This window comes from Granulicella rosea (assembly GCF_900188085.1).
Classification (GTDB): domain Bacteria; phylum Acidobacteriota; class Terriglobia; order Terriglobales; family Acidobacteriaceae; genus Edaphobacter; species Edaphobacter rosea.
In genome coordinates this window covers 1,024,747-1,140,089 of the sequence record NZ_FZOU01000001.1, presented here as the reverse complement: position 1 = coordinate 1,140,089, position 115,343 = coordinate 1,024,747, and the positions used below count along the sequence as shown (strand labels likewise).

Genomic DNA, 115,343 nt, shown 5'->3' with positions numbered 1-115,343 from the left:
CGCGTCACGTTGATGCCCTGCGCCTTCAGCTCCGCCGCCAGATAGTCGTCGGTATGCGGCTTGCGCGGATCTTCCTCTTCGATCAGCTTCTTCACCTTGCGCTTCAGCAGCACCAGCGGCAGGTCGCCGCCCTCGGGCCCGTTCACGCCTTCCGAGAAGAAGAAACGCAGCTCATAGACTCCCTGCGACGTATGCACGTACTTGTTTGCCACGGCTCGGCTGACGGTCGAGGGATGCACGCCGATCTCCTCGGCGACCTCCTTGATCATCATCGGCTTCAGCGCCTGCTCACCGCGTTCGAGAAACTCCGCCTGCCGCCGCACGATCACCTCGCAGGTGCGGACGATGGTGTTCTTCCGCTGCTCGATATTGCGCAGAAGCTGGATAGCGGATTTGTACCGCTCTTTCACGTACTCCTTTACCTCGCGCTCGGTCTGCTTCTGCCGCAGCATCTTGCGATATCCCTGGTTCAGCCGCAGCGTCGGCATGTCGTCCTCGTTCATCACGACGACGTACTCGCCCTCGCGCTTCACGAAGGCGACGTCCGGCTCGATCAGCCGCGTCTCAGCAAGGTTGTATCGCTGGCCAGGGCGCGGGTCGAGCGTGCGGATATAGTCGATCGCGGTCTGCACCTCGTCCGCCGTGCGATTGCAGAGACGCGTCAACTCGCGCATGTCCTTCTTCTGCAACAGCGCCAGGTGCTGCGATACGATCTGCCGTGCGGTCGCGAAGACGTGAACCGCGGGCGGCGGTGGAGGCGCAACGTAAGCCGTCTCGCCGAAGACTCCTTCGTCTTCGGAGTCGGCCTCCGGCGCGGGCTGGCTGGCGGCGAAGCGCTCACGCCGGCGCAAGGTCATCTCGGCCTCGCGCTGCTGCGCGTCGATCTGGATGAGCAGGCACTCGCGCAGGTCGCGCGCTCCGACTCCCAGCGGGTCCAGTTGATGCAGAATCGCACGCGCCTCCGCGATGGCGGTCAGGGCGCCGAAGTCTGACTGCGCCGCCGGCTCTTCCTCGCGAACCGCACTCAGGCCGCGCTCGAACGGGATCGGGTCTGGCAGCATGCGCGCCATCATCGACTGCGTCAGAGCCTCGGCAAGTTCCTCATCCGAGGCGGTCAGGTAGCCATTCTCATCCAGATTGCCCACGATGAGTTCAGTCGCCAGCCGGAGGGTCGGCGAGAGGCTCAGCGCGCCAAGCTGCCACATCAGGTGGTCCGAGAGCGTGCTGGGCTGCGAGAGAAAGTGTTCGAACGAGGGCTTGTCGGAGTCCTCGAAGCTGGTCGCCGTCTTGAAGCCGGGGTCGAGGTAGTCCTGAAAGTAGCTGCCGAAGTCGATCTCGTCGAAGGGGTCTTTCTCCACCCGCTCGGACTCGGCGATCTTCTCCTCGACGGAGCGCTCGCGATCGCCCTCGATGCCCACTCGCTCGTCGAGGGTGGCGGCGGACTCTTCAAGCTCCTCGAGCACCGGGTTCTCGACCATCTCGGAGTTGATCATCTCCTTCAGTTCGAGCTTGTTGAGCGCGAGGACGCTGACCATCTGGACGAGGCCAGGCGTGAGCACCTGGCGCTGCGACACCTTCAGATTCAGCCGGGGTTGCAAGAGCACGGGAACACCTCAAAAAATTGCCAGTAAAGGAAGCGCCCGAATCTGCCGATATCGAGTACATCCAGTTCAACTGGCTGTAGCTGCACTCTATCGCAACACAGGCGGATGAGCGAGTTTTAACAATTTGGATGCAGCCGGCGCGGTTCAAAAACGGACTTATTCGCCGCGGAGATAGATCTCGACACGGTCGCTCGTCCACGTCGCAACGCCTGTGCCGAAGAAGTCCCGCTGCGGCGCGGGGCTAATCCATCGAGAAGTTCTCACCCAAATAGATCCGTTTGACCTCCGGATCCCGGCCCAGTTCGCCCGGCGTGCCGGTGCGGAAGATCTTGCCTTCGGCGATGATGTACGCCCGGTCGGTCACCGAGAGCGTCTCGCGCACATTATGATCCGTAATCAGCACGCCGATGCCGCTCGCCTTCAGCGCGAAGATGATCTCCTGCAGGTCCAGCACCGCGATGGGATCGATTCCCGAAAAGGGCTCGTCCAGCAGAATAAATGCAGGGTCGATGCACAGGCAGCGCGCAATCTCCACCCTGCGGCGCTCGCCGCCCGAGAGCGCATAGCCCCGCGTCTTGCGCACGTGGCCGAGGTTCAGTTGCTCGATCAGCCGCTCCGTCCGCGTGCGCCGCATCTCCCAGCTCAGCTGCGACTGCGACTCCAGTACGGCGAGGATGTTCTCCTCCACCGTCAGCTTGCGGAAGACCGAGGGCTCCTGCGGCAGGTAGCTGATGCCGTGCTTGCGCGCGCGCAGGTACATCGGCAGCCGGCTGATGTCGACGCCGTCCGAGAGCACGCGGCCGGCGTCCGGCAGCACCAGCCCGACGATCATGTAGAAGCTCGTCGTCTTGCCGGCGCCGTTCGGCCCCAGCAGCCCGACCACCTCGCCCTGCCGAATCTCCAGGCTTACGCCCCGCACCACCTCGCGCCCACCGTACGACTTCCCGATCGCCTCGGTCGATAGAACACGCATCTGCTTCGTCTCGTTCGCGCCCATGTCTGCCACTATTGTTTCACCTTCGTCTCCGTGTGAACGCGTCCCGGGGTATCGCCGCCGGTGACCAGGATGCTGTTGTCGCCAGAGCGGAAGCGCATCGACTGGCCCGTGATCGTCCCCTGCGTATCGTCGACCACCTTCGGCGGCGCGGACTTCGTCCCGGTCAGGACGGAGGTCTGATCCGCGGCCGTGTAGACCAGTTGCTCGCCCGTGGCCACGCGGCCCGGCTGCTCGATCCGAATGTCGCCGGTCGCTGTCATGTGATCGATGCCGCCGCTGGGAATCGCCGGCGCTGCGGGGCTGCCCTTGGCCGTGGGCGCCGCCGCCGGAACCAGGTAGACCACCGCGTCCCGCGCATGCAATGTGCCGCCCGCATCGTCCACGCGGACGCCGCCCTTCAGGTCGATCCGCCGCGCCTCGTCGGCATAGAGCATCTCGCGGCTGGCGATGCGGACCGGACCGCGCTGCCCGTTCGCCGCTGCGGGCGCGCCGGGCTTCGCGGGCTTCTTCGCCGCGTCCTTGGCCGGAGCCGCGGGGACCAACACCGCATGGACCGCCGCCGCGTCACCCGCGCCGTGCGCGAAGAGGGTGCGCTTGTCCTGATCGAACTCCAGCACCGGCGCCTCCACCTGCGCGCCTCCCTGCCACATCCGCGCGGCGTTGCCGTAGAACACCGCCGTGCCCGCGTCATGATGCATGACCGCCCTGTCGGCGAGGATATGCACTGGCTCCGCCGGCGGCGCACCTGTGCGGACAGGCTGCAGATAGCTCGTCAGCACAGCACCCTCCGCGACCGCATCGCCGGTGTCCTGATCGAGATCGATCTTCGCCGCCCAGAGAGCGCCCGTAGGATCGGTCATCTGCGCCGAGCCGCTCAGCACGACGTGGTCGGTCGCCGTGTCGTAGACCGCATCGGCTGCCGTCGCATGTTGCACGGTCGCACGCTGCGTCGTCGAGGCAGCGCCGGACTTTGCCGGAACCGTGCGGTTGACGTGGACGTCGCCATGCTGACTGGCGCGCTGCATCTCGACCTGTGGGCCTCCCGTCGGCGGCTTGGCGCCCTTCGCCGTCGGCTTCGGCGCGAAGCTCGCATCGAGCACTTCGCCCGAGCTGGTCTGGTCGACCCCGTGTTCGTCCACCTGATGGATGACGGTATTGCCCGCGCCATGCAGGGTCGAGAGCACGGACTCGCCGCCAGCCGTGTTGAAGTGTGCGGTCAGAACATCGCCCGAGAGGTCCGAGACGTTAATCTTCGTTCGCGCGCCCGACTTGTTCGCCGTCGCCAGCGAATGCACCCGCGCGCCGCCCGTGGCCACGGCATCCTGGAGAACGGTGTTGTCCTTGCCCTGCGCCGCCATCGCCAGTTCGAGCTTCGCCGCATGCAGGTCGCGAATCCCATCCGGCACGATCTCCTCGCCGGTCACATCGCCGGTCACGACGATGTGCGAGACGCGGCCCAGCGCGTCGAAGGCGATCCGCGCGTCCTGCGCCTCGCCGGTCGTCTGGCGATTGCTCTCATCGTCGGTGTAGCGCAGCTTGCCGAAGAGATGCGCCTGCTGCGCGCGGCCATTCTTCACCAGCGCGTCGGCGTGCTCGGCGACCAGCGTACCCCGGGCCGAGGCCGCCAGCGTCACGTTTCCCTCCGCCTCGATGCGCTCCGGATTGTTGTCTTCGTCGGTATGGACGATGGCGTGGTTCGCACTCATCGTCTCGTTGCCATGACCGTCCGAGACGGCGGCAAAGTGGGCCACGTCCATCAGAATGACACGATCCTTTTGATTCATCACAGCATGCGCAGCGTTGATGGCAAACGGCTTGTCCTGCATGATGCCGCTCAGCAGCACGTCCGTCCGCAGGACGATCAACCCGCTCTCCGAGTCGTAGTCCGCGCCGTGCGCATGGCCGGAGAGCCCCCCGGAGGTGAACTCCACCTGCTGGTCGGTCACAGCGCGGTGCGTCTTTTCCTCATACGAAAGGCCGCTCGTCCGGATATGGATGACGTGATCGTTCGCCGATCCGGGCTCGCCGTTGGATACGACCGGGGCGGCGTTCTTGCCATGCCCGGTGCTCGAGGGCGCGGCGAGGTCGATCTGCACCTCGCCCGTCGCGACGATCTGGCCTGCGGGCTGGTCATACTCGAACTGGCTGCCGTAGATATGGTCGGCGCGATCCTGCTTGCGCCCGTACAGGACGATGCCGACATCGTGCAACGTCCATTTGCCGTTCGTGTGCTGCACGGCCTTCGCCGCATGGATCGTATAGATGGTCTTGCCCTGCGAGGACTGCGAGTAGGTATACCCGTTGGTCTCCTGCTTGATATCGATGCCCAGCTTGCCCGGCAGATCGTGCAGGAACTGACGCGCCTGGAGACGCGAATACCCAAGGTAGCCGGCGATCACCAGGATCAGCACACCCGCGCCCGCCAGCAACCCGACCTGCAATTTTCTGATCGAAAAACCCATCGCGTTCTATCTTCTCATCCGGCCTCGGATGCGGCCTCTCAACTCCCGTATTGATTGGTCTGTAAACTATCGATATGGCCGATCAGCTCTACCTTAGCCTCTGGTTTCCCAACTTCCGATTCGATGCCCTGCCCGCCGCCATGGTCGCGGTGCTGCGCCAGTTTGCGCTGGTGGGCAAGAACAAACGCGTCTCCGCCGCAGCCGCCTACCCAATCAGCTTCACCGAACCCGCCATCTACAGCCGTGTCTATGTATTGGACGCGCGCGCGGAGGAGTCGAAGGACACCGAAGACGCGATTATTGAAAATGCCGTCGCCGAATGCACCGAACTGCTGCACGAGGACACGGCCTATGAGTTCGAGATGAAGTGGCAGCTCTGGACGCCCGAGGGCGGCGAAGGATTCGATACCGTCTGGAAGCTGGCTCCCGCAACCGTCAGGTTCCTCGGCTTCGGCCCCCAGTTCGACGACGCAACCTTCGAACAGAACGGACACATCCGTGTCGACTTCGGCCTCGACACACCGTGGGTCTTCGACGAAGAAGAGGACTTCGGCGATGAAGAGGCCCAGGCCGAGGCGGCCAAACACATCAAGGAGAACGTCGAGATGCTTCTCGCCTTTACCCTGAGCGTCGAGAAGCACTGCGGCATCTCCAGCCGCCTGCTTTGGACCGAGTCCGGCGAACCGCTGGCGGAGAAGTTGATCGCGCGGTTGCAGCGGCTGAACTGAATGCTCCTGCGCTTGTCATCCTGAGCGCAGCGATGGATCTGCTTTTGGGGGGCCGGCGATCATGCCGGAGCCAAAAAGCGGATCTTTCGCTACGCTCAGGATGACAAACCACTCGCCAATAACCTCTACTCTTCTCCAAGCGACGGATAGTCCACATACCCTTCAGGGCCATGCGTATAGAAGGTTGCGGAGTTGAAGTCGTTCAGCGGCGCGCCCTTGGCGAATCTGGCCGGCAGATCGGGATTCGAGATGAAGAGCTTGCCGAAGCCGACCGCATCGGCCTCGCCCGCTTCGATCACCTTGTTGGCCTGCTCGAAGGTGTACTTCTCGTTCGCGATGTAGACGCCGCCGAAGGCCTGCTTCAACTCCGGTCCCAGGCGATCCTCGCCGTAGTATTCGCGCGCCATCAGGAAGGCAAGCTTGCGCTTGCCCAGCTCGCTCGCGACGTACAGGAAGGTCTCACGCGGGTTCTGGTCGGACATCGACATGACGTCGCCGCGCGGCGCAAGGTGCATGCCGACTCGACCCGCGCCCCAGACCGAGATCGCCGCATCGGCCACTTCGAGCATCAGGCGGCCACGATTTTCGATCGCGCCGCCGTACTCGTCGCCGCGCTCGTTCGAGCCGGAGTGCAGAAACTGATCCAGCAGGTAGCCGTTCGCGCCGTGGATCTCGACGCCGTCAAATCCCGCGTCCTTCGCGTTCTGCGCGCCCTGGCGAAAGTGCTCGACGACGAGCTTGATCTCTTCGATGGTCAGCGCATGCGGCGTCTCGAACGGAACCTCCGGCCGAATGTTGTTGACGTGTCCGCCAGGCGGGATCGCACTTGGGCCGACGGGCAGCTTGCCATTCAGGAAGCGCGAGTGCGAGACGCGGCCGACATGCCAGATCTGCGCGAAGATGCGTCCGCCGCCCTCATGCACAGCGGCGGTGATGGGCTTCCAAAGCTCGGTCTGCTCCTGCGACCAGATGCCCGGAACCTGCGCGTAGCCGACGCCCATGGGCGAAACCGGAGTGCCTTCGGAGATGATGAGTCCAGCCGAGGTGCGCTGCCTGTAGTAGTCCGCCATGATCGGCGTCGGCAGATGATCCGGCGTGCCGCGCAGACGGGTAAGCGGCGCCATAATGACACGGTTTGGAAGCGAGAGGTCGCCAACCTGGATCGGATCGAGCAGCTTTGCCACTATAGTGTCTCCCTTTGAACCTTCAGTGCATGAGATGACGTCCGCGCGCAGAAGATGCGGACAGCGAATGGCGGTAACATAGAGGGGTGGCCTCCATTACGCTCAAAACGCCCTCTCTCAGCTACGACATTCACATCGCCGCCGGTCTGCTGCGCACGCTCTATCCGCGGCTGAAGAAGCTCTACCCGGCGAAGAAGAGCTTCCGCCCGATCATCGTCACGTCCGAAAACATCTGGGCGCTGTGGTCGAAGGACGTGCTCGCCAGCTTTCCCGAGCCGCCGACGGTGCTCTTCCATCCCGTGGGCGAGAAACACAAGCGGCTCGCCGCGGTCGAGAAGCTGGCCGACCAGATGGTGGAGGCGGGCGCGGACCGCGACACGCTGCTGCTGGCGCTGGGCGGCGGAGTCGTCGGCGATCTGACCGGATTTCTCGCGGCCATCTACATGCGCGGCATCCCATATGTGCAGTTGCCGACGACGCTGCTCGCGCAGGTCGACTCGTCGCTCGGCGGCAAGACCGGCGTCAACCTCGCGACGGGCAAGAACCTGATCGGCAGCTTCCACCATCCGCTGGCCGTCTTCGCCGATACGAACGTGCTCGCGACGCTGCCGCCGGAGGAGCTGCGCGCCGGTCTGCACGAGTCGATCAAGGCCGGCATCATCTACGATCCGAAGCTCTTCAAGTACATGCAGGCGAACGCCGAGGCGATTCTCGCCGCCGACCCCGCTGCCCTGACCAAGGTCGTCGCCGCGTCGGTGAAGGTGAAGGCGGAGGTCGTCGGGCTGGACGAGAAGGAAAACGGCCTGCGCATGATCCTGAACTTCGGCCACACGCTCGGCCATGCGATCGAGGCGGCCACCCAGTACAAGCAACTGCTGCATGGCGAGGCGGTCGCCTGGGGCAGCATCGCGGCGGTGCAGCTTGCGGTCTCGCGCGACGCGCTGAGCGAGGAGGACGCGAACAAGATCGTCAACACGATCATGACCTACGGACCGCTGCCGCAGTTCCGCGCGGATGCGAAGAGGCTGGTCACGCTGACCGCGGGCGACAAGAAGCGCCGCAGCGGACGGCGGGCGTTCGTGCTGCCGAAGGCGATCGGCACGGTTGAGGTGGTCTACGACGTGACTGACGCGGAGCTGCTCTCGGCCGCCAACTCCATGCTCACGCTGATGAAGGCTCAGGCGTGATTGCGCGGCCCGAGCACGAGCTTTCGACCGGCGCGAAGCCCACGCCAAGCGCCGACGAGCGCACCGCCGCGCTGACCGTCCAGCAGATGTTCGACACCATCGCGCCGAAGTACGATACGGCGAACCATGTCCTGTCCGTCGGGATCGACCGCTGGTGGTGGTGGCGAGCGGCGCGCCAGTTCCACACCACACTCCAGAATCCGGCCGCTGTGGCGCTCGACCTCTGCTGCGGCACGGGCGACATGACGCTCGCGCTGCTGAAGCACCGGCCCGCGAACGGCGCGCCTATCCTGGCGGTCGACTTCTCGCACCAGATGCTCTCGCGCGGAGCGGCGAAGTTCGCCGGTCTGAACATCGTCCCGATCGAGGCCGACGCGCTGCACCTGCCGATCGCCGACGCGTCGGTCGACCTGGTGACCTCGGCCTTCGGCTTTCGCAATCTGGCGAACTACGAAGAGGGCCTGGCCGAGCTTTACCGCATCCTGAGGCCCGGCGGACAGATCGGCATTCTGGACTGCAATCAGCCGGAAGGGCTGGTCGGCTTTGGCTACAACCTTTATTTCAAGAAGGTTCTGCCCCGGCTGGGCGGGTTGATCTCGGGCGAACGCGGCGCCTACAGCTACCTGCCGGCGTCGGTCGAGCGCTTCCCTCGCCCACCGCGGATGAAGCAGTTGATCGCCGCCGCTGGGTTCAAGAATGAAAGCTGGACGGGGTATACGTTCGGGACGGCTGGACTATATAAAGCGTTCAAGCTCTGAAATGCAACATCGAACCTGTACGATCTGACCATGAGCCCGACGGCCACGCAAAAACAGACCGAGGAACGGCATGCGGCAAAACGCTCGGCTGCGTTGCTGTCGGTCGTCGCCGCTTTTTTCATCACGTTACTGAAGCTGGCAACCGGCCTGCTGACCGGTTCGCTGGGCATGATCTCGGAGTCGGCGCACTCGGGCATCGACCTGATCGCGGCGGCGATTACACTCTTCTCGGTGCAGGTCTCGGACCGGCCGGCGGACGAGGACCACAACTACGGCCATGGCAAGGTCGAGTCGCTCTCGGCCTTCGTCGAGACAGTGCTGATGCTGGGTTCGTCGATCTGGATCGTGTACGAAGCGGTGCGGCGCATCTTCTTCCACGAGCACCTGACGCTGGCGCTGAACATCTGGCCGTTCCTCGTGCTGGGGCTTTCCATCGCGGTCGATTTTACCCGCGCGCGCAACCTGGGCAAGGTCGCCGAGGCGCATAACAGCGAGGCTCTGGCCGCCGATGCGATGCACTTCGGCACCGACATCTGGTCGTCGGTCGCGGTGCTGATCGGCCTTTCGGCGACGGCGCTGGGCGTTCACTTCCACTCCACGAAGCTGGAGCTGGCCGACCCGGTCGCGGCGCTGATCGTGAGCGTCATCATCCTGAAGGTGAGCTGGTCGCTCGCGCGCGGGACGATCGACAACCTGCTGGACGCGACGCCCGCGCAGGGCGCCGAAAGCGGCGGCCAGACCCGGCGCAACCTCATCCGCGATCTCGCGGCCATCGACGGCGTGCTCTCGGTCAATCGGCTGCGGACGCGGCGTTCAGGTTCGAGCTACTTCGCCGACGTGACGCTGGCGATGCCCCGCGCGCTGACGTTCCAGCGTTCGGAGCAGATCACCATGGCCGCGACCGCCGCGATCCAGCGCGTGCTGCCCGATGCGGACGTCGTCGTCCACTCGGTGCCGACGGCGACGCTGGCGGAGTCGGTGCACGACCGCATCCGCGCGGCGGCAGGGCGGGCGAACCTTTCGATCCACGACGTCTCGGTGCAGCAGTATGACGGCGCGTTGCACGTGGAGCAGCACCTGGAGCTGCCGGAGTCGCTGCCGCTGCGCACGGCGCACGACCTGGTGACGCGGCTGGAGGCGGACATCCGCCGCGAGGTGCCCGCCATCGCGACCATCCTGACGCACATCGAATCCGAGCCCGCGACGATCGAGCATCCGGCGTCGCTCGAACGGGATCGCCAGCTTGAACATACCTTGCGCAACGTGGCGCAGCGCTTTCCCGAGGTGCTCGATATCCACGACGTGTTGGTGACGCGGCACCACGACCGCACGCAGGTGAACTGCCACTGCACGCTGCCGGACGATCTGCCGATGGGCGAGGTACACGCCATCATCACCGCGCTTGAGAATGCGTTCAAGCTGGAGGCGCCGGAGGTGAGCCGGTTGCTGATTCATCCAGAACCGGCTACGGATAACCGGCGCTGATCTACCAGCTCAGGAGATAGAGCGCGACGCCTTGCCGGGGCAGCGAGGTCTTCAGCCGGACAGGCTCGGTCGCGGTCTTCTTGACGGTGATATCTTCCATGGTGGCGAGGCCGCCCACCTTCCCCAGCGTCGCAATCTGCTCGACCGTCGGCTTCTGCGGCGAACCCATCGCGAGCCACTCCGTGTAGGCGTTGCCGTGGTCGTGGTCCATGCGGTACTGCGTCACCTGGACCTGCTTTGCGGGGATGGCGTCGACCTCCAGTTCCAGCCTTGCGGGGGCCGCGTCGACATCCTCATCGTGATAGTTCCACAGCACCGCCGCGACGGTGTTGCCCTGGCGGGTAGCGATGCCGTTCACGTCGGGCGCGACGGTTACGCCGTGCTGCAGAATCTCGTCGACCGTCAGAGCGCCGGTGCTGGTGACCGGCAGCAGCTTGCCGCCGAGTTTGCCGTACATGCGGAAGACGTTGAGGACCGGCTTGTCGACGCCGTTCGTCGCCAGATCGCGAAAGCCCGCGAACCACGGCTGGCCCTCGAACTCGAACGCCCAGGTAACCGCGCCGAGCAGATTGACGCCACGCCGGCGGGCGAGTTCGGAAGAGCGCGCGAGCATCTCCGCCACGCTGACGCCGTAGAGCGCACCGTTACGATAGCCGTTCCTCGGCCCCTGGCAGGCGGCGCAGCCCTCGGGGTCGCTCTCGCTCAAGATCAGCGGCGTCTGTTTGTACTCCGGAAACTCGGCGACGATGCGCATGCCCTCGTCGGTTGCGGCGAGCTGGCGGGCGAGACCCATGGTGACATGCCCATCCTTGAACTGCGGGCTGCCCTTGGGATGGAAGCTGATGAAGTCGAGTGGCGCGCCGGTCTTGCCCGTATCGGCGTTTAAGCCTCGCGCGCAGTGCTCCAGAAAGTCGTGGAAGAAGGGCTTCTTCTCGCTCGGGTAGGGTCCGGTCGCGGCGGGTCCGCCCACGATGGCGTGCGGCAACACCTGCCGCACGGCGCCGGTGGTGATGTCGTATAGCTTGAAGTATTCGGCGGGCGTGCCGTGGAAGTACTGGATGTCCGGCTCGTTCCAGACCTCCCACTCCCAGGTGTCGACGTCTGCGCCGTAGCGTGCGTGCAGGTGCTCGACCCAGGAGACGATGAGCGCGCGCCACTTGGCATAATCCTTCGGCGGATACGACCAGCCGGTATAGACGTCGGGCTTCGCCGGGAAGCCGTGGCGATAGGGCTCCGGGTGCGGCGAGAGCGCCTCCGGCATGAAGCCGATCTCGACCATCGGACGGACGTGCGCGGCCTTCAGGTTGTCGAAGAGGCGGTCGGTGATGGTCCAGTCGTAGACCGGCGAGCCGTCGGGGCGCTCGGTGTAGACGTTGGTCGAACCCCACTTGAGCGAGCCTTCGCCGTCGCCGGTGGTCAGCAGGTTGTGGGGACGGAAGTAGACCGGCGTCGCCGGGTCGATGGCGCTGAGTTCGCGCAGCAGCTTCGCGCCGTTGGGGGCGTAGCTGTAGTTGGGCTCGTCCGCGCCGAAGTAGTTCCAGACCGGCTTGTAGTCGCCCATGGGATGCGCGGCGTCGATATGAATCTTGACGGCGGGCTGCTGCGCCGCGGCACACAGAGACAGGCCGGCCAGCATGGCCGCCGTGGTTTTCCAAAGACGCACCATCTCGGAACGCTCCCTTGCCGGATCTTCCTGAAAACGGTTTCCGGACGCCTGCCCATCATACGCACCCGCTGCGGAGGACTGCCAGCCTGTATCCTGAACACACACGATGAAGCGCTTCTTCAACATCCTGCTCGGAGCCCTTGCCATGATCGCGATCGCGATCGTGTCGGCGTTCGTGGCGATGCGGCTGGCGATTCACGGGCGAGAGGTGGAGGCGCCGAACCTGGCCGGTCTGTCCGTGACCGAGGCCGCCGCGCGCGCCAGCGACCTGGGTCTCACGCTGAGTCTCGAGAACCGCTTCTACTCCACCGCCGTGCCGGCCGGCCACGTGATCACGCAGTCTCCCGTGCCCGGTTCGCTGGTGCGCCGCGACGGACAGATCCGCATCGCCGAAAGTCTGGGCGGACAGCATGTGACGATTCCCGACCTCGTCGGCCAGTCGGAACGCGCGGCAACCGTGATTCTGCGCCGGCTGACGCTGGAGGTTGGCGCGGTGTCGTATATACCATCGTCGAGCCCTGAAGGCACGGTGATCGCGCAGACGCCGGCGGCGAAGACCGTCGGGGCGGACAGTCCGCGCGTAAGCCTGATCGTCGCCAGCCCGCTGCCCGACGCGGCGGCGACGGCCTACGTGATGCCCGTACTGACGGGTCTGACCGTCGGCACGGCAAATATGCGGCTGGCTACGGCGGGCCTGCATATCGCGGGCGCGCAGGATTCGAGCTCTCCCGCGCCGGTTGCGACGGCTCCGGCTGCGATGCCTACGCTCGATATCACGGGGCCCGCGCCGAACGCCTCTTTGTCCCTGCCCGGTTCGCCCGCAGTCGCTGTTCCGGCGGCGCCGCGACAGGCGCCGGCGAGTTACGTGATCGTCAGCCAGATGCCGCCCGCCGGGCATCGGCTGTTGAAGACGGATACGATCCATGTGTCGGCTGTGCCTCGCACGCCTTCCGTCGCCACGCCGTAAGCCGCTACTCCTTGAACTTCTGACGGATCTGAACCGTGCGGTCGAGGGAGTCCACGGCTTCGAGCACCTTGCGGCGCAGGTCGGGATCGATCCTGTCGTTGTTCAGCCAGGCGTGCACGGCGGCTGAGGCCGAGGGGCTGTTTTGTCCGTCGACGAATGCGCCCAGCCATGCGCCGAGGAAGAAGATCTTGCGATGCTGCTTGATCTCCGGCAGCTCGTTCAGCGCCTGGGTCAGGTAGCTCTCGGTAAGGGCGGTCTGGTTCCACGCATTGAACGGGCGGAGGCTCTGCGTGATCCAGTCCTCCTGGATGCTCTGGCTGTGGAGGTACTCGTCGAAGTAGCGCGCCTTCACGGCCGCGGATGGCTCGCCGGCGGCGACGGCGTAGGCGTAGCGCTGGCCTTCTCCGCTATGGTCGCGGTCTTTTTCGGCGGCGTAGATCGCTGCGGCCTCGGGGTCGCCCATCTGGACGAGATGGCCGACGAGGTTCCAGCGGTCGAGCGGCTTCAGCGTCAGGCCGGGGACGGCCAGCTTGCCTGAGAGCAGATCCTTCACCTGCTGCATGGCTGCGGGCGTCTCGGCGATGGAGGTGAAGGCGCGGAAGCTGACGATGCGGATGCCGAGCGACGGCGCATGGAGCATGCGGTCCGCGATCACCGACTCAGCCTTCGGCGCAAGCGCCCTGCGGCCAGCGTCGTGCAGGTAGCCGTGGAGCGCGGCCGAGATGCGTCCGCCCTGCACGCGCGCGAGGGATTCATCCGTCTCCGTCGGCAGCGACTGCAGGGCCAGTTCGGCGTAGACGCGCGGCGGCGACTGGGCGACGTGGACATTATCCCAAAGCGCGCCCCAGAGCATCGTATCCAGCAGCGGATCCTTCGATGGGTGTGCGGCGAGGAGATGGCGGGCGGCGGCGGGCTCGCTGGCGCGATCGAGCAGGAAGCGGCCGTAGCCCTCGTCTCCTGCGTTGGCGAAGACGAATGCAGGGCACGGCTGACCGGCGGCCTCCGCGACGCTGGTCGAAGCTGTGCTCCAGTCGACGCGGACCGTCTTGTCGCCAAGGCTGATCCGGTTGGAGATGGGCCAGAGAAGGCCTTCGGGGAGGACGTCATGCTGGGTCAGGGTGAGGTCTGCGATCTTGCCCGCTTTGCACGACCACGATGCCTCCACCTGCGGCATGCCGCGATGCTTGATCCAGGCATCGGCCCATGCGTCCATGCCGGCTGCGGCCGGGCCGCCGGCCTGTTTGAAGGCGCCGATGAGGTCGCTCCAGCGAGCGTTCGAGTAGCCATGGTCTTTCAGATACATCCGCAGCCCGCCGCGAAAGGCATCCGGACCGAGTTTGAACTCCAACTGCTTCAACACCGCCGGCGCCTTCTGGTAGACGATGGCTCCATAGGCGGATTTGGCGTCCTTGAGGTTCGCGATGTCCTGAAAGATCGGCGTCGTGCCTTCGGTCTCGTCGATCCCGTAGGCCAGCGGCTTGATGTCTTCGTAGAAGTGCTTCCACGGGTTCGAGGCCGGTTCGAGCTGCGCCAGCGCCTTGTACGCCATGTACTGAGCAAAGCCTTCTTTGAGCCAGAGGTCGTCGAACCAGCGCATGGTGACGAGGTCGCCGAACCACTGGTGGCAGGTCTCGTGCAGGACGAGGATGTTGCGGCGGAAGTAGTCGCTGGCAGTCGGCGTGGAGCGGAAGAGGACGCTGTCCTCGTTCAGGAAGGTCTCGCCCGCATGCTCCATGCCTCCAAAGGGAAAGCCGAGGATGAGGACCAGATCGTATTTGGGGAACGGGAACGGCTGCGCGAAGAACTCCGAGAAGAAGCCGATGCCCTGCGCGACCATCTGCTGAACCTGCGGCGACTCCTGCTGGGCGCGGGCGAGCTGCGATTTGCGGACGTAAACCGTCGGCTCGGCGGGCTTCTGCGAACGCACCGGCACGAACGGGCCTGCGGCGAAGGCGAAGAGATAGGTGCTGACCGGCAGGGTTTCGGGGAAGTCCGTGCGGCCTGCTCCCACGCTGACCGGCTTCGTGTTGCCGATGACGGTCCAGCTCTCGGGATGCCGCAGTTCCAGGGTAAAGCGAGCCTTCAGGTCGGGCTGGTCGAAGCATGGGAAGGCCATGCTGGCGTCCATGGGGACGAAGAGCGTGTAGAGGTACTCGCTGCCGTCGTCCTTATCCTCATAGCGGGTGATGGCCTTGCCCGCCGGCGCGGCGTTGCTGGTGAAGGCGATGGTCAGAGTGTTGAGGCCGGCGATGGCGGGCAGCATGAGGTGACCGTTGACCAGCTCGGTCGGGATCGCCTTGCCGTTCAGCGTCGCGGACTGCACCGTGCCGTCGCGGTAGTCGATGGGCAGGTCGCCGGCGGCGTCGCTGTCGAAGGTGAGGGTCTCCGTCCCGGCGACAGTTGCGGCGTGCTCCTTCAGAACGAACGACAGGCGGTAGCGCAGGTTCGAGACCCGGCCGGCGCGCGCGATGGCAAGCGCATGCGAGACGCCGGGCTCGGCTGGGTCGGCCATCACATTTTTCGAGGCGACGAGCAGCATCGCCGTGGCGAGCAGAAGACAGGCGCGGGTTCCGCGAAGGGTCGGCATGGGGTTGATGTCATGCTATCCCGGCTTACCTCCCCGCGCCACCATGCGGCCGCAGCGCGAGCGAGAGAAAGCGCTCGATGTCCTCGACGTTCTTCTGGTAGAACTCCGGGCTGGCCCAGTAGGTATGGCCGGCGCCGGTGGCGGTGAAGAACTCCACCTGCGCCTTCGCGGCTCGCAGGGCGGCGACGAAGGCCTCGGCCTCGGAGAACGGAACGACCTTGTCGGCCGTGCCGTGTCCGACGAAGAACGGCGGCGCGCCGGGGTGTACCTGGTCGACCGGCGAGGCGGCCTTGCAGGCGGGCGTCGACGAGCAGACGCCGCCGAGATAGTTGGTGACCATCTGGCTGCTGTCGCCGAGGGCGGCGAGGTCGAGTACGCCGTTCAGGATGATGCCTGCCTTGACCTTCGCCTCGGGCGTGAGCGCGACCAGCGCCGCGAGCTCTCCGCCGGCGGAGCTGCCCGCGACGGCGATGCGGGTGGGATCGAGGTGAAGCTGTTGCGCGTGGTCGCGGAGGTAGCGTACGGCTTCGAGCGACTGGTGCAGCGACGCGGGATAGTGAACCGGCGCGACATCGTAATCGATGGTGAAGCCGACATAACCGTGATTCGCCAGCTCCTTGACGATCTTCGCCATCTGGTCGCGATTGCCATTGGCCCATGCGCCGCCGTGGATGAAGACGATGCCGGGGAACGGCCCGGCGCCGTTGGGGATGTAGGCATCGGCCTTCAGCGGGCCGTTCGTGCCCTGGGTGTAGTCGATCCCCTGCTGGATGCTGTAACTTGCCGGGACGGATGGGGTCTGCGCGTGCATCGCGCAGGGTGCGGCGAGCCATGCCGTAAGCAGGATGAAACAGGCGGTCAGTACCGGGCGCGGATTCATTCAGAACATCTTATCTGGATCATGTCACGGGTGATTTCGCATGGGGAAAGGTTGCGGTCAACGCGAACAAAACGCAGGTTCTTCGCTGCGCTCAGAATGACAGGTCGGGTGACTTGCGTTCAAGAGGCTCCGTCAATCAGCGGCTGCTAAAACGAAGGGGCGCCACGTCGAAGTGCGCATCGGGATTGTAGTAGTCGTATACGGTTGACGGGGCGGTCAGGGCGTCGACGCCGTAGCGCAGGGTGAAGCGGAAGCTCAGGCTGAGGCCGCCGGCGGTGGGCCAGACATAGAGCAGCACACGGTCGGGCAGCACCTCGTAGTGGTTGAGCTGGTATCCGCTGGCGGCCAGGGCGGACTCGAGCGAGGCGCGATCGACGTCCGCGCCGGGCGGCAGACCGACCTCCGCCATCAGCATGCCGTAGCCGCGAAAGCCGATGCGTTCGAGGTGTACGTTGGCGGTGACCGCCTGCCCATGCGCCGGATGCAGCGTGCTGAAGCCGACCGACAGGCGCAACTGCTCGTTATTCTGGACGGCCGATGCGGGCGCGAGCTTCGGCCATGGCCGGTAGAGAGAGGCGATGAGCTGCGCCGTCGCGGTCTGCGCGGTTCCGGCGAGCGTCAGGCTGACGCGATGCGCGCCCGCATCCAGCGCGCCCGGCAGCGGCACGAAGACGGGGCCGCCATCGACCGAGGGCGCGGGCAGAGGAACGGAGGTTGGCGCCTGCGCGTCGACGCGGACGGTCAGCGAGCCGGGTCCGGAGCTGGCGACCGGAGCCGGCGATCGCAGGGCGATCTCGGCGAGCACGTCCAGCACGCGCGCGGTCGCCTGCGTGGAGTACCAGAGCGAACGGCGGTCGCGCTCGTGGTCGAGGAAGAGCATGCCCCGGACGAGGAGGTCGTCGTTCGGCTTTGCGCCACCGGCGAGCAGCGCACGCAGCACCTGGGCGGTGCTTTCGACGCGGCCGGCGCGACCCCAGCCGAAGAAGGGTGTGTTGCTTTCGAGGGTCCAGTAGGCGCCGCCGTTCTCGCTGAGCGCCAGGCCGCGCAGGCGGTCGAGCGCCGGACCGCTGCGCGACGTATCGTGCAGCGCGGTCGTAGCCAGTGCGTAGCTGGCCAGCGTGTAGGGCTCGTCGAACTCCGAGACGAAGGGCTGCAGGGCGTCGGCGGCGCGCTTGAGCAGTGGCTCCGCGCCCGGCGCGCCGGCGATCATCGCGGCGACAGAGGCGGTCAGCATAGCGGCGCCGCGACGTTCTTCGGGATGCTGGCTTCCGAGGCGATCCGTCCGGACCCAGCGGCCATCCTTCTGCTGTTCCTTCGCGAGGTAGGCGATGGCGCGCTCAACCACCTTCTGATCGACGGCAACGTACGCGCTGGCCTGATGGAGAAACTCGATCGCATAGGCCGTCAGGGCGATGTCGGCGCGCCGATCGCGCGGCCAGTAAGCGAAGCCTCCGCTCGCAAGCTGATTGCCGAGAAGGTTTTCGTAGGCCTGCTCAAGGTAGCGATGCGTCTGCTGCGCGAGCTTCGGGTCGCGCAGCGGCAGACTTGCGCCGTAGCGCTCCAGCAGCAGGCTGGGCCAGGCGATCGAGAGAATCTGCTCCGCGCAGCCGTCCGGATAGGCGGCCATTCCGGCGAGCGCATCGCGGAGGTGGGCGCCGAGGTTGGGGTAGAGCTTCAACGTGGCGCCAGTGCTGCCGGGCAGCGTCTCCGCCGGGAGGGTGAAGGTGAGCGTATTTTCGCCCGGCGCGAGGATGGCCGCGGCGGTCACGGCGCTCTCCTGCCCGTCGGGATGCACAGTCACCGGGCGCGCGATGCGGTCGCCCGCGCCGGCGCCGGTCGCGGTAAACTCCTGCCGGGCTTCCGTGATGGGCGAGAGCGCGGTGAAGCGGAAGACGGGCGAGGCGGACTCCTGCGAGCCGACCCGGATGCTGCGCGAAGCGGCGCCGTCAAGATGGAACCACGGCGCGGGCGTGAGCGAACCTTCGACGGTCACGGCGTGGTCGAGGTAGTTGCGCAGCGTGATGGGCAGTGCGATGGTGTCCCCGGCCGTCAGGATGGACGGCGGATCGAAGGCCGCGAAGAAGCTCTGGAAGGTCTGGAACTGCGTGGCGCCGGAGCCGGTATTGCCCTGCAGGGTCGAGGCCGCGGCCGAGAGCCGCCACCCGGTGATGTTGTCCGCCACGGGAAAGCGCAGCGTGGCCGTACCGTCGGGAGCGGTGACGATCTCGGGGCGCCAGAGCAATGTCTCCGGGAAGTAATCGCGGAGGCGCGGCGTGGAGGTCCGGGCCATCGCGTCGCCGGCGTTCGCCGAGACCGACCCCGGCAGAACTCCAAGAAGATTCACGTAGTTCCGGCCGTTGAGGGCCAGATCCCGGACGGTATCGCCGTCGATTACATAGGAGGTCGCGTTGCTGACCACCATGCCGCTCTGGGTGTTCACCATGGCCGCCTCCGCGGTCACGCTCACGGCATCGCTCACCGAGCCGACGTTCATCGCCACATCGAGCGTCATCGTGCCCTTCGGCTGCACCAGCACCTGGTCGTAGATGAGATCGGTGAAGCCATCGAGGTGGAAGCGCAGTTTGTAGGCACCGGCTGGGATGGGACCGAGTATATAGATACCCTGCGCGTCGGACTTCGCCTCGTACTCGGCGCCGGAGGCGATCTGCGTGGCGACCACGGTGACCCCGGTGATGATGGCGCCGGCGGTGTCGTTGACCGTGCCGGAGATCTCTCCCTCCGTGCCGGTGTGGATGGTGACGTGCGAGGGCCGGATGGCTGTCTGTTGCCGCGCGCTCTGCGTGGTGCGGATGCGCGACAGGCTCATGTAGACGAAGTCGTCGCTGGTGTGCCGGCCGCCGTCGGGGCCGGGGCTGTTCAACGTCACGGTATCGTTGACGGCCGTCACCGGGGTGACGATGGTGCGGACGACCGGCGGTCCGCCGTCCGGCGTGGCGTGGGCCTCCGTACGGACCTGATCGGTGAAGATCGAACGGCTGTGGAAGGTCACGTAGAGCGGATGCCGCCAGGGGTCGCGCAGGTCCGCCGGCGAGATGCCCGCCGCCTGCATGGCCGCGTGAAGCTGGGCCTCGTTGCGTGGGAATGGATGGGTCTCCGTGTAATGGCTCAGCGCCGCCTCGACACGCTGCGTCAGCTCGATCGTGTAGTCGATGTTCGCGCTTCCGGCTGAGAATGGCCCGCGCTGCCACTCGTACCGGGGCTTGGCCGCTGGGTCGCCCGCGGTGAGTGCCTCGACCTGAAAGCTCTTCCATGCGATGGAAAAGCGGTAGGTGAAAGGCTGGTCCCAGGGGTCGCGCCACCGGTCGAGGTCGATGGCCTCGCGCTGCATCTCGTCGCGCAGGTCGGCCAGGGTGCGAATGTAGCCCCCGGTGCGCTGATGGTAGGCGGTGACCGCATGCTGCAACTGGCGCTGGCGGCCATTGAACCAACGCCAGGAGGCAAGCTGCACGTCGAAGTCGTCCCCCGTGCCCGGCAGCTTGTCGGGCCCCAGGCTGTGAAGCGAAAGCTGCAGCGCGCCGGTATTCTGCGCGCTGCGGACGAGCGTGTACGGATCGCCCCAGGGGTCGCGCAGCGCGGCGAGATCGACGCCTTTGCCAGCCAGCAGGGCGTTGAGTTCGGGCAGGGTGGTGGGCAGTTCGGTGTGGTTTTCGAGGTATTGCGCGAGTTCCTTGCGGACGGGTTTCAACTGAGCGTCGAGGAGCTGGTGGAAGGTCGCGGCCAAGCCGCCGGAGGGCCGGTTGTCGGTCGTTTCGAAGCGAACTCTGGCGCTCGCCAGCAGCATCTCCGCCGCGAGCTGGGCGCCGTCGGGGATGGGCTGGCCGGGGCCGAGCCGTGTGAGCGACCGGAGATCGAAGCCTCCCACCGCGCCGGCGGGCTCGTCGAGGAATCTTCCGAAGAAGAAAGAAGAGGCATCGCCGGCGCCGAAGTCCGCGTCGGAGCGCTGCCGCTCGTCCACCGCCTGATCGACCGCGACGACGCCGAGTGCGCTGGGCGCGGGGGCCGTGTTGTCGCCGTCGGGATCCTGCGGGCCGTGGACGCTGAGGACAGCCGTGGCCTCTTCGCCCGGTTGATAGACCGGCGCGGACATGGCTACGTCCACACGCAGCGCGTTGTCGCGAGGAAAAAGCAGCGCCAGCGCGTCTGTGACCGTCGCCGGGTCGTCGCCCGCGAATTCTTTGAAGTGAGGCGGTACAACGCCCAGTCCGAGGACGTGGACGAAGACCAGACCGCTGTAGCGCGCGTCCGATGGGATGCTGAGCGTGGCGTGGCCGCCGGTCAGGGCGAGTTCGCGTTCCGCCAGCAGCAGTTCGCCGTGGATTGTATGGCGCAGGAGCTGCACCGTCACCGGCATCGCCGGCTGAGAGGGGTCGACCGTCGAATCGATGGTCAGATCGACCGCCTCGCCCGTCCGGTAGATCGCGTGGGCCGCCTGGACGCGCAGTCTGGCGATGGAAGGCTGCAGCCGCTCCACGGCCTCGCCGGTCCTGCCAGCCTTGTCCCGCACGCGCAGGAGGAGGTTCACCTCGTCCCCTTCGGTTGGCTTGTCGCCTGCCGGCACGGGCGGACGCCGCCGGAGCAGCTCGGCGTACGGCGGCAGCTCGATGCGGCCGAGACCGTGCGCGTCCGTGTGCAGATGCAGCAGAGGAACGGCGTGCGCCAGCCAGTCGGCGTTTGATTGTTTCTCGGCCTCCTGCGGCAGGAGGAGCAGGTCGGCGTCGCACTCCGTGGGCGTTCCGTCCGCGGAGGTGACGCTGACAAAGCGGCGCTCCGGCAGGCCGCGCACACCGGACGCGCCGCTGAGATATGGGTGCAGCGCACGTGCGGCGAGGCGCAGGTCGAAGCGGCGCTGCTCGGTGCTGCCGGTGGAGGCGTCGGTGACGTAGGCGGCGAAGTGCAGGTCGTCGGTGGCGTTGCGGCGGTCGTCGCGGTAGTCCCGCTCGTCGGCGGAGAGGTCGATGTGAGCCTCAAAGCCGCCGTGCCCGTCGAGTTCGCCGGCGACGGCCTTGGCCTCCTTCGTGTCGTAGCGCTGCTGGGCGAAGTTCCAGGTGCGCTCGGACTCCTGCACGACGCGGACATGCCCGTGCAGCACGGGCTTGCCGAAGAGGTAGTCGGCGCGCACATCGACCACGGCGTTGCTGCCGGGGAGGTAGAAGGTGCGATCGGGCTTCGAGGTGACGACGAAGGTGGGCAGATCGTACCGGCTGAGCCGGACGGTGGCCGAGGCGCTGCGGCCTGCCTGCTCGCCCTCTGGGAGCGTGGCTTCGAGTCTGTACTCGCCGAGCCGCAGGCGCGACGGCGCCTGCCAGTCGATGGTGGCGATGCCGAAGGCCGAGGTCACGGCGGTCGCGCGGTAGACCAGCGTGTTGTCCGGGTCGCGGACGTCGACCTTGACCGTCTGGCCGGGGCTGGCGTGGGCGTTGCGGTCGAGCAGCAGCATCCGCGCGTGGATGGTCTGGCCGGGCTGATAGAGCGGCTTGTCGGTCGTGAGCTCGAACCTCCGGTTCTCCGGTACATGCAGCGTCTGGATGACACCGACGCGGAGATTCCCCACCCGGCCCGCCACCTCCAGATCGATCGATTCGAGATCGGCGCCGGGAGGGACGCTGAACCGGACCGAGGCGAAGCCCCGCTCGTCGGTACGGATCGGCAGGCGGGCGAACTCTTCATCGATCCGCTCGTCGCCGACATAATCCGCCGTGAGCACAGCTTCGAGAGCGACGTTCGCCAGCGGCTGGTGAGTCAAGGGGTTGACGGCGCGAACGCGAGCCACATACTCCGCGCCGGGCCGAATCTTCTCCGGCGCGGCCAGGTACAGGGTGTATAGGCTGGGTGCGACGTGGTCCAGCGAGAGGACGCCCTCCGCCCGCTGCCCCGCCGATGTGGCGGTGTAGCGGATGCGGAAGAACGGCAGGTCGGTTTCGAGCGTGTCCCCGTCGCCGCCTTCATAGGTAGCGGGCGGCAGTTCGATGCGGCAGAGCATGTGGCCGGCCGCGGGTATGCAGGCGCCGGATGCGCGGGAGCGGACCTCGTCCGCTGGGTCGACCAACTCCACGGCCAACGTCGCCTGCCCGGCTGCGTGAAGCAACGGCAGCTCCAGCAGGAAGCGGCCTGCCGGAAAGCTGAGCCGGGCTGCGGCCTCGTCCGCCGTGAAGGCTGTTCCCTGCGCCACGGCGCAGCCAGCCAGCGCGGAGGCGGCTGCCATCACTCGAAATAGATGCCGCAGCGACAAACCCAGACCTCGCCCGTTGGAGTCGACGAGATGAGCATACGCGAGTGCGGGTGCTTGAAATTTACATTCTTGCGCCGAGGCTACGCAGGCTGCTTACTTCGGGGCGGCGCCGGACCACGAGGCCGGGTCGACATCGACCGACCCGATGCGGCCGTTCGAGTCGCGCACCAGCAGGCGGACGAAGCGCGTCTTTGCGTTGATATCGACCTGCGCATGCGTGTTCAGCACGCCCTTCGCAATTCCCCGCGCGTCTTTCACGGCGAGGGCGAGGGTGGCTGCGGTCGACGACTGGATCCTGTGCTCGGCGTCCTCGGCGACCAGCAGGGTGAGGATCTTCGCGGACTCGCCACCCGCTTCGACAGGCGACCAGGTCAAGGTCTTGTCCTCGACGGCGAAGTTGACCGTGACACGGTCCGCCGTGCGCGAGGAGGTGACGGCGACGATCTGCAGGCCGACGCCGCTGTACTTCATGGAGCCGGTCGCGGCCGCCTTCAGGTCGAAGCCCATCTCCTTGACCGTCGGCTCCGGTTTGGGGGCGCTCTCGGAGTAGAAGCCCTGGCGGGTGACTGCCTTGAGGGATGGATCGCGCATCTGGATGCGGATGGCGCGGTAGGCGTCGGCGTCCGGCGCCTGCTGCGGCCGGTAGGTAAGGGTGTAGAACTCCGACCCGCGCTCGAGGCTGCCGGCTATCTGCTGGTCGAGATCGTTGCGTCCGTAGAAGTAGTGGCCGCCGGTCTGGACGGCGAACTGGTTGAAGCTGAGATCGCCCTTGAGCGGGTCTTCACTGGGCGGCTCGACGCTGGCTCGGTTGCCCATGCCGCCGCCCATGTCGATGGAGGTCGCCACATCGGTGGCGGCGGCGCGTGCGTTCGAGGTGATGGGATCGACCTTGTAGAGCGTGATGCGCACCTTGGTGAGCAGCGTGACCGTATCCTTCAAGGCGTTTTGCAGGGTGATGTTGCCCGGCGCGTCGAGCTCGCTAGGATCGACGGTGGGAAATCCCCGGCCCATCCAGACGAGGTTCTTGTGCGCGCGAACGCCTTCGGATGAGAGTGCGATCTGGCGCAGGACGGCGAAGGATTCGGTCAGCAGGTCGATGTCGTTGCCCTTGGCGAGCTGGTCCGGAAACGAGGCTGGACGTTTGTCGAGCGCGCGGATGAGAACGTCGCGATCCTGCGTGTAAGCGGCCAGCGAGTGCAGGCCGGTCTCGTTGACGATGAGCAGCATGGACGGGGTCTTCAACTGCGCGGGCTGGGCCTGCAGGTACTTCTTCAGGGTGAAGGCGGAGTAGGACTTCTCGTCGAAGGGCGTGTTGAGATCGTCGAGAACGAAGATGGTCAGGGGCGTGTCGCCCCAGTCGGGCTGGCCAAAGCGGTCTACCTTTGGAGCTGCCGCAGGCGCGGACGCGAGCGGATGCTCCTCCCAGGGGTCGAAGCTGCGGATGGGCTGCGGCTTGTTGTCCTGAAGGATGGTGAAGTCGTCCTTTTTCAGCCCCGGCACGACGTTGCCCTGGGCGTCGGTGACGACGACATCGAGCACGACGATGTTCGAGGTCACGCGAAGGGTCTGGATCGCGCCGGACGGCTCCGGCTGCTGCGCGTGAGCGCCGGGGAGGCATGCCGGCAGGAGAAGGGCCAGGGTCGGCAGGGCGGGATGAGTCCATTTCATCGTGGAGGGCCGCTTTCGTTCGCATGCGCTTGGATGGGGCGCCTTACGATAACGGAAATCTATCACGCGGCCGGAGCGCCACCGGGCAACGCCTTCCCCGGCGCCGACCGTGGGCAGGGACGCATCGACACGACGGATCCCGGCGCTCAAGGGGCAAAGGACACAACCTAAAGCAGTATCCGTCGCAAACGGCAGGCCGAGGCAACCGGCGAAATGGCTGGGTGATAGCGAATTCGATGCTCGTTCATTGAGAAAACAAACTTTACATCGAGTGTGGCGCAAGGCGGCAAAGAGGCCTTTGCTGCGTATCCGCGCGGTCGAATACGACGTCCCCTGTGATAGCCAAACCGGAACAAACTCATTGACAAAATCAGCTTTACAAATAGGAGACGCCCTCTCTATGGTTGGTTCCGCTTAGGAAAGATGTAAACCACACCATGTCAATCGAACACAAAGCAATGGCCGCGACAGCATTTTCGAAGCGCGGTTTCCTGGCTCGCATCACGCATCTCGCGGCGTGCTTCGCTCTTTTTGCCGCCAGCAGCGCGCTGGCGCAGACGCCGCACTGGGTCGGCTCGTGGATGGCGAGCCCCTGCGCTCCGGCCGACGCGGAGCCGCGGCGGGACCAGCTTTCGCTGAACGGCGACACCGTCCGGCAGATCGTTCATCTGTCGATCGGCGGCGTGGCGGTGCGGCTGCACTTTTCGAATACCTTCGGAACGGCGCCGCTCCTGATCCGCTCGGTGCGCGTGGCGGCGGCGGGCAAAGGCAGCGAGATCGCGGGCGATGGGGACAAGGCAGCAACCTTCAGCGGCAAGCCGGAGGTGAGCATCGCGCCGGGGGAGTCGGTGGTGAGCGACGCGGTAAACCTCCCCGCGAACGCCGACGGCAACCTTGCCGTGAGCTTCTTCGTGCCGGAGAAGGTGACGGCGCCGGCGGTTCACTACACGGCGCTGCAGACCTCGTGGGTGGCGCCGGGCGAACAGACCTCGGCGGCGGAGTTGAAGGGCGCGCACAAGATTACGGTCGATCTGATTTTGACGGCGGTGGACGTGGCCTCGCGCACCTCGCCGGGAGCGATCGTCGCACTCGGCTCTTCGACGACCGATGGCGCGCACTCGACGCCGAACGCTAACCATCGCTGGACGGACTTCCTTGCCGAGCGTCTGCGCACGACCGACGCGGCGAATGCGCCCGCCGTGTTGAACGCAGGCATCTCCGGCAACCGCGTGCTGAACGATGGACGCGGGGCATGGGGTCCGATCTTCGGCGAGAGCGCGCTGAAGCGCTTCCATCGCGACGTACTGGCGCAGTCCGGGTTGAAGTGGATCTTCGTCTTCGAGGGCGGCAACGACATACGCCAGGCGGCCGGCAATCCCGAGGTCATCCAACCGCAGCAGCTCATCAAGGCGTTTCAGTTGATGGCGCGCGAGGCGCATGCACGCAAGCTGAAGCTGATCGTCGCCACTATCACGCCTTCCCAGGGAACGAACCCGAAGGACGAGACCCCCGCCTGGGAGGCGACCCGGCTGGAGGTCAACAAGTGGATTCTGACCACGAAGGATATCGATGGCGCGGTCGACTTCGACAAGGCTGCCGCCGACCCGCAACGTCCCGCACGGCTCCTCCCTGCGTATGACAGCGGCGATCACCTGCACCCGAACGACGCAGGCTACAAAGCGATGGGTGAATCCATCGACCTCCACCTTTTTCAGTAAGCCCCAATCCAGCCAAGCGCAAGGAGAAACACCCCATGACTTCGAAGTTTCAGCTTTATAAGAAGGACGCTCACAACGTGGCGCGGAAGGCGCTGACTGCAGCCGGCGCGACCCTGGGCATGCTGCTCGCCACTGGCTGTGCGGCCAACTTCTCCGCGCTCTCGAACAGCTTGCCGGATGGCGCGGCGACCGCCGGATCGGCCATTGGAGGCAGGGCCTTCGGCGGCCAGCAGCCGATCAGCGGCGCTCTCATTCAGCTCTATGCGGTGGGCACGACGGGCTATGGCTCGACCGCGACGCCGCTTATCACGGGAACGACCATCAAGACGAATGTAAACGGCGGCTTCACGCTGCCCACGAACTCCTACACCTGCCCCGCGGGAAGCTACGTCTACATCACCGCGACGGGCGGAGACCCTGGGCTCGGCACGGGCACGAACTCGTCGATCGCGCTGATGGCCGCGCTGGGACTCTGCTCCAACCTCACGAGCACGACCTTCATCAACATCAACGAACTGACCACGGTGGCTGGCGTATGGTCGATGGCGCAGTTCGGCTCGACAACGGGCACGGCGCTCTCCGGCTCTGCTTATCCGGCGACTCCTTCCGATAGCTTCGGCACTTCGGCGACGAATACGCAGGGCATCGCCAACGCCATGGCCATCGCCAACGTCCTGGTGAACACCACCACCGGCACGACGCCCGGCACGAACACCACGGGCAACGTATGGAACGTCGAGACGTGGCATCTGAACACGCTGGCGGACATTCTCGCCGCGTGCGTGAACTCAGCCGGCGCGAACGCCAGCGCATGCAGCACACTCTTCACCAACACCAACTCCGCGACCGATACGTTGCAGGCAGCGCTTTACATGGCGAAGAATCCGACAAGCAACGTCGCGGCCATTGCGGCGATTCCGATTCCGTCCGCTCCCTTCGTGCCATACGATACGACTGTCAACGACTTCACCATCGGCCTCAGCTATCAGACCGGCACGCTGGCGCCGCGCTTCGTGGCCATCGATCAGTTCGGCAATGCGTGGGTCGTTGGCAACACGAACGTCTATGAACTCGATCCGACCGGGAACGTCATCTCCACGATTCCGAGCTACACATTGAACGGCGCGAGCACCGCATGGAAGACGGCCTACCAGGTGGCGCTCGATACGGCCAACAATGCGTGGATCATCGATCAGTCCGGCTTCTCCGTCGTGGGCATTACGGGTTCGAACGCCACGGGCGCGGCGAACGGCGGCGTCAGCACGGCCGTCTCCACCGGCACACTGACGCCGGAAGGTATCGCGGTCGATGGCAGCAACAACGTCTGGTACTCCACCAACTCCAGCAAGCTCTATGAGCTGGCGAAGGGCGCCTACACCACGCCGGTCGCGGGCGCGACCACCACCGTCCTCCCCTATGGCGTAGCGGTCGATCTGAGCAACAACCCAAGCTCGCCGAACTACGCGGCGTCAAATGGCGGCTCCTTCGTTTACGCCGTAAACCAGCAGGGCTGCTCCGGCCTGACGCTGGGCGGCACGACGACCAGCACCTATGGCGGCAGCATGACGATGGCCTACACCACGGCTGGCACTTCGACCGCCGCGGGCGCGGCCACGGCGCTCAGCACCATTGGCGACGCGGCCTGCGCGGGCGCGGCTTCGAAGGTTGCCAACAACTCCGCCGGCTATGCCCCGCTCTCCACGCCCGCCGGCATTGCGGTCGATAACGGCAACAATCTCTGGGTGATCGACCAGAACTACACCACGGCCGATACCTCCGGGCCGAAGTACTCGCTGACGAAGTTCTCGGAGAACTACTCCGCCTCTCTCGCGGCGGCCAGCGTCAACTCCGAGATCAGCTTTGCAAGCTACTCCGGCGCGGGCCTTTCCACGCCGTGGTATCTCGCAATCGACGGCGCCAGCGCGGTCTGGACGGCGAACTCGCAGGGTACGACGAGTGGCGTACCGGGCGGTACGGTCTCGGCGTTCACCAATGCGGGCGCAGCGCTCTCACCGACGACGGGGCTGTACGGCGGCGTCTACAGCAGCACGGTTGGGACGACGACCACCACCTCCAAACGCACGATCGTCAGCGCGCGCGGCGTAGCTGTCGATCCCTCGGGAAATCTGTGGGTCGCGAACAGCGCGACGTTCACGCCTTCGGGCGCGTCGAGCGCCATCGGCTTCGTCACGGTGATGGTTGGCGCAGCAACCCCAACGGTAACGCCGCTCTCGCGTGGCATCGCCAACTACACGCTTGCCTCGAAGCCCTAAGCCAATCACTGCAACGGATCATCCGGAGCGGCTTCCCCGCGGGGCCGCTCCCGCACACATTCTCACACCAAGAAGGCCTTCGTCATGCGCAAGTTCGCCCCGGCTCTGCTGTTATCGCTGCTCACGTTGTTCGGTTGCGGCGGCAATGTGGTCATCATCTCCGATACCATCTCGCCGGTGGGTCCGCTTGCGCTTGACGCCGGGCAGAGCGTGACGATCACCGCTACGGTTGTGGGCGATAGCTCGAACTCGGGCGTCGTGTGGCAACTGACCGGCGCCGGTACGCTCTCCGCGCAGACGGCTACATCGGTCGTCTACACCGCGCCCGCAACGGTCGCCACGGCAAACTCTTCGGTCGTGCTGGCAATCCCGGCGAAGAACGACCTCTACTCCGCGGCAACCGTTGTGAACTATGCGGCTGCGCCAGCGATCACGTCGACCACACTGCCCGCAGGCACGGTCGGCGCGGCGTACAACACGCAACTGGCATACTCCGGCGGCAGCGGCGCGGTCAGCTTCTCGCTGGTTTCGGGTACGTTGCCCGCGGGACTTACGCTCTCTTCGACTGGCGTCATCAGCGGCACGCCGACAGCCGCCGTCAGCTCCACGCTGACGGTGCGGGTCACCGACTCCGCAGCAACGCCTCTCTCGACCTCTGCCGTCCTGGCGCTGAATGTAAGCGGCGCGCCTCTCTCCATACCGGCCGCGACCTTGACGAACGCCGTCGCGGGCAAGACCTATAGCGCCACGCTGGCCAATACCGGCGGCGTCGCTCCGTTTACATGGAAGATCTCAGGCGGCGCACTGCCTGCGGGCCTTACGCTTTCGAGCGCGGGCGTGATCTCGGGCGTGCCTACGATCGCGGGCAACTACAGCTTCACCGCAAGTGTGACCGACACGGAACCCTCGCCGCAAACTGCATCGCGCGCCTACACGCTTACGGTGTACACAGCGCTTGCCATCACCTCATCCACGTTGCCCAGCGGGGCTGTGAAGAATGCCTATACGACGACGCTTACCTCCACGGGAGGCACGCTGCCCGTCACCTGGACCGTCGCCAGCGGAAGCACGCTTCCGGCGGGCCTCGCATTGAACAGCACCACCGGCACGATCAGCGGCACGCCGACCACTGCGGGCAACTACAGCGTCACGATTCAGGCTGCGGATACGAGCGTTCCGCAGCAGGCCGTGACGATGACGTATACGCTCACGGTCGTGCTCAGCACGCTTGCGATCAGCACCACCTCCCTGCCGCAGGGAACGGTCAGCGCGGGCTATAGCACAACGCTCCAGTCGACCGGCGGCAACGCGCCCGTCACCTGGAGCCTGGCAACCGGCAGCAGCGCACTGCCCGCGGGATTGACCCTTTCGAGCGCGGGCGTCATCAGTGGTACGCCGACGACTGCGGGCAACTACAGCATCACCGTACAGGCTACGGATTCAACCCCGGCATCGGTCACCAAGACGCTGGCGCTGCCGGTGGTCGCGCTTGCCGCACTCACCATCAGCAGCACAAGCCTGCCCGCCGGCAACATCGGCGCGGCATACAGCAGCACGCTTGCAGCCACGGGCGGCGCAACCCCTTACACATGGACGGTCGCGTCCGGAACGCTTCCGGTCGGGCTCTCGCTTTCAACTGCTGGCGTACTCTCGGGAACGCCGCTGGCTGCCGGATCCTACACCTTCACCCTGCAACTTGCCGATTCGGAATCGCCCGTCGTGACGACCAGTCGGCAGTTCACCGTGGCGATCGGTACGACGCTCGCGGCGGGCGCTGGCAACTCCGCTCTGTCGGGCGGCTATGGCTTCCTGTTGAATGGCTTCGCCAATGGCAGCGCAAGCGGCAAGGTGTACGGCTTCGCGGCAATCGGCAGCATCACCGCGGATGGCGCGGGCAATATCACGGGTATCGAGGACATCAATACCGCGAGCGGTGTACAGCAGTCGCTCGCGGTGACGGGCTCATACACCCTTGGCACGGACAACCGCGGGCTGATGGTCCTGACCGCGGGCGGCACGACCACCGTCTATGCCGTCGCGGCTTCGAACCTCTCGGGCTCCATCGCACAGAACCTTGCGTTGACGGAGTTCGACAACGCCAGTGGAACGGGCAGCACTGCAACAGGCTTCGCAAAGCGGCAGAACGCGGCGGCCTTCAGCGCAGCAAGCATCAAGGGCAACTTTGTCTTCGGTCTGTCGGGTGAGTCGCCATGCAGCAGCTGCGCCAGCTCGCCTCGCTTCGGTCCTGTCGCGGCAGTCGGCGTCTTCACGGCGGATGGCGCGGCGACGCTCTCGGCAGGCCAGGAGGACGCAGCGGCCTACGGGACGAACTACACCGGACTGACTCTCGCCGGATCGTTCACCACGCCTTCCACCAGCAACGGACGCGGCACGATGAAGCTGACGCCCACGGGCACGATCTTCGTCGCGGCGCCCACCGACTACACCTATGTGATCGTGAGCGCGAACGAACTGCTCCTGCTCTCCACCGACACACACGCGAGCAACACCTTGCTCTATGGCGATGTACAACTGCAGCAGCAGACTACCTACAGCGCCGCAAGCCTTACCGGTCGCTCCATCGGCTACGAGTCGCAGGCGAGCGGCGGCGATGGCTCGGCGCTTTATCCCAGCGCACTGAACGCCACGTTGACGCAGCTCACCAATACGGGCAGCGGCACGGCGACGCTGGCGCAGGACAGCAACCGCGCCGGAACCTTCGCCACCACCGCCGCAACCGCGATCACCTACGCGACCGCGACGAACGGCCGCACGGTCGTTACCACGGGCGGCGCAACCAATCTGGTGCTCTACCTCTACAACACCGGCGCGGGCTTCGCACTCGACCAGGCCGGCACATCCACTTACCCGGCAATCGCTCAATACGAGCTGCAAGTTGCCGTCGCTCCTCTACCTACGCTGCTTTCGGGCGCGTACGCGGCGGACACGCTGGCGGCTCCCGCAGCCTCAACCGTATCTTCCGGCGAGGAGGTCTTCACGCTCAGCACAGGCGGCGTGAACTCCTATATCAACGGCGCGCTCTCGACGTCGCTCGACAGCAGCAGCCCGAGTGGAACGCTGGCGTTTGGGCAAACCGCTTCCCTGCTCTTTCTTGAAGACGCAACCGGCCGCAATGTCGTGACAACCACCACATCGACGACGCCGACTGCTATTATTTATGCCATCACGAGCAAGCGTGCAGTCTCCATTCCCGCCACCACTGCGGCCGTCCCCGTCGTCACGGTCCTGCAGCAGTAAACACGCTCCCGGAAGAGGCTACCGCGCCTCTTCCGGTTCCACGGCCTGCTTGCGGGGACGCGATCCCTCGAAGGCCATCTTCAAAAAGAGCTGTGCCGTCGACGAGGTATGTTCGCGGTTCCAGGCAATCGCAATCTCAGAGAAATGCTGCTTCCCGGACAACGGACGCACCACCACATTTTCAGCTTGATGCAGTTGGATCGAGGCCGGCGCGATGGCGATGCCAAGCCCCGCGGCGACCAGCGAGATGAGGGTATACATCTCGGCCGCCTCCTGCACGACATGCGGCATGAGACCGTTTTGATGGAGGATGTTCATACATTGGTCATGAAAGCCAGGCGCCATCTTTCGGGTGTACATCACGAAATCCGCTCCCCGGCAGTCGGCGAGTTGCAGATCCTCTTTGGCCGCCAGCGGATGACTTGCAGGCAACAGAAGCACAAAGGGCTCACGATGAATGACACGGGTGCGAATCTCGGGCGGGGTCGGCAGCGGTACGCGCAGGAAGCCGACGTCGAGCTTGCGTTCGAGCAGTTGCGTCACCTGATCGCGCGTCAACACGTTGCGCAGCTCCATCTCCACATGCTCGTAACGCTCGCGAAAACGCTTGACCAGCGGCGGCATCAGGATGGCCGCGGCGGTCGAGATGAAGCCGATACGCAGCGTGCCCACCTGACCGAGAGCGGCGCGCCGGGTCAGGGTGATCGCCTCTTCCATACGCTGCACGACCTCGCGCGCTTCGCCCAGGAAGATCGTTCCCGCCTGCGTCAGCTCGGTCTTGCGGCGGTTGCGAATGAGCAACTGCACGCCGAGTTCTTCCTCGATGCCGCTGATCTGCAGGCTCAACGCGGGCTGGCTGAGGTGCACGAGCTTGGCCGCTCGACCAAAGTGAAGCTCCTCCGCGACGGCAATAAACGAACGCAGTTGTCTTGGTCCCATACCCTGACTCTCCGGCCGCTGATAAGTAAGACTTATCAGGGCCGCACCATACTTTCACCTTCTTCCATGAAGTTCAAGGGGCGTTCATGACCCAGCAGGAACAGCCTTATGTCCAGCCAAATGCAACCGGACAAGAGCGCGTGTGGGACACACGCCGACAGGACAAGCGAAGCCGGCTCTCGCGCATCGGCCACCTTACGGATGGCAAGATTCTCGCGTCCTCCGACATCACCGACGCGATCACGCTGCTGCTGCGGCCGGGCGATCGCATTGTTCTCGAAGGCGACAACCAGAAGCAGGCGAGCTTCCTGTCGGCTGCGTTGGCGAAGCTCGATGCAAACGTCATCCACGATCTGCATCTGCTCATCTCAAGCATCACGCGGCCTGAACATCTGCAACTCTTCGAGCGTGGCATCGCACGCCGTGTGGACTTCGCCTTCGCCGGCCCACAGAGCCTGCGGCTGGCGCAGTTGCTCGAAGACGGGATGCTCGAGATCGGCGCCATCCACACATACGTGGAGCTGTACGCGCGCATGTTCATCGATCTACCGCCGCGCGTCGCCTTCATCTGCGCGGACAAGGCGGATCGGCATGGCAATCTCTACACGGGGCCGAACACCGAGGATACGCCGACCATCGTCGAAGCCACTGCGTTTCGCGATGGCATCGTACTCGCACAGGTAAACGAGATCGTCGACGAGCTGCCGCGCGTCGACATACCCGGCGGCTGGGTCGACCTGATCGTCGAATCGCCGCAGCCCTATGCCGTCGAGCCGCTCTTCACGCGCGACCCCCGCCACATCAACGAGCTGCACATCCTGATGGGCATGATGGTCATCCGCGGCATCTACGAACGCTACGGCATTACATCGCTCAACCATGGCATTGGTTTCGACACGGCGGCCATTGAGCTGCTGTTGCCGACCTACGGCGAAGAACTTGGCCTGAAGGGAAAGATCTGCCGGAACTGGGCGCTCAATCCTCACCCCACGCTCATCCCCGCCATTGAAAGCGGATGGGTCGAGAGCGTTCACTGCTTCGGCTCCGAGGTCGGCATGGAGCAGTATGTCGCCGCGCGGCCCGACATCTTCTTCACCGGGCGCGACGGCTCGCTTCGTTCGAACCGCGTTCTCTGCCAGCTAGCGGGCCAGTACGGCATCGACCTCTTCATTGGCTCGACCTTGCAGATGGACCCGGACGCGAACTCCTCGACCGTGACGCATGGCCGTATAGCCGGCTTTGGAGGCGCACCGAACATGGGCCACGATCCGCGCGGACGTCGCCATGCTTCCGCGGCATGGCTAAGACTCTTGCGTGGCGAGGCAGAGATTCAACGCGGGCACAAGCTCGTCGTACAGGTCGCGGAGACCTTCCAGCGTGGCGGCGTACCGGCGTTCGTCGAGCAGTTGGACGCGGTCGAGGTTGGCCTCACGAACCACATGCCGATCGCGCCCGTCATGATCTACGGCGATGATGTAACGCATGTGGTTACAGAAGAAGGCATCGCCTATCTCTATCGCGCGGAGGGGCAGGAGGAGCGTCGAAAGGCCCTGGCCGCGGTAGCAGGCGTAAGCCCCGTCGGTCTTCGCAGCCAGGCAGCGGATGTCGCACGGCTGCGGCGTTTGGGCATCGTGGCTTATCCCGAGGATCTCGGCGTCTCGCGGCTTCGCGCCAAGCGTTCGATGCTTGCGGCGACCAGCATGTCCGATCTGGTTCGCTGGTCCGGCGATCTCTATAACCCGCCCACGAAGTTCAGGAGCTGGTAGTGCAAACACTTGAACCTCTTCCACACGCCGTGCGATTTCAGGCTGCGCCTGTTCCCTGTGAACTGGCCGCACTTGCTGTGCAGGCGCTTGTCGACGAAGCCGAGCTTACGCCGAAGCCGGGTCTCGTCGATCGTCGCGGCAGCGGAGCGCATCACGATCTAACGCTTGACCTGATGTTGAGCTCCGCGCGCACGTTGCGGCCCTTCTTCGAGGCGATGGCCGCGGCTGGGCTGCACGGCCGTGTCGACCATGTGCTGCGCGAAGAGCTTGGCTCGCTTGGACGCGATGCCGAGGCGGCCATGCTCGTAACGACGTGCGGAGTGAACACGCATCGCGGCGCGATCTGGGCTTTAGGGCTGCTCGTCGCGGCGACGGCGCGGACAGGAGGCTTCGATCTTGACGAGATAGGCGGAGCCGCTGCGCAGCTTGCGAAGACACCTGACCGTCAGGCGCCGTGGGCTTCGTCTCATGGAGCAAACGTCCTGCTGCGTTTTGGCGCAACAGGAGCACGGGGCGAAGCAATCGCGGGCTTCCCTCACGCTCGCCTGGGACTAAGATCGTTGCGCGCGGCGCGGTCGCGCGGCTGCGGCGAGCGGACCGCGAGGCTGGATGCTCTGCTGTCCATCATGTCGAGGCTCAACGATACATGCCTGCTTCATCGTGGCGGCACGGCGACGCTCGAAGCCGCACAGACCGGCGCCCAGCGAGTGCTCGATCTCGGAGGTTACGAGACCGTCGCTGGAAGGCAGGCCTTTGCAGCGCTCGATGCCGTGCTGATGCAACGTTGGGCATCGCCCGGGGGCGCTGCCGATCTGCTTGCTGCTACGCTGTTTTTAGATTCACTCGCGCGCCAGTGGGAGGGCGATTGACGATGATGGAATACTTCACCATAAGCCTGCCTGCTCGGGACCGCGTGGCGAATCGCGCACACATTGGAGTCGTCGGGTCGGGCGATCTTGAGCTGCTGCTGGAACCGAATGAGGAGAACGAGGCCATCGTCGCCGTGACGACCAAGGTCTCTGGCCACCGCGCGACGTGGGAGGCTGTCATCAAGCGATTCTTCGAGCGCCATCCGTTCGCAGTGAGGATCGAGATACGCGACAGCGGCGCGACCCCAGGCGCCGTCTGGCTACGTCTGGAACAAGGGATCGAACTCGCCTGCAAGGATTGTAACCATGATTGAACATATGCAACGCCGTGAACCGAGCTTTGTCGAACTGTCTCCGCGCGAGCGCCTGGCGTCGCTGCTCGACCCGGGCTTTGAAGAGCTTGTCGACCCCTTCTGCAGAGTCGGTTCACCGTGGCTCGAACGCCAGGGGCTTGTACCGCAAAGTGACGATGGCGTTATCGTTGTGCGGGGCTTCATCGATGGAGCCGAGACCGTCGCTATCGCCATCGAACCGTCGTTTGAAGGCGGCAGCATCGGTGAGGTCGGAGGTGCGAAGATCGCGAACGCATTGCGACTCGCCGCAGAGGCCAGTCGCAAGGGCAACGCCACGCCAGCCCTGATGCTGCTCGAGACCGGCGGCGTCCGGCTGGGCGAGGCGAATCTGGGCCTGGCGGCCATCGCCAGTATTCAGACGGCCATCGTCGAGTTGCGCGAGCTGGCGCCGGTGATCGCCGTGGTGGCTGGCCCCACCGGATGCTTCGGAGGCATGTCGCTTGCGGCTTCGCTATGCACCTCGATCATCGGCACGCCACACGGCAGGCTGGGCATGAACGGACCCGAGGTGATCGAGCAGGAGGCTGGCCCAGAGGAGTTGGACGCCACCGACCGCCAGCAGATATGGCGCTTGGTTGGGTGCGAAGCGAGACTGCGCGATGGATTCGTCGATGCGGTCTCGGAGGACGCCGCGGCGTCCGTTCTGGCCGCTGTCCGGCATGCGCTATCCGTCGGCGTGTCGCCTCCCAAACGCATCCTGCATGAACGGGAACGACTCGCTGGATTGCGTCGACGTTTCAAACGCAAGGCGCCGATCGACGCGCAGCCACCGGGTCGCGCGGGCCGCTGGCTTGAGCTTCTCTGCGGACATACCGCACAGATCGCGCTCGACACGCCCTCGGTCCTGCATGGTAAAGCGCACCTCAACAACGGATCGCATCTTGAGGCCGCGTTGGCGCTGGCAATCTCACCCGACGCTGCCAGCGCCTTTCCACGCGCATCGCACGGCGAGATGGGCCTTGAACAAGCGCTGGCGCTTGCGGCCTGCATTCGCACATGGCTCGAACGCGAAGACGTGAAGGGCACACACCGGCCGATCCTTGCCCTGGTGGATACGCCGGGCCAGGCCTTCGGTCGCATCGAGGAGGAGCTCTGCATCTCAGCCGCATGCGCCTCTGCCGTCGACGCCTATGCGGAGGCGAGGCGCGCAGGCCACCCAGTCATCACGCTCGTCGTCGGCAAGGCAATCTCCGGATCCTTTCTTGCCCATGGGCTGCAGTCCGACATCATCCTTGCACTCGATGTCCCAGGCGTGATCATGCATGCGATGAGTCAGGAGTCTATCGCACGCATCACGCGCCGCACCGTCGCCGAGGTAAGCGCCGCCGCGGAGGCTGTGCCGCCCATGTCTTACTCGATCACACAAGCGCACCAACTCGGCATCATTCATACGCTGATCCCGGATGTCCCTGCCGACACGCCTAACCCAGCAGAGGTTGCTCTCGTGCAGGCTGCTCTCAACGACGCACTCACGCAGCTTCGTAACGGGACGCTGGTCGACCCAACGAAGGACAACCCGCTACGCGCCGCAACCGCCACGGTGGAACAGATGATGCGAACGCAGTGGCATGCGATCGACGCTCAAAGAATTCAAAGCAAGGGAGAGTCCCTCATCCATGCCGGCAACCTCTAAGTTTTTTTTTGAGACATTGATTCCCGTCTTCTTCGTGCTGGCCATGGGCTATTACGCCGGACGCCGCAAGCGCGTGGACAATCGCAACACCCATGCGCTGACGACCACCCTGATGCACTTCGCGCTACCCTGCTCGCTCTTCCTCGGTGTAGCTCGAACGCCGCCCGCAGTGCTGCGTTCGCAGTCTCCGCTGCTCGGGGTGCTGGGGCTTGCGATGATCGCGACTTATTCGCTGGTCTTCTTCATCAGCCGCCGACTCTTCAAGACCTCGGTCAGCCGCGCCGCGGTGCAGTCGCTCACCGTATCGTTTGCGAATAACGTTGCGGTCGGACTTCCCCTGCTCGCCAGTCTTTACGGCGCGACGGGCCTACTGGCCGTGGCTGCGGGCATCATTGCCGGTGCGCTCATCGTATCGCCCATTACGCTGGTTCTGCTGGAGTGTCACGCGGCGCAGCAGGAAGAGACGGCGCCTTCCATACGTGAACGCCTCGGGCCTGCGATCCTGGCCTCCGCACGAAGACCCATCGTACTCGCTCCACTCTTCGCCCTGCTGGTTCCAATCTGCGGCGTCGTGCTGCCGCCGCCCGTGGTCGCATCGCTCGACCTTATCGGTAAATGCACGGTTGGGCTGGCGCTCTTCCTTACCGGGCTTATCCTCTCCGCGCAGCGCATACGGCTTACCGGTGAGGTTGCGGTCGGTCTGCTGCTGAAGAACGTAGGCCAGCCTGTGCTTGTCGCATTGTTTCTCATCCTCTTTCGCATGCATGGGCAGATCGCGGCCGAGGCGTTCCTCCTGGCCGCAGTGCCCGCCGGCTTCTTTGGAACCGTCTTCAGCGCGCGCTATGGCGTAGAGTCGATCGAAGCAAGCTCGACGCTTCTGCTCAGCACGGTCTTCAGCATCGTGACGCTTCCCATCGCCATCTTCTTCGCAGGACGATTCCTATGAGCGACGCGCCGCGACCGCACGACTTACTTCATGTCTGCTTTGCGCCCGCAATGTTTCACTTCGAGCACGATGCGAGTGCGGCATTCATGCATCTGCATCGGCTGCCGCTCGTCGTCGTGCGACGTGGCAACGCCCGCAGCGGGCGCATCCCGGTCGGGGTTCGCGGCCATGCGCGGTCGGAGCGCTACGCCGGGTGGATGGAGCCCGAAGCCGTCGTACGCATCGAATCGCCTGCGGACCTGGCGCCGCGCAACAGCGGCTCTGCTCTACCTGTGTTCAAGGCACTCGATCGTCTTAGAACTCTATGGCGTGGGTTGGCTATGCCCTGGGGGCCAACTGGCAGCGCAGGCTTCGAACTTGCTTCACGCATCGCGACCGTGACCGCGTCCAGCGATCTCGATCTCCAGATACGCGCGGATCGATGGTTCAGCAGAGCCGAAGCGCGCGATCTTTTGAGCGTTACAGTCAATCTGCATGCTGCGGTGGACGTCGTCGTCGAGACGCCTTTCGGCGGCTTCGCACTCGCGGAGTACGCGGCCTCGGCGACCTGCATGCTCCGGACCAATGCCGGCCCCGTGCTGACGGCCCATCCCTGGATCGATCCGAGAGCGGAGAACGCCGCATGAGCAACGGCCTGCTCTTCCCTGGACAAGGCTCGCAGACGCCGGGCTTTTTGCATGCCTTGCCGAGTCATGCCGCCGTGCAAGGCGTCTTCGACGAGGCCTCGCAGTATCTTGGCGATGACGTACTGAAACTGGATAGCGCGGAGACGCTCGCGACAACCGTGGCGGCGCAGATGTCGATGCTGACCGCGGGCGTAGCCTTTGTGCGTTACCTCAAAGCCGAAGGCATCGCGTTCGAGGTTGCGGCGGGCATGTCCGTCGGTGCGTTTGCCGCCGCGGTCGCCGCGGGCGCAATTGCGTTCTCCGATGCGCTTCGCTTTGTGCAACGGCGCGCCGAGTTGATGGATGCGGCTTTCCCCATGCGTCATGGCATGGTGGTCGTCGAAGGTCTTCGCGAGCGCACGGTTGGCGAGCTGCTGCAAAACACCGGGATCACCATCGCCAACTACAATTCGCCCGTGCAATTCGTGCTCGCGGGAGAACGCGACGAGTTGCTACGGTTCCTGCCAGTCGCCAAAGCCGGAGGCGCACATACAGCGATGCTGCTCGGCATGGCGACGGCATCGCACACGGCCGATCTGGCGAACGCGGCGCGCGAGTTGCATGCCTTTGCCGAGACGCTTCCCATGCAGAATGCCGCCTTTCCCGTGATTTCGAATCGCACCGCGCGGCCTTTGCTGAAGGCTGTTGCGATATGCGAAGACCTTGCCTGGAATATGGCGTATCCGGTTCGATGGCATGATGTGCAGGCGGCGCTTTACGGCTTTGGAGTGACGCGCCTTTTTGAAGCGCCACCGGGCCACACCCTGACCCGACTGGCGACCGAGGCCTATCCGGACTTGAAGGTTCTTGCCGCGGCGGATCTTCGCTGGGACATCTTGTTGCGCGAGGCCAGACGCACAGTGTAGAACGGGGGTCATTTGAAGGCGTTGCAGCGCAAACCGGCCAGGCATGGTCGAGCTTGTCGATCTGGTGATAAGAAAATCGGATACATATGGGAATAAGAAATCATCTTCATCGCAAACGAGCGCGGCATATAACTCGCTAAAGTTTAGCTATGACCCTTCTTCGCCGCTCCGCGCCTCTGCTCCTGCTCCTTGCTCTGAACGCCACATCGCGGCTTGCCGCACAGACCGTCCACGTCGTGGAAAGCACCGCGGACGAGAAGGAGTTGCTCGTTCGCAAGACGCTGCCGCTTGAACCGGGCGCATCTACGGCGAAGGTTCGTATCCAGATCGATGCGACCATGCGAATGCAGACGATGGATGGCTTCGGCGCATCGCTGACCGATAGCAGCGCGTCGCTGATCGCGCATCTTTCACCAGAGCAGCGTGATGCCCTGATGCACGAGGTCTTCGCGCCCGACGGTCCGCTGGGTCTCACGCTGCTGCGTCAACCGATCGGGGCGAGCGACTTCTCGGCGCATGGCGATTACAGCTACGACGATCCCGTTGGCGCAAAGTCCGACCCGACGCTTGAACAGTTCTCCGCCAGGGCCGATGAGCGATACCTCTTCCCGCTGCTGCGCGAGGCGGAGCATCTGAATCCGCGACTGCGCGTGATGGGCATGCCGTGGAGCGCGCCGGCATGGATGAAGCTGAATCATTCGATGCGCGCCGGCTCGCTCGACGATCGCAACGTCGACGTTTATGCGCGCTACCTTGCGCGAACCGTCGAGGCGTACAGCATGCAGGGCGTGCCGCTCTTCGCGCTGGCGCTGCAGAACGAACCAATGAACGAAAACCCGAGCTATCCCACGCAGGCGATGTCACCGGAGCAGGAGGCCAAGCTCGCGGCCACGCTCGTGCCGATGTTGAAGGCTGCGGGCCGCTCGCCACTGCTCTTCGGCTACGAGCATAACTGGAACCACCTGGAATATCCCGAAAAGCTGTTGAGCGAAGCCGAGCGGCTGAAGCCCGCTGGCTCACCCGATCTGTTCGCGGGCATCAGCTTTCATTGCTATGGCGGCAACGAGTCCGCGCAAGGCGCTTTTTTGCGTAGTCATCCCAATACCCGGCTGTGGTTCACGGAGTGTTCGGCTATCAACAGTTCGCCCTTCGCCGAAACGTTTCTGTGGCAGGCGCAGCATCTGCTGATGGGCGCTCCGAAGTACGGCGCGCGCAGCGTGATGCTGTGGAACATCGCGCTGGACTCGCACGGCGATCCGCACAACGGTGGCTGCGATCAATGCACCGGACTGATTACGTTTGAAAAGCATGGCGGAGAGACGCAATTCAAACGCACCGCGGGCTACTACGTGCTGGCGCAGGCCGCGCCTTACGTGCATCCCGGCGCCACGCACATTGGCGCGGTCGTTGCGGGCTCTGGCAGTGTCATGGCGGAGGCGTACGAAAACGAGGATGGAACCGATGCGCTGCTGCTGCTGAACCTTGCGCCGGCTGCTGCGACGATCGGCGTCGACATCGGCGCGGGCAAAGAGAGCTTCGAGTACACGCTGCCTGCGCATGCGCTCACCACGTTGACGTGGGGCACGCCTTTGCCCATGGTGCGGGATGGGCTGTATCGGCTGGCGATACAGCCCGCGCATGGCGAGCGGCTTGCGCTTGAAGCGGCGCCGCATCAGAGCGATCTTCTCGAGCGGCCGCTCGGCGATGGCGCCAACCAGCTTTGGACGATCCACCGGCTCGCCAGCGGCCGGTTTGAGATTCGCAATGTGGGCACCGCGCAGGCTCTGGCCGTCTCGAGCGCCGGACGCCTCGCGGCCCTGACGCTGACCGGCACGCAGATCGCGCCGCTGCCGCTTCGCATCGCCGCCGATGGTCTTTGCATCGCGCTCTCACGCACTGGCGGATGCTCCTCGGCAGGCGCGGAAGGCAGGCTTCCGGGCGATGTGCTGCTTACTCCGATCGCCGCGGCGCCGGGGATTTTGACTGATAAGTAAACTCAATCAAAGGCATCCGAACTACGCATTTTACAAATCATCGCCCACGTCACTAGAGTGGCACCCGGCTGACTCATCTACTTTTTTGCGATCCGAGTCCCGCCCGGAGATCTTGATGGACCTTTTTCTGCAAGCGATCAAAGACGGCAGTTCCCTATTCCAGACGAAGCCCCAGGCGAAATCCCAGGCCAAGCGTTCCAGCTTCATCAGCCGCGCCACCAGGCTTCTGCTCCTGGTCGCCCTTGCGGTCTCGTTTGCCGCGCGCGCGTTCGCTCAGGTAGAGTCGGCGGATATCCTCGGCAAGGTCGCCGACAGCACGAAGGCGGTGATCCAGGGCGCGGCGGTCACGGCTACCAACATCGACACAGGCGTCTCGCGCACGGCGAAGACGAACCCGGCGGGTGAGTTCACCTTCAACGCGCTGCCCATCGGACGCTACTCCGTCACGATCGTGAGTACCGGCTTCGAGACGTATTCGGTGCCCGAGATAGCACTCTCGCAGGGCGACCGCACACGCGTCGATGCGACCATGACCATCGGCGCCGCGGAGATCGTCGACGTGGGCGCGGTTGCGCCGGACATGCAGACCGACAGCTCCGTTGTCGGCACAACCATCACCGACCGGCAGGTGGAAGATCTGCCGTTGAACGGGCGCAACTTCATGGAGCTTGCGCAGCAGGTGGCCGGCGCCAACGAAGGGCCGCCGAACGCGCTGAGCAGCGGCAACCGTCCCGACGACCGCCGCCTGACTTCGTCGGTCTCGGTCAATGGACAGGACGAGAATGTAAACAACCAGTTGATCGACGGGCTGGACAACAACGAGCGCATCATCGGCACCATCGGCGTGCGGCCCTCCGTCGATGCGATCGCGGAGTTCCGCCTGCAGACCAATCTCTACACGGCCGAGGTGGGCCGCACGGCGGGCGCGGTGATTAACATCATCACCAAGGCTGGCACGAACAGCGTGCATGGCTCCGTGTATGAGTTCTTCCGCAACGACATCTTCGACGCCACCGACTACTTCGCTTTGACCCATACGGAGCTGCGCCAGAACCAGTACGGCGCGTCGATCGGCGGCCCCGTGCTGCGCGACAAGGTGTTCTTCTTCGCCGACTACGAGGGCTTTCGCAAGGTCTACGGCCGCACCAACACCTCCACCGTACCCACGCTCTTCGAAGAGCAGAACCCCGGCAACTTCTCGGACATCGGCCATACCAGTGTGCCGGCGGCGAACATCGATCCGATCGGGCTTGCTTACTTCAAACTGTACCCCGCGCCCAATCGCGTTCCCGCCACCGCCAACGGCGCGAACTTCACCTACAGCCCAAATGTCGTGCAGATCACGCAGACCGGCGATGCACGCCTGGACTACGCTCTGCCCAAGGGCGATCGAATCTTCGTGCGCTACACGGCGAACACGGCCGATACGAGCTCGCCCGGCACATTGCCTATCGTCAATGGCATCGCACCCGGCGGCAATCCCTTCGCCTATGCGGGCACGTCCGCGCAGTTTGCGGAGAACCTGCAGGGCAACTACCTGCACCTCTTCACAGCCAACCTGCTGCTGGAGTTGAAGGCGGGCTACACGCGCATCAACAACTCATCTTTCCCGCTGAACTATGGCAAGAACCTTTCCACGCAGTTTGGACTTTCGGGTGCGAACATCGGCACGGCGGACACCTCGGCGCTGACGACCATGTCGCCAGCCGGATACTCGTCCGTTGGCGACGGCATCTTTGTGCCCATCAAGAATATCGACAACACCTTTCAGGAGGTCGCGCAACTGACCTGGAATCACGGGCGCCAGAGTATCAAGGCAGGCGGCGCGCTGGTGCGGCGACAGGCGCTCAGCGCGCAGAGCTCTTATCCCGCGGGTTATCTGCAGTTCAACACGTATACCGGGGGCAGCTCGACGCCTGCCTTTGCCGGAGTTTCGTGCGCTCCGCTGGGTTGCCTGCTGCGGGGTCTGGTGTATCTCGCACAACGCTCGAACCAACTGATCGCACCTGGCTTTCGCACGTGGGAACCGAGCGGCTACATCCAGGACGACTGGCGCATTCTGCCGAAGCTGACGCTGAACCTAGGCCTCCGCTACGACGTCTTCACCCCGCTCACGGAGGCGCACAATCGTCTTTCGAACTTCGATCCCGCCAGCGGACAGCTTCTGGTCGCCGGCGTCAACGGAGTCTCCGCATCGGCCGGCGTCAAGACCGACTACAGCAACGTATCGCCACGCATCGGCTTCGCCAGCGCTCTGCGTCCGACGACCGTTCTGCGCGGCGGCTTCGGCATGACCTTCATCCCCGTCAGCTCCGGCGCGAAGACCTCGCTCGGCAATGCGCCTTATGTCTACAACTATCGCTCGCAGTACAACAGCACAACGCTTGCGATGGGTCTTCCGGTTCCGACCGTGCAGGCGCCGAACAATCTGAACGCCACGGCCGTCGCGGGCTTCACGCTCTCGGGCATCGACCGGAACTACCGCTCGTCCTACATCGAGCAGTTCAATCTCACGCTGCAGCAGGATCTGCACAACAGCACGCTGACTCTCTCGTGGGTCGGCGAGATCGGCAAGCACCTTCGTCTGAACCCGAACATCAACCTCGCGCCTCCTGGGCTGAACTCCTGCCCTGTTGGCACGACGTCGCCATCGTCCACCTGCTACATCTCCTCGCTGCCGTTCTACAACGAATACCCAACGCTGACAACGGTCAACGAGATGGTCAGCGAGGGCTACTCCAGCTACAACGCGTTGCAGGCCACGCTGTCGCACCGCTTCACCAGGAGCCTCGGCCTGAACGCCAACTACACCTGGGCGCACGGTCTGAACGACACCGCCAACTATGCGCTGGGTTCGGCTTCGAACGGCGTCATACCGCGCCTTATCTCCACGCAGGATTACGGCGACTCCGATCTCAACATCCGCAACCGCTTCGCCATGCTGCTGAACTACAGCTTCCCCTTCGGCGCATCCGCGCACGGGTTGAAGGCGACGCTCATCAAGGGCTGGCAGTCGAACGCCACGCTTACGCTTTCGGGTGGGCAGCCGTTCAGTGTCACGGACAACTCGGCCTACTCCAACACCGGCGTACAGGGCGGCGCCGAGCGCGCGCTGCAGATCGGCAATCCGGAAGATCAGCGAGTGGTTCCCTTCAAGAACATCAACCACTGGTTCAATAACATCGCGCCCTGCCCCGTCCCTGCCACTGCGACACAACCGGCGAACTGCCAGTATGCGGCCTTCACACACCAGGTCTTCGGCACCTATGTGCCGAGCCGCCGCAACTCAATCTACGGTCCGGCCAACCGGGTCTTCAATTACTCGACGTTCAAAACCTTTCCTCTGCGCGATCGGTACAAGCTGCAGTTTCGCGCCGAGCTCTTCAATGTGAGCAACACGCCGAACTTCGCGCAGCCCGACGCATCGGTCGGCGACGGCGCCTTCGGCACCATCACCTCAACTCGCCTTGGCAGCAACCCAAGGCAGATTCAGTTCGCACTCAAACTGCTCTTCTAACTTCTCTTTCACGCAGGATAGACTTACCAGGCCCGGGGTATCTATCCCGGGCCATCGTCATAAGCCACAGACCCAGAAGGATGCCGATTCAATGAAGCGAAAGATCTCCTCTCCGACTATGGCCGCAATCGTTGCGGCTGTCGCGCTGTCCTGCGGTACGCAAGCAGAGGGACAGGTAAAGCCGAAGGACGCAGAGGTTCAGCGCTTCGTCGCGAAGCTGCTGTCGGAGATGTCGTCCGAGGAGAAGATCGGCCAGCTCGAGCAGGCCGCGGGCCAATATACCTCAAAGGCCCAGGCCGATGAACTTACACGCAAAGGGCAGATCGGATCGTTTCTCTTCCTCACCGATCCGGAGCGCATCAACGAGCTGCAGCGCATCGCGGTCACGCAGTCGCCGCATCACATTCCGCTGCTCTTCGGCTACGACGTCATTCACGGCTTCCGCACCATCAACCCGATTCCGCTGGCGCTCGCGTCTTCGTGGGATCCGGCGCTGGTCGAGAGCGTGCAGGCCATGGCCGCACGCGAGGCCAGCGCGGCGGGCGTCAACTGGGCCTTCTCGCCCATGGTCGACATCGCACGCGACCCACGCTGGGGACGCATCATGGAGAGCGCGGGCGAAGATCCTTACCTCGGCGAACAGATGGCCGCTGCGCAGGTTCGCGGCTTCCAGGGCGCATACGTCGGCGCGCCGCACCACGTGCTCGCTTCGGTGAAACATCTGGGCGGCTACGGCGCCGCGCCCGGCGGACGCGACTATGAGTCCGTCGACCTTTCAGACGAGCTGTTGCACAACGTCTATCTGCGACCGTATCGAGCCGCCATCGACGCCGGCGCCGCGACGGTGATGTCGGCTTACATGGATCTGAACGGCGTACCGGCCTCGGGCAACCGCTGGCTGTTGCATGACCTGTTGCGCGACGAGTGGGGCTTCAAGGGCTTCGTCGTCAGCGACTGGGATGCGGTCAAGAGCCTGACCGTTCATGGCTATACCGCCAACGCATCGGATGCCGCTCTTCGCGCATTCGATGCCGGCGTGAACATGGAGATGACCAGCGCGCTCTATCGTGCGCAACTGCCCGCCTTGCTGAGTGCCGGAAGAATCGACAGGACGAAGCTGGATGAAGCCGTGCGCCCGATCCTCGAGATGAAGTATCGGCTTGGCCTCTTCACCGATCCTTATGTCTCGCTCGATCGCTACAAGACGGAGACGCTTTCGATCGCCCAGCGCGAAGGCGCGCGACACGCCGCCGAACAGAGCGCGATTCTGCTGCGCAACGAGGGTGGCATCCTGCCGCTCAGCAAGTCCACGAAAACCATCGCGCTCATCGGGCCGCTTGCGGATTCCAAGGTGGACACGCTTGGTTCCTGGAGCCTGCACGCGACTCCCGCGGACACGGTCACTCTTGCCGAAGGCCTGAAGGCCAAGCTGCCCAATACCACGATCCTCACCACCAAAGGCGTCGAGATACAGCGCGGCAACGCGTCCATCTTCGACGAACAGGCGCCCGAGCCGAAGCCCACGTTGCTGACCGACGATGCACGCAACGCCGAGTTCGCGCATGCCATCGATCTGGTGAAGCAGGCCGACGTCGCCATCCTCGTACTGGGCGAGGCGCAGAACATGAATGGCGAACGCGCCAGTCGTGCCAACCTCACGCTTCCCGGCAAGCAACAGCAGTTGTTGGAGGCAGCCGTCGCCACCGGCAAACCTATCGTGCTGGTGCTGATGACGGGCCGTCCGCTGGACATCACGTGGGCCTCGGAGCATGTGCCCGCCATCCTGAACCTCTGGTATCCCGGCACGGAGGGCGGCAACGCGGCGGCGAATCTTCTCTTCGGCGACGCCGCTCCATCCGGCAAGCTGACCGTGAGCTGGCCGCGCTCCGTCGGACAGCTTCCTCTCTTTTACAGCGCCAACCTGACGCAGATTCCGGAGTCGCCGGACACGCGCTACTGGGATGAGTCTTCGGCGCCGCTTTACCCCTTCGGCTTTGGCCTGAGCTATACGCGCTTCACACTCGACAACCTGCAGATCGATAAGAGCACGCTTCATCCTGGTGAAGCGCTGAAGGCGCGGGTGACGGTGAAGAATCAGGGCGCGGTTGCGGGCGACGAGGTCGTGCAGCTCTACACGCATCAGCGCGCAGGCAGCAACTCCCGCCCCGTGCGTGAACTGAAGGCCTTCGCCAAGATTCATCTCGCAGCGGGCGAGACACGCTCCGTGGATCTGATGCTGCCGGCCTCCGCGCTGACCTACTGGAGCTCCGCCACGAAGACCTTCACGCTCGAACCGGGTGCGTTCGATCTATGGGTCGGCGATAGCTCGACGGCCTCCCTGCACAAGGACTTCGCCGTCGCTCCGTAAGCCGTGCTGCGATGGGTCGGAGGCCACATATCCACAAGCAGTAGGCTTGCAGCACAATGCGGCGCAAGATATGGTAGTAACTCCAGGGTTTCTCCGCGAGGAGAATGAAAAGGGAATCCGGCGAAAATCCGGAGCTGCCCCGCAGCGGTAAGCAGGTACGAACGCCGGGATGACACTGGGGCACATGCTCCGGGAAGTCCGGCAAGTAGGGTTGAACCTGCAGAGTCCGAAGACCTGCCATGGAGACATTCGCTCGCGCCTCCGAGGGGAGGCGAAGTGGCAACGCACCTCTGCGCCGCTCGGCGTGGCTCCGTCCGTTGTCTCTTCGCAAGCCTCTGGGGCCAAGGAGATTCAGCCATGGCCGCATCCGCTATCGACTTCGCACCCACCTCCCCAACGGCAGCCGACTCCACGCCTGGCTACGGCTCCATTCACAACGCACCGGCGGCCTTTCAGGTCATTCGCCGCAATGGCTCCTTCTCCGCATTCGACCCCAGCAAGATCTCGGTTGCGATCACGAAGGCCTTCGTCGCGGTGGAAGGCTCGGGCGCCACGGCCTCGCGGCGCATTCACGAGGCGGTCGACACGCTGACCCAGCAGATCGTCGAGACGCTCAGCCGTCGCGCCGACCCGGCACGCGCCATCCATATCGAAGATATTCAGGACCAGGTGGAGCTCGCGCTGATGCGCAGCGGCGATCATAAGATCGCGCGCGCCTATGTGCTCTATCGCGAAGAGCGCGCGCAGGAACGCCGCAAGGTCGAGCTGAACGCACACCCTGTCGCGCAGTCCAGCCTGAAGGTGCGGATGCAGGACGACCGCCTGGAGCCGCTGGATGAGGCGGCGCTCGAACAGGTGATCGCACTTGCCTGCGAAGGTCTCGATGGCGTCTCGGTCGATGCCGTCATGAATGAAGTTCGCCGCAATCTTTACGACGGCATTCTGTTGAAGGAGCTTGGACTCGCGCAGACCATGGCGGCGCGTGCGCTCGTCGAGCAGGAACCGAACTATGCGTATGTGAGCGCGCGCCTGCTGCTGAACAATCTGCGCGACGAGGCGTTGGCTTATGTGCTGCCCGGCGCGCTGCATCTCTCGCAGAAGCACAGCGACATGAAGTATGCGGAATACTTTCCAGAGTTCGTCCGTCGCGGCATCGAGCTTGAGATGCTGGACAAGGAGCTGGGCAGCTACGACCTGACGAGACTGGCTGCGGCGCTGAAGCCGGAGCGCGATCGCAACTTCCAGTTCCTCGGTCTGCAGACGCTCTACGACCGCTACTTCCTGCATACGAACGGCGTTCGCTACGAGCTGCCGCAGGCCTTCTTCATGCGCGTGTCGATGGGTCTGGCCGCGCGAGAGATCGACCGCGAGGCGCGCGCCATCGAGTTTTACGAGCTGCTCTCTTCGTTCGACTTCATGTGCTCGACGCCGACCCTCTTCAACGCGGGCACGCTGCGTCCACAGCTCTCCTCATGCTTCCTTACCACGATTGCAGATGACCTCGACGGCATCTTCAAAGCGATTAAGGACAACGCCCTGCTCTCGAAGTATGCGGGCGGTCTGGGCAACGACTGGAGCGGCGTGCGCGGTCTCGGCGCGCACATTCGCGGCACCAACGGCGAGTCCCAGGGGCTCGTTCCCTTCCTCAAGGTCGCGAACGATACGGCCATCGCGGTGAACCAGGGCGGCAAGCGCAAGGGCGCGGTTTGCGGCTACCTCGAAACGTGGCACGTCGACATCGAGGAGTTCCTCGACCTGCGCAAGAACACCGGCGACGACCGCCGTCGCACGCACGACATGAACACCGCCAACTGGGTACCCGACCTCTTCCTCGAACGCGTGGAGGCCGATGCGCACTGGACGCTCTTCTCGCCCGACGAGGCGCCGGACCTGCATGATCTCTACGGAAATGCCTTCGCCGAACGCTATGCGTATTACGAAGCCAAGGCCGCACGCGGCGAGATGCGCGTGACGAAGACGCTGCGCGCCGTCGAACTCTGGCGCCGCATGCTGACCATGATCTTCGAGACCGGTCATCCTTGGATTACGTTCAAGGATCCATGCAACCTGCGTTCGCCGCAACAGCACGCCGGCGTCGTGCATTCGTCGAACCTGTGCACCGAGATCACGCTCAACACGAGCAACAAAGAGATCGCGGTCTGCAACCTCGGCTCGGTCAATCTCGCCAACCATGTAACGTCTGCGGGCATCGATCAGGCGCGGTTGAAGAAGACCGTACACACCGCGATGCGCATGCTCGACAACGTCATCGACATCAACTTCTACACGGTGCCGGAGGCGCGCTACTCGAACCTGCGCCATCGGCCTGTCGGGCTCGGCGTCATGGGATATCAGGACGCGCTCTATGCGCTGCGTATTCCCTTCTCAACGCCCGAGGCTGTGCGTTTCGCCGATGAGAGCATGGAGCTCGTCAGCTTCCACGCCATCTCCGCCTCGGTCGATCTCGCCGCGGAGCGCGGACGCTATGCGACCTTCGAAGGCTCGCTGTGGAGCCAGGGCATCCTTCCGCTCGACTCCATCGAACTGCTGCAGAAGAACCGCAAGCACGAGCTGCAGGTGAGCCGCACGTCGACGCTCGACTGGGGCGCACTGCGCGAGCGCGTAAAGACCATCGGCATGCGCAACTCGAACACGCTGGCGATCGCGCCGACGGCGACCATCTCGAATATCTGCGGCGTCACGCAGTCTATCGAGCCGACATATCAGAACCTCTTCGTGAAGTCGAACATGTCCGGCGACTTCACGGTCGTCAATGCATCGCTCGTGCGCGATCTGAAGAAGCTCGATATCTGGGACGAGGTGATGATCAGCGACCTGAAGTACTTCGATGGAAGCCTCGGCCCCATCGACCGCGTACCCGATGAGTTGAAGCGGCTCTACGCAACCTCGTTCGAGGTCGAGCCGACGTGGCTGATCCAGGCGGCGGCGCAGCGGCAGAAGTGGATCGATCAGGCGCAGTCCTTGAACCTTTACATCGCGCAGGCAAGCGGGCGCAAGCTCGACATGCTCTATCGCGAGGCGTGGCATGCGGGGCTGAAGACAACCTATTACCTGCGCTCGCGCAGTGCGACGCACGTCGAGAAGTCGACCATGACGCGCACCGACGGCAAGCTCAACGCGGTCTCTGTCGCTGTCTCGCCGAAGATGTGCGCGATCGACGATCCCACCTGCGAGGCATGCCAGTAAATCCGGCCTGCGCGAACGAAAGGACACATGATGCTTGATTGGAACGACACGATCGAAGAGACGCCGGTGGCTGTGATGGAGCCTCCGGCCGCTACAGAACCCGCCACGAAAGAGAGCCAGGGCTTCAGCGACGACGTGGCCCGCAACGGCCGCGTCAGCGTGGAAGACAAGGCGATGATCAACTGCCGCGCCGATGTGAATCAGCTGCTGCCGCTGAAGTATCGCTGGGCTTGGGAAAAGTATCTCTCCGGTTGCAACAACCACTGGATGCCGACCGAGATCTCCATGCAGGCCGACATCGCGCTCTGGAAGAGTCCGAACGGCCTGACGCCTGACGAGCGTCGCGCGATCAAGCGCAACCTCGGCTTCTTCGCCGCATCGGAGTCGCTGGTGGCGAACAACATCGTGCTCGCGATCTATCGCCACCTTACCAACCCGGAGTGCCGCCAGTACCTGCTGCGGCAGGCGTTTGAAGAGGCCGTGCATACGCACACCTTTCAGTACATCGTCGAAAGCCTTGGCCTCGACGAGGGCGAGCTCTTCAACATGTACCGCGAGGTGCCGTCCATCACGAAGAAGGCCGCATGGGCGATCCAGTACACCGAGCACCTGAGCAACCCACAGTTCGAGACCGGCACGACACTCAACGATCAGGCCTTCCTGCGCGACCTCATCGCCTTCTATGTCGTCTTCGAAGGCATGTGGTTTTATACGGGCTTCGCGCAGATTCTATCGCTCGGCCGGCGCAACAAGATGATCGGCATCGCCGAGCAGTACCAGTACATCCTGCGCGATGAATCCATCCATCTGAACTTCGGCATCGACGTCATCAACCAGATCAAGCACGAGAACCCGCACCTCTGGACCGCGGCGTTTCAGGAAGAGGTGCGCGGCATGATCCGTTCCGCCGCGGAGTTGGAGGCTGCGTACGGACGAGACACCATGCCCAACGGCTTCCTTGGACTGAGCGCAGCACTGTGCGAACAGTACATGCACTTCATCGCCAATCGCCGCTGCGGACAGATCGGTCTGGAGCAGGTCTTCCCCACCACCGATAACCCCTTCCCGTGGATGTCCGAGGCGATGGATCTGAAGAAGGAGAAAAACTTCTTCGAGACGCGCGTCATCGAGTACCAGAACGGCGGCTCTTTAGGTTGGGACTAACGAGCCGAACGATCGGCGCGATTCGAACGAACCGGCTTACACCGCAAGCAGCTCTTCGTAGAATCCGCCGATCTCATGCTCTCGGTCGATGAAGTGAATCTCCAGAATCCAGTGACGTCTTTGCCCATGCTCGTCGAGCGAGCGCATGAGCAGGTCGCTTTTCGGATGAACATACAGGCTCACCTTGTCATCGGGGATTCTTTCGTGCGGAAACTGACCGATGAGATGGCCGGCGATGGGACCGCCGAACTCCCAGCCAAACTTTTCCGCCAGCGAGACGGCATAGTGAAAGAGCTGGCTACTCGTGATCTCTGGCGTTGCATGGAAGTAACGCTTGCCCTCGGCGAAGGCCTGGGCAATATCCTGCTGCATCTTGCGTTTCAATGGATCGTTACCGATGACAAAGGTTCTGCCGAAGTCCGCCTCCCATGTCTCGAAAACCGGCCCCAGGTCGAGGAAGAGAATGTCATCCTCTGCGATGGTCAGATCGGGCGGGTTGTCGGCGTATGGAAGCAGGGTGTTCCTCCCCGCCCGGACAATGCGCTTGTGCCAGTATGTGCTGATGCCATACATCTCCTTGGCAAGCGCATAGATGTCCGCGTTCAGGGTAGTCTCTGTGATGTTTGGGCGAATCAGGCCGCGCGCTTCGACCTCGTGAAACAACGCTTCGGCCTTTTTCTGAGCGTCGAGCAGTTCGGCGGCGCGTCGCTCTTCGGTAATCGTCATGCACGTCTCCCCAGGAAGATCTGTTGCACTAATCTATAGACATGATAGAGCCTCGTCCCCAGGTACGTGGAGTAGGGCTGGACGCCCAGACTCGCTGCGCGCACTACAACTCTCCTATCGATATCATCGCCATCAAGATGAAGTGCTGCGGCAGCTACTACGCCTGCAAGGATTGCCACGATGCTTTGGCCGGCCACGCAGTCGAGGTCTGGCCGCATCGCGAATGGGACACCCCAGCCGTTTTGTGCGGAGCATGTGGATTGGAGCTGACGGTCAGACAGTATCTTGCCTGCTCCAATGTATGCCCAGGCTGCGGAGCCCGCTTCAATCCAGGCTGCCGCCATCACTATCATTTTTACTTCGAGACGATCTAGTCGGAGTGTTGCTCCAGGTAGTCTCCCAGCAGACGCGCCGTCTCCTCAAGCAAGACTTGGTCTTCGCCTGTGAAGGCGGCGGGATCATGGCTATCGATGTCGATCTCGCCGATGACTTTTCCGTGGACATGGATCGGGACGACGATCTCGGACTTCGTCTTGATGGAACAAGAGAGATAACGCGGATCGGCGTTCACATCATCGACGATGACTGTTTCACCCGTCGCCACGGCGGCTCCGCAGATGCCCTGCGTCACGGGGATGCGAACATGCGGCGTGGGATCGCCGACGAACGGTCCTAGCACAAGAGTCCCGGAGTCGTTGGGATCGAGCATGTAGAAACCGGTCCAGCTATAGTGTGGCAGCTTGGACGACAGCTCCTCGACAACACTCTGCTGCAAGGCCTGGAAGGAGACGGCGGAGGCCGTAAGTTCGCGGAAGCGTTCCAGCAACGAAGATCGAATCATGGAAAAGTGTGTGTGCGACATGCTACCTAGTATCTAACAGGATCGGGTTGGCGATACAAGCCCTTGAAGAGCCAAGCCCAATCCCGAACCCTGCAGCTTCATGGTTTACGGCTTGCGCAGGCGGCGGATCGGCAGGCGTGGCTAACAGACCGCCAAACTCGCCAATGTCGTAAATCAACCATCCATGCGGCAGGTACGCGAGCTTCAAAAAAGAGTAAGAGGAATCGCCTTCACCATCGCCAGGTAACCGGTCGGATTGGGATGGATATCGTCTCCCGAATCGAGCGCGGGGAGCATGTAACTTAGATTGGCGGGGTCTACGATCGCTGCGTTGAAGTCGATCGTACCATCCGACGCTGGCGCCTGGACGGTAACCCCATTCACGACACTTGCCCCGCTAGACATCTGCCAGGTATTGAGCAGAAAGCGCTGCGCCTCTTCTCCAGATCCCTGCGCATATCGTGTTCCGAACCCGCCGGGATTCTGGGCGCCACAGTATGTCGATGGCGCTGTAATTCCCTCATAGATCTTCAGACCGGCTGCATGCGCCATCGTAATGATGCTCTGCTTGCCTGTGATCACCGCAGCGGCCGCCACGCAGTTATCCCGTAAATCATTGGCGCCGAGATAGTCGATCACCGACGTGACGCCGGGCAGCGCTGTTACGTCGCGTACAAATCGATTGACGCCCGCGGTCGGCGTGGAACCCAGCACCGTGGTTCCACCGATACCGACATTCGCCACCGCGATGTCATCGTGGCCGGCAGCATGAAGAGCCGCGGCGAGTTGCTCGGGATAGGTCATATGCAGGTCGAGACCAGAGTTATAACCGTCCGTTGTCGAGCTGCCAAAAGCCGCAATCGTCTCCTTGTATCCCCCATAGACATCGATACGATCCAGAAGATAGGTATTGAAGGTGGTTTGAGTAAATGCCGCGCCTAACGTGTCGGATGTTTTGTCTCCGGCATTTTTGGCCGTTGCATAACTCGTGACGATATTGGTTCCCTGCGCATGCGCGGTCAGGTTAGTCCATGATCCGCTGACATACTCCGTGACGCTCAACACATCGCCATAGGAAAAGTTCAGCGTTACATTGTCCGATACGACGGTGCTGCCGGCTGGAATCGACACCGCTCCAAGACCGCCAAAGGTCACGGCCGTATCGCCACTGACGCCAGCCGTCGCGGTCTGCTTACCGATGTGCACGCTACCCAGTTGAACCGCGGCTGTTCCAAAGTAGTTCGAGAAGTGCAGTCGAACCGTTCCTCGGCTGCCCACGCTGGGTTTTACGATCTCTCGAAACGTCTGCTCCGAACTTGCTCCGCCTGTAAGCGAGCTTGGCGCATCCGCCCAGGATGCAACCCAGATCTGCCCGGATGTCGGAACGGAGCCAGCAGCGGAAGATCCTCCACCACATCCATTCGCGAAGACAAAAAGAGAAAGAGAAAACGCCGCCAGGACAAACTGCTTCAAGTGAAACCTGCTTTCTTACCTTGGGTGGGCTACTTTGGCGACACCAGAATGTGGTGATTCTTAGCCGCGAGAACAGTAGCCCGGAAGCAAGCAGAGCGTCCAATGCGTTGATTCAATCTCGGTCATAAGTTCAGTCAATCTATAGCCGAGCCGGTCGTCTCGTCGTTTTGAAGCACTGGCGCTGTCTCAATTTTCCAGCGCCGCGCCACCCGACTTACAGAACTTATAGCCAAGGTAGGGCACCGTCAACAGATACTGCGGATTGGCCGGGTCGTCCTCGATCAGCTTTCGCAACTGCCGCATGTAGGTGCGCAGATACTCGACATGATCGCGATACTCCGCGCCCCACACGGAGGTCAGAATCTTGCGATGCGGCACCGTGCGTCCCTGCGCGCGCATCAGCAGTTCGACGATATCGAACTGCGTGCGCGTCAGGTGTACCGGCTGCTCGCGCTTGAAGAAGGCGCGATGCTCCGTACATAGCGCCACGTCGTTGATGACGATGCGATTGTCGATTGCGCCGGGCTTCCGCGACCTGCGCAGCACGGCGTTGATGCGTGCGGTCAACTCACGCACGGCGAAAGGCTTGGTGACGAAGTCGTCGGCGCCGGCTTCGAGCGCCTCGACCTTGTCGTCTTCCCCATCGCGCACGGTCAGCATCAGGATGGGTATCTCCGGGAAGGCCCGGCGTATGGCTCGACAAGCGGCAATTCCACCGATGCCCGGCATATTGATATCCAGCAGCACGACGTCGCAGGGCGAGATGTTAAGCAGCGAGATGGCCTCCTCGCCACGCGCCGACTCCACGACCTCAAAGCCTACCGCCCGCATCGTGACGCCGATGACTCTCCGGACCGCGCCTTCGTCATCGATTACTAAGAGCTTTGTCTTCAAGCATGCCTCCAGCCTGTTGGTGAAGAGGTGTCATAGGCAGCGAGAGGTGGAAGGTTGTGCCTTCCTGCTCACTACTGGTCACCCAGATATGACCTTGATGCGCCGCCGCCGCGCGATGCGCGACAGAAAGGCCGATGCCCGTGCCCGGAGCATGATGTCGTTGCTCCGGGCTGCGGTAGAAACGTTCGAAGATGCGTCTGCGATCCGCCGGCAGAATCACCTTGCCCCAGTTGTGGATCGAGAACAGCAACTCATGGTTGCGCCGCGTCGCGGCAAGTGTGATCCGCGTGCCCGCGCTTGAGTACTTTGCCGCGTTGTCCAGCAACTCGCCTAGCGTTGAGCGAAGCATCTCGTGGTCGGCGGACAGCGCCAGCATCGGCTCGGAGACCTTGATCGAGATAGGCGACAGGAACGGCGCATCGTCCACGCTTTCGGCGCCCCGCGCGCGGAAGCGATCGACGACCTCGTGCAACAGCGCGCCGGCGTCCAGCGTCTCGCGATGCAGACTTAGATGTGCGCTTTCCATCCGCGCCGTCTGCAGCAGGCGCGTCGCCAGCTCGTTCAGCCGCTCGGACTGCTCATCGATCATGCTCGTCAACTCGGTTTGGACGCTGTCCAGATGCCCTGCCTCCAGCAGCCCGGAGCTGGCCGCGCGGATAATCGTCAGCGGAGTCTTGAAGGCATGCGCCAACCCGTCGAGCACCGTGCTGCGCAGCTCCTCCGTACGCCTCGCGGCCTCCGATTCTCCTTCCTTGACGAAGGCGCGGTGCCTCTCCAACGTGAGCGCCAGAAGCGAGGCAAGCGAGTCGAGCGCAAGTTGTTGCACATCGCCGATGACCACCACCACGCCGGCATACCCATCCTTGCTCCGCAGCTCGGCATGGAGCGTTCCGGGCGAAGCCTGTAGCGGCTGGCAACTCCTGAGCCTCAGCGCGGAGCGGAGCGCCTCGTGCGCCCGCGCCCACTCACCGGCGGTCTCCATTGCGCCGTTTAGACCGTTGAAGATGGCGACGCCTTCAAGCTGAAACTCTTTCAAGATCAACTCAGCCAACTGCCGCTCGACCGATTCCGACATACACAGCAGCAAGGCGCCGCGGCTGACCGCATAGAGCCGCTGAATCTTCACCCGCATCTGCTGGCTGGCGCGAGCCGACTCCCGCTCGCTTGCCGAGAGGCGGCTGACGGCAAGCGCGATCGTCTCGAAGGCAAGGATCGCGAAGACATGGCGCCCCTCAGCGATGCGAAAGCTATAGGTCGGGGGCGCGAAAAAGTAGATCTCACAGAGGATTGCAACCATGGAGACGACGGACGCCTGCCAGAATCCGCAATACAGGGCGAAGACGACGACGACAAGCAGATAGACCAGGCTGGCCGTCGACAGGTCGAAGTTCGACGCGGCTCCCACGATGGCGAACACACAACACAGGCCGATGCCCACGGCGCATTGGGCGGAAGATCTCAACCATCGTATGGGGTCTGCACGGCGGAACAGCTTACGGAGAAAGCCGGGTCGTGGCCATAAGAGACCGTGGACGGAGCCATCGTCGGCGGCCGAATCGGCAACCTCGAAGTTTGTCATGCAGGCTTGCATTCCTTTCAAGAACTGCCCGCCGTTCATAGGCGGAAGCCGTCAGGATGGTTTTTGTCCGCAGTGAGATTGATGAAAACAATAATAACGCAGCCGAGCAAGAAAGACGCAGGATGATGCCGCTTTTTTTCAAGATCTGTGCTGTTTAGGGATTGGCGGATATTTTTTAGGCGCTTATATGCGTTTTTTATGCGCCGTCGATTGAACTGTACCTATCGCGACCAGAAGATAAGGCCCCCGCCGCTCGACGCCGAGCATAGGCAGATTCAGACCTGCATATGCTCATCACCGGCTAACCCTGAAGGGAAATCAGGCTTCAGAACGTTCGCCCCAAACAACACCATTTACCGCCGATCGGTTCACCTCCGATCGCGGCTGAAAGAGAGTCCATGACCCAAGCTCGACGCAATCACAGCCCCGTCCGCTATGCGCCGTTTTTTCTCGCAGGAGCAGCTCTGTTCTGTACGCGCCCGGTACTCGCCCAGGCGGCAGCCGGCGCCGCAACCTCGAATGCCTCTCCCCTCGTCGTCGCCAAGACCGATCCGCCGGCGCGTGTCGTGCCGGCATTGAATCTAAACGTGGATACGACCAACCCCGTCAGCAGCTCCGTCGCTCCCGAGGACGCTCTCGTCACAGATCAGGCACAGACCGATGCCGCCAAGCCCGCCTCCGCCGACCCGCAGGCCGACGATCTGGCCGCGCTCAAAAAGCGCATCGAGGTGCTCGAGGCCGATCTGAAGACACGTTCGGTAGTCGCCCCCGGCGATGAGGATCCCAACAAGTACAAGGAACCCATCGCTCCCTTCTCGGACGTGGATTGGACCTGGCTGATGGGCGTATCGCGCAACCACGACGAGCCACTCTCCACCAAGCACTTCGTCCCCGAGATCCGCGCCGACATCAACTACAACCTCGACTTCAACCATCCCGTCGACGACACTATCAGCGGCTCCAGCGAGATCTTCCGCGCACAGGAGGTCCAGATCGAGCAACTCGGCATCGGCGGCGACTTCTATCTGTCGAACGTACACGCCCGCTTCATGACGCAGTTCGGCGAATACTCCGTCACCACACCGCGCAACGACGGCAGCCAGGGCCGTGGACAGTGGAACCTTGCCAACGCCTACCGCTACCTCTCCGAGGCCTACGGCGGCTACCACATCAACCACCTGCACGGAGTCAACGTCGACGCCGGCATCTTCATGTCCTACGTCGGCCTCTTCGGCTACTACAACTTCGACAACTGGGCCTATCAGCCCTCCTTCGTCTCGTCGAACACGCCCTGGTTCTTCAACGGCGTCCGCTTCCAGTTCTTCCCCACGCCGCACCTGAAGATCGAGCCCTGGTTCACCAACGGCTGGCAGGCGTATGGCCGCTTCAACAGCAAGCCCGGCCTCGGCGGCCAGATCAAATACAATCCCACGCCGAAGATCAACATCATCTCGAACAACTATGGGTATGGCGAGGACGATCTCGGCGTCGCCAACCGCGCTCGCATCCACACCGATAACAGCTTCGAGTACAAGTACTTCGAGCATCCGCACAATTTCATCAATCGCGTAGCCACGTCGCTCACGGGCGATGCGGGCTGCGAGTTCGGCGCGGGCTATCCGCAGGTTGTCAACCCCGGCACCGGCTATGTCCAGCAGCTCAGCCAGACCGGCGTCTCCTGCCACGGCAACAAGACCCAGGTCATCAACGGTGTCAAGACCACGAACGTGAAGCAGAGCTTCATCGGCTTCATGTCCTACACCCGCATGTGGTTCGATCACGATCGCCAGGGCCTCACCATCGGCGGCGGCATGATCAACAACCCCGGCCGTTACCTTGTGCTGACGCCGGTCATCAACGGCGCAACGGCGCTCACCGAGGCGCCGTACTTCCCGCAGACCCCCGGCGACAAGTTCCGTGCGGCGGACTTCACCGTCACCTACGACTACATGCCCCGGCAGTACCTCACCTATCGCGTCGAGTACGGCTATCGTCACGCCGATCAGCCCTACTGGACCGGACGCAAGGGCATGACGCCTCCGGGAGGCTCGCAGGGCTCCTCGGTCGGCTCGGCCGCGGACTACATCTGCTCCAACGGCCAGACCTCCTTCGACTCGGGATACGGCCTCGGCGTCAACGGCACGACCGGCGCCAGCAATACGTCGCTCGACCAGAACTACATGAAGAGCTACTGCGCCAATCCCATCAACATCCCCTCCTCCACCCTGGCGGTCAGCACCACCGGCTCCTCCGGCTTCACGCTCTGGCAGCCTGACCTTCGCAAGGACGAACAGAAGCTCACCTTCGCTCTGATGGTGAAGTTCTAAACCAAACCGGCCTCTCCCAGCGCCGCAGTCAGTCCGACTGCGGCGCCGGGGGAGGCCAAAACTTCTCGTCGCATACACGATCCAATCCATCCTCCTGAGCTGTAGTCCAACCGCGCTCACCCAGCACCTCCAACCTCGGGCTCCCTTCCGCCATAGCTCCGATGTTCCTGGAGGAGAAAGAGCATACTTGTTGAAATCGATTTCCGGCCACTTCCTTGCGCGCTGTTCGGCGATCCTTCTCTCTGCCGCGGCGCTGTGTCCTCCTCTTTCCGCAGCGCCCCCACCCGCCGTGTCCGATTCGGGAAGCCTGCAAGGAAGAGTCGTCTGCGGCGGCACACTCTGTCCGCACTTCGCCACGCAGATCGCGCTCCGAACCTTGCGGGGCGATAGGGTTGCGCTTCTTCCCATGAACGACGCCGGCCTCTTCAATGACACGGCCCTTACGCCTGGCACGTATCTTATTCAGGTCGTTAGAAATGGACGCGATCAAGGCGTCGCCCGAAGCATCCAGGTCGCGCCGGGTCAAGCGACGACCGTCGAGCTTGCCCTGCAGGCTGAGCCTGTTCATTCGGCCGGCCTCGCGCTCAAGAACGACTTTCTCCCCCAGGCCTCGACCTCCGCGGCGCCAGCCGCTGCGCCCGCGCTGGACAACAGCTTCATGCACCGCCTCGGCCGCGCCTATGCGGCGGACTGGGCAGGCAATCCGCCGGTCGCGCTCACCAGGGAGCCTCGCCGCGACTATCCCGCGCCCCTGTTCTCGCCACCCTACCCGGCGTCCGACTGGCCCATCGGCGGAACCCCCACCATCGAGGTTCCGGATGGTCAGACTTACCCCCTGATGCAGGCCATCAACCAGAACCACTCCCAGTTCAAGATGTATGGTTGGCTGGAGGTCGGAGCCAACGGCTCGACCAACAATAAGACCAATGCTTCCAAGGGCATCGGGTCGAACGCCCCCTCGGCCTACGATGTCTACGCCAATACCGTGCAGCTCGATCAGGCCGCTCTCTACCTTGAAAAATATCCCAACACCGCCCAGACCGAGCACTTCGAGTGGGGCTACCGAGCCACGCTGCTCTACGGAACCGACTACCGCTTCACGACCGCGAAGGGTCTGCTCAGCCAGCAGTTACTGCTCAAGAACAACCAGTACGGCTTCGATCCCGTCATGATGTATCTGGACTTCTACATCCCGCATGTGGGGCATGGGCTGAATATCCGCGTCGGCCGCTATGTCTCTCTGCCCGATATCGAAGCGCAGCTTGCGCCCAACAACTACAGCTACTCCCACTCCATCCTCTACACCTACGACTGCTATACGCAGACCGGCGTCAACGCCACGCTGAAGGCCAACGACCACTGGACGATTCAGGGCGGCGTCTCCGCCGGCTGCGACGCCATGCCCTGGACGACAGACGCCAAGGTCACTGGAAACCTTTGCGTGACTTACACATGGAGTCATGGCGGCAATGCGCTGAACACCTGCGCCAACAGCCTCAACGACTCCAAGTACGCCTATAACAACCTCGCCGCCTATTACATGACCTACTACCACCGCATCAACGCCAACTGGCACACCGACTCCGAGGTCTGGTACCAGTACGAGCGCGAGGTGCCGAACATGTACTGGTTCAACGCGGTCAATCAAAACACCTCGACCGGCCAGTATCTGCCGACCGCGGCGACGCCCTGGCCCGAGACTACCTACCGGTACCTGCCCGATCTTGCCGCGCATCCCAACGCCGCGCTGCCCGTCAACCTCAACTTCGGCGCGGTCTGCACCGACCCAAGAAAATCCGTGGGCAGTCAGCCCTCGCGATGCTATGCTCCTGAGTACGCCTTCACCAATTACATCGAACATAACTTCTGGAACAACACGGCGTCGTTGAACATCCGTAATGAGTTTGTCAACGACATCAAGGGTCAGCGAACCGGCACACCGGCCATCTACGAAGAACACATGGTCGGCTTCGATTTCTGGGCAGGAACGACGATCACCTTTCGCCCCGAGGTGAGTTACACACACGCATTCACGCGCTATGGAGTGTCGGGGCTCAACATCTCTCCAGGCGCGTCCATCTCCAACCTGGAAGGCGTATCGCAGGGTGCGGCGCCCAATCCACTCGGCCTTGGCAAGAATCAGGCGTTGACAATCTCGGCCGACCTGATCTGGCACTTCTAATCCGGGATAAAGCAGTTGCTGAAAGTCTCTGGGTCGATGCATGGGCCTTCACTCCATGAATCGGCCCACGCAAGGGAACAGGGCGTCTGCCCTGGGTTCTTCCGTCGATCTTTGTACCGCAAGACCCATCTCATCTATTGGAGCCAATATGACTGAACCGACTTCAGGCGAAATGAAACCCACCCTTGGGCTTACCGGTCTTACCAGCAATGCCATGGCGCTCATCGCGCCCGGGGCCTTTCTGTGGTTGACCTTCTACCTGCAGTCGACGACCAAGAACACTGGCCCCGCCATGTGGATGGGCATCGTCGGCGCGCTCCTGCTCTGTCTTTCCACCGCCGTCTGTTACGCCGAGATGGCGAAGCTCTACCCCGGCACCGGCAGCTCTTACTTCTTCGCCGAACAGGCCTTCCTCAATCGCGATAAGGCCTGGAAGTACGCCCGCATCTCGAAGTTCATCGTAGGCTGGGCCTCGCACCTCTACTACTGGATCTACCCCGGCGTCATGGTCGGCACCATGGGCATCGTCTGCGGCTACGTCGCTGGCACCATCTGGCCGAACTTCATGTCCGCATCGAACCCCGGCATGATCTTCATGATGGTCGTCGCCGTGATCTTCTCCTTCGCCATCGCCTACATCGCGCACCGCGGCGTCAGCAGCTCCACGGCCATCAACATGGTCATCAACATCATCCAGATCACCGCGCTGCTCATCTTCGCCTTCTTCGCCATCCAATACCGCACACACCACAAGCCCGGCTCCGAGGCATGGCAGTTCGACTCCACCTCCGGCGAGGCCTACACCTACGAGTTCAAGACGCTGCCTGTCGTCACCGCGGGCGTATCCGCGGACGTCATCCAGCGCGACCCCACCGGCGTGCCTCTGCCCAAGCTCGACGCCGCCGGCAAGCCGGTTCCCTTCCACATCGCCTACCAGGAGTACGACGCCTCCGGCAACTTCCTCGCCCACACCAGCGCCATCTCCGTCGTCAGCCCGCATCACTGGTCGTGGGTCTTCGTCCAGGCCACCATCGCCATCCTCATCCTCGTAGGCTTCGAGTCCGTCACCACCATGTCCGGCGAGGCCAAGAACGCCAAGCGCGACGTACCCATCGCCGTACTGACCTCACTGCTCGTTCAGGGCGTACTCTTCTACTTCTTCGAGTACTTCGCGGCGAACTACTTCCTCAACAGCGGTTACAGCATGCAGAGCGCCACCGGCTCCGCCGCTCCCATCGGCGACATGATGGTCATCGTCGGCGACGCCCTCTTCGGCGCCGGCCACGGACGCATCTTCATGCTGGCCGAGGCCGCCACCGTCATCCTCGCCCTCATCGGCACCACGCTCTCCTGCATGAATACCGGCGCGCGCGTCACCTACGCCATGGGCAAGGACGAAGAGCTCGGCGGCGAGTTCGGCAAGCTGCACCAGCGCAACCTCACCCCGCACCGCGCCATCTGGACCCTCGCCGCCATCTCCGCCGTCATCGGCTGCATCGCGGTCGCGGTGCTCTTCGGCGACGCCGGCGCGCCCACCGACGCCGCCATCGCAGCCCTGCCCCACGGCTTCTGGTCCTCCTTCGGTTACACCACCCACGACAAGATGGCCGCGCTGCCCAATACGCTGCTCATGGTCACCCTCGCCTCGAACTTCGGGACCTTCGTCCTCTATGCGCTTAGCTGCCTGCTCTGCATCGTGGCTTATCACAAGCACCCCAACCACAGCGCCATTCGCCACACCATCATCCCCGCCTTCGGCCTGCTCGCCAACCTCGCCTGCATGGCCTTCTATGTCATCGGACCCTGGGGAGGCTACGGCACCAAGATGGAGCCGCTCCTCGCCCTCGGCATCGCCGCGATCTGGGGAGCCTATGGCGCTTACCACTTCTATGTCGTAGGCAAGAAGGCAGGAAAGAGCGTGCTGCTCACCTCCCGCACCTAGCAAAAGGCTTGTCATCCTGAGCGCAGCGAAGAACCTGCTTGCGCCGTTGTCTGTTCTTGCTTTGTACTGACAGCACACCCCAGGCGTAGACTGGACTCATTCCACGCAACCGATCGCGTGGAATGAGTCCGCTTCACCGAGCGACCCACTATGCTTGACCTCGAATTTGCCGAACTGACCGATCCTGGCCGCGTTCGCGAGAACAACGAAGACGCCGTAGGCCACGTGCTGCCGGCCACACCCGCGATGGTGCAGTCGCAGGGTTGGTTTTTTTGCCTGGCCGACGGCATGGGCGCCCACGCCAAAGGCGAAGTCGCCTCGCGCCTCGCCATCGATACCGCCCTCGACGGTTTCCGCAAGATCCCCAAAGGCGTCATGCACGTCTCGCTCCTGCCACGCCTCGTGCAGGAGGCCAACGCCGCCGTATACGACGCAGGCCACGCCCAGGGCGGCGGAGGCATGGGCTGCACCTTCGTCGGTTGCGCGCTCCGCTTCGACTCCGCCGTCGTCGCGCACGTGGGCGACTCACGCTGCTACCTGTTGCGCAACGGCATCCTCACCCAGCTCACCCACGACCACACCATGGCTAACGAACAGGTACGCCTCGGCATCCTCTCCGCGGCCGACGCAGGCTCGGGCGAAGGCCGCCACCTGCTCACCCGCTCCATCGGCCAGGAGCTCTTCGTCGCGGCCGACACCATCACCGTCAACATCATCCCCGGCGACCTGCTCTTCCTCTGCTCCGACGGCCTGCACGGCTATGTCGAAGAGCAGGAGATCCGCTTCCTGCTCGACACCCGCAAGCCGCTCGAAGAGATCGCCACATCGCTCATCGCCGCAGCCAACAAGGCCGGCGGATACGACAACGTCAGCGTCCAGCTCATCCGCGTCCGCTCGGTCGAACGCATGGGCCTCTACCGCGGCCGCCCCTACCGGCTCCTCTAAGACCTATGTTCGCGCCTAACCTCGACCATCATCCCGGCGACACGCTCGACCACTTCCGCCTCGACAACATCGTCGCCACCAGCGGCATGGCTACGGTCTTCCGCGCGCACGACCTCGACACAGGCAAGCAAGTCGCCATCAAGATCCCTCACCCCGAGGTCGAAGGCGATCCGACACTCTGGGAGCGGTTCAAACGCGAGGAAGAGATCGGCACACGCATCGATCATCCCGGCGTCATGAAGGTCTTCCCCAACCCCAACCGCAGCCAGGTCTACATGGTCATGGAGTGGGTCGAAGGACGCCTGTTGCGCCAGATCATCAACGAAACCGGCAAGCTCACCCCAGAGCGCGCGACCTCGCTCTGCATCGGCATTTGTAACGCACTCGAGCACATACACAAACAGGGCGTCGTCCATCGCGATCTGAAGCCCGAGAACATCATGGTCGGCGCCCAGGACGACATCCACCTCATCGACTTCGGCATCGCCGGCGCTGCCGGCTCGCGCCGTCTCACTTTCGCGCACTTCTCGCAGAGCATGGGCACGCCCGACTACATCTCGCCCGAGCAGGTCAAGGGCAAGCGCGGCGACGCACGCAGCGATGTCTACTCGCTTGGCATCATGCTCTACGAGATGCTCACCGGCGCTGTGCCCTTCACCGGCCCGAACCCATTCGCGGTCATGAACGATCGACTGCTCAATCAGCCGAAGCCACCGCGCACCATCGAACCCAGCATCACCCCGCAACTGCAGGAGATCGTCTACCGAGCCATCGAACGCGAGCCGAAGAACCGCTACCCCAGCGCACGCGAGATGGCCCACGACCTCGAACACCAGGAAGAGGTTGGCGTAGCCGAGCGCGTGGAAGAGGCCCAGTGGGACAAACGCCAGTCCCCCGCACTGCGCCGTATCCTGCTCTACGTCGGAATTGTGCTCATCCCGATTACCATCTTCTGCCTGCTGCTACTCGTAGCCCATCAGCACTAACCCACCCACCAGGCATGTCATCCTGAGCGAAGCGAAGGACCTGCTCTTGCCTTTGCTTTTTGCTCTTCTTGTTTGTCATCCTCGAAGAGGATCTGCTTCTGTCGTTGCGTTGGCCGCCGGGCCTTACCGTGGCACAAACTCATCCGTATGAATCACAAACTCCGGATAGGCTCCCGAGCCAAGCTCCCGTATATCCATCCCCTGCCAGTCCCCGTCCATATCCACGCGGTATGGAACGAACCGGTCGATCAGCATATTCAACCCATGCACCAGCGGCAACCCAAGCCCCAGCAGCGTAGCCACGCCCACCAACTGCGCCAGCAGGTGCGACCCCGCCGGCGGCGCCAGCAGACCGAACGCAACCAGCCCCCAAAGTCCAGCCGCGCCATGCACTGAGATGGCGCCGCCAGGGTCGTCGACCATCAGCCAGAGCTCGAAGATCTCCACCAGAAACGTTACCAGCCCCCCAGCCATCAGCCCCACAAAGATCGCCTGTCCAGGCGAAAACCACGCGCCGCCAGCGCTCACCGCCACCAGCCCCGCCACCCATCCATTCGCGCTGATCGAGGAGTCCGTCTTGCGATACCGCAGCCGCGTCGCCACCACGGCAAACAGCAGCGCCGACGAAGCTCCCAGCAGGCAGTTGATCGCCACCCACACCAACCTCTCCGGAGCGATGTTGTAAAACAGCAACGAGGCCGCGCCCTCAAGCCCGAACCAGCCCACCAGCGCCAGCAGGCAGCCGAAATGCACCAGTACGATGTTGTGCCCCGGTATCGCCGTCGCCATACCTTGCGTATACTTGCCCCGCCGCGGTCCCAGCACCCAGCCGACGGACAGTGCGCCAAGACCGCCCAGCACCTGGATCGCGCCCGCGCCGCCCGCATCCACAAAGCCTGGCAGTCCAAGCTCTGGGAGCCGCGTGGCAAGCCATCCCCCACCCCATATCCAGTGCGAGAGCAGCGGATAGATCAGCCCTGCCGCCACGACGCTCCATGCGCCGATGGCCGTCATCCGCCAGCGGTCGCTGCCCGTGCTGATCGGAATCATCGCTGCCAAACCCACCGCGAAGAGCTGGAAGCAAAGCACCAGCGTCTCGCGCGCGCTGCCGGGCTTGGCATAGAGACCTTGCCCCATGAACGGCTCCGCGCCCAGCCAGTCGAAGCCATGCAGCACATGCGCCGCGCCGCCCGCATGCCCCGCCCACGAGCACCCCACCGCAAGGAACACCACCGCCGCGATCGCGATCGCACAAAGCGTCGCCAGCAGCGTGTGCGCCGAGCTGCGCGAACGTCCCAGTCCTTGATGAATCAGCGCAAGACCCGCAGCCGCGAACGGAATCAGCAGAATGAACAAGAGCGCGATCATCGCTTGTCCTTTGCCGCAAGCTGCACACCTCGATAGCTCTGCGCCAGCAGCCAAAGGCCCAACGCCTCCACGGTAAGCGCGGCCATGACGAACGCATAACGCTGTCCCTGCGCATGCAGCAATGCAAGCGAAGCAAGCGCGATCGAACATCCCGAAAGCATCAGCAGACACCCGACCACACGCATGGCAGACTCCTTGCAACAAGACAGGGTTGAGATTGGTAGCAACCCCATTCTAAGCCCTGGTCAACGCAACGCGAGCCCGGCAAAAGCAACAATCTCGCATAGCCCCAACTGTTATACTTTCCTCACATCAGACCAACAAAATAAAAAGAGGTGCAGCGTTGAAGAGTCTGCTCAGCCAGCTTGTCTCTACGTCCATTGGAGCCTATTTTGTCCTCACCCTTGCGGCCTCGCTCGAGGTCTTTGGCGATGCCTGCTTCAACTCCGGTCTCTCCAGCTCCAACAGCTCGACCCGCGCCATGTGGTTCGCCATCGGCGTCGTGGTCCTCGGGTTCTATGGACTCTTCGTCAACCTTCCCCAGTGGGACTTTGGCAAGCTGCTTGGCGTCTACGTGGTGCTCTTCTTCGTCGTCGCGCAGATCGTCGCCAAGCTGCGCTTCGGCCAGTCGCCGACGCCGCCCATCCTCGCGGGCGGGGCGCTCATCGTCCTCGGCGGCATCGTCATGACCTTCTGGAAGGGTTAGACCTCATGTCGCGCTTGATGAGATCGCGCGAGATAAAACTTTTCCGACTTCAATCGAAATGAAGATGGTCGAGAAGGCATGAAGCCTTCTCGACTCGAGTTTGCACGGCAAGTCGCTTAGAAGTCGAACCGGAGGGCCGCCTGGCCGGTGCGACTGCCGGCGCCTTCGGCGGTCTGCGCACTCCTCGGTTGACCGAACCGCGCACCGCCGATCGCGGTCGCAAGCGGTGCGAGTTCGTATGGTTGTGCACGTTCGTAAAGGTCGTTTCGAAACGTGCATGGGTGCGCTCGGCGATAAGAAACTTCCTGGCGGCGTCAAGGCTGACGGCCGCAGTGCCCGGCCCCTCGATGATGCCCACCCCGGCGTTACCGAGGCTTCCTGCATGGACGGGCGCCGGCGCGAAGTACATCCCCTGCTGTGAACCTCTCCGGCTGTGCTGGCGGTGACGACATCGGGACGAGGCAGCGCGCTGCGATTGGCTACTGACGAGCCTCCATGTCGATGCAGGCGACCACGGCATCGGCGAAGCCATCGCGATGCGTCCTTGGAACATACTTGCCGGCCTTCACATTCTCGAAGATGTAAGCGCCGGATGAATCGGCCGTGATGACGCGATCTCTGGATGCGTGAGCGAGGCATAAGCGCTTTCCTCATGCCTTATTTATGGGTTCCGGCGGATCATTCCAGTGGGAGATGTTGAAGATGCGCATGAAAGAAACCCGCCCTGCCCGGCCATGGGTCACCGAGCCTGTCGTGGATGCGGCGCATCGTATCCGCGGCAGGATGCGCGATCTGCGCGAGTCACAGAGCGGCTACGCCGATAGAGAGGAGTCGCCACGCGTGCAGGAGTCGAAATTCCTGCTCTTTCGCGGCGCCCTTCCCTCTCTTCCGATGCGTGAGGGAGAGACACGGGACAGGCTCGCGGTCTGGTTTGTACTCGGCGCATGGTTCACGCTCTTTGCCTTCATCGGAGTCGTGCTTGCCACGGCAATTCTCATCAAGGGGCGCGCATGAGCGTAACGCACAACGTTGATCCCAGGCAGCTCGACGCGAAGGAGTCCGGTATCAGGGTCCTGATACTCGGCGAAGAATACGATCCCGTGGATGGCTTGCGCCTCACGCTTACCAAATCAGGGTATGCCGTGCAGACCGCGCAATGCGAACATGAGGATCTGCCGAAGTTGCTTCTCTGGAATCCCGACGCGATCCTTCTCGATCTCTCGAACACACGACTGGACGCGGTTGAGTTCTTCAGCCGGCTGCGCGCCCTGTCTCCCGCTCAGATCATCGTCTTCTCGGCTGCCAGCGATTCATCCATTCTTGTCGACACGCTGGACGCCGGGGCCGACGACTTCGTCTGGAAGCCCTTGAGCCTGAGAGCCGTGCAGGCTCGCCTCGGCGCTTGCCTGCGGAGACAGCCGCACAGGCTACTCGCCATTCGCAGCAGCATGGCTTGAAATTTGTAAGGCTTCCCCATGCCGTTCAAGATTCGTCGTTCGCCGGATCGGAGAAGACATACCCCAGGTAGTTCACGGTTCTGAGATAGACTGGCGCCGCTGGATCGTCTTCCAGCTTGCGCCGTAGCTGCAGGATAAACGTGCGAAGATACTCCCGTTCGTCGCCATACTCCGGACCCCACACCGCGCTCAGCAGCTTCGCATGCAGGATAGGGTGTCCTGCATGCGTCATGAGATAGGCAAGAAGATCGAACTCCGTGGGAGTCAACCTGATCTCCTGCCCTCGCTTCTTGATCGATCTGCGCTCCAGCGCGAGATCGAAGATGCCGACGTGAATCGTTCCATCGACCTGCGCGGGAGTTCGCTGGCGGCGCACCGCGGCTCGTATACGCGCGGCAAGTTCTCCTACCTTGAACGGCTTCGTGATGAAGTCGTCCGCGCCTGCATCCAGAGCTTCGATCTTGTCTTCCTCACTGTCGCGAACCGTCACCACCAGAATCGAGATGCGTGGAAACTCGCTGCGTACGCGCCGGCATGCTTCAACGCCACCCATCCCAGGCATATTGAGGTCCATCAGGACGGCATCGTAGGTCGCCATCTGCAGCCTCTTCAACGCCTCCTCGCCGGAGTCGGCCTCACCCAGCTCGAAGCCCAGCGCGGACAGCGTCGTGCGCAACCCGCGACGAATCGCTCGATCGTCCTCCACCAGCAGTACCGTTCCCTCATGCCGATCCATGTGCGTTCCCTCTGTCTCGCATAAAGCTGAATGTGATGGTGATTCTGTCTCCGATGCAGGCCGCGGAGGCCGTGCCGCCGTGTGCTTCCGCGATCTTTTTTGCGATCGAAAGCCCCAGGCCCGTTCCGCTCGGACCGCGGCTCGCGTGCGCGCCGCGATGGTAGCGGTCGAAGATGCGTCCCAGGTCTTCTTCTCCGATGGGCTCGCCTCGGTTCGCCACGATCACCCGCGTCGTGGCTTCATCCTGCATCACCTCAACGTCGATCGCAGTTCCCACCGTGGAGTATCTCACTGCATTGTCGATGACCTGGGCCAGCGCCAAGGCAAGTAACTGAGGATCCGCCTGCACGGCCTCGACAGGCGCGGAGTGTACGATGCCGATGCGTTCCCGCGCCTCGGACTCTTGCTCGCTGACGATCCTTTCAAGCAAAGTCAACATCGAGACAGAAGACGACCGGATGCGTATCTCTTTGGCATCGAGCGCCGCGGTCTGGAGCAGACGCGTGGTGAGGTTCGCCAGCATCTCGACCTCCTGCTCGACGATCTCCACCAACTCCGCCTGCGTCTCTTCCAGCCCGCCGATCGCAAGCAGCCCCGAGCTGGCGGTCTGGATCGCTGTCAGCGGAGTCTTGAATCCGTGAGCCAGAGCGTCTAGAACAGCAGCCCTGAGCTGTTCCGTGTTGCGTGCCGCTTCGGCGCGATTCTCCTTGTGGCGCGAACGAGCGCGTTCGATCGCCACCGCCACCAGGGAAGCAGCAGCGTCCGCAAGCGCCGGCTCCACCTCCCACCCATGAAACGCCATCCCGCCAATCGGAGAGGTTCCGATGCGCAGCACTCGGCGCGACCACCCGCGCTCGATGTCATCCCCGTTCAATCCATCCACGAAGACCTGGTGAGCCGGGTTGATCGGACTTTGCCTGGACATCGCTGAAGCCGCGACCTCCGCCTCGGGCGCAATCCAGATCTCGACCGACTCGACGAGAAAGAACTCCCGCAGCAGGCCGGCAAGTTGTTCGGCCTCCGATCCCCGGCTCTCCACCAGCAGGATCGCATTGCTGAGTTGATAGAGTTTGCCGATGCTCCTCCGTTGCGACTCCTGCTCCTGCGCGTGGACTTGCACCTTCCAGGCCAATCGGCTCACCAGCAGCGCTGTCACCTCGAAGGTGCCCAGTGCGATCCAGTTTTCACGACTGCTGACCGAAAACTCGTAAAGGGGTTCGGTGAAGAAAAAATCCAGGCACCCCACCGCGACCAGGGAGACTGCGGTAGCCTGAACGAATCCCCAGCCAATCGAAACCACCACCGTCAACAACAGCAGTACGGAGACCGCGGATGCGAGATTGACGTGCAGCAGAAATGCCGATAAGGCCACGCCGATCGTGACAACAACCGCGGCGACCGCTCGCGCGAACTCAGTGCGAGGCCGCTGACGGATGCGGCGAGAGGCGGCTCGTTCAAGGTCTGCCACGATGGAACTCATTGCATCTTTATAGTACCCACTTTGTTCGTCTTACCCTCACAATGGCTCGCGCAGGGCCCGTCCGGACAATCCTCTATCGAGCCTGCCGGACGTTTTGCAGCGCACCGTTTTGCAGCGCGCCAAGCTCGCTCTTCGCTTCGACCAGACGCACGGCGTTCGAGTCCGCATGCGCCCAGAGCGAGAGAAAGCGTTCGTAAGCCTGAATGGCGGCCGGCCGGTTTCCCTCCGCGGCATAGGCTCGGCCCAGACCGAGCCATGAGAGCGGTATCTCCTCCGCCTCTGGCTGCTGATCGGGGCCATCGACGACTTTGCGATAAGCCGTCTCGGCCTGTGCAGGCTGGCCCGCGGCCAGGTACGCGTCGCCGCGCAGCAGGCTGATCACCGGATCGCGACCTTCGAGCGGCCGCGCCCGTTCGAGAGCGTCGATCGCATCCTTCGGCCTGTGGGTCGCCAGTGCGATGACCGCCTGAATCTCAGGACCGCGATAGTCGTTCCACAGCGTCCCCTGGGGAAACGCGGACTGCATGGCGCGAAGGGCGCTTTCGGCAGCGGCAAAATCTCCGACCCTCGCCAATCCAAGTACGCTGATCTCGTCCTTCGGGTCGACCGGTGCGCTCCGAAGGATGCGAACGCCGTCGGCGACATCGCCGGACTCGATCAGATTGTCGCCGATATCGCGGATAAAGCCGTCCGCCGGTTCGGACATCCCCCGCTGTCGCATGATCGCCTCTAGCGCTGGCGTAAGACGAACCGCATCGGCGAATCGTCCTTCCGCGATGGCGATGTCGATCTCGTCCATTCGAATGTAAACGGCATCGCGATGCGCCGCGCACCATTCGCGCTGTTGCTGGACCTGGGCCGCGTCATGCAGCGCATAAGCCGCCTGGAAGCAGTGTTCGCGAACGTAGTCGACGTCCATGCCTTTGGCGAGTGCGCGCTGACATGTGTCGAGAGCTCCCCTCGGATTACCTACCTTGATCTGTTCAAAGGCAAGGTTCGCGTACAAGCCCGCGATGGCGGGCCTCAGTTCAAGCGCGTGTTCAGCGGCGGCAAGAGCCTCCTGGTGATGACCGAGATCCCTTTCCACGATCGACAAACCGTTCCATGCCTGCGCGGACCGCGGATAGAGTTCTGTCCAGTTGCGGTAGTTGCGCTCCGATTCGTACAGATCCTGAGTGACGGCCACATGATAAAGCGCGATGATGCCAAGACGGATAGGCTCGCTTGCGGAGTCGCGCAAGGCGTATGCCTTGAGAAGCGCCTCCCGTTCGGCGTTGAGATCGAGAACGCTACCCGAGGTTGCTGCCAGATCGTATTGCGCCTCCGCGAAGCTCGGGTCGGCGGCAACCGCCTTCTTGAACAACGCAATCGCGTCGACGTATTTGCCCTGGTTGGACTGAAGCTCGCCCTGGGTAAAGTCCTTGAGGGCCTCCAGCGAGGCAGTACGTCCAGGGAAGAGCGGAACATCGAAGCGAGCGATGCTGCGCCGGGATTCACCAAGTCTTTGCCGGATGCCCTCGGCCAGCTTGTCGATGCCGTGCGGCAGGTCTTCAAGGGTGGACACCTCCTGCTTGGCCTCGGCCAGCGGCGAGCCGTTCACGCAGCTCGTCGCCTCCTCCGTGACCAGAAAGTGCCGGCCCGTGCGGGCGATGCTGCCGTGCAGGACGGCCTGGCTGTTGGTGCGTTCGCAGACCTCGGCGGCAGCGGCGGCGGTCATCGCGGCGTTCGGATCCTGCTTCATCTCGGCAAGGGTGGCCCGGACCCTGGCCGGGGCGACCACGGAGACAAACGGACTCTGCGAAAGATCCATGCGCAGCGCATCGACCAGCGCACTGTCGAGAACCTGGTCCCCCGTGCTGCCGGCCAGCGGAGCGATAACGACGTCGACCGGAGCCCCGCCGGTGCGGTCGAGCCAATGCTGCCAGCCAAACCACCCGGCGGTCGCCAGACCGATCGCGACCAACGAGCCCGCCACCGCCCAGCGGGTCCGATTCCTCCTGCTGCCTTGCGACATGAAAGCAGGCGCGGACGGGGCGGCATCGGTCTCCTCCTCCTCGATCGTGATCTCGGTCACCGACGTCTTCGCGTGCAGGAGGACCTGGGAGGTCGTCGCCACCTCCTCGGGTTCCTGCGGCTCTACCTCCAGGGGAGCCGTAAACCGATAACCGCGCCCGGAAACCGTTTCGACGATCCTTTGCCCTGACCCGTGGCGCGAGAGCGCCTTGCGAAGCAGGAAGACATGCTGCGTGAGGTTGCTCTCCTCGACAAACTGATCGCGCCAGAGCGACTGCAGCAGCTCTTCTTTGGAGACGACGCGATCGCGGTGATCGATCAGGAAAAGGAGCAGGTCGAAGGTCTTCCGGTTGAGCGCAATCGTCTCATCCTGCCACTGGAGCTCCCAGGCGGCCCGGTCGATGAGGTAGCCCTCAAATCGGATTCGGCGTTGCGTTTCCAGCAGCATGAGCAGCGACCAGGGTCGATCGGACGGGGAGAGATGCCGGTTCGCGTGCGCAGTCGAGGCCGTGCCAACCATGCTCGCCTGCAGATCGTGCGTTTCAGGAAGATCATACCAAAGGCAGGCAGTCGCTCCGGCGCGAAAAGATGAAAAACTAACTCCCTTCTTTTGAAGCACTTGATCTGATTGAGCCGGAATTGAGCCACGGTTGAGAGCGATTTGAAGACGTCCATCCGCCGCGCATGGGACAACAGACCCATGCTACGGAAACGGATTTCGATACGAATCGAACATACCGAAGTCACCCTCACCGTCACCGAGGTCTTCTCCCGTGAGGCTGGGGCGGCTTCGAGTCATGCTCCCCCACCCAGGTGCTGTCCGGTCTGCGGATCGCCCTGGCTGCCAAACCTCCGCGACATACTCGGCGGGCTGCACGTACCCGCAGCGCAACTGAAGCTCGCCGCGAGCAAAGGAAAACTGCACCTCTTCTGCTCCCCCGACAACGATGTGTGGGTCTGCGAACGCTCCATTCAAGAGATGAAGGACGACTCCCATACGCCTCGATTTTCAAAGCGACATCTATAGGAGACGCAAAATGCCCGACGAACTGATCTCCCTCCCCGTCACCGTTGGCATCCTGGCCGCGCTTGCGCTTTGTGTACCGGCGCTCGACCGGCTCGAACGCTTCATCCAGAACTACGGCAGGAACAAACAGAAAGATTAGGCAGCGCCGGTATTCCGGAACGACTGCCCTCTGCACCGATCGGCCAGGACAACCGCCCGCGATCCAGCCTCAAAAATTGCTTTACGGAGCCGCTTCTGCCTGCCTTGATCTTACTTTCAGGAGTTTTGCGATGCCTATCCATGCTCGTTCCCTTGCCTTCGTTTACAGTATCCTGCTGACGATCCTTGCGCTCGCCTCCACCGCCTCCCCTGCCCAGACCGCAGCGCCGCCGCCCTCACGCGAGACGGCGAAGCAGACCTTGCTGCGCCGCCCCTTGTACTTCGAACCAGCGGCGGACGGCGCGATGACCCGCCGGTCACCCGCCGGAACGATGCGCCTCGATGCCGGCGGCGCGACACAGTTCGCGACTCCGGGCAAGGCCGCCATCTCGTTGACGCTCGATGGCGCCAATGCAGCGGCGATGCCCAGGGGTGAAGCAGCCCTGCCCGGTCGCAGCCACTATCTTCTGGGCAACGATCCCGCACAGTGGCGGACGGGCGTCAGCCAGTTCAGCCGCGTCCGCGTGCCGGCTGTCTACCCCGGAATCGATCTCGTTTACTACGGAAACGGCAGCCAGTTGGAGCACGATTATCTGCTGGCTCCGAACGCCGATCCAGCCCTGATCCGCATGCGGTTTCAGGGTGCGGCGACCTCGCCCGACCAAGGAACAGGCGATCTGGTCCTGCGCCAGACCGCGACAGCCGGCGCACGGAACGAGGCCATGCGGCTGCTGAAGCCGGTGGCCTACCAGCAGGCGGCGGATGGCGCGAAGATGCCGGTACCCGTCAGCTACCGTCTTCTTGCCGATGGCGATTACGGCTTCGCCCTCGGTGATTACGATCATCGGCAGGCGCTGATCATCGACCCGGTCGTGGTCTACGGCAGCTACTTCGGCGGCAAGTACAACGATTCGATCGTCGATCTCAAGGTAGGCAGCGACGGCAGCCTTTACCTGCTGCTGACCACGGATTCGACCGGCCTGAAGACAGTCGGCGCAACCGCCGGAGGCTGCGCCGGCAACTGCGGCCCGTTCAACGAGGACAATGGCAGCTCCTCCACGCCGGATATGTACCTTGCCAAATTCGACAGCACCTTTCAGACGCTCATCTTCGCGACCTATCTCGGCGGCAGCGCCAGCGACCAGGCCTATAACCTCGCGCTGGATACCGACGGCAGCATCTACGTGGCGGGCGTCACGCAGAGCACGGACTTTCCCATCGTCAACGGCTATCCCGGCGGCACGCCTGCGACAGGTCAGCCCTTCGGCACGCTGACGAAGTTGTCTCCGGATGGCTCGACGATCCTGTACTCCACGCTCATCGGCTACGGTCAGCCGGCTACCAGCTACGCGCCGCCGGTCATGGCGACCGGGAACAACGGCATCGTCTACGTGGTCGGGCAATCCGGCGCCTCCTCGAGTGCGGGATTCATCTGGAAGAAGAACTCTCTCTTCTATATCAGTCCAGACTTCCTTGCCAAGCTCGACACCACCAAGACCGGAACGGATTCCGTCGTCTATGCGACCTACATGGGCAACGATATCGAGGCCGCGAACTCCCAGCTCGCCTCCGTAGCGGTGGATTCCAAAGGCGACGTCTGGGTCCACGGCCAAACCAAGGACGCATCGTTTCCCACCACGACCTCCGGCGCCTTCCAGCCGCAATGCAAGTCCAATCCCTGCAACTCGGGCTTCCTCATGGAGCTCGACCCTACCGGCGCCTCCGTTCTCTATGCCACGTTCCTTGGCGGCTCGACCGCGGGCGGATCGGTGACCGCTCGCGACATCGTGCTCGATCCCTCGGACAATATCTACGTCTCCGGCTACACCTACCAGGGCGACTTCCCGACCTTGAACGGCTATTACACCGCCATCGACGGCAACTCCGCCGGCTATATCAGCAAGTTCAGCCCGGATGGCAAGACCCTGCTCTACTCGACCTTCGTGCCGGTGGGCGTTGAAATCGGCGTCTCAAAGGGTGGCCAGGTAGCGTTCGCCGGCGTTGCCGGATCGGGCTTCCCAGTCAAGAACAATCTGCCCACGCCGACGCTTGCACCGAACGATTACGACGCCGTCATTGGTCTGATCGACACCACCCAGAGCTTCGATAGCTCGTTGCTCCTCTCGTCCTACCTGGGCACAAGCACCGGGTACACACAGCCGAGCCGCGTCTATCTCGCCGGCTCCGGCCAAGTTCTGATCGTGGGCGAGACGAGTGCGACCGACCTTCCGCTTGCCAGCCCCTATCAGTCGACCCCCGGCGGCGGAACCTACGACGGCTTCATCGCCGCCATTCAGCCCGGCGCAAGCGGCTCCCTGACATTGACGCCCACCACCCTCACCTTTCCTTCCACCAGCGTGGGATCGACCAGCAGCGTTCAGACCGCGACGCTCTCGAACAGCACCGCGCAATCCATCTACCTGCTGCAGGGCTCGCTGACCGACAGCAAGGACTTCACGCAGACCGATAACTGCAACGGCATCATCGCGCCGGGAGCAAGCTGCACCGTATCGTTTACCTTCACGCCCCAGTCGACCGGTACGCTGACCTCGACCTACACCACCGCCGATCTCAACAACCAGGCGACAAAGCTCACCGTCGCACTCTCCGGCCCCGGGGCTGCCCCACCCAACGCAACCTTTTCGCCCACCACGCTGGCCTTTGGATCCGTCGCCGATGGCCAGTCGGCAACGCTGTCCACGACACTGACCAACGGCGGCAGCCTGCCCCTGTCGATCACCGGGGCGAGCGTAACCGGCGCGGGCTTCGCGCTGACGAACAACGGCTGCGGAGCCTCGGTCGGCGCCAACGGAAGCTGCCAGTACACCGTCAGCGCATCGCCCACCACCCCCGGCCCGATCACCGGCACGCTGACCGTCGTCGATAGCCTCGGCACGCAGACCGTCCAACTCACGGCAACCGGCAGCTCGACCCAGGAGACGCTTTCGCCGGCTACCGTCAACTTCGGCAACGCCTACGTGGGCTCGGGCGCCGTCGCCACACAGGTCGTCACCTTCACCAACAGCGGGTCCGCGCCGGTGACGATCTCAGGCACGGTCTTCAACCCTACGATTATCTTTAGCGTCGTCTCCACCACCTGCCAGCAGCAGGTCGCAGCTGGCGCGTCCTGCACCTATACTCTCGGCTTCGTCCCTTTTGGCGTGGGCTCGGTCCAGGGCACGTTCACCGTGACGGACGGGTCTTCGAATCCCTCCGTCGCCCTCGCAGGCACGGGTCTCGCAGCCCAGGACGGCGATGTCTTCCTGCTACCGGGTTCGATCGACTTTCAGGACGTACTGCTCTATACGAATCCGAGCATCCCTGTCATTCTTTCGAATCAGACCTCGCAGACGATCCAGGTCGCGCGAAACAATCCAGCATCGAATATCGCGATCCAGGGAACCGATGCGCAAGCCTTCAACTACACCGATTGCCAGTTGAATCTCACCACCATCCAACTGGCTCCGGGCGCCAGTTGCAAGATCAACGTCGGCTTCGGCTATGGAAACATCGCCGCGGATACCCATTACAACGCGCAACTGACGGTCAACTGGAACTATCTCGGTCAGACGCAACTGCATACACTCGCGACCGCCCTCACCGCGAATACCATCTCGTCCGCGAACGCCATCGTGACGCCGTCGTCGATCCAGTTCCCCGGCACGGCGGCCGGCGCCACCAGCCCGGCGCAGGTCGTGACGGTCACCAGTACCGGAGACCAGCCGCTCGGCTTTACCACCCCCACCTTCAGCGGAACCAATCCCACCGCCTTCGCCCAGACCAACAACTGCCCCGCCTCGATCGCCAAAGGCGTCACCTGCCAGATCAGCGTCACCTTCAAACCGGACGCCAGCGCAACCCAGTTCACCGCCAACCTCAACCTTGGACTGAGCGCCTATAGCCTGCCCGTGTCGCTTAGCGGCAGTACGAATCCCACCGATTTCGTGCTCTCTTCGACCTCGGGAACGCAGGGTCCGAGCAATCCCTCATGGGTCATCAACGTTGCCCCACTCACCGCCGCCGGCTTCAACCAGCCGATCACCTTCACGGCGACCGGCCTCGACCCTTCCTTCGGAACCCCGGTCTTCAATCCACCCAGCGTCACGCCGAACGGCGGCTCCACCGCCACGACCGTAACGCTGGCGCCACCGGTGGCCGGGATGAAGCGTCCGCCACTGAACCCGCGCCAGAGCTGGCCCATCCTTGCCTGCTTTGCGCTCTGCCTTCCGCTGGCCCGAAAGCTGAAGTCGGTCCGTGGCCGAAAGATCCTGCTCGTTCTCATCTGCATCGCGGCGGGAGGAATTGTCTTACCTGGCTGCGGCGTCAATCTGCCGCCTGTCAATTTCACCGTCACGGCGACGAGTGGAACCATCACCCACACCATCACCCTGACCTACCAACAGCCGAATAGCGGAAGCGCCTTCTGAGGGTAGGCGGTCGACGATCAACCCGGTTCTGGCCCCGGCTTAAAATGGATAGCGATCAGCAGAACGGTCGCGAAGACAATGAGTGCAAGACTGACCCATTGCGCCTCCTTGAGCCCAAGCGCCAGAACCGGATTGCGACTGAGAAACTCCACGAGAAAACGGCCCGCGCTCGAAGAAAGTATGTAGATGCAGAAGATCGTTCCAGCGCGCAACGGAGGACGGCGTTCAGGATTCGACAACCGCCAGAGGAGAAAAAAGAGGAGAAACTCCCACGCGCTGCTATAGAGCATGGTGGGGTGAACGCGAAGGCTGGTGGGAACCGTGCCGTGGGGAAAGCTCATGCCCCATGGCAGCGATGTAGGCGCGCCATAGTCGCCGTCGCCGGCCAGAAAGCACCCGATCCTGCCGACAGCATAGCCAAGCCCGATGCAGAAAGCTCCATCGAAACTTCGCCATGGGAGGTGGTTCATCCTTCGAAAGACGAGTGCCGCAGGCAGCGCCGCCAGCACGGCTCCAAGGTAGGTGTACCCCCCGTCAACCGCCAGCATCTTCGCCCCGGCGCTCTGGAGATCCGCATGCCGTATCGCATGAACCAGTACGGAATCGAGCCTCGCGCCCAGGATTCCGGCACAGATCAACGTGACAGCCAACGCCCACATGTTGACCCGCAGACGATCGCGGGCAAAGTATCGATCCAGCACGTAGAACTCGAGGCATACGGCTACGCCGGCGACGAGTCCGAAGGTATACAACGTAAACGGGCCGAGTTGGATGACCGGATAGATGCGATGTCTCCGTCTTGCTCGCGCTTCGCGGAATTCAGAAAGCCTCAGACTACTATGACACCGGCAAGGACCACGCCCACACGCGAACTCTCCGACTGGTCCAGGCTCGCGCTCGCGGCGGCAACGGGATGCCTCTGGTTTCTCAGCGCGCCGCCCTTTCGATTCTCTGTCGGCGCGTGGTTCGCCATGATCCCGCTGATGATCGTGCTGGAGCGCACACCGTCGCTTGCGAGAGCCGTGCTTTTCAGCAGCGTGGCAGGGCTGATCGTAAACATCGGAGGCTTCTACTGGCTGTTTGAAACGATTCGGCGGTTCGCGGGCCTGCCTTGGCCGCTTGCTCTCGTTGCCTTCCTCGCAATCTGCCTGTACCAGGGGCTGACCTTCTCGCTGTTCGGCGCCGCGGTCCACGTCCTGCGGCGTCGCGGGTACATCCCCATGGCGCTCATCGCGCCTCTCGCGATGGTGGCCGCTGAATGGACCGTCCCCATGATCTTCCCGGACAGCCTCGCGATCACGCAGGCCTGGCATCCGCTGGTGATCCAGATAGCCGACATCGCCGGTCCGGCCGGCGTGTGCGCCCTGCTGTTACTCATCAACGGCGCGCTCTACGACCTGGCCGCCTCAAGACGGCGCGCCGTCGTGCCCGCCATCGTATCGGGAGGAATTCTTCTCGCCACGCTCGTCTACGGAGAGATGCGTATTCGCCAGATCGACGCGAGGTCCAACGCCGCGCCGAAGCTGCGGGTCGGCATCGTCCAACCGAACTTCGCGCATGCACAGCGGGGTTCTCTGAGCCCACAAGCAGCGCCGGAGCGCCTCGCGCTTTTGCAGGAACAGTCGCGAGAGTTGGAGGCGGAAGGCGCCCAACTCATCGTCTGGAGCGAGACAAGCTACCCGTTCGCTTTGCAACGCCACGCTGGATCGGCAACGGTCTCTCCAGCACACCCTATCCTGCAGGGCTTCCACACTCCCGTCATTGCCGGCGCACAAACCATCGACTGGGCCACGCACCAGGCATTCAATTCGGCGATCCTGGTGGACCGCGAAGACAGGATCGCGGGGATCTACGACAAAGTCAGGTTGCTGAACTTTGGGGAGCGCGTCCCGGCCGGCGAGGCTTTGCCGTGGCTCACCCGGCTGATGCCGCGGGAATACGCTCGCTTTACTCCCGGTAGCTCGGCGGATCCTCTTCTGCTGAAGAAGCCCGATGGCACAAGCTGGAGACTCGGAACATTCATCTGCTTTGAAGACACCTTGCCCGAGTTCCTACGCAGCATCGGAGCAAACCACCCGAACCTGCTGGTGAACATCAGCAACGACTCCTGGTTCGGTGAAGGCTCAGAGCCGTGGGAACATCTGGCGCTCTCCGTCTTCGACGCCGTCGAACAACGCAGCGCGATGGCAAGAAGCGTCAACTCCGGCGTGTCGGCCTTCATCGACGCCAACGGTCGAGTCATCCAGGAGACGTATGCGGTCGATCCCTCTCTGCATGCACGGCCGCCAAGCCATCGTCTTGCGCTCCTGCCCCTCATGGAAGGCGGACACACCTTCTACGACCGCGCCGGACATCGATTCGCCGGTCTCTTATCGTCCTGCCTGATGCTGCTCTTGATACGATCTTCGACACGGCGCCATGTGTGGCCCGCATGCCGAGATCACGCCAGCGGAGCGACAGTCCCGGTCCGACGCCGCCCGCTGGTCCGACGAGAACGGCGCCTACGCCCACCTGCAGGGGACAAGGCAACGGACCATGCCCAAGGGCGGCCACTTTGCAGCGGCTGAGGAGTCGGAGCTGCGCCAAGGGGGAGGACATCAAGGTGGTGCAGGAACTGATGCGCCATGCTTCCGCTCGTATGACGCAGGACGTGTACCAACAAGGAGCCATCGAAGCGAAGAGGATGGCCCTGACACACTCAGCGGGCATCTTTGAAGCAAAAAGCTAGGACACGTGAAATGAAAAGCAGTTGCCCGATTACGCGGGCCACTGCCTTTTTCTCGTTTGCAGGCTCGCTAAAAACTGTTAACTTTGTTGTGTGCCTCTTGAGTGCCCCTGACGCTCGGGTCTCGATTGACTGCAACTCGCTGATTCTAAATGGTGGGCCCAGCAGGATTCGAACCTACGACTTCCACCGTGTGAAGGTGTTCAAGAAGTGGCCGGACATTGATTCAAGAGAGGTTACAAGCCGGAGGAGATGCTTAGAACCGGCACAATCGGCGATATTTGGCACCAAAATGGCACCAACGGGCGCGGGCTGACTGTAGGGGATCAGCCCGTCTATCTCGGCGAGCCTTCGAAGCTCGAATCAAGGGTTTCACAGACTTTAAGCTATCGAAGTTCGAGATGCTCCCAGCAAGCGATTGGTCACACAATGAGCAGTACAGGATCAGCTTTGGCCCTTGAAAATTCTTCGCGAAATTCGCGCCTCCATATTTGCGGTGTTCGCTGCGATCTTATTCAAAACAGTCTGCAGTTCTGCAAGCCATTGCTGAGGCGATGTCAACGGCTCGACGCGAAGCTCGCACTTTAGTTGAGCGGACGTTTCGGCGACGCTGCGAAACATGACGACAGGGATCGAATATCTTGAGCAGAGTGCGGCCGGCATTTGCCACTCTATCGGGCTTTCCTGCTCGAAAACACATAGAAAATAGTTTTGCATTCCCGATTCCAGTTCGGCACAGAGCTCTTGTAATGACGGGCAGGTACGGACGTAATAACCGGCTTGAAGCAGGATCGGGACCCGGAACATTGTGTCTGCTCCGATGACGAGGGCTGTGGGCTTGCGCGGTTTCGGCGTCTCGCTCAGTGCGCTGTCGATTGCCGCTAGAAGCGCGTTTGAGTCGAATGGCTTCCCGAAGAATCGGTAGGCCCCAGCGTTCAAGGCCTGATTCCTTGTCTTGCTATCCTCATGCGCGGTGACAAAGATGATCGGAACCGGCTGGGTTTCGTTGATCCTGGATTGTGCCTCGAGTCCTCCAAGACCAGGCATGAGAACGTCGAGAATCAGGCACCTCGTGTTCTCCACTGCCTGCGAATCGAAAAAGGCCTCCGCAGAGTCAAAGGTCGCGACATGATAGCCCGCAGACCGGAGGAGCCGATCGGTCGAAGTCAGGATAGATTCATCATCGTCCACGATGGAGACAAGAGCCCAATTCTTTCGACTCAGGAAGAGGGTGTTCTCCACGGCACTGAAATTTTCACGAAAATCAGAAGACATGACCAACTCCGGTCGAGTAAATCGACTCTTACACTTTCAACCAGAAAAGGTGACATTGGTAGTCTCCATTGGTCGATTGGACCTAGACTTTGGTATAGGTGTGTTTCGCCGCGTCAAAAGAACAGCATGCGTCCCTGCGCCTAGCCCCTCAACAGATCCAACTTTTCTGCCGTACGGACGAGATCGGTAACCGACTCCGCCTGCATCTTTGCATGAGATTGCCTCGATGCAGCTTGACCGTTGCCTCGCTGATATTCAGCTCGCCGCCAACTTGTTTATTAAGAAGACCGCGGACGACGAGCGAGAAGACCTCCTGTTCTCTGCTCGTCAGAGACTCATACCGGTTCCGGGCGAGGGCAGCCTCGCTACGCGACGTGCGTTCTCCGCGATCTCGCTCGAGTGCGCCCTGCACAGCATCCAGCAACTCCTGGTCGCGAAAAGGCTTCGTCAGAAACTCAAAGGCGCCAGCCTTCATCGCAAGGACCGACATGCGAATATCTCCGTGCCCAGTGATGAAGATGATAGGCAGCTGTTTTCCCGATCCCGTGAGCTGACGCTGGAGGTCGATGCCGCTCGGTCCAGGCAGACGGACGTCAAGAACCAGGCAGCCCGGGGCGTCGGGCCTGTTGCAGGTCAGGAACTCTTGTGCGTTGCTGAATGCCTCGACCTTGAGACCAACCGAGCGAAACAGATTTTGCAGTGCCTGTCTTACCGAGATGTCGTCATCGACCACAAAGACAACCGGAGCCACATCGCTCATTTGGTCTCCCCTGTTCCGGCGGCACTGGGCATCTCGAATTTGATCGTCAGCCCAGGGCCATCGTTGCTCTCCGCCCAGATCCTTCCTCCACAGGCCTCGAGGATCGTTCGACTGATGGCGAGACCCATGCCGATACCGGTCGGCTTGGTCGTGTAGAAGGCGTCGAACATGCGGACGATATTTTTTGAGTCGACGCCTGACCCTGTGTCACAGACGGATACGTGAAGGGCGCCACTCGTCCGCTCCGACCGTATCAGCAGCACTCGATCCTTCGCATCAGCCATCGCATCGATTCCATTGAGGATCAGGTTGACCATCACCTGTTGAAGCTGAACCCGATCGCCCCGCACCTCGCCAAGCTCGCTCGAAAGCTCGCGCCGCAGTTTGATTCTCCGCTTGAGTAACTCGGACTGGGTCAGAGCCAGTGCCTCATCGATCACCTCGTTGATATCGACCGAAAAATTGTCCTGAGGGGTCTCCTTCTGAAGAAACTCGCGAATGCGCCGAATCACGGTGCTCGCCCTGTTTCCATCTCGCACGATAAGCGACAGCGACTCCTTCGCCTCCTCGATGCTCGGCGATCTATTGCTCAACCATCGCATCCCGGCTTCCGCATTCGTGACGATGCCGGCCAGCGGTTGATTGATCTCATGGGCGATCGACGTCGCAAGCTCGCCTACCGATAAGGCACGGACGACACGAGCGAGCTCCGCCTCGGTGCTTCGAAGTGCCGTCTCCGCAGCCAGTGCTCGATCCTTCGACAGTAGCTCCACCCGCTGCTCTTCATTGTTCACCCGGTCTGTAATATCGCGAATGCCGAGGAGAATCGTCTTCTGCGGTATGTCAAGATATCGGGCGCTGAGCAACATCACGCGCCGTCCGATACTCTCGAAATGGTGATCGACCTCAAAGTCTTCGATGTGGAGATCTTTCTTCAGCAGATTCTCCAGTAGGCCACGGAGTGCGAGAATATCCCACTGACGATTGCCGAGATCGTAGATCTTCCGCCCGATCGTATCCTGTGGCTGGGCTTGGAAATGCTCGTAAAACGCCCTGTTGGCCGAGCGGACATCAAGGTTCGAAGTCAACACTAACAGCGGTTCATGCAGATTTTCGATCAGCGTCTCGGCAGCCAGCTTGGCTTCCTTCCATCGCCCCTCGGCACGCTTCCGTACATCGATATCAACGAAGGTGATGACGATTCCGCCGATCTGATCGTTCGCAGCCCTATACGGAAGAACACGAGTCAGATACCAGCGCCCCGTCAGATCCTGAATCTCGCGTTCGACTGGGATCAAGCTTCCCAGCACCGTCTCTGCATCCTTGTGGAGCTCGTGATAGCCCAGACGATGAGTGAGATCCGAGATAGGCCGTCCACGGTCGGTGGCAAGGATGTTGAACAGCTCGCGGAGCTTAGGCGTAAAACGTAGAATGCGGAGGTCCCGTCCAAGAAACAGGGTCGCAATGTCTGTCGAGGACAGCAAATTTTGCAGATCGCTCGAGAGCTGAGCCAGTTCTTCAACCTTCAGCTTGAACTGTTGATTGACTGTTTGAAGCTCTTCGTTGCTGCTCTGCAGTTCTTCTTTCGAGGTCTCCAGCTCCTCCATCGTCGAACGAAGCTCCTCGTTCGAGGACTGGATCTCTTCGCTGGAGGCCTTCATCTCCTCACGGTTCGATTCATACTCTTCGATGATCGACTGCAGCCGCTGACGAGTGAGCGACAGCTCCGATTCCAGTTCGTCGATACGCGCGGCACTGAAGTCGGAGAGCATCTCCGATGGTCTTTGCGGGATGTTGGCCTTCCGCGGAGTCCGTTCTTCGAAGATCACCAGAACGAAGCCATCGCGCTCCGATTCCATCGCCGGTCGAACATGCATCACGACAGGCCGGAGATCCTCGCTTGAAAACCGCACCGAGATTGCACCGGAGGCGCCTGCCTCCTTCTTCTCACGCGCCTGCTGCAGTGAGACCTGGAGCTCGATCCGCAACTCCTGCCGCAAAATCATCAAGACATTCGTTGTCGGCTCCCCACCCGGGTGGATCAGGTATCGTCCCGCGTGTTCCGAGATATGGACGATTTTGTTGTCGGGGCTAATCAGAATGCTCGGCGGAGCATACCGCTCCACCATCTGCTGGTGCAGCGCGCCATGTGAGATCGTGGTCAGCGTATGACCGCCACGGGCTGTCGTATCCGCCAGCAGGCGGTTGCGCGTCAGCGGAAAGACCGGCAGGCGCGGGTCACGCGACGGAACGTTCCGTTTGCGGAAGATGCAAAGCTTCTTGTCTTCGACAAGAAAGAGGTCGGAGCCGTCGATGCTTTCGGCTGAGCCCAACAGAAGCGTTCCATCCGGATTCAAAGCGTAATGGAACAACTCGATGAGATCCCGCTGGACCTCGCGCTCCAAATAGATCAACAGGTTGCGGCACGAAAGAATGTCCAAACGTGAAAAAGGTGGGTCCGTGAGTAGGTTGTGCGGCGTGAAGACCACCAGATCGCGAATCTCTTTGCGAATGCGATACCCGCCATGCTGCGCCTCGAAAAACCGCTTCAGGCGCTCCGTGCTTACCTCGTTTTCGATATTGGCCGGATAGATTCCCTGGCGAGCCTTTTCCAAAGCCTGGCTGTGCAGGTCGGAGGCGAAGATCTGGATCTGGACCGGGGACTGTCTCCGTTCCGCCTCCTCGGAGAGGAGGATGGCAAGCGAGTACACCTCTTCGCCCGTGGCGCAACCGGCGGACCAGATGCGGATCATATCCAGCTCCATCTTCTTGGCAAACAGACGAGGAATCTCCTCCAACTCCAGCTTGTGAAAGAACTCGCGATCCCGGAAAAATGAACTGACTGTAATCAGCAGATCGTCGGCCAGCGCCGTCACCTCCTCCGGACGACGGCGAATGAGGTCAAGATACTTTGAAAGGTCATCCACCTGGTTCAGTTGCATCCGGCGTGTGATGCGGCGAAGAATTGTCGACGGCTTGTAGCGGCTGAAGTCGCGGTCCGTCCGCGTGCGAAGCACGGTGAGCAGATCCTGCAACAGCGCTCCTTCGTCGGGTGAGACCTCTTCGGGATCTACCGAAAGAGCAATTCTGGGTTCGATCTCCTTGTATTCGAGGATTCTTCGTGGAATCTCCGCGATAGGAAGGATCAAATCCACAATCCCCGTCGCTATGGCACTCTTGGGCATCCCATCGTACTCGGCCTCTTCCGGGGCCTGCACGATGACGAGCCCACCGCTCGCCTTGATCTCCATAATTCCAAGGGTGCCGTCGGTGCCGGTACCAGTCAGCAGGACGGCCACGCCATTTCCGTCATGGGTATTGGCGAGCGTCCGAAAAAAGTGATCGATCTGCGCCCGGTCCCTAGGCCGCTCTTCCAGTTGAGAAAGCCGCAGATGGGTATCGATCGCGCTGAGATTTGCATTCGGCGGTATGACGTAGAGATGATTTGGCTCAAGAAGGGTCGTCTCCTTGATCTGCTCCACGGTAAACCCGACGTAGGGCTGAAGCAGATCAGCCAAATGGCTCTCAAAGTCCGGAGAGAGGTGCACGACGACGACGAAGGCGAGACCGGTGTCTTCAGGAACCTGCTTAAAGAATGCCTTCAGCGCCGAAAGCCCACCTGCGGATGCTCCAATGCCAACGACGGTCAATGCTTTCGAATCGCTCATGCTGTCCCCAATTTGACCGATGAGCGGATATCACTGGCTGCTTCAGAGCCACTCTTCAGACGGTAAGACGAAGCCTTCAACCGGTGGATGAGTTGGCAGATGACGCAGGGTCATCCTTGCTCTTCTGAGGGCTCCTCCATTATCAGGCCTTTGTGTCGTTCTTCGCGCAATGAAAGCGTCCTGACCATCTGAGATGCAAAATTCAAGACGCCAGAATTGCTCCGGGGAGCACAACCTTGAATTCGGCACCTTCGGTACGGTTCTCCACGGCTGTAGTGCCATGGTACTTCTCGACGATGTCCCTTGTAACCCACAGGCCCGGGCCGGTACTCACATCCTGATTGGTTGTAAAGAAGAGAGTAAAGATTCTGTCGAGAATCGACACCGGAACTCCGCCGCCAGAGTCAGACACCGTGAAGATGCAGGAATGCTCGTAAGTATAGGAATCGATATGGATCGTGCCGTTGCGGCTGCAGGCATCGATCGTATTGGAGATGAGATTCGAAATCACCTGCTGGAAATCACCCTTCGCCATGCGAAGCGGAAGGTTGTCTTCCAGGCAACATAGCCCATTCACTGATTTCGTCGCCATACGGCTAGAATAGATCTGAACGATATGTTCGATGGCGTCTCTGGAATCGAACACCTGGCTTGCATCGCGATTCTTGTCCCGATAGAACTCTACCCCTCCGGGTGAGACTGCCTCGTCCTGAAGAAGGCCCGACACGAGCGCCGCCCAGCTATCGGGTGCTAATGAAGCGATAGGCCGATTGAGAGCCTCGGCCTGCGGCATGCCGAAAAGCTTCTCCGCCGATGGATTGAATCCGATGATTCGTTGTTCGATATCGACAGACAGAACGGATCTGTCGCATGTTCCAGAACACTGGCCAGAAGCCTGTCGGAGATGACCAGCTTGCGCAACTGAAGTGGGTTGACGGCCGACGGCGTCGTGGTCAGACGTGCATTGAAACGGTCGAGCGTCGTGCGGACGGTTCGCCGCTGTTCTCCTCTACGATAGGCTGTCTGCAAGGGGGGCGGAGGAAGGCTTCATTTTCGGGGTCGGCACAACGCCAATGCGTACCGATTCGTGGAATAGGTCCCAGTTGTCCCCGCAAGTCCTGCTCTTGGGAGGATGAGCAGAGAAAGAGGATTTCGGCGAACGGAGCGCCGGCATGCAACGTCCGGGAGGCCCCGACGATATCGATGAAGTGACGCGAGAAGACAGCGAGATTGAAACTCGACTGAAAGCGTTGACGAATTGCCGGAAGATCGGCCAACCGCTCGCAGACATGAACCGGAGCTCCAACTGAATCCGCAAACCGCTTCACCGTCCGTTCCACAGAGCTTCCCGATGCGATCGGATGCAAAAGGAGGATCGCGCCCTTTTTTCTGGAAGGCTTCTCTGCGAGCGTATTGAGGAGGACGTTTGTCATTACAGCAAAGGCAGACCGAGCAGAGCCTTACCGGCCCAAAGCTTGAGGAGATTTGTCGTGGGAGCCATCACGTGACTTGCCCGCGCATCGCGAAGCAACCGCGCCAGCTTTCCATTTTCGCGATAGCCTCGACCGCCGCAGAGGGTCATCGCCTCATTCGCCACATCGACGGCTGCCTCCCCAGCAACCGCCTTGCTCATCAAATCGCCGTCAGCGCAGTTGGGTCTCCAGCGTCGCCCAGTCGCGCCGCCCGATATACGAGTTGTCTCGGTTGCTCTACCTTGGCCCACATCTCCGCGATTTGATGCTGAATCACGGGTACATCGGCGAGAGATTCTCTCAAAGATTCATAATTTCTGCTTTTTACGTGTTCTACAGCTATATCAAGCGCCGCTAGAGCGATGCCCAGATACGTTCCCGCCATCGCCGTGAGAAAGTAAGGCGCTACCACCTCGAAGACATACCAGATTTGATCGCCTACCTCGCCGAGTAAATCGGCTTGATGAACTTTCACTTGATTGAAGGTGATGGGCCGCGAAGCATTGCCCCGCATCCCAAGCCCCTCCCACCTTCCGCTCACCGTGATACCGAATTCGTCCCTTTCGACCGCAACACAGCTAAACTCTACACTCGAAAACTCCGAATCGTCGCCCCCTATACGTGATACGACGTAGCTGTCCGCATAGCCAGCGTTCGTGACGAACTGCTTTTTCCCAGTGATTTCAAAACCTTCGCTCGTCTGCCGTAACTCCGAGCGCGGCAGATAGAAATGGACGCCGCTTCCACTCTCCGACAATGCCAGCGTCGTGATGTGCTCGCCCTTCGCGATGGGAACAAGCAGCCGCAGCTCCTGCTCTCTCGTCGCCTTCGCCGCGATTACCGCAGTCGCAATGACGTGCATACCGAAGCACATGGAAGGATGAACAACTCTGCCCCAGCAGTTCGGTGGCGGCAATAAGGCCTTGCAAGCCCTGTCCAAGCCCGCCAAGCTGCTCGGGAACATGCAATCCCAGCAAGCCTTCATGCGCCAAGGCCTTCATCGTGTGATTAGGCCAGACGCCGTTGCGATCCACCTCCTCAGCCCTGGGTTCTGCAACGGAGGTCGCAATCTGCTTCGCTTTATCGCGTACGTTACGGAGTGCGGTTGACGGGAACTCTTCGACACCAGAAGTCAAAAGCATGGACGTATTTCATACCTCTAGATTTTGAGGTCGAGGAGACCCGCCGTGCCTATCTGACGTAGTGTCCAACTCGAACAAAGAACGATAACGTCGGAGCCACTTCCTGCATCACAACGGTGAGTACCCGATGATCACTCCTAACGTAGACGAAGCAGCATGGCAAATGCGCCTTGACGACCTGCCACGATCATTTGATCGCGCGCCTTATCAGTTGCGCGAATCAACCCATTTAGTTTGAGATTGATCGCCCTCGCGTCACGATTCTGCGCGTTTTGGGTGGGGAACACCATCAGGAGGGTGATGATAGTCGTTCCCGTGTTGAGCTTGCGTGTACTGACCGGCAAAGAAATCGACTTGGGCGCCGGCTACAACGCGATCCAACTGCTCATCCAAGAGTTCTTTGCAGATGAGACGGCCGTGTGGGATCTGAAGGTTCAGCTTGCGCTCGCCTCGGAGGATAACCATCAGGAAGAATCTGCCTTCCCGAATGAAAAAGCCGACAAGCCATGGCCCGAAGAGCAGTCTCCTTGGCCGACGGTAGCAACGATCACTGTCCGGCCACAGAATTCTTACTCCGATGCGCGTCAGACCTTCGTGGATGAGCAGATGTCCTTCACACCATGGCACAAACTCGCAATACATCGCCCTCTCGGAGGAATCATGCGCGCAGGGCGCAAAGCCTATGAAGACGCCGCGAAGTATCGCTCGCAGCGTAACGCGCGAACCATCGTGGAGTCAGTTTCAGCGGACACAATTCCCGCTTAGGGATAAAGAACAAATACCCGAGTATCTGTTTAGATACTCGGGTATTTGTGTAAAGGCATCGACGACCTTCTTGCCGTGCGGGACTAACGACAGAGAAACACCTCTTGCAGTGAAGGCTCAAGCCCAGGGATCGATGACGATCTTCGTGACCTGCTCTTTCTTATCGCGCCAAATTTTATACATTTCTGGTGCCTGATCGAGCGTAATGCGATGCGAGATGATGGTGCTTGGATCGATGTGGCCCTTTTCGATACGCTCAAGAAGGGGCCTCATGTAGGCATGCATATTTGTCTGGCCCATCTTCATCGTGACGCCTTTGCCAAAGGCGGCGCCGAAGGGCATCTTGTCGAGCAGGCCACCGTAGACCCCAGGGATCGAAAGCGTCCCACCCTTCCTGACAGCCTGAATCGCCTGCCTCAGCACGCTGGGACGATCAGTTTCCATCATCAGCGTTGTCTTCACCTTATCGTACAAGCCCTGCAGCTCCGATGAATGGGCTTCGAGACCGACCGCATCGATACATGAGTCCGGTCCGATCCCACCGGTCAGGTCTTTCAGCGCGGTCAGAACGCTTACATCTTCCTCCGAGTAGTTGACCGTGATGGCTCCAAGTCCACGCGCCAACGCCAATCGCTCCGGCAACCGATCAATCGCGATGATCTTGCCGGCACCGAGCATGAAGGCGCTGGCGATCGCAAATTGTCCCACGGGACCGCATCCCCAGACAGCGACCGTATCGCCCGACTCGATCTGCGCGTGCTCGGCCGCCATGTATCCCGTGGGAAAAATGTCGGAGAGAAAGAGAACTTTCTCGTCGGCAAGATCGCTCTCGATCTTCAATGGTCCGACATCGGCGAAGGGTACGCGAACATACTGCGCTTGTCCACCGGCATATCCGCCCATCATGTGAGAGTAGCCAAAGAGACCAGAGCCGGAGTACCCGTAAGCTGCCTCCATCAGATGCGCATTGGGATTGCTGTTATCGCATGCCGCCCAAAGCTTCTTCTTGCAGAAAAGACAGCCTCCACAAGCGATGGTGAATGGCACGACGACGCGGTCGCCGCGTTTGAGGTTGGTGACACCCTTCCCTACCTCTTCCACAATACCCATGAACTCATGGCCCAGAATGTCTCCTGACTCCATCGTCGGAATGAAACCATCGAAGAGATGCAGGTCCGACCCGCAGATAGCCGTGCGAGTAACCTTGATGATTGCATCTCGCGGATTGAGCAACTGTGGATCCGGCACCGTCAACGTCTCAACCTTGCTTGTTCCCATCCAGCAGACAGCCTTCATAAAAACCTCTCTCACTTATGACTTGTTGGGGATCTCGATTACGTTTAGACTGGCCGTCCTTCAGAAGGAACTGGAATGCTCTCGCCATACAGAGCTTGCTTTCGCTCTCCGATGAATCCACGATCCCCATGCGGTTGAGGAGAAGAGCGCGGAATCTCACCCGTCTCGGCAAGCGCCTTGAAGCGCCGCAGGTCCTCGATCACTGCCTGCTTCGGGTTTCGGCCTATCAGGGTTTGCCATGCCGCAGCGAGTTTACCCATGTGAAACTCGTGGAGCACTGTGACCACCGTCCCGCGGCCGTTGGATAGTTCGTCGAAGACAACCTCGCCTGCATTCTTAAATTTGCCATCGATGCTGGACCAGACGATGCGCTTACCAGGTTCATCGGCCAGCACCTCCGCGTTCCACTCGATGGTTTCGCTGCCGGCCTGCATTACCCAATGTGAGATCTTCGGACCCTTCGCAGTCACAGAGATAATCTGCTCCTTCCAGCGGGGAGCACGTTCAAAGTCTCGCCACAATGTGTAGAGATCGCTTGCCGACACTTGGATGATCGCGCTGGTGCGTATCCAAAGCTGGCCCTCTCCGTCCGTCGGGGGCGGTGCATAATGACCGTTCACAACCACTCCAGCAGTGGTAGCCTTCGGTAGCTCTTCAGCATAAGGTCGTGCATTCGCCATATCGAGCATGTTTCCTCCCATTTAGTCTTCTCGTTGTCTCGTCCCTGCCTGTACGGCTCCAGCGACGATCTTCGGTGTTGGGATGCAGTTTAGGCGCAAAGCGGCCAATGAGATGTTTGTCGCTTACCAGACATGAACTGCGGCGAACAGAATGGACTTGGAGCGTTTGCGCTCCGCTCCTCGGCACTGACAATACTGGGCGACACAGCATAGCCAACTCACCTACCCGGCCGCAAATCGCTTTGACCTATCCGACGATGCGTGCAATCACGAGATCGACACCTATGCCAGGCGGAAGCATTTCCACCGCAGACGCGGATACTTCGACGGCTCGTAAGAGATGTGGTGTGGCTTGGGTGGAATACGAGCAAGCCTAAGGTGCGTCATCCTGGCTGATGATGGGATCTTCGAAGAAAAGATTGAGGACAGTGCCCGTCTGTTCGCCACGATCACTGCTTCGGGCCGAAATGATGCCGCCGTTCTTGGCAACCAAATCTTTGGTAATCCACAATCCCAGTCCCGTGCCGCCAATCCCCTTCGTCGTAAAAAATGGCTCGAAGATATGTGCAAGGATATCCGCGCCGATGCCACTTCCGCTGTCAGCGACAAGAATTCGAATGCCTCGGCGGCCCGTTCGCCAGTTGCGGCTGGTATGCGCTCGAAGGATCAGCGTTCCACCTGAGCGCAGAGCATCATAGGCATTCGAAACAAGGTTCACCATCACCTGCCGCAACTCACCTTCGTAACAGAAAAGCGGATCCGTATCTCCACACTGCGCCAGCACTCTGACGCTGGCAGCTAACAGCCTACCGCGATAGAGCGATAAGACTGATTCCGCCATCTTTTGAAGATCCACCAGGCTGCGGTTCGAGCTTTGCTTATGAAACGGCAGGGTGTGAGTCGCAATGTGCGAGACACGGGCCAACTCCTCCTGCGCAGTCATGACAAACTTTTTCCCCTCTGGGTCATGAACGTACGATTCGAGGATATAAAGAAGATTCGTCACCGATTCCAGGGGGTTATTGATCTCATGAGCGATCGAGCTTGCGAGTTTGCCGACCGAAGCCAACTTCTCGCTTTGCAGCAGAGCCCGTTCAGCTCTCTTGTTCGCCGTAGTGTCGCGAATAATCGCCGAGAAGCCGACGAATCTTCCAGGAGCCTCGATGTGCGGCGTGAGCCGGACAGAGACGTCGACAACTTTTCCCGACTGATGGAGAACTGAAGACTCCAGAGACACCTCTTCGCCTCTGCCAAGACTCTCAACCGCAGACACGATGACCGTGAGCTCGCTCTCAGCGAAAAGCGAAGAAAAAATCCGCGTCTTCGCCTGCTCAGAAGAGATGCCGAATACCTGCTGCGCGCCATGATTCCAACTCAGGATGCTACCCGCTACATCCAGACGAAGGATGGCATCTGTCGAACGGCGCACAATCTCGGCGATCTCTTCGAACTCGCGGCGGGTGCGCAGCAGCTCGGCTTCGTAACGCCGGCGCTGCTTTGCCACAAAGATAGAGAGATGAAGACGAGTGGCATTGGCGTCAGAAGATCTATGAACGGATGCATTCACCAGGATTGGCACGGGGCTTCTATCGAAGCTGAGAATATCGAAGGATATCTCTTCCAGGGAACCGCGTAGTTGGAGGCTCGGTGCGAACTGCGTGTCGTAAAAGATCACGCCTCCACGAGTGAGATAGTCTTGAAACCGGGTGCCCGAGAGCGGAGACTCTTTCGTGCCAACCAACGCGCGAAACGCTCGATTGGCATAGAGAATCGCTCCATCTCCGCTCAATACAACGAAGCCGTTTGGAAGTGATTCCAGAGCATCCAAAGAGACGACGCCCGAATCGATCTCAGGAATAGCTAGTTCAGAAATGCCTTCAGCGCTTTCACTACTTCCTGTGGCGCGCTCATGTGCGGGCAGTGCCCTGTCGCGTTCATCATCACGAATTGGCTGCCCGGAAGACACTGGTGAACATATTCTCCCACGCTGGTTCCCGCAATGGCGTCTTTTTCGCATTGCAGGATGAGCGTCTTCGTCTTCACCTTCGACAGATCGTCACGATTGTCGGATAGAAATGTGACGCGAGCAAAATGGCTGGCCAGATATGGGTCCATCCTGCAAAAACTCGCTTCAAGCTCCTCGGAAAGCTCAGGAACGTCGAGATTGCCCATGATTACAGGCGCCATGGTAGCCGACCAAGCGACGTGATTGCTCTCCAATGTGTCGAGCAGGCTGTCGACATCCGCTTGCTCCATCCCTCCGTTATACTCTCCGGAATTGATGTAGCAGGGCGACGGACCGATCATGGTCAGAGTCTTGAACGCCTCCGGCTTTCGGACAGCGGCCAGAGCGCCGATCATGGAACTGACCGAGTGGCCGACAAAGTTGACCTCTTGCAGGCCGAGTTCGTCGACGATCTCCAGGACGTCCTGAGAATAGCCGCTGAGGGTGCTGTAGCGGGTCTTGTCAAAAGCGGAGGCGTCCGATGCTCCTGAGCCGACATAATCGAAAAGCACGATCCTGAAGTGGTCCGCAAATGCAGGAACGATACGACGCCACATATTCTGGTCGCAGCCATAGCCGTGGCCGAACATGATCGTGCGACTACCATTGCCCACGACCTTCACGTTGTTCCGATGGGTTGCCGTCATCATCTTGTCTTCGAGTATGGCAGACCGCGCGGTCGTGCGCCACGATTAGCATGTCACCGGCCTCCGGGGCTGCCTATCTCTCACGTACTTGAAACATCCAAGCCACGATTTGCGTTATCCGAATGCCCGCAAATAGTGAAGCCTCGACGCTTAGGGGCTCCCAGATGCGTCACAATCGCATCATTATCTCCAGATCGCCGGTCAGTGGAATAGAGATAAAACTGTCTGCCGTCGCACGAATCTTTTGAATGAATTCAGGACAATGCCGGGCATCATCAGCCAAGACCAGTGACCCCGACCGCAGCTGCGGCTCCACCAAGATGGAAACGTCGTTGGGCACACGCAGGCCAGCATCGTGAAATGCGCGCACAGCCCCGATAGCTGCGGGTATCGTTGAAACACATCAACTGACGGGACCGAGTTTTATGAGGGCTACGAAGTTCGTCGAAAGCTCAGCTAGGAATTCTTCCCTGTATCTGATGAATTTTCCTTAGTTTGATATCGTCTCCCGAGAGCAAATGATCAAGCTAGGCCGTCCCCCGGCAGTCGCCGCCCCGAGCCTTTTCGATAACAGGCGGAGACCATCGCCCTCGGACCAGAGAACCTTCACTTCGTCCAGGATGACAAGCGTTTGGGTGAGTCCTACACATCTGAAGTAATTTGCTCTAATAGCTTGTTCTTACGGTAGTTAAACTTTCATTTTGCCAGACCTTCAATCACTGAAACCTACACGCAGTGGCATTCATTCTGTGTATAACGCAATGAGATGCCCTCTCGCGCAACTTCAGTAAAGAGTCAGACGATTCACCTAGGGACGGAAAGCGAAGCTGACCCTATCCTCCCATTCGCAGCGGAACGTACGACAAACCGAACTGTGCTAGTTCCAGGCACGCAAGGCAGATTGATCTCCGTGCGAATCAACTGCGGGCGAGAAGCAACCTGCGCCTCCGTAGAACGGCGTGCGGTCACATCCTCCGTGACGCGACGCAGTATGCGGCCTTTTCGGTCGATGTCGGCAACCGCAAGTGTAAGTTTCGAGGACTGCCCACCACCTTCATCGTTCCAAGTGAGCTGATTCTCCGAAATGCCGACGACGAAGTTGCCGGGGGCCTCCGGCCGCTCGACCGCATGCACCTCAAGCCCTGTATACACCATCGTATTTTCGACGGCTGCATCTACGTCATAGGTCGCACGACGCGCGGCTGGGTTGCTGTTTACGCTCTCGGTGGTGTAGTAGCCATCCCTTAGATTGGCGTGAAGCCCCGGCTGCGTGAAGGTGACACGGATCTTGCGATAGGGACGCTCCTGGTCGGATTGGAGTTCGGGTCGATACGCGAGTGTGTAGTAATTCACCCCATCCCGGGCACTCTCTTCAATCTCGGCATCGATATCGTTCCTTGAAAAAAAGGATTTGCCGCCACTGGCCTTCGCCAGCGTGACGAAGTTCACATCGCCGAGGAATGGGTCTGCGGCGGGATACACTATATCTCCGAGCGGGCCGGAGTCGTCATCGACGGTAGTACTCACGGTGGAAGAAAGTGCAGTTGGATCGATGGTGTAAAGCGTCATACGGTCATCGCGTAACATGTCCACAGCTTGTTCAACTGCGGCTTTCAGGGAGGTGGCCGCAGCTTGATCGATGTTAGGACCTGAGAGCTCAACTCCCGGAAAGCCATGCCCAACCCAGAAAAGGTTCTTGTGTCCAGGATGGCCCGCTGTGGCCTGCGCAACCTGTTCCAGCGCACCCAACGACTGAATCATCTGCCGGATACGGTTCGGGTTGCGTTGCACCTGCCATGGATAACTGGCAAGGTGTTTTTTCAGCGCATTGAGGATGACCGAGCGGTCCTGCGTATAGTCGCATAACACCTGCAAATGTTCATCGCTGACGGCCAGCAGCATTGTGGGTGCACTGAGTTCGTTTGGCTGCGCGTTTAGGTACTTTTCCAACGCATAGCGGGCGAACCCCATATCATTAAAAGGAGTGTTGAGTTCGTCCAGCACCATCACGGAAACCGGCGCTTGTGGTGCACGGCTTTCAAGGTCATTTGTGGAGTGGATTTCGGTGCCGGCGGGGATATGGTGCTCTGCGGGAGACTCGAAGTAGAGAATCTTCTGCGCGACACCGTTCTCTGTCACATGGATATCTTCTTTGCTGAGATTCGTTCGGAGAGCGGAATCCTTTTGTGTCACCACGACATCCAGCACAACTAGCTGGGACGCGACATGCAGCGTGGTCCTACCCTGACCGCCGCCTCCTACGGATAAACCAGACTGGGTCGCCGGCACCTGCTGTTGCGCGATGCCTGAAGATGTAGACGAACCCATCCGCAGCGTCAAGAGCGCCAAAATAATTCCGGCTAGCCAACCCCTTTTCGTGTTTCCTCGCGCCGCCATTTGTTGCCTCCCCGTGAATAGACTTGAGCTCCGTTGCCTTTCGATCATGCTGTCTTCCCTGCCTACACCTTCAACGCTCGTCCTCGCGACTGAATTAGTTGACTGAAAAGGACAATCAACGGGCTCGCCGTGCTAAGTGGCGGTAACAAACGCGAACCATGTGGAGTCACTTTGGTGACACGGGCAATGCCTCTTTCCCCCGTACAGAAAGAAAACGATCAACGGGCGTGTCGCCTAGGCGCTCCAAGGCCTCGAGAATCCATAACGCATTAAGTTGCCAGCCGACCTTGGTCAGATGAATTTTGTCGTTGGTAGCAAAGAGCTCTCTGGTCTTCTCCTTGCCGAGCTTGCTATAGCGATCGTTCAGGATCGCATTGATATTGACGTAATTGACATGCTCCTGTTCCGCAACGTCGGCGGCCCACCCGGCGAAACGAACATTTGAAGGTGCCATTTTGTCACCGTTCCAAACGTTGTCCGGCGTGAGCGACAGGATGACCGGTACCGCTCCTTTGGCTTTCGTATCCTGAACGTACCGACGCAGATACCAACCGTAGGAATGGACAACCTCGTGCTTCTTTGTGAGTTGGTTGTCGATCTCCTCGGTTTCATCGCCGATACCTTTCATAGTCCCACGGGCACGAAACGGATCGTTGAGCCCGGAGGAATCATTATGTCCGAACTGGATGAGGACGACGTCGTGCGCGTGGATATGAGCCCGAACCCGATCCCAGAGCCCTTCGGTCATGTAGGTACGCGACGAGCGTCCCGAGGCCCCTGCTACGACCACATTGACCTTCCGTGTTTCAAAGAACGGGGCGAATTGAGGACCCCAGCCAACGCTAGTGGAATCTCCAACAATGAATATAGTGGGTAGCGACGAGTTGGCGGGAGCATACGTAACGTTGGACGGTATCGGCTCCATAGGCCGCATTGGCGTCGTATTGGCTTGCTGGCCGTGCAGGGTGAAAGGCGGCAACAGCAGCGCAGAAAGCATGATTTGAAATGGCAGTTTCATTTGAATACCTTTGAGTGGCATTTAGCCTGGACCTATTGCGGCGGTGGCTCGAGGCCCCACTGCTTGTTGGGTTGGCTGCCGAGGATTAACGTCAGTTTGCCCCCAGCACGGACTTCATTGTCGTGGACCCATGCACGATCGAGTGGTTTTCCGTTCAAGGCGGCCGACTGGATATAAGTGTCAGTCGCAGGGTCACCTTGTGTGACGTCGATGCTGAAGATTTTGCCTCCGCTCAAATGAAGTTTAGTGTGGGCGATGACGGGCGTCGTGACGATATAGTAGGGTTCGCCGATGAGCGGTTGGTAGAGGCCGATAGCGCTGAGAACATACCATGAGCTCATAGCCCCGGCATCGTCGTCCATCTCGGGAAGCAGCGCTGCAGGAGTGTCTTTGAACGCAACCTCAAAAACAGGTTTTGGATAATAGCCATGCGAGGCGTAAATCTGAACCTGCGGCTTGGTGGCGAAGTCGTGAACATACTTTTGTGTTAGCCACGGTGCGCCGGAGTAAACAAACAGATAGGGATACTCCAGGTCAGGCTCGTTCGCCATGTTGAAGTGGTGCGTGGTGAAAAGGTCGTTAAGGTCACGCGTGAAGTTGTCCGCTCCGCCCATAAGATGGATCAATCCGGGCATGTCATACGGCACTGCCCAACGATACTGGCGAGCGCTCCCTTCGTAGAAGACCGTGTCGTCATCGACGTCAGGATCCTTGATGACATGCCAGTTCCCTTCAGCGTCCTTACCCGCAAACTGAGAGACTTCTTTGTCCCACAGGACGGGATAGCTAGCCGCAATTTTCGCAAACATTTTGGCATCGGCGTTCTCGCTTTGTTGCATCGCCAGTCCGGATAAGGCCCACGCAACATAATCGTCGACAAGCGTGGTCGCGACCGTGCCGGGCCTTTTAGGCGTATAGGGCACATAGTCGAGCGTGCCTCGCCTACTATGAATGCGGGTCAGGAGCTGGTCGCGTACGAACTTGTACGTGGTGGCATCGAGATTTGGGCAGATGCCTTTGCGTGCAGAGTCCAGCAGGTATTGCTCTGCACCTTCCTGACGAATCTCTGGGACGGGCCAGTAGCCGGTGGCTTGTTCGGCGTAGCGCTGTCTGAAAACGTCGGTCAGCGATCCGCAAAGGTCTCTTGCACGCTCATCGCTAAGGAGCGTAAGCAGCGGCATCTGGGTGCGGTAGGTATCCCAGAGTGACCAACCGCTGTAGTAACGGTGACTCTTCGCAGTATGAACTTCCGAGTCCGTTCCCCGGTAGGTCTCCCCAATATCTGCAACGAGCATAGGCAACAATAGCGTGTGGTAATACGTGGTGTAGAAGAGATGCGTTTCCGCAGGCGATGCATGGATCGTGATGCGCGAGAGTTCTTGATTCCATGCGTCGTTTCCGGCTGCACGGACCTTCTCGAAATCCCATGCCAGGATCTCGCGCTTCAACACGGAGGCAGCGTCCGCCGTGCTGATCGTGGAGAAACCCACTTTCGTGGAGACAAGCGTCGTGGACGGAGCAAACTTCAGATTGACCACCGTCGCGGGGTGATCTGGGCGGAGGTCATCGACAGAGAGGATCGGAGCCTGCGTTTCGAGATCGAAGTAAATGTCGTAGTATCCGTCGACATTGCATAACATGCCGGCCCGTATTTTTCCTTCGAGACGCGTCGGCGAGACCTGGTGAATCTCGGCGGAAAGAATTTTGGTGCGACCGGTTGTGAGGTTGACGAGAATCGAGCTGGTACCACCTTCGGGAAAGACGTATTTCTCGATGCTGGCGTGCCGGGTGGCGGTCATCTCAGCGCGAATCCTGGATGCAAAGGTGACGGCGTAGAAGTCAGGCGCACCTTGCTCGGCATCTTTAATGTACTCTTGCGCGTAGTTGTCAGGATTGGAGGACTGCGGCGGCGAGGACAACGGAAGCATGGAGAGGTTGCCACCTTCTCCACTGCAACCTACACCACTCATGCGGAAGTGGGAGAAGCCCACAATCTTCTTGTCGGTGTAGTTGTACCCGTTGTGAAAATCCCCATGGATCGCGGGATATGTGTCCGGCCCAATGATGGCCATGCCGAAGGGCAGGCTGGCCGCAGGCGTAGTCTGTCCGTGATCGCCCTGGGTTCCGGCGAAGACATTCACATACTGGGTCAATTGCTGCGCAAACACTTGTCCAGCAGCGAAGGAAAAAATCATGCCCGTCAGCAGGAGGGATCTTCCACTCACATTCAACAGCGGTAACTTCATGCATTGCCTCCAATAAGAAAACATGCAACGACAATGAAAGAAGCAGCTAAATGCGGAATAACCGAGGGCAGCATGGTCGCATACCGGCTCTCGCGTGCGGCCATGCGAGCGCCTACCGCCGAGTCGGCGAGGTTGATGTCGGGGATATGAAGACGTGGAATGCCAGTCACAAATCCTGCATCGCCGTTGTGTCGCGGAGCCACCTCGGCACCTGCCTTCAGAACTCCGCAGCCGGTTCCATGGACGAGCTGCGGTTTTTCTTCCAGCACCATCGCCTGAACCGCAAGATGGGCTCGCTGTTCAGGCGGCAAGGCGGTGTTCATCCGTGGTTCCTGGTCTGTCTGGGCCGGAGCCCGGTGCGCATGCGCGCCACAGGCAAATACCGCTGTGAAAGCCCTCGGCATTACCAAGCGTTGAAGGTAAGAGATATGGGGGCCTGCGAATCGATTCATCGAGCTTCCATCGCTTTGAACTGGGTCTGCATGAAGCACGGGCTTTTAGTCCCCGCTACTTTTCTTCATCCATACTAGGTTCTAATGAAGCCCTTATCTAAAGTTATCTAGAAAACCCTTGAACGTTAGTTGCCCTGATCTTACTCGTAACCCAACTGTTGAACTCGATTTTGGCAATGCGGGAGCGATCCTTGGACACCGGCACCCGTTCTGTCACGATGACCGCGACTAATCTGTGGGTCGGCAACGAGAGTGCTCGGCCACGGCGACAGCGTCGAACGCCTCGGTGCGGCAGCGCCAGTGGTAACATTGGTTTCAGTCTCGAGCGGCAAGAGCAGGATTGTAATAACGCCTAACGTGCGTGTATAGCCAGGCTCGCGTCGAACGGGTACGACGGCATCAACAGCCTATCGTCTATCGATTCTGGATGTCGAGAGGTATCCTGAGTATGGTAGCGAAGAAAACGCGTAAGGTCTGGGTTCCCAAGACGGAAGACGAGAAGTTGGTTGTCCAAGAACAGTTGGGCCGACTCCTGATCGATGATAGCTTCGCCAGAAGCGAGCGCTGTGGTGATTTTTTGCGCTTTATCGTCGAGCGCACACTCGCCGACGATCCCGGCTCTATCAAAGAACGGATCATCGGCATCGAGGTCTTCGGTCGCAATCCCAGCTACGACACCCTCAACGACCCCATAGTTCGCGTTACGGCTTCAAAAATCCGAAAACGTATCTCCAAATACTACGAAGATCCGCAGCATCAGGACGAATTGCGGCTTTCGTTCCCTGCAGGCTCCTACGTCCCCGTATTTGAACGCTCTGAAGATGGCCCTCCTGAGCCGTCCAGCACTTCCATGCCGGCGCTAGTTTGTTCTGCGGAACATCCGGAAGCGGGCACAGGTCAATTGAGTTTGCCCAACCCCGATCTGGAATCCGTCGGAAACCCCGTTCAGGGCGCAACTGTGGTCAAGACGCAGGACAGCTTCCGTTGGGTGTTCCTCAGCCTACTGTTCGTTGCTGTTATCGCCGTTTGCGTGGCGGGTACGACTTGGTACCGCTTTTCCCGCCCAATATCAGCTGTTGCCCGTGCCCCTTTGTGGTCCGCGCTTTTCGACTCTGCTCATCCCACGCATCTGGTCACCAGCGATTACGCGCTCGTTGGCCTGCGCGAAATCACCGGAAAGTCTGTGCCGCTAGCCGATTACGCGAATCGCAAGTATCTTCCCGAATCGAATCAAGCGACACCGGAAGAGCTTCGATATTTCACTGCTCTTCTCGCAGGCAGTTCGACCTCTGATGTCGATGCTCCCATCATCGCCAGAGTCTCCGCCCTGGCTCAGCAAAATCAGAAGGCCATCGATACACGCGCATCCCGCCACATCACCATCTCCGACCTGCGAACCGACGATAACTTCATCTTCCTGGGCAGTCCGTCTTCCAATCCGTGGTCGTCGCTCTTCAGCAACGAACTGGATTTTCAGTTTGTGATCGACAAAGCCACCCAACGGGAGATTATCCAGAACGTGCGGCCTGGCCCTCACGAACCGCCAGCGTATGTGCCAACCGCCCTCGGGGGAGGGACCGGCGAATCGTACGCAATCGTTGCCCTGGTCCAGAATCTTGATCAAAACGGGCAAGTTCTGATTGTCGGCGGAGCGAACGGCGAAGGCACAGACGCCGCGGGTCGGCTAATCACCGATCCCCTCCATCTTTGGTCCGCCTTGAAGTCCTGCGGCATGGAACAACGCAGCCCGCTCCGACACTTCGAGCTTGTGCTCCGCCTCAGCACGCTCGCAGGTTCCCCAACACATCTGGATGTCGTTGCCTGCCACCTGCTACCAGGTACTGCGTCACGCTGAGGAAGCCGCTGTGCAGGTGGCTGATCTGGAATGGCGCGGGCGGATTCGGCGCCAAAAGCAAACGTCATCGAAAAGAAACAAAACACCACCCCCTTTCCTTGTGGGTGCGGCGGATGTCATCAGGTCCGGGATCTGGGAGGCACCGCTGCGGTGAGCAATGAAGCAAAAGCCGCGATCAATCGTCGCTTATCTGTCATCGAAGAACCGATGCGTCCGCCGTTAGAAGATTCAAGTAGAATATAACCCCTTTATAATCATATAGTTGTCGCAACGTTAGCTTTTCCCTTCTAACGTTGTCAGCCTCGCGCCCTAAAGCTTAGCGTTATGTGACGTTGAAAGTCTGTCGAGATCGCACTCAGAGCTCGTTCTTGTTTCATGCGGTCTGATTCAGAGATCGTCTGTGGCTGATGTCGGTGTACCCGAATTTTCCAGTTGCGCCGCTAACCGTTTTTTGCGTGTTTGTGGTTTGGCTGTTGTCCTCTTACCGTCAGTTGGGCACCGATTCCAGCGCTGTTGAACTGAGGATCGACGATCTTCTCAGCACCTCATGAAACTCACTTCAACCATCTGCCAGGAGACACCAATATGGCTCGACTTAGAACTTCGATTTTTGCATCTGCGGTCCGCAGGGCCCGTCTCCTTTCTCTTTCCGCCGCTGTTCTGTTGACCGTTGGGTGCGGCGTTTCCACACCCGGGAGTTCGGTCTCGTCCGGGCTTGTCAATGTTCCCGGCGTTCCCATCTCCGGAATGGTTCACGGCGGACAGCAACCGGTGACCGGTGCCACGATCACGCTTTGGACAGTCGGAACAACCGGTTATGGTTCTGCATCGCACAACATTGCGAGCACGACAACCGACGCCAACGGCAATTTTCAGTTCGCGGCCACGTACACCTGCACCGGCACGTACGCATATCTGACCGCTTCTGGAGGCAATCCCGGCGTAAGCGGCGGGACGAACGCCGCCATCAAAATGCTGGCTGTTCTGGCTGGTCCAACTGCAGCCAACCCGATCATTGAAAACGATATCTGCGGGACGGTGAAATCAGGAAACCCAACTGTCGACATCAACGAAGTTTCGACCGTCGCCGCTATCTACGGTCTTGCGCAGTTCTTCAATCCGACGACCGAATCTATCGGTTCGAGTTCCACGAACAGTATCGGTCTGCTCAACGCTTTCAACACGATTGCCTACATGATGAATATCCCTGCAGGCACCGTAAACGCAAGCTACACGCCCTACGGGTATAACCAAGCGAGCGCCACGAATAATTACAATGTCACGGTGACGCCTGAGCAGCAGAAGATCTACCTCATCGCTGACATCCTTGCGGCCTGCGTCAACAGCTCTGGTCCCACATCCGCGAACTGCACGACGCTTTTCAGTTCGGCGGCTCCGCCACCTACACCGGGGACCACGACCCTGGGCTCAACCTTTGTTTATCCCGCAGCGACCGATACCCTCCAGGCCGCCTACTACATGGCGGTCAATCCGATCAGCGCAACCACCGCAGGCGTACCAAATACGACGAATATCGCTAACCTGTATAATCTGGCCCCCGCCGTCATGCCCTTTCCCAGCACAAGCGCGCAGCCGACGGACTGGACTGTCGCTCTCACTCTTGGAAGCACTTCTCTTTGCGACGATAGCGGTTGCAACGTTTATGCGATCAGTGCTCCTACCTACCTGACTCTTAATGGCGAAGGCGATGTCTGGTTCCTTACAAGCAACAGCAGCACAAGCCAGGCGATCACCGCACTGATGCCATATGGCGGAGAAGGCAATTCACGGTATTACACTGACGGGCCGTTGGCGGGACTTACCTTCGATTCGGGGGGCACCACCCAAAACCAGTTTTACAAGATTTATACCGGGAAAACTGCGGGTACGGGTGCAACCGGCAGAGAAAACTATGAATTCAACACAGGTCCCAATTTTGCGCTCGGAACCGTTGGAGCCTATTTCACCGATGTGACCGCGCCAACGGTTCCTATCAACGGCACTCAATACGCAGCCGATGCCTTGAACATCTATTTCCCTGTTTCCGGCAACGGATTCGTTTATGGTGTTCCAAACGCATTTCAGACTTCGGCCACACCTGCCACCCCCTACAAGGCAAGCCCCACTACTGCTACACCGCTGACAGCTCTAAACAGTGGCAGTGCCATCACCGGCTTCACCGCCGCGACCGACGTGAAAGTGGATCAGGCGTCCAACGTTTGGGTTACCGCTCCCGGAGGCAATTCGGTTTACTCCATGCCTGTTGGCAGTTCATTGTCAAACAACACCGCAGAGATTCCCACGGCGTACACCACTGGCCTCTACGCCCCAACCGGTATCGCAATTGATCATGCGAACAACGCATGGGTGGTCAACTCTGCCGGCGGCACACCCGCAACTGGCTACATCGCCGAAATAACGGCCGGTGGAACGATCAAGGCAGATACCGTCTCAGGCCATGGGGGAATCAATACCCCTACAGCCGTGGCCATCGATGGCGCGGGCAACGTATGGGTTGCGGGCCAAACGGTCAGCGAACTGGCTTCGATTGGCGGAGCGATCACGGCCCTTTCGCCCTCGGTCGGCTTTTCCCATAGCTACAACACTCCTGGCAACGGAAGCATTGCGATCGATATGTCCGGCAATGTGTGGGTGGCCAATTCAGGCGGATTCGCAAGTGCTTCGGTGCCGGGCACTTTGACGATGATCCTGGGCGCGGCCGTGCCAACGGTTCAGCCACTTGGCTACGCCATCCAAAGGTCGACGCTGGCCGCCCTCCCGTAGAGTCGACATCCATATCAAGAAACGAACGGGATAGAGCATTCCTTCTGTTCAGTTTTCCATTAGCTCTTTGGAAATGGCTGCGGTGGCTGCCCAACCGCGGCCATCTCAACTCAACGCACCGATCGAAATCGGAGATATATAAAGACCGTACCGTCTTCCTTTCGCAACAAAGATGACAAGGTTTGCCCCAAACTTGTTCGATACGAAAACTGGTCTTTATGCATCTCAACGGTCGATCCTAGCTTGCGCTCGATGGAGTCAATACACCTGATGTTTCCTTTCCTTATTTCGCGTGGCTCGACGATTGCGTTTCTATTTGTTACCGGGACATTCCCTCTCTTTGCACAGAGCGCGGCTCCGGTGCAGGCGAAGCCGGCTGATTCGCTGGTTGAGATGATGGGTGTCAATCTGCACCTCACAATCGCGGGCTCGCCTTACTTCTACGCGTTTGATTCGATCGTCAAGCCGCGACTGAAGGAGTTGGGCGTACGTCACGTACGCGACTATCTTCGGAACGTGGACCCGCTCGAGACCGTGCGCGGCGTCTCAATGCTCGACCGCGTCAAACAGCTCCATGCTCAGGGAGTTGATTTCGTTTTCCTCGACACCCAAACCGAGAACATGGGTAAGCTTGTGGGCTACGCCACCGCTGCATTGCCCTACGTGAGGATTATCGAGGGACCGAACGAGCGGGATATGGAGAAGACGTCGATCTATAAAGGCGAGCTTTTTCCTAAGGGAGCTGTGGACTTCGAAAGAGCGACCTATAAGGCTCTGAAGGGCGATCCGCGGACGGCACGGATACCGTATGCGACGGAGTCTTTCGCCCATACGGAGCATGTGCAAGCGTTCTGCGATGCGGCGAATTGTCCGGCGGATTTTGGAGACTTAGGCACAATGCACTCCTATGCGGGTGGCCGGCCGCCAAGCGCGGATCTGGAGCGCACGATGCGAGATATCCGCCTCATTACAGGCGATCGGCCCTTGGTCACGACGGAAACGGGATATCATACGGACAAAATTCTCAGTAGCTTTGCCGGCGTCAGCGAGCTAGCCGCGGGCAAATATATGGCTCGGCTTCCGTTCGAGTATCTGAATCGACACATCGAGCTATGTATGCTCTATGAGCTCATCGACGAGCCAAATCACGGAGAGCCCGATCATATTGAGCCTGACAACAAAGAAAAACACTTTGGGTTGCTACACTCCAACGGCTCGGAGAAGCCCAGTTTTATTGTGTTGAAGCGGCTGCTTGCTCTGTTCAACGATCCCGGTCCAGCCTTTACACCGCGCACTGTAGCCTTCACAAGCGATGCTCCTGCCGATGTTCATCAGTCTGTTTTGGCAAAGAGGGATGGGCGCATCTATATCGCGCTCTGGCATGATACGACGACCTACGATGTAAAGACGAATATAGATATGCCTTCGCCGCCAGTGCGAGTTACCCTGACACTCACAGACAAGTTCAGCGGAGCCAGGGTCTATCTTCCACTGGATGGCGGTGAGCCTGGACCCATTGTAAAGATGACCGGCCGCCTCAAGGTCGATGTGCCGGACAGCGTTGTGATTGTAGAGCTGATCCCTTAGAATCTGGGCTTCCCATATATTCCCGTGCCGTGCGACCTATCGCCAGCCAGCACGTTGCTCAGGCAGCTATAACAGCCCTGAACAACATGAGAAACAAATGCTTAGTCTCTCCCTTCAATCGCCCGTGCGCCGTATATTTCAAACGGCCGAGACTATAGTCAAGAATGCCCCGTCGTTCTATCGATTTGTATCGCCGGTTCGTAAGATCATCTGCCGCTTTGGCGCAAAGTAGTAGCCAAAGCGGAAAAAGCGTGGCTTGATCGGAGAGGCCTGCATAATGTTGCAGCTCCTAACGTTCTAGCGCAGAGGCAGTCTATATGGCTATTTGACCCTTGCGAAGGAAATGGTAAGTAGTGTGCTGCGCTCTTCGGTGAAGACGCTGGTGACGAGGTCCACGCATGGTTGAGAGCGGACGATGATGACTGTGAGATAGAGAGTGAGGTCCATGGTGGCTTCGTTCTATGTTTGACCAGGCATTGGATTAGAGACAGGATTTCAGTTGAATCAAATCTCTTGCCCCGCTATAAGCGGGGGATGCGTCTACTGTTAGACCTGCAAATCTTTTAGAGCATCTGCTTTATTAGTTTGCGATAACGTTAGATACATTAATTATAACGTTGACACATTTTATGCGTGACGCGTACGGTTTCTTCGATTTCGAACTATCAGCGCAAACCGCGCCGAAAGTTCGATCTCGAATGAGTCTCTTTTTAAATCCCTCCAAAAGTGAGATAGATATGAATCTGATTAGCCTGTTACGAAGCCCATCGTTTCGCGTGTTGGCTGGCCTGACTGTTTTTTGCATCTTTGCCGTCGTTGGCTGCGGTGTGAATCCCAGCGAAATGGCGACCAGCGCACCGCCTCTGACTCGCGCGGCAACCCAAGTGCAACCCAATACTCTCCAGTCCAACCTGAATGCGATGAAAGTGATGAACTATTACCCCGCAGACGCCGGTTGGTCGTTAATGTGGGAAAACTGGAACTCTACACAGATCAACACCGACTTTGCGTTGATCGCCTCTCTTCACGCCAACACTGTACGAATCATCATCAATGTGAAGGATTTCACTGCACCGACGCCTTCAACGACGATGCTCAACGAGCTGAGCCAGATGGTTACGCTCGCACACAGCAATGGACTACAGGTTCAACTCACGCTTTTCGACTGGTTTACAAGTTACACTAATATTACAGCTAGTAAATCATGGGTTGACGCTGTCGTCACTCCGTATCAAAACGATCCGCGAGTCGCTTTCATTGAATTGCAGAATGAGATGCCGACGACAAACTCCGCTGCCATGACGTGGGCGCAGACGATGATTCCCTATGTTAAGACAGCTGCTGGAAGCATACCCGTTACCATTTCTGTAACGTCCGCAGGTGCGAATGTATCTGTGAATCTTCAAAGCCTGATCACGGCTCTGGGCAGCACACAGCCCGATTTTTACGATATTCATCAATACTATGGAGCGCCTTACCAGGATTACTACTCGATCGTGGAGTCACAGCAAGTGGCGGCGACGCAGGGGCGTCCGCTGATTGTAGGCGAGTTCGGAAGCTCCACGAACGCCGCCGACTACTCAACCAGTGATGCACAGTCGCTCACCTCTTATGAAGCTCTCCAGGATTACGGCTATCGACAGATGTTCCTTGCGGCTAAGACTGCGGGCATACCTGCTCCTGCGCCGTGGGTACTGTACGACTTCGTACCCGGATCGCTCAGTAACTATCCTGCCAGCTCCGATCAGTATAACTATGGAATCTATCTGTCCGATGGAGTAACACCCAAGACTTCAGCCGCCTCCCTTTCTTCGTATTTCGGTAGTGGCACAGTCAGCACCTCCATGAATAACGGCTTCGAAAATTATAGCGGATCCCCTTCGTTGCCCCTTTTATGGACTATATACAAGCCAACCCTCGGTAACTTCGCCAGCGACACGACACATGCTCACAGCGGCGCCGCATCGGCGAAGATCTGGAATTCCACAACATCGTCATCAGGAAATCCAAGCTTCCAGATCGATCCACTTACTGTGATCGTACCCGGCACTTCCTACACAGCCTCAGTCTATGTGATGGGTCTGAATGCTACCGGAACTACTGAAATTTGCCTCTCTTGGTTCAATACCAGTGGCACCTATACGGGCGGCAGTTGCGGCGGCTCTCTATCGGGGACAACGGGCTGGAAACAAATCTCGGTAACTGCTACGGCCCCAGCCGGAACAATCTATACCGTCATTTATCTGACTAGCGCGAGTAACACAGGCACGGCATGGTTTGACGATGTCACTTTCCAATAGTGCTAAGCGTTAGTCGAAGTGGAGTGGCCGGCTGATGATGTCAGCGGCATCATCAGCCGGGTTACGAGCGTCCAAGCGTCCCCGTCTAGACATTTGACATCTTCTTCGCGCGACTCAACTAATGGTCACGGCGAGAAGATGGGTTGTCAGACGATATAGTTCATCCAAGCTCTGAAGTTACTGGATGTAGGGAGCTAGCTCGGGAACGAGGCGTTTCGCATTGTCCGCGATGAAGACGCCAATGAACATACCGCCTGTTGCATTGACGTGAATAACGTCAATCGAGCCGTCTGCTTTGGTCTTCGAGAGTGTATCCATTTTTTGCCTGCCGACTATGTTGAAGAGGTCTGTTGGAAATGCTTCGACATCAAGCAAGGGCACATTACGTTCTTTGGCCACGGCGCGCAGAGCGTTTTCGTACACTGCGAAACCGGTGTTGTTGGTGACTTTTCCATCGCTGTTCCAGCGGCGCTCGGTTTCGTTGGTCATGAGGATGATTTTGATTTCGGCAGCCTGTGTAGCGTCGACCGCGGCTTCGATATTCTTCTTGAAGGTAACGGATCGACGTAGACGTTGGTCCTTTTCTTATCCGCATCGTTATGAGCAAAGCTGTAAAGCATGTAATCGGGTTTGAGGGCGAGGGCCTGCCGCCAGCGACCCTCAGTCGTAAAGCTCCCGGTGCTGCGACCGCTGGTGGCGAGGTTCACGCCTTCAACACCGAGCTTGAACCTGGAGAGAAAACCCAGCCCCCAGCCGGAGTCATTGGGTACGGTGGAGTCGCTCACAAGCTCAATGTGCACTGCTTTCGGATGTTCCCAGGACAAGGCGGGGAGAACGGTATTGCGCTTTGCGGCGTCGGGAGTTGAGCAATAGCACTGACGGCGCAGAGCAGAAGCGAACTTGAAAACACATGACTTGATCGGAAGAGTTGGCATGAGTTGTGGCTCCTGACATATCTAGGTGTTCAGTCCCGGCATTCGGTGGCGCATGCTTTTTTGAACGCGAGAAGGAGGCACTATGGGCCAGGTTCTTCACCGAAGCGCCACCACGACAGAGGCGGTCCGTCGAGCGATACAACATAGTCAAGAGAGCATGAGAACGCTTTCGCGGCGTTATGGCATCAACCAGACGACGGTCGCCAAGTGGAAGAAGCGCGAGGGTACAGAGGATCGACGTACCGGTCCGGCCGTTCCAAGGTCCACGGTTCTATCGGTCGAGCAGGAAGCCATGATCGTGGCGTTCCGCAAGCCTACGCTTCTGCCACTCGACGACTGCCTCTATGCTCTTCAGGCCACGATCCCGCAACTCACGCGCTCTTCGCTTCATCGTTGTCTGGAACGCCATGGCATCAGCCGTCTGCCGGAGGTCGAAGGCGACAAGCCTAAGAGGAAGAAGTGCGACACCTACCCGATCGGCTTCTTCCACATCGACCTGGCCGAGGTCCGGACCGCCGAAGGCAAACTCTACCTATTCGTGGCCATCGACCGGACTTCAAAGTTCGTTGTGGTTGAGCTCGTCGAAAAGGCAGACATGCGAGCCGCCGCTGCGTTCCTCGAAACACTCATTGAGGCTATTCCGTAGCATCCATACCATACTCACCGACAATGGAATCCAGTTCCCCGACCTGCTGAAGAACCGATAGGGACCAACCGCGCGCTTCCGTGGCCCCCTTCGACGGGGTCTGCCGCCGGCATGGAATCGATCGCCGGCTGACGAAGCCCAACCACCTCTGGACGAACGGGCAGGTTGAGCGCATAAATCGAACCATCAAAGACACAACCGTCAAGCGATACTTCTACGACACCCATGACCAACTCAAAGCGCACTTGAAGGACTTCCTCAAAGCCTACAATTTCGCTCGAAGACTAAAACCCCTCAAAGGCCTTACGCCCTACGAATACCTTCGCAAACTCTGGACTCAAGCGACGGATAGATTTACTACCAACCCTATCCGCCAAATGCCGGGACTAAACACCGAGTTTTGACATCCTGACGCCGATCTCGGCTCTAGCCTGTCCTGTGGTTCTCAGAAAAATGGCCAACATGATGTACCTTAACGTCGATTTAATCATTTAAAGCCAAAACTTTATCCTTTGCTAAGCCATCAAGGGCTGTGGCTAAATCATCGAGGCTGACATGCTGCTTGCCACGGGTTAAGTTGCGGTCGCCACGGAGATCTCAGCCATCGTCCCAATGAACGCGGGTAGGCCGGAGTCAGGCGAACACGGATCCGGCCGCTACAGAAATACACCTTTGTTCCTAATGCTGCGCCGTCCCACTTTCCCACCGTCCAAATCGGGTCGCGGCTCTCGCCTCCGGGGCGGGGATATGCAATGTCCCACACTCGCCGACGAGCGGCAAGCGATTGCGTCGGGCACCGAGTTGCTTCTAAGCCTTGCTCAATGAGCGCATCGGTCTGTAGTCACCAACTGAGAACAGCACTGATCGCTTCCGATATGCCGACTTCCCATTACCTATCCGACCTTCAACGAGTGAGTTGGCGATTTGTTACTCGTCGAGTTAGGTGCGTGTGTGCTTTTAGGCGACTGCGAAGACCGGGGCATAGCGAAGGCGTTCCGCGTCGACACGGGGTGGTGCCCCGAAGGCACGTACGTATTCCCGGCTGAATTGGGAGGGCGAAGCGTAACCAACGTTGAAGGCTGCTGTGGCTGCATCCTGCCCTTCCGCAATGAGGAGTCGACGGGCTTCCTGCAGGCGGACGTGCTTCTGGTACTGCAGCGGGCTCATAGCGGTGACGGCGCGGAAGTGACGATTGAGGGAGGGAATGCTCATATGCACGGTCTCTGCGAGTGTTTCGGACGAAAACGGTTCGTCGAAGTGGCTGCGAATCCAACGGATGGCATTGGCGATCTGCGCGGTGCGACCGCTCTCTGCAAGAGACTGGCGGAGCATTGATCCGTGCTGTCCTCGCAGCAGGCGATAAAAGATTTCGCGCGTTATGAGCGGCGCGAGTGTGACGATCATCGCTGGTTCGTCGAGGAGGCGAACGAGACGGAGGAAAGCGTCGTGAAGTGGTGCGTCGACCTGGCCGATGGCAAGCGCGCAGGCGGGGTCTGTGGGTCGTAGCGCGGGGGGCAGGTTCAAAACCATCTCTGAGAGTGCAACAGGTTCAATCGCCAGACTGAAAGAAAGGTATGGATGCTCTTCAGACGAGCGGAGGATGGTACCAGTCACCGGCAGGTCGAGCGATGAGATGAGATAGTCGTTCGCCGAATAGCGGAATACGCGGTCGCCAAGTGCGACATGCTTTTCCCCCTGGGCCATGACACACACCATAGGTGTGTAGATGAGCGGCATGCCGCCGGATTGACCGCGATTGAAGCGGTAGAGTGTGAGGCCTGGGACCACGGTGGGAGTAACGTCGTCGGTCGCGTGGCGCGCAAGGATGGTTACGAGTTCCTGCATGGCTATTTATCAGACTACTTTAGGAAGACGGTCGATCCGGAAACGTTGATCGGATCAGGCAAGGTGTTGCCCGGATCGTTCTACCGGTCGTTCCGTTCGGCGGCCTACCTTCTTGGAAGGCGTTCGAGGAGGAAATGGAAATGAGCAAGGTTTGGTTTATTACAGGAAGCAGCCGTGGGATAGGTCTCGATATCACAAAGGCTGCATTGGCCGCAGGGCAAAAGGTAGTGGCAACTGCGCGCGACGCCAGCGCAGTGACAAAGGCACTGGGAGAACAGGAGGATCTTCTCACGCTCGATCTGGATGTTACGAAGTCATCTGATGCGGAATCAGCTGTGAAGATGACGATCGCAAAGTTCGGCACCATAGATGTCCTGGTAAACAACGCGGGCTACGGACACTTCGGTCCGTTTGAAGAGGCGAGCGCCGAGGACGTGGCGAAGCAGTTCGATGTGAATCTATTCGGCGCCATGCATGTCACGCGTGCGGTGTTGCCGGAGATGCGCAGAAAGAGGAGTGGGCGGGTGTTCAACATCTCGTCCATCGCGGGCTTGCAGGGATTCGGCATGAGTTCGCTGTACTGCAGCAGCAAATTTGCGCTGGCAGGATGGTCGGAATCGCTCTCCATGGAACTGGAGCCGCTGGGCATTCAGGTCACGTGCGTGGAACCAGGTTTCTTTCGCACGGAGTTCTTGGGTGGCAGCTCGGTGCAATACGTTGACGCGAAGTTACCGGAGTACGAAGGTGGTGTGAAGCAAATGCGCGAGTGGCTGGATGGGAAACATCAGACGCAGGAGGGTGACCCGACAAAGCTGGCGGCAGCATTACTACAGTTAGTGGCAACGGAGAAGCAACCGGCGCATTTGCTGATGGGCAGCGACGCACTGCAGAGAATGCTTGACCGCATTGCGTGCGATACGGAAGAAACTCAGCGCTGGAAGTCTGTTTCGGTATCGACTGACTTCTAGCTTGCGGCACGCGGTCGCATCTTTCCCGCAAAGGTCGAAGGGTGTGGCCGCTGCTTTAGGTTTGCCAATCTGAACTGGCGTGAACAGGCCAATGCACCGGCTCAAGTGATCTGAACAGGATCAGTACCCATAAACGCCATTCTCGGAAGTGGCGCGGCTGGAGTGACGCCAAATCGCCAATGCACTCACCGTTCACGGAGTACGGCCACCCTACTGAATCCTCATCCGGAACGCTTCAAGGATGATCTGGGCTGAGCCGGAGACGGATTATAGAATAGCGACTTCCAGTGGCCCTGGCACTTCTGTCCTTTGGCTCAACGGTGACAAAGACCGCATCGATCTGCTGCATGGTGGCGGTGTCATCGGATTCGAGTACCCCGCGCTCTTTCTCGGTAGAGTTCGGGGTAGAGGATCCCGACGCGGACGTCGCGGGATGGATCCGTGACGACGACGCCCGAAGCCCGGAACGTTCTCGTTTCCATGGTTCCCCACTGCAGGTAATGATGGTATTCGTAGACGATTAGAGACCTATCCCTGTATAGAAGTCCCGGTCGAAGGGAATTACTTTACCAGTCACCTCAGGTCGGCAGCCGTTCCGGATGCGATCCGTCCTCCCACCAGCGTCAGGACACTCTTCGTCTTCGCCAGATCCTGTGGCGCGGCGGTCAT

Annotated in this window: 79 protein-coding genes, 2 pseudogenes and 1 riboswitch (2 of these 82 only partly in view); of the genes and pseudogenes, 39 read left to right on the top strand and 42 right to left on the bottom strand. The window is 61.1% G+C overall.

Annotated features, from left to right (window positions below):
* The 3 genes from CHB87_RS04820 to lptC form a co-directional block, all read right to left on the bottom strand.
* Positions 1 to 1,604: the 5' portion of an RNA polymerase factor sigma-54 gene (locus CHB87_RS04820; RefSeq protein WP_089407220.1), read on the bottom strand. The gene continues 67 nt to the left of window position 1, outside the view; only the first 1,604 of its 1,671 coding nucleotides appear in the window; its start codon is at positions 1,602 to 1,604; its stop codon lies beyond the left edge, outside the window.
* Between the two features lie 241 nt (positions 1,605 to 1,845).
* Positions 1,846 to 2,577, bottom strand: coding sequence for an LPS export ABC transporter ATP-binding protein (gene lptB, locus CHB87_RS04815; RefSeq protein ID WP_089407514.1), 732 nt, complete (start codon positions 2,575 to 2,577; stop codon positions 1,846 to 1,848).
* A gap of 32 nt (positions 2,578 to 2,609) precedes the next feature.
* Entirely contained in the window at positions 2,610 to 5,063 is a 2,454-nt protein-coding gene (gene lptC / locus CHB87_RS04810) for an LPS export ABC transporter periplasmic protein LptC (protein ID WP_089407219.1), read from the bottom strand.
* Between the two features lie 74 nt (positions 5,064 to 5,137).
* On the opposite strand from lptC, the gene CHB87_RS04805 reads away from it, so the two are divergent.
* Positions 5,138 to 5,791, top strand: coding sequence for a hypothetical protein (locus CHB87_RS04805; protein WP_089407218.1), 654 nt, complete (start codon positions 5,138 to 5,140; stop codon positions 5,789 to 5,791).
* Between the two features lie 125 nt (positions 5,792 to 5,916).
* Here CHB87_RS04805 and CHB87_RS04800 read toward each other — a convergent pair whose 3' ends face one another.
* A complete protein-coding gene (locus CHB87_RS04800) occupies positions 5,917 to 6,975 on the bottom strand; it encodes an alkene reductase (protein ID WP_089407217.1) in 1,059 nt (352 codons plus the stop codon).
* 86 nt (positions 6,976 to 7,061) lie between these two features.
* On the opposite strand from CHB87_RS04800, the gene aroB reads away from it, so the two are divergent.
* Genes aroB through CHB87_RS04785 form a run of 3 tightly spaced genes read left to right on the top strand, consistent with a single transcriptional unit; the run spans position 7,062 to position 10,405 of the window.
* Positions 7,062 to 8,162 (top strand): 3-dehydroquinate synthase, encoded by a 1,101-nt coding sequence (gene aroB, locus CHB87_RS04795; RefSeq protein ID WP_089407216.1) that lies wholly within the window; start codon positions 7,062 to 7,064, stop codon positions 8,160 to 8,162.
* On the top strand, positions 8,159 to 8,920 hold the full coding sequence (locus tag CHB87_RS04790) for a ubiquinone/menaquinone biosynthesis methyltransferase (RefSeq protein ID WP_342743540.1): 762 nt from the start codon (positions 8,159 to 8,161) through the stop codon (positions 8,918 to 8,920). Before aroB ends, CHB87_RS04790 begins: the two co-directional genes overlap by 4 nt.
* Positions 8,921 to 8,950: 30 nt before the next feature.
* The gene (locus CHB87_RS04785; RefSeq protein ID WP_089407215.1) at positions 8,951 to 10,405 is read left to right on the top strand and encodes a cation-efflux pump; all 1,455 of its coding nucleotides are present in this window, start codon (positions 8,951 to 8,953) and stop codon (positions 10,403 to 10,405) included.
* A 1-nt stretch (position 10,406) separates the two neighbouring features.
* On the opposite strand, the gene CHB87_RS04780 is transcribed toward CHB87_RS04785, so the two are convergent.
* A complete protein-coding gene (locus CHB87_RS04780; RefSeq protein WP_089407214.1) occupies positions 10,407 to 12,071 on the bottom strand; it encodes a GH39 family glycosyl hydrolase in 1,665 nt (554 codons plus the stop codon).
* Between the two features lie 106 nt (positions 12,072 to 12,177).
* Here CHB87_RS04780 and CHB87_RS04775 point away from each other — a divergent pair, with 106 nt between their 5' ends.
* Positions 12,178 to 13,038 (top strand): PASTA domain-containing protein, encoded by an 861-nt coding sequence (locus CHB87_RS04775; protein WP_089407213.1) that lies wholly within the window; start codon positions 12,178 to 12,180, stop codon positions 13,036 to 13,038.
* Positions 13,039 to 13,042: 4 nt separating this feature from the next.
* Here CHB87_RS04775 and CHB87_RS04770 read toward each other — a convergent pair whose 3' ends face one another.
* The 4 genes from CHB87_RS04770 to CHB87_RS04755 form a co-directional block, all read right to left on the bottom strand.
* Positions 13,043 to 15,625 (bottom strand): M1 family metallopeptidase, encoded by a 2,583-nt coding sequence (locus CHB87_RS04770; protein WP_089407212.1) that lies wholly within the window; start codon positions 15,623 to 15,625, stop codon positions 13,043 to 13,045.
* Positions 15,626 to 15,650: 25 nt separating this feature from the next.
* Positions 15,651 to 16,505, bottom strand: coding sequence for an alpha/beta hydrolase (locus CHB87_RS04765; protein ID WP_089407211.1), 855 nt, complete (start codon positions 16,503 to 16,505; stop codon positions 15,651 to 15,653).
* 136 nt (positions 16,506 to 16,641) lie between these two features.
* Positions 16,642 to 22,728 carry an MG2 domain-containing protein gene (locus tag CHB87_RS04760; RefSeq protein ID WP_089407210.1) on the bottom strand — a complete coding sequence of 2,029 codons (6,087 nt, stop codon included), beginning with the start codon at positions 22,726 to 22,728 and terminating at the stop codon, positions 16,642 to 16,644.
* Positions 22,729 to 22,848: 120 nt separating this feature from the next.
* On the bottom strand, positions 22,849 to 24,423 hold the full coding sequence (locus CHB87_RS04755; RefSeq protein ID WP_089407209.1) for a VWA domain-containing protein: 1,575 nt from the start codon (positions 24,421 to 24,423) through the stop codon (positions 22,849 to 22,851).
* Positions 24,424 to 24,860: 437 nt separating this feature from the next.
* On the opposite strand from CHB87_RS04755, the gene CHB87_RS04750 reads away from it, so the two are divergent.
* The 3 genes from CHB87_RS04750 (at position 24,861) to CHB87_RS04740 (ending at position 31,672) form a co-directional block, all read left to right on the top strand.
* Positions 24,861 to 26,141, top strand: a complete 1,281-nt coding sequence (locus CHB87_RS04750; RefSeq protein ID WP_089407208.1) for an SGNH/GDSL hydrolase family protein — start codon at positions 24,861 to 24,863, stop codon at positions 26,139 to 26,141.
* A 35-nt stretch (positions 26,142 to 26,176) separates the two neighbouring features.
* Positions 26,177 to 28,414, top strand: coding sequence for an NHL repeat-containing protein (locus CHB87_RS04745; RefSeq protein WP_089407207.1), 2,238 nt, complete (start codon positions 26,177 to 26,179; stop codon positions 28,412 to 28,414).
* Between the two features lie 84 nt (positions 28,415 to 28,498).
* Positions 28,499 to 31,672: a beta strand repeat-containing protein gene (locus tag CHB87_RS04740; RefSeq protein ID WP_089407206.1), complete on the top strand. Its 3,174-nt coding sequence runs from the start codon at positions 28,499 to 28,501 to the stop codon at positions 31,670 to 31,672.
* An 18-nt stretch (positions 31,673 to 31,690) separates the two neighbouring features.
* Here CHB87_RS04740 and CHB87_RS04735 read toward each other — a convergent pair whose 3' ends face one another.
* Positions 31,691 to 32,611, bottom strand: coding sequence for a LysR family transcriptional regulator (locus tag CHB87_RS04735; protein ID WP_089407205.1), 921 nt, complete (start codon positions 32,609 to 32,611; stop codon positions 31,691 to 31,693).
* 86 nt (positions 32,612 to 32,697) lie between these two features.
* On the opposite strand from CHB87_RS04735, the gene mdcA reads away from it, so the two are divergent.
* The 12 genes from mdcA to CHB87_RS04675 all read left to right on the top strand — a co-directional run bounded on the left by mdcA (position 32,698) and on the right by CHB87_RS04675 (position 51,959).
* Complete coding sequence (mdcA, locus tag CHB87_RS04730) at positions 32,698 to 34,377, top strand: malonate decarboxylase subunit alpha (RefSeq protein WP_089407204.1); 1,680 nt, start codon at positions 32,698 to 32,700, stop codon at positions 34,375 to 34,377.
* Entirely contained in the window at positions 34,377 to 35,246 is an 870-nt protein-coding gene (locus tag CHB87_RS04725) for a triphosphoribosyl-dephospho-CoA synthase (RefSeq protein ID WP_245817807.1), read from the top strand. Before mdcA ends, CHB87_RS04725 begins: the two co-directional genes overlap by 1 nt.
* A gap of 2 nt (positions 35,247 to 35,248) precedes the next feature.
* Positions 35,249 to 35,560: a malonate decarboxylase acyl carrier protein gene (mdcC, locus tag CHB87_RS04720; RefSeq protein WP_245817846.1), complete on the top strand. Its 312-nt coding sequence runs from the start codon at positions 35,249 to 35,251 to the stop codon at positions 35,558 to 35,560.
* The gene (locus tag CHB87_RS04715) at positions 35,553 to 37,232 is read left to right on the top strand and encodes a biotin-independent malonate decarboxylase subunit beta (RefSeq protein ID WP_089407202.1); all 1,680 of its coding nucleotides are present in this window, start codon (positions 35,553 to 35,555) and stop codon (positions 37,230 to 37,232) included. Before mdcC ends, CHB87_RS04715 begins: the two co-directional genes overlap by 8 nt.
* Positions 37,216 to 38,178, top strand: coding sequence for an AEC family transporter (locus CHB87_RS04710; protein WP_176441594.1), 963 nt, complete (start codon positions 37,216 to 37,218; stop codon positions 38,176 to 38,178). Before CHB87_RS04715 ends, CHB87_RS04710 begins: the two co-directional genes overlap by 17 nt.
* A complete protein-coding gene (locus CHB87_RS04705) occupies positions 38,175 to 38,804 on the top strand; it encodes a malonate decarboxylase holo-ACP synthase (RefSeq protein ID WP_089407200.1) in 630 nt (209 codons plus the stop codon). Before CHB87_RS04710 ends, CHB87_RS04705 begins: the two co-directional genes overlap by 4 nt.
* Positions 38,801 to 39,709, top strand: a complete 909-nt coding sequence (locus CHB87_RS04700; RefSeq protein ID WP_089407199.1) for an ACP S-malonyltransferase — start codon at positions 38,801 to 38,803, stop codon at positions 39,707 to 39,709. The genes CHB87_RS04705 and CHB87_RS04700 overlap by 4 nt, the downstream gene beginning before the upstream one ends.
* A 149-nt stretch (positions 39,710 to 39,858) precedes the next feature.
* Positions 39,859 to 41,703: a glycoside hydrolase family 30 beta sandwich domain-containing protein gene (locus CHB87_RS04695; RefSeq protein ID WP_089407198.1), complete on the top strand. Its 1,845-nt coding sequence runs from the start codon at positions 39,859 to 39,861 to the stop codon at positions 41,701 to 41,703.
* Positions 41,704 to 41,818: 115 nt separating this feature from the next.
* A complete protein-coding gene (locus tag CHB87_RS04690) occupies positions 41,819 to 45,220 on the top strand; it encodes a TonB-dependent receptor (protein ID WP_089407197.1) in 3,402 nt (1,133 codons plus the stop codon).
* Between the two features lie 91 nt (positions 45,221 to 45,311).
* Positions 45,312 to 47,588, top strand: a complete 2,277-nt coding sequence (gene bglX, locus CHB87_RS04685) for a beta-glucosidase BglX (protein WP_089407196.1) — start codon at positions 45,312 to 45,314, stop codon at positions 47,586 to 47,588.
* 68 nt (positions 47,589 to 47,656) lie between these two features.
* A riboswitch (cobalamin riboswitch) is annotated at positions 47,657 to 47,844 on the top strand.
* 101 nt (positions 47,845 to 47,945) lie between these two features.
* Entirely contained in the window at positions 47,946 to 50,795 is a 2,850-nt protein-coding gene (locus CHB87_RS04680; RefSeq protein ID WP_089407195.1) for a ribonucleoside-diphosphate reductase subunit alpha, read from the top strand.
* Between the two features lie 27 nt (positions 50,796 to 50,822).
* Positions 50,823 to 51,959: a ribonucleotide-diphosphate reductase subunit beta gene (locus CHB87_RS04675; protein WP_245817806.1), complete on the top strand. Its 1,137-nt coding sequence runs from the start codon at positions 50,823 to 50,825 to the stop codon at positions 51,957 to 51,959.
* Positions 51,960 to 51,995: 36 nt separating this feature from the next.
* Here CHB87_RS04675 and CHB87_RS04670 read toward each other — a convergent pair whose 3' ends face one another.
* Positions 51,996 to 52,685 carry a M24 family metallopeptidase gene (locus CHB87_RS04670; protein WP_089407194.1) on the bottom strand — a complete coding sequence of 230 codons (690 nt, stop codon included), beginning with the start codon at positions 52,683 to 52,685 and terminating at the stop codon, positions 51,996 to 51,998.
* 41 nt (positions 52,686 to 52,726) lie between these two features.
* Between CHB87_RS04670 and CHB87_RS04665 the strand changes: the two genes are divergently transcribed.
* The gene (locus CHB87_RS04665) at positions 52,727 to 53,059 is read left to right on the top strand and encodes a CHY zinc finger protein (RefSeq protein ID WP_089407193.1); all 333 of its coding nucleotides are present in this window, start codon (positions 52,727 to 52,729) and stop codon (positions 53,057 to 53,059) included.
* On the opposite strand, the gene CHB87_RS04660 is transcribed toward CHB87_RS04665, so the two are convergent.
* The 4 genes from CHB87_RS04660 to CHB87_RS04645 form a co-directional block, all read right to left on the bottom strand.
* Positions 53,056 to 53,526, bottom strand: a complete 471-nt coding sequence (locus tag CHB87_RS04660; RefSeq protein WP_089407510.1) for a GAF domain-containing protein — start codon at positions 53,524 to 53,526, stop codon at positions 53,056 to 53,058. The two genes, CHB87_RS04665 and CHB87_RS04660, sit on opposite strands and share 4 nt — an antisense overlap.
* Positions 53,527 to 53,730: 204 nt before the next feature.
* Positions 53,731 to 54,999, bottom strand: a complete 1,269-nt coding sequence (locus tag CHB87_RS04655; RefSeq protein WP_089407192.1) for a GDSL-type esterase/lipase family protein — start codon at positions 54,997 to 54,999, stop codon at positions 53,731 to 53,733.
* A 186-nt stretch (positions 55,000 to 55,185) separates the two neighbouring features.
* Positions 55,186 to 55,893: a response regulator transcription factor gene (locus CHB87_RS04650; protein WP_245817805.1), complete on the bottom strand. Its 708-nt coding sequence runs from the start codon at positions 55,891 to 55,893 to the stop codon at positions 55,186 to 55,188.
* Positions 55,865 to 57,355, bottom strand: a complete 1,491-nt coding sequence (locus tag CHB87_RS04645; RefSeq protein WP_176441593.1) for a sensor histidine kinase — start codon at positions 57,353 to 57,355, stop codon at positions 55,865 to 55,867. The genes CHB87_RS04650 and CHB87_RS04645 overlap by 29 nt, the downstream gene beginning before the upstream one ends.
* Before the next feature lie 515 nt (positions 57,356 to 57,870).
* Here CHB87_RS04645 and CHB87_RS04640 point away from each other — a divergent pair.
* The 5 genes from CHB87_RS04640 (at position 57,871) to CHB87_RS04620 (ending at position 65,854) form a co-directional block, all read left to right on the top strand.
* Entirely contained in the window at positions 57,871 to 59,799 is a 1,929-nt protein-coding gene (locus CHB87_RS04640; protein WP_245817804.1) for an outer membrane beta-barrel protein, read from the top strand.
* Between the two features lie 406 nt (positions 59,800 to 60,205).
* Positions 60,206 to 61,981, top strand: a complete 1,776-nt coding sequence (locus CHB87_RS04635; RefSeq protein ID WP_089407190.1) for a TonB-dependent receptor — start codon at positions 60,206 to 60,208, stop codon at positions 61,979 to 61,981.
* Positions 61,982 to 62,153: 172 nt separating this feature from the next.
* Positions 62,154 to 63,923, top strand: a complete 1,770-nt coding sequence (locus CHB87_RS04630; protein WP_176441592.1) for an APC family permease — start codon at positions 62,154 to 62,156, stop codon at positions 63,921 to 63,923.
* A gap of 150 nt (positions 63,924 to 64,073) precedes the next feature.
* Positions 64,074 to 64,868 (top strand): PP2C family protein-serine/threonine phosphatase, encoded by a 795-nt coding sequence (locus CHB87_RS04625; protein ID WP_089407188.1) that lies wholly within the window; start codon positions 64,074 to 64,076, stop codon positions 64,866 to 64,868.
* Positions 64,869 to 64,873: 5 nt separating this feature from the next.
* Positions 64,874 to 65,854, top strand: coding sequence for a serine/threonine protein kinase (locus CHB87_RS04620; protein ID WP_089407187.1), 981 nt, complete (start codon positions 64,874 to 64,876; stop codon positions 65,852 to 65,854).
* 123 nt (positions 65,855 to 65,977) lie between these two features.
* Here CHB87_RS04620 and CHB87_RS04615 read toward each other — a convergent pair whose 3' ends face one another.
* Positions 65,978 to 67,222 (bottom strand): ammonium transporter, encoded by a 1,245-nt coding sequence (locus CHB87_RS04615; protein ID WP_176441591.1) that lies wholly within the window; start codon positions 67,220 to 67,222, stop codon positions 65,978 to 65,980.
* On the bottom strand, positions 67,219 to 67,407 hold the full coding sequence (locus tag CHB87_RS22165; RefSeq protein WP_176441590.1) for a hypothetical protein: 189 nt from the start codon (positions 67,405 to 67,407) through the stop codon (positions 67,219 to 67,221). Before CHB87_RS22165 ends, CHB87_RS04615 begins: the two co-directional genes overlap by 4 nt.
* 158 nt (positions 67,408 to 67,565) lie before the next feature.
* Between CHB87_RS22165 and CHB87_RS04610 the strand changes: the two genes are divergently transcribed.
* Complete coding sequence (locus tag CHB87_RS04610; protein WP_217897007.1) at positions 67,566 to 67,928, top strand: hypothetical protein; 363 nt, start codon at positions 67,566 to 67,568, stop codon at positions 67,926 to 67,928.
* Between the two features lie 49 nt (positions 67,929 to 67,977).
* Here the strand turns inward: CHB87_RS04610 and CHB87_RS22990 are convergent, their stop codons facing one another.
* Positions 67,978 to 68,448, bottom strand: coding sequence for an outer membrane beta-barrel protein (locus CHB87_RS22990; protein WP_483866698.1), 471 nt, complete (start codon positions 68,446 to 68,448; stop codon positions 67,978 to 67,980).
* A gap of 188 nt (positions 68,449 to 68,636) precedes the next feature.
* Between CHB87_RS22990 and CHB87_RS22160 the strand changes: the two genes are divergently transcribed.
* Together CHB87_RS22160 and CHB87_RS04605 are read left to right on the top strand one after the other, a co-directional pair.
* Positions 68,637 to 68,942, top strand: a complete 306-nt coding sequence (locus tag CHB87_RS22160) for a hypothetical protein (protein WP_176441589.1) — start codon at positions 68,637 to 68,639, stop codon at positions 68,940 to 68,942.
* The gene (locus tag CHB87_RS04605) at positions 68,873 to 69,385 is read left to right on the top strand and encodes a response regulator (protein ID WP_089407185.1); all 513 of its coding nucleotides are present in this window, start codon (positions 68,873 to 68,875) and stop codon (positions 69,383 to 69,385) included. Before CHB87_RS22160 ends, CHB87_RS04605 begins: the two co-directional genes overlap by 70 nt.
* A gap of 25 nt (positions 69,386 to 69,410) precedes the next feature.
* Here the strand turns inward: CHB87_RS04605 and CHB87_RS04600 are convergent, their stop codons facing one another.
* The 3 genes from CHB87_RS04600 to CHB87_RS04590 all read right to left on the bottom strand — a co-directional run bounded on the left by CHB87_RS04600 (position 69,411) and on the right by CHB87_RS04590 (position 74,134).
* Positions 69,411 to 70,121 carry a response regulator transcription factor gene (locus tag CHB87_RS04600; RefSeq protein WP_089407184.1) on the bottom strand — a complete coding sequence of 237 codons (711 nt, stop codon included), beginning with the start codon at positions 70,119 to 70,121 and terminating at the stop codon, positions 69,411 to 69,413.
* Complete coding sequence (locus CHB87_RS04595; protein WP_176441587.1) at positions 70,108 to 71,589, bottom strand: sensor histidine kinase; 1,482 nt, start codon at positions 71,587 to 71,589, stop codon at positions 70,108 to 70,110. Before CHB87_RS04595 ends, CHB87_RS04600 begins: the two co-directional genes overlap by 14 nt.
* A gap of 85 nt (positions 71,590 to 71,674) precedes the next feature.
* A complete protein-coding gene (locus CHB87_RS04590; protein WP_245817803.1) occupies positions 71,675 to 74,134 on the bottom strand; it encodes a winged helix-turn-helix domain-containing protein in 2,460 nt (819 codons plus the stop codon).
* Positions 74,135 to 74,651: 517 nt separating this feature from the next.
* On the opposite strand from CHB87_RS04590, the gene CHB87_RS22720 reads away from it, so the two are divergent.
* Entirely contained in the window at positions 74,652 to 74,780 is a 129-nt protein-coding gene (locus CHB87_RS22720) for a hypothetical protein (RefSeq protein ID WP_281252307.1), read from the top strand.
* 130 nt (positions 74,781 to 74,910) lie between these two features.
* On the top strand, positions 74,911 to 79,206 hold the full coding sequence (locus CHB87_RS04580) for a choice-of-anchor D domain-containing protein (RefSeq protein WP_089407181.1): 4,296 nt from the start codon (positions 74,911 to 74,913) through the stop codon (positions 79,204 to 79,206).
* Positions 79,207 to 79,223: 17 nt separating this feature from the next.
* On the opposite strand, the gene CHB87_RS22155 is transcribed toward CHB87_RS04580, so the two are convergent.
* Positions 79,224 to 79,958: a prolipoprotein diacylglyceryl transferase gene (locus tag CHB87_RS22155; protein WP_176441586.1), complete on the bottom strand. Its 735-nt coding sequence runs from the start codon at positions 79,956 to 79,958 to the stop codon at positions 79,224 to 79,226.
* 36 nt (positions 79,959 to 79,994) lie between these two features.
* Between CHB87_RS22155 and lnt the strand changes: the two genes are divergently transcribed.
* Positions 79,995 to 81,773: an apolipoprotein N-acyltransferase gene (lnt, locus tag CHB87_RS04575; protein WP_342743539.1), complete on the top strand. Its 1,779-nt coding sequence runs from the start codon at positions 79,995 to 79,997 to the stop codon at positions 81,771 to 81,773.
* A gap of 602 nt (positions 81,774 to 82,375) precedes the next feature.
* Here lnt and CHB87_RS04570 read toward each other — a convergent pair.
* The 8 genes and pseudogenes from CHB87_RS04570 to CHB87_RS04545 all read right to left on the bottom strand — a co-directional run bounded on the left by CHB87_RS04570 (position 82,376) and on the right by CHB87_RS04545 (position 90,538).
* A complete protein-coding gene (locus CHB87_RS04570; RefSeq protein ID WP_089407179.1) occupies positions 82,376 to 83,206 on the bottom strand; it encodes a response regulator in 831 nt (276 codons plus the stop codon).
* 148 nt (positions 83,207 to 83,354) lie between these two features.
* Positions 83,355 to 83,966 (bottom strand): response regulator transcription factor, encoded by a 612-nt coding sequence (locus tag CHB87_RS04565; protein ID WP_245817802.1) that lies wholly within the window; start codon positions 83,964 to 83,966, stop codon positions 83,355 to 83,357.
* On the bottom strand, positions 83,963 to 87,634 hold the full coding sequence (locus CHB87_RS04560; RefSeq protein ID WP_089407178.1) for a chemotaxis protein CheB: 3,672 nt from the start codon (positions 87,632 to 87,634) through the stop codon (positions 83,963 to 83,965). The genes CHB87_RS04565 and CHB87_RS04560 overlap by 4 nt, the downstream gene beginning before the upstream one ends.
* Positions 87,635 to 87,836: 202 nt before the next feature.
* A complete protein-coding gene (locus CHB87_RS04555) occupies positions 87,837 to 88,490 on the bottom strand; it encodes a PAS domain-containing sensor histidine kinase (RefSeq protein ID WP_342743545.1) in 654 nt (217 codons plus the stop codon).
* Positions 88,491 to 89,066: 576 nt separating this feature from the next.
* Complete coding sequence (locus tag CHB87_RS22715; RefSeq protein WP_217897006.1) at positions 89,067 to 89,267, bottom strand: acyl-CoA dehydrogenase family protein; 201 nt, start codon at positions 89,265 to 89,267, stop codon at positions 89,067 to 89,069.
* On the bottom strand, positions 89,267 to 89,968 hold the full coding sequence (locus CHB87_RS22445; protein WP_281252306.1) for an acyl-CoA dehydrogenase family protein: 702 nt from the start codon (positions 89,966 to 89,968) through the stop codon (positions 89,267 to 89,269). Before CHB87_RS22445 ends, CHB87_RS22715 begins: the two co-directional genes overlap by 1 nt.
* 16 nt (positions 89,969 to 89,984) lie before the next feature.
* Positions 89,985 to 90,248: pseudogene (locus CHB87_RS22840) on the bottom strand (acyl-CoA dehydrogenase family protein); the annotation flags it as partial.
* A 137-nt stretch (positions 90,249 to 90,385) separates the two neighbouring features.
* The gene (locus tag CHB87_RS04545) at positions 90,386 to 90,538 is read right to left on the bottom strand and encodes a low affinity iron permease family protein (protein ID WP_245817801.1); all 153 of its coding nucleotides are present in this window, start codon (positions 90,536 to 90,538) and stop codon (positions 90,386 to 90,388) included.
* A 10-nt stretch (positions 90,539 to 90,548) separates the two neighbouring features.
* On the opposite strand from CHB87_RS04545, the gene CHB87_RS04540 reads away from it, so the two are divergent.
* Positions 90,549 to 91,013: a catalase family protein gene (locus tag CHB87_RS04540; protein WP_142988221.1), complete on the top strand. Its 465-nt coding sequence runs from the start codon at positions 90,549 to 90,551 to the stop codon at positions 91,011 to 91,013.
* A gap of 117 nt (positions 91,014 to 91,130) precedes the next feature.
* Here the strand turns inward: CHB87_RS04540 and CHB87_RS04535 are convergent, their stop codons facing one another.
* The 8 genes from CHB87_RS04535 to CHB87_RS21810 form a co-directional block, all read right to left on the bottom strand.
* Entirely contained in the window at positions 91,131 to 92,309 is a 1,179-nt protein-coding gene (locus tag CHB87_RS04535; RefSeq protein WP_089407174.1) for a zinc-dependent alcohol dehydrogenase, read from the bottom strand.
* 44 nt (positions 92,310 to 92,353) lie between these two features.
* On the bottom strand, positions 92,354 to 92,998 hold the full coding sequence (locus tag CHB87_RS04530) for an SRPBCC family protein (protein WP_176441584.1): 645 nt from the start codon (positions 92,996 to 92,998) through the stop codon (positions 92,354 to 92,356).
* 364 nt (positions 92,999 to 93,362) lie between these two features.
* Positions 93,363 to 94,955, bottom strand: coding sequence for a PAS domain S-box protein (locus tag CHB87_RS04525; protein WP_089407172.1), 1,593 nt, complete (start codon positions 94,953 to 94,955; stop codon positions 93,363 to 93,365).
* Positions 94,850 to 95,644 (bottom strand): alpha/beta fold hydrolase, encoded by a 795-nt coding sequence (locus CHB87_RS04520; protein WP_217897003.1) that lies wholly within the window; start codon positions 95,642 to 95,644, stop codon positions 94,850 to 94,852. Before CHB87_RS04520 ends, CHB87_RS04525 begins: the two co-directional genes overlap by 106 nt.
* A gap of 801 nt (positions 95,645 to 96,445) precedes the next feature.
* Positions 96,446 to 98,038 carry a VWA domain-containing protein gene (locus CHB87_RS04515; protein WP_176441583.1) on the bottom strand — a complete coding sequence of 531 codons (1,593 nt, stop codon included), beginning with the start codon at positions 98,036 to 98,038 and terminating at the stop codon, positions 96,446 to 96,448.
* 166 nt (positions 98,039 to 98,204) lie between these two features.
* Positions 98,205 to 99,077, bottom strand: a complete 873-nt coding sequence (locus CHB87_RS04510) for a GDSL-type esterase/lipase family protein (protein WP_217897002.1) — start codon at positions 99,075 to 99,077, stop codon at positions 98,205 to 98,207.
* Between the two features lie 11 nt (positions 99,078 to 99,088).
* A complete protein-coding gene (locus CHB87_RS04505; protein WP_176441582.1) occupies positions 99,089 to 101,302 on the bottom strand; it encodes a GH92 family glycosyl hydrolase in 2,214 nt (737 codons plus the stop codon).
* On the bottom strand, positions 101,299 to 101,625 hold the full coding sequence (locus tag CHB87_RS21810) for a hypothetical protein (protein ID WP_142988220.1): 327 nt from the start codon (positions 101,623 to 101,625) through the stop codon (positions 101,299 to 101,301). The genes CHB87_RS04505 and CHB87_RS21810 overlap by 4 nt, the downstream gene beginning before the upstream one ends.
* Positions 101,626 to 102,202: 577 nt before the next feature.
* On the opposite strand from CHB87_RS21810, the gene CHB87_RS04495 reads away from it, so the two are divergent.
* The 4 genes from CHB87_RS04495 to CHB87_RS04480 all read left to right on the top strand — a co-directional run bounded on the left by CHB87_RS04495 (position 102,203) and on the right by CHB87_RS04480 (position 110,280).
* The gene (locus CHB87_RS04495) at positions 102,203 to 103,609 is read left to right on the top strand and encodes a hypothetical protein (protein WP_089407167.1); all 1,407 of its coding nucleotides are present in this window, start codon (positions 102,203 to 102,205) and stop codon (positions 103,607 to 103,609) included.
* 585 nt (positions 103,610 to 104,194) lie between these two features.
* A complete protein-coding gene (locus tag CHB87_RS04490; RefSeq protein WP_142988219.1) occupies positions 104,195 to 106,393 on the top strand; it encodes an NHL repeat-containing protein in 2,199 nt (732 codons plus the stop codon).
* 270 nt (positions 106,394 to 106,663) lie between these two features.
* Positions 106,664 to 107,980 carry a hypothetical protein gene (locus tag CHB87_RS04485; RefSeq protein ID WP_142988218.1) on the top strand — a complete coding sequence of 439 codons (1,317 nt, stop codon included), beginning with the start codon at positions 106,664 to 106,666 and terminating at the stop codon, positions 107,978 to 107,980.
* A gap of 629 nt (positions 107,981 to 108,609) precedes the next feature.
* Positions 108,610 to 110,280 (top strand): cellulase family glycosylhydrolase, encoded by a 1,671-nt coding sequence (locus CHB87_RS04480; protein ID WP_142988217.1) that lies wholly within the window; start codon positions 108,610 to 108,612, stop codon positions 110,278 to 110,280.
* Between the two features lie 177 nt (positions 110,281 to 110,457).
* On the opposite strand, the gene CHB87_RS04475 is transcribed toward CHB87_RS04480, so the two are convergent.
* Positions 110,458 to 110,769, bottom strand: coding sequence for an SGNH/GDSL hydrolase family protein (locus CHB87_RS04475; RefSeq protein WP_089407163.1), 312 nt, complete (start codon positions 110,767 to 110,769; stop codon positions 110,458 to 110,460).
* Positions 110,766 to 111,215 carry an SGNH/GDSL hydrolase family protein gene (locus CHB87_RS21805; RefSeq protein WP_142988216.1) on the bottom strand — a complete coding sequence of 150 codons (450 nt, stop codon included), beginning with the start codon at positions 111,213 to 111,215 and terminating at the stop codon, positions 110,766 to 110,768. Before CHB87_RS21805 ends, CHB87_RS04475 begins: the two co-directional genes overlap by 4 nt.
* A gap of 82 nt (positions 111,216 to 111,297) precedes the next feature.
* On the opposite strand from CHB87_RS21805, the pseudogene CHB87_RS04470 reads away from it, so the two are divergent.
* Positions 111,298 to 112,265, top strand: a pseudogene (locus CHB87_RS04470) (IS481 family transposase).
* 553 nt (positions 112,266 to 112,818) lie between these two features.
* On the opposite strand, the gene CHB87_RS04465 reads toward CHB87_RS04470, so the two are convergent.
* Entirely contained in the window at positions 112,819 to 113,706 is an 888-nt protein-coding gene (locus CHB87_RS04465) for an AraC family transcriptional regulator (RefSeq protein WP_089407162.1), read from the bottom strand.
* 140 nt (positions 113,707 to 113,846) lie between these two features.
* Here CHB87_RS04465 and CHB87_RS04460 point away from each other — a divergent pair, with 140 nt between their 5' ends.
* Positions 113,847 to 114,674: an oxidoreductase gene (locus tag CHB87_RS04460; protein WP_089407505.1), complete on the top strand. Its 828-nt coding sequence runs from the start codon at positions 113,847 to 113,849 to the stop codon at positions 114,672 to 114,674.
* Positions 114,675 to 115,247: 573 nt separating this feature from the next.
* Here CHB87_RS04460 and CHB87_RS04455 read toward each other — a convergent pair.
* Positions 115,248 to 115,343: the end of an amidohydrolase gene (locus CHB87_RS04455; protein ID WP_176441581.1), read on the bottom strand. Its footprint extends 1,515 nt past the window's final position; the window shows 96 of its 1,611 coding nt (coding positions 1,516–1,611); its start codon lies off the right edge, out of view; its stop codon occupies positions 115,248 to 115,250.

Excerpts from the sequence above, each read along its gene's own strand:
- lptB (WP_089407514.1), bottom strand. The coding sequence starts at position 2,577 with ATGCGTGTTCTATCGACCGAGGCGATCGGGAAGTCGTACGGTGGGCGC.
- lptC (WP_089407219.1), bottom strand. The coding sequence starts at position 5,063 with ATGGGTTTTTCGATCAGAAAATTGCAGGTCGGGTTGCTGGCGGGCGCG.
- CHB87_RS04805 (WP_089407218.1), top strand. The coding sequence starts at position 5,138 with ATGGCCGATCAGCTCTACCTTAGCCTCTGGTTTCCCAACTTCCGATTC.
- CHB87_RS04785 (WP_089407215.1), top strand. The coding sequence starts at position 8,951 with ATGAGCCCGACGGCCACGCAAAAACAGACCGAGGAACGGCATGCGGCA.
- CHB87_RS04780 (WP_089407214.1), bottom strand. The coding sequence starts at position 12,071 with ATGGTGCGTCTTTGGAAAACCACGGCGGCCATGCTGGCCGGCCTGTCT.
- CHB87_RS04775 (WP_089407213.1), top strand. The coding sequence starts at position 12,178 with ATGAAGCGCTTCTTCAACATCCTGCTCGGAGCCCTTGCCATGATCGCG.
- CHB87_RS04770 (WP_089407212.1), bottom strand. The coding sequence starts at position 15,625 with ATGCCGACCCTTCGCGGAACCCGCGCCTGTCTTCTGCTCGCCACGGCG.
- CHB87_RS04765 (WP_089407211.1), bottom strand. The coding sequence starts at position 16,505 with ATGAATCCGCGCCCGGTACTGACCGCCTGTTTCATCCTGCTTACGGCA.
- CHB87_RS04760 (WP_089407210.1), bottom strand. The coding sequence starts at position 22,728 with ATGGCAGCCGCCTCCGCGCTGGCTGGCTGCGCCGTGGCGCAGGGAACA.
- CHB87_RS04755 (WP_089407209.1), bottom strand. The coding sequence starts at position 24,423 with ATGAAATGGACTCATCCCGCCCTGCCGACCCTGGCCCTTCTCCTGCCG.
- CHB87_RS04750 (WP_089407208.1), top strand. The coding sequence starts at position 24,861 with ATGTCAATCGAACACAAAGCAATGGCCGCGACAGCATTTTCGAAGCGC.
- CHB87_RS04745 (WP_089407207.1), top strand. The coding sequence starts at position 26,177 with ATGACTTCGAAGTTTCAGCTTTATAAGAAGGACGCTCACAACGTGGCG.
- CHB87_RS04740 (WP_089407206.1), top strand. The coding sequence starts at position 28,499 with ATGCGCAAGTTCGCCCCGGCTCTGCTGTTATCGCTGCTCACGTTGTTC.
- CHB87_RS04735 (WP_089407205.1), bottom strand. The coding sequence starts at position 32,611 with ATGGGACCAAGACAACTGCGTTCGTTTATTGCCGTCGCGGAGGAGCTT.
- mdcA (WP_089407204.1), top strand. The coding sequence starts at position 32,698 with ATGACCCAGCAGGAACAGCCTTATGTCCAGCCAAATGCAACCGGACAA.
- mdcC (WP_245817846.1), top strand. The coding sequence starts at position 35,249 with ATGATGGAATACTTCACCATAAGCCTGCCTGCTCGGGACCGCGTGGCG.
- CHB87_RS04715 (WP_089407202.1), top strand. The coding sequence starts at position 35,553 with ATGATTGAACATATGCAACGCCGTGAACCGAGCTTTGTCGAACTGTCT.
- CHB87_RS04710 (WP_176441594.1), top strand. The coding sequence starts at position 37,216 with ATGCCGGCAACCTCTAAGTTTTTTTTTGAGACATTGATTCCCGTCTTC.
- CHB87_RS04705 (WP_089407200.1), top strand. The coding sequence starts at position 38,175 with ATGAGCGACGCGCCGCGACCGCACGACTTACTTCATGTCTGCTTTGCG.
- CHB87_RS04700 (WP_089407199.1), top strand. The coding sequence starts at position 38,801 with ATGAGCAACGGCCTGCTCTTCCCTGGACAAGGCTCGCAGACGCCGGGC.
- CHB87_RS04695 (WP_089407198.1), top strand. The coding sequence starts at position 39,859 with ATGACCCTTCTTCGCCGCTCCGCGCCTCTGCTCCTGCTCCTTGCTCTG.
- CHB87_RS04690 (WP_089407197.1), top strand. The coding sequence starts at position 41,819 with ATGGACCTTTTTCTGCAAGCGATCAAAGACGGCAGTTCCCTATTCCAG.
- bglX (WP_089407196.1), top strand. The coding sequence starts at position 45,312 with ATGAAGCGAAAGATCTCCTCTCCGACTATGGCCGCAATCGTTGCGGCT.
- CHB87_RS04680 (WP_089407195.1), top strand. The coding sequence starts at position 47,946 with ATGGCCGCATCCGCTATCGACTTCGCACCCACCTCCCCAACGGCAGCC.
- CHB87_RS04675 (WP_245817806.1), top strand. The coding sequence starts at position 50,823 with ATGATGCTTGATTGGAACGACACGATCGAAGAGACGCCGGTGGCTGTG.
- CHB87_RS04670 (WP_089407194.1), bottom strand. The coding sequence starts at position 52,685 with ATGACGATTACCGAAGAGCGACGCGCCGCCGAACTGCTCGACGCTCAG.
- CHB87_RS04665 (WP_089407193.1), top strand. The coding sequence starts at position 52,727 with ATGATAGAGCCTCGTCCCCAGGTACGTGGAGTAGGGCTGGACGCCCAG.
- CHB87_RS04660 (WP_089407510.1), bottom strand. The coding sequence starts at position 53,526 with ATGATTCGATCTTCGTTGCTGGAACGCTTCCGCGAACTTACGGCCTCC.
- CHB87_RS04640 (WP_245817804.1), top strand. The coding sequence starts at position 57,871 with ATGACCCAAGCTCGACGCAATCACAGCCCCGTCCGCTATGCGCCGTTT.
- CHB87_RS04635 (WP_089407190.1), top strand. The coding sequence starts at position 60,206 with ATGAACGACGCCGGCCTCTTCAATGACACGGCCCTTACGCCTGGCACG.
- CHB87_RS04630 (WP_176441592.1), top strand. The coding sequence starts at position 62,154 with ATGAAACCCACCCTTGGGCTTACCGGTCTTACCAGCAATGCCATGGCG.
- CHB87_RS04625 (WP_089407188.1), top strand. The coding sequence starts at position 64,074 with ATGCTTGACCTCGAATTTGCCGAACTGACCGATCCTGGCCGCGTTCGC.
- CHB87_RS04620 (WP_089407187.1), top strand. The coding sequence starts at position 64,874 with ATGTTCGCGCCTAACCTCGACCATCATCCCGGCGACACGCTCGACCAC.
- CHB87_RS04615 (WP_176441591.1), bottom strand. The coding sequence starts at position 67,222 with ATGATCGCGCTCTTGTTCATTCTGCTGATTCCGTTCGCGGCTGCGGGT.
- CHB87_RS22165 (WP_176441590.1), bottom strand. The coding sequence starts at position 67,407 with ATGCGTGTGGTCGGGTGTCTGCTGATGCTTTCGGGATGTTCGATCGCG.
- CHB87_RS22990 (WP_483866698.1), bottom strand. The coding sequence starts at position 68,448 with ATGCCGTGGTCGCCTGCATCGACATGGAGGCTCGTCAGTAGCCAATCG.
- CHB87_RS22160 (WP_176441589.1), top strand. The coding sequence starts at position 68,637 with ATGAAAGAAACCCGCCCTGCCCGGCCATGGGTCACCGAGCCTGTCGTG.
- CHB87_RS04605 (WP_089407185.1), top strand. The coding sequence starts at position 68,873 with ATGGTTCACGCTCTTTGCCTTCATCGGAGTCGTGCTTGCCACGGCAAT.
- CHB87_RS04600 (WP_089407184.1), bottom strand. The coding sequence starts at position 70,121 with ATGGATCGGCATGAGGGAACGGTACTGCTGGTGGAGGACGATCGAGCG.
- CHB87_RS04590 (WP_245817803.1), bottom strand. The coding sequence starts at position 74,134 with ATGGTTGGCACGGCCTCGACTGCGCACGCGAACCGGCATCTCTCCCCG.
- CHB87_RS22720 (WP_281252307.1), top strand. The coding sequence starts at position 74,652 with ATGCCCGACGAACTGATCTCCCTCCCCGTCACCGTTGGCATCCTGGCC.
- CHB87_RS04580 (WP_089407181.1), top strand. The coding sequence starts at position 74,911 with ATGCCTATCCATGCTCGTTCCCTTGCCTTCGTTTACAGTATCCTGCTG.
- lnt (WP_342743539.1), top strand. The coding sequence starts at position 79,995 with ATGTCTCCGTCTTGCTCGCGCTTCGCGGAATTCAGAAAGCCTCAGACT.
- CHB87_RS04570 (WP_089407179.1), bottom strand. The coding sequence starts at position 83,206 with ATGTCTTCTGATTTTCGTGAAAATTTCAGTGCCGTGGAGAACACCCTC.
- CHB87_RS04565 (WP_245817802.1), bottom strand. The coding sequence starts at position 83,966 with ATGAGCGATGTGGCTCCGGTTGTCTTTGTGGTCGATGACGACATCTCG.
- CHB87_RS04560 (WP_089407178.1), bottom strand. The coding sequence starts at position 87,634 with ATGAGCGATTCGAAAGCATTGACCGTCGTTGGCATTGGAGCATCCGCA.
- CHB87_RS22715 (WP_217897006.1), bottom strand. The coding sequence starts at position 89,267 with ATGAGCAAGGCGGTTGCTGGGGAGGCAGCCGTCGATGTGGCGAATGAG.
- CHB87_RS22445 (WP_281252306.1), bottom strand. The coding sequence starts at position 89,968 with ATGCACGTCATTGCGACTGCGGTAATCGCGGCGAAGGCGACGAGAGAG.
- CHB87_RS04545 (WP_245817801.1), bottom strand. The coding sequence starts at position 90,538 with ATGGTGTTCCCCACCCAAAACGCGCAGAATCGTGACGCGAGGGCGATC.
- CHB87_RS04540 (WP_142988221.1), top strand. The coding sequence starts at position 90,549 with ATGATAGTCGTTCCCGTGTTGAGCTTGCGTGTACTGACCGGCAAAGAA.
- CHB87_RS04535 (WP_089407174.1), bottom strand. The coding sequence starts at position 92,309 with ATGAAGGCTGTCTGCTGGATGGGAACAAGCAAGGTTGAGACGTTGACG.
- CHB87_RS04530 (WP_176441584.1), bottom strand. The coding sequence starts at position 92,998 with ATGCTCGATATGGCGAATGCACGACCTTATGCTGAAGAGCTACCGAAG.
- CHB87_RS04520 (WP_217897003.1), bottom strand. The coding sequence starts at position 95,644 with ATGATGACGGCAACCCATCGGAACAACGTGAAGGTCGTGGGCAATGGT.
- CHB87_RS04515 (WP_176441583.1), bottom strand. The coding sequence starts at position 98,038 with ATGGCGGCGCGAGGAAACACGAAAAGGGGTTGGCTAGCCGGAATTATT.
- CHB87_RS04510 (WP_217897002.1), bottom strand. The coding sequence starts at position 99,077 with ATGCCACTCAAAGGTATTCAAATGAAACTGCCATTTCAAATCATGCTT.
- CHB87_RS04505 (WP_176441582.1), bottom strand. The coding sequence starts at position 101,302 with ATGAAGTTACCGCTGTTGAATGTGAGTGGAAGATCCCTCCTGCTGACG.
- CHB87_RS21810 (WP_142988220.1), bottom strand. The coding sequence starts at position 101,625 with ATGAACACCGCCTTGCCGCCTGAACAGCGAGCCCATCTTGCGGTTCAG.
- CHB87_RS04495 (WP_089407167.1), top strand. The coding sequence starts at position 102,203 with ATGGTAGCGAAGAAAACGCGTAAGGTCTGGGTTCCCAAGACGGAAGAC.
- CHB87_RS04490 (WP_142988219.1), top strand. The coding sequence starts at position 104,195 with ATGGCTCGACTTAGAACTTCGATTTTTGCATCTGCGGTCCGCAGGGCC.
- CHB87_RS04485 (WP_142988218.1), top strand. The coding sequence starts at position 106,664 with ATGTTTCCTTTCCTTATTTCGCGTGGCTCGACGATTGCGTTTCTATTT.
- CHB87_RS04480 (WP_142988217.1), top strand. The coding sequence starts at position 108,610 with ATGCGTGACGCGTACGGTTTCTTCGATTTCGAACTATCAGCGCAAACC.
- CHB87_RS04475 (WP_089407163.1), bottom strand. The coding sequence starts at position 110,769 with ATGACCAACGAAACCGAGCGCCGCTGGAACAGCGATGGAAAAGTCACC.
- CHB87_RS21805 (WP_142988216.1), bottom strand. The coding sequence starts at position 111,215 with ATGCCAACTCTTCCGATCAAGTCATGTGTTTTCAAGTTCGCTTCTGCT.
- CHB87_RS04465 (WP_089407162.1), bottom strand. The coding sequence starts at position 113,706 with ATGCAGGAACTCGTAACCATCCTTGCGCGCCACGCGACCGACGACGTT.
- CHB87_RS04460 (WP_089407505.1), top strand. The coding sequence starts at position 113,847 with ATGAGCAAGGTTTGGTTTATTACAGGAAGCAGCCGTGGGATAGGTCTC.